Annotated in this window: 104 protein-coding genes and 2 tRNA genes (1 of these 106 running past the window's edge); 52 read left to right on the forward strand and 54 right to left on the reverse strand. The window is 59.5% G+C overall.

Annotation, left to right across the window (positions count from 1 at the left end; all coding sequences use genetic code 11):
• Both DXY10_RS14910 and mgtE read right to left on the reverse strand, forming a co-directional pair.
• On the reverse strand, positions 1-149 hold a 149-nt coding region (locus DXY10_RS14910), incomplete at its 3' end, for a sigma-70 factor domain-containing protein (protein WP_305791065.1).
• A 112-nt stretch (positions 150-261) separates the two neighbouring features.
• Positions 262-1,644 carry a magnesium transporter gene (gene mgtE, locus DXY10_RS09785; protein WP_115018908.1) on the reverse strand — a complete coding sequence of 461 codons (1,383 nt, stop codon included), beginning with the start codon at positions 1,642-1,644 and terminating at the stop codon, positions 262-264.
• Positions 1,645-1,732: 88 nt separating this feature from the next.
• Between mgtE and DXY10_RS09790 the strand changes: the two genes are divergently transcribed.
• Positions 1,733-2,212 (forward strand): glutathione peroxidase, encoded by a 480-nt coding sequence (locus DXY10_RS09790; protein WP_115019154.1) that lies wholly within the window; start codon positions 1,733-1,735, stop codon positions 2,210-2,212.
• 8 nt (positions 2,213-2,220) lie between these two features.
• On the opposite strand, the gene DXY10_RS09795 is transcribed toward DXY10_RS09790, so the two are convergent.
• From DXY10_RS09795 to gyrB, 4 genes are read right to left on the reverse strand one after another with little or no spacing between them, the layout of a single operon-like run.
• Positions 2,221-2,619 (reverse strand): CrcB family protein, encoded by a 399-nt coding sequence (locus DXY10_RS09795; RefSeq protein WP_371411146.1) that lies wholly within the window; start codon positions 2,617-2,619, stop codon positions 2,221-2,223.
• Positions 2,616-3,017, reverse strand: coding sequence for a CrcB family protein (locus DXY10_RS09800; protein ID WP_115018911.1), 402 nt, complete (start codon positions 3,015-3,017; stop codon positions 2,616-2,618). The genes DXY10_RS09795 and DXY10_RS09800 overlap by 4 nt, the downstream gene beginning before the upstream one ends.
• Positions 3,010-3,348 carry an SH3 domain-containing protein gene (locus tag DXY10_RS09805; RefSeq protein ID WP_170955790.1) on the reverse strand — a complete coding sequence of 113 codons (339 nt, stop codon included), beginning with the start codon at positions 3,346-3,348 and terminating at the stop codon, positions 3,010-3,012. The genes DXY10_RS09800 and DXY10_RS09805 overlap by 8 nt, the downstream gene beginning before the upstream one ends.
• The gene (gene gyrB, locus DXY10_RS09810; protein WP_115018913.1) at positions 3,348-5,315 is read right to left on the reverse strand and encodes a DNA topoisomerase (ATP-hydrolyzing) subunit B; all 1,968 of its coding nucleotides are present in this window, start codon (positions 5,313-5,315) and stop codon (positions 3,348-3,350) included. The genes DXY10_RS09805 and gyrB overlap by 1 nt, the downstream gene beginning before the upstream one ends.
• Before the next feature lie 119 nt (positions 5,316-5,434).
• Between gyrB and miaA the strand changes: the two genes are divergently transcribed.
• Together miaA and infC are read left to right on the forward strand one after the other, a co-directional pair.
• Positions 5,435-6,379, forward strand: a complete 945-nt coding sequence (gene miaA / locus DXY10_RS09815; RefSeq protein WP_115018914.1) for a tRNA (adenosine(37)-N6)-dimethylallyltransferase MiaA — start codon at positions 5,435-5,437, stop codon at positions 6,377-6,379.
• Between the two features lie 65 nt (positions 6,380-6,444).
• Positions 6,445-7,104, forward strand: coding sequence for a translation initiation factor IF-3 (gene infC / locus DXY10_RS09820; RefSeq protein ID WP_115018916.1), 660 nt, complete (start codon positions 6,445-6,447; stop codon positions 7,102-7,104).
• A 3-nt stretch (positions 7,105-7,107) separates the two neighbouring features.
• Here infC and DXY10_RS09825 read toward each other — a convergent pair whose 3' ends face one another.
• Positions 7,108-7,860, reverse strand: a complete 753-nt coding sequence (locus tag DXY10_RS09825) for a dienelactone hydrolase family protein (RefSeq protein ID WP_115019158.1) — start codon at positions 7,858-7,860, stop codon at positions 7,108-7,110.
• A 79-nt stretch (positions 7,861-7,939) separates the two neighbouring features.
• On the opposite strand from DXY10_RS09825, the gene DXY10_RS09830 reads away from it, so the two are divergent.
• Together DXY10_RS09830 and cysE are read left to right on the forward strand one after the other, a co-directional pair.
• Positions 7,940-8,929 (forward strand): GntR family transcriptional regulator, encoded by a 990-nt coding sequence (locus DXY10_RS09830; RefSeq protein ID WP_115018918.1) that lies wholly within the window; start codon positions 7,940-7,942, stop codon positions 8,927-8,929.
• A 36-nt stretch (positions 8,930-8,965) separates the two neighbouring features.
• Positions 8,966-9,736, forward strand: a complete 771-nt coding sequence (gene cysE, locus DXY10_RS09835) for a serine O-acetyltransferase (protein ID WP_256359479.1) — start codon at positions 8,966-8,968, stop codon at positions 9,734-9,736.
• 13 nt (positions 9,737-9,749) lie between these two features.
• Here cysE and secA read toward each other — a convergent pair whose 3' ends face one another.
• Positions 9,750-12,599, reverse strand: a complete 2,850-nt coding sequence (gene secA / locus DXY10_RS09840) for a preprotein translocase subunit SecA (RefSeq protein ID WP_115018921.1) — start codon at positions 12,597-12,599, stop codon at positions 9,750-9,752.
• 102 nt (positions 12,600-12,701) lie between these two features.
• Here secA and DXY10_RS09845 point away from each other — a divergent pair, with 102 nt between their 5' ends.
• Both DXY10_RS09845 and DXY10_RS09850 read left to right on the forward strand, forming a co-directional pair.
• Positions 12,702-13,640, forward strand: coding sequence for an N-acetylmuramoyl-L-alanine amidase (locus tag DXY10_RS09845; protein WP_115018923.1), 939 nt, complete (start codon positions 12,702-12,704; stop codon positions 13,638-13,640).
• A gap of 21 nt (positions 13,641-13,661) precedes the next feature.
• A complete protein-coding gene (locus tag DXY10_RS09850) occupies positions 13,662-14,117 on the forward strand; it encodes a GNAT family N-acetyltransferase (RefSeq protein ID WP_115018924.1) in 456 nt (151 codons plus the stop codon).
• A 3-nt stretch (positions 14,118-14,120) separates the two neighbouring features.
• On the opposite strand, the gene DXY10_RS09855 is transcribed toward DXY10_RS09850, so the two are convergent.
• The 3 genes from DXY10_RS09855 to psbZ form a co-directional block, all read right to left on the reverse strand.
• Positions 14,121-14,192: transfer RNA gene (locus DXY10_RS09855), tRNA-Gly, on the reverse strand.
• A gap of 67 nt (positions 14,193-14,259) precedes the next feature.
• Positions 14,260-14,736 carry a 6,7-dimethyl-8-ribityllumazine synthase gene (gene ribH, locus DXY10_RS09860; RefSeq protein WP_115018926.1) on the reverse strand — a complete coding sequence of 159 codons (477 nt, stop codon included), beginning with the start codon at positions 14,734-14,736 and terminating at the stop codon, positions 14,260-14,262.
• 74 nt (positions 14,737-14,810) lie between these two features.
• Complete coding sequence (gene psbZ / locus DXY10_RS09865; RefSeq protein ID WP_115018927.1) at positions 14,811-14,999, reverse strand: photosystem II reaction center protein PsbZ; 189 nt, start codon at positions 14,997-14,999, stop codon at positions 14,811-14,813.
• A 164-nt stretch (positions 15,000-15,163) separates the two neighbouring features.
• Here psbZ and mutS point away from each other — a divergent pair, with 164 nt between their 5' ends.
• Positions 15,164-17,935, forward strand: coding sequence for a DNA mismatch repair protein MutS (gene mutS / locus DXY10_RS09870; protein WP_115019159.1), 2,772 nt, complete (start codon positions 15,164-15,166; stop codon positions 17,933-17,935).
• A 23-nt stretch (positions 17,936-17,958) separates the two neighbouring features.
• On the opposite strand, the gene DXY10_RS09875 is transcribed toward mutS, so the two are convergent.
• Positions 17,959-18,660, reverse strand: a complete 702-nt coding sequence (locus tag DXY10_RS09875; protein ID WP_115018929.1) for a precorrin-8X methylmutase — start codon at positions 18,658-18,660, stop codon at positions 17,959-17,961.
• Between DXY10_RS09875 and holA the strand changes: the two genes are divergently transcribed.
• Positions 18,659-19,663, forward strand: coding sequence for a DNA polymerase III subunit delta (gene holA, locus DXY10_RS09880; RefSeq protein ID WP_115018931.1), 1,005 nt, complete (start codon positions 18,659-18,661; stop codon positions 19,661-19,663). The two genes, DXY10_RS09875 and holA, sit on opposite strands and share 2 nt — an antisense overlap.
• Before the next feature lie 30 nt (positions 19,664-19,693).
• The gene (locus tag DXY10_RS09885) at positions 19,694-21,496 is read left to right on the forward strand and encodes an aspartate kinase (protein ID WP_115018933.1); all 1,803 of its coding nucleotides are present in this window, start codon (positions 19,694-19,696) and stop codon (positions 21,494-21,496) included.
• A gap of 19 nt (positions 21,497-21,515) precedes the next feature.
• On the opposite strand, the gene DXY10_RS09890 is transcribed toward DXY10_RS09885, so the two are convergent.
• From DXY10_RS09890 to DXY10_RS09900, 3 genes are all read right to left on the reverse strand, one after another.
• Positions 21,516-22,355 (reverse strand): methyltransferase, encoded by an 840-nt coding sequence (locus DXY10_RS09890; RefSeq protein WP_170955791.1) that lies wholly within the window; start codon positions 22,353-22,355, stop codon positions 21,516-21,518.
• A 10-nt stretch (positions 22,356-22,365) separates the two neighbouring features.
• Positions 22,366-24,405: an excinuclease ABC subunit UvrB gene (uvrB, locus tag DXY10_RS09895; protein WP_115019161.1), complete on the reverse strand. Its 2,040-nt coding sequence runs from the start codon at positions 24,403-24,405 to the stop codon at positions 22,366-22,368.
• Positions 24,406-24,552: 147 nt separating this feature from the next.
• Complete coding sequence (locus DXY10_RS09900) at positions 24,553-25,329, reverse strand: DUF561 domain-containing protein (RefSeq protein WP_115018936.1); 777 nt, start codon at positions 25,327-25,329, stop codon at positions 24,553-24,555.
• Between the two features lie 35 nt (positions 25,330-25,364).
• Between DXY10_RS09900 and tilS the strand changes: the two genes are divergently transcribed.
• From tilS to DXY10_RS09925, 5 genes are read left to right on the forward strand one after another with little or no spacing between them, the layout of a single operon-like run.
• Positions 25,365-26,399: a tRNA lysidine(34) synthetase TilS gene (tilS, locus tag DXY10_RS09905; RefSeq protein ID WP_115018938.1), complete on the forward strand. Its 1,035-nt coding sequence runs from the start codon at positions 25,365-25,367 to the stop codon at positions 26,397-26,399.
• Between the two features lie 12 nt (positions 26,400-26,411).
• The gene (locus tag DXY10_RS09910; RefSeq protein ID WP_115018940.1) at positions 26,412-27,179 is read left to right on the forward strand and encodes a hypothetical protein; all 768 of its coding nucleotides are present in this window, start codon (positions 26,412-26,414) and stop codon (positions 27,177-27,179) included.
• A 56-nt stretch (positions 27,180-27,235) separates the two neighbouring features.
• Complete coding sequence (locus DXY10_RS09915; protein WP_115018942.1) at positions 27,236-27,991, forward strand: peptidylprolyl isomerase; 756 nt, start codon at positions 27,236-27,238, stop codon at positions 27,989-27,991.
• Positions 27,988-30,957: a peptidase domain-containing ABC transporter gene (locus DXY10_RS09920; protein ID WP_115018944.1), complete on the forward strand. Its 2,970-nt coding sequence runs from the start codon at positions 27,988-27,990 to the stop codon at positions 30,955-30,957. The genes DXY10_RS09915 and DXY10_RS09920 overlap by 4 nt, the downstream gene beginning before the upstream one ends.
• Position 30,958: 1 nt before the next feature.
• On the forward strand, positions 30,959-32,185 hold the full coding sequence (locus DXY10_RS09925; RefSeq protein WP_115018946.1) for an HlyD family secretion protein: 1,227 nt from the start codon (positions 30,959-30,961) through the stop codon (positions 32,183-32,185).
• Positions 32,186-32,257: 72 nt separating this feature from the next.
• Here the strand turns inward: DXY10_RS09925 and DXY10_RS09930 are convergent, their stop codons facing one another.
• From DXY10_RS09930 to DXY10_RS09940, 3 genes are all read right to left on the reverse strand, one after another.
• Positions 32,258-34,324: a ribonuclease J gene (locus DXY10_RS09930; RefSeq protein ID WP_115018947.1), complete on the reverse strand. Its 2,067-nt coding sequence runs from the start codon at positions 34,322-34,324 to the stop codon at positions 32,258-32,260.
• Between the two features lie 90 nt (positions 34,325-34,414).
• Positions 34,415-35,323: a 4-hydroxy-tetrahydrodipicolinate synthase gene (gene dapA, locus DXY10_RS09935; RefSeq protein WP_115018949.1), complete on the reverse strand. Its 909-nt coding sequence runs from the start codon at positions 35,321-35,323 to the stop codon at positions 34,415-34,417.
• Between the two features lie 5 nt (positions 35,324-35,328).
• On the reverse strand, positions 35,329-36,312 hold the full coding sequence (locus DXY10_RS09940; protein WP_115019163.1) for an aspartate-semialdehyde dehydrogenase: 984 nt from the start codon (positions 36,310-36,312) through the stop codon (positions 35,329-35,331).
• A 226-nt stretch (positions 36,313-36,538) separates the two neighbouring features.
• On the opposite strand from DXY10_RS09940, the gene tig reads away from it, so the two are divergent.
• The 6 genes from tig to DXY10_RS09970 all read left to right on the forward strand — a co-directional run bounded on the left by tig (position 36,539) and on the right by DXY10_RS09970 (position 46,287).
• Positions 36,539-37,969 (forward strand): trigger factor, encoded by a 1,431-nt coding sequence (tig, locus tag DXY10_RS09945; protein WP_115018951.1) that lies wholly within the window; start codon positions 36,539-36,541, stop codon positions 37,967-37,969.
• 46 nt (positions 37,970-38,015) lie between these two features.
• Positions 38,016-38,705: an ATP-dependent Clp endopeptidase proteolytic subunit ClpP gene (gene clpP, locus DXY10_RS09950; RefSeq protein ID WP_115018953.1), complete on the forward strand. Its 690-nt coding sequence runs from the start codon at positions 38,016-38,018 to the stop codon at positions 38,703-38,705.
• A gap of 87 nt (positions 38,706-38,792) precedes the next feature.
• Entirely contained in the window at positions 38,793-40,148 is a 1,356-nt protein-coding gene (gene clpX, locus DXY10_RS09955) for an ATP-dependent protease ATP-binding subunit ClpX (RefSeq protein WP_115018954.1), read from the forward strand.
• A 4-nt stretch (positions 40,149-40,152) separates the two neighbouring features.
• The gene (locus DXY10_RS09960; RefSeq protein ID WP_115018956.1) at positions 40,153-40,773 is read left to right on the forward strand and encodes a lecithin retinol acyltransferase family protein; all 621 of its coding nucleotides are present in this window, start codon (positions 40,153-40,155) and stop codon (positions 40,771-40,773) included.
• Positions 40,774-41,160: 387 nt separating this feature from the next.
• The gene (locus DXY10_RS09965; protein WP_115018958.1) at positions 41,161-44,166 is read left to right on the forward strand and encodes a DUF4347 domain-containing protein; all 3,006 of its coding nucleotides are present in this window, start codon (positions 41,161-41,163) and stop codon (positions 44,164-44,166) included.
• Positions 44,167-44,262: 96 nt separating this feature from the next.
• Complete coding sequence (locus DXY10_RS09970; protein ID WP_115018960.1) at positions 44,263-46,287, forward strand: DNA polymerase III subunit gamma/tau; 2,025 nt, start codon at positions 44,263-44,265, stop codon at positions 46,285-46,287.
• Between the two features lie 156 nt (positions 46,288-46,443).
• Here DXY10_RS09970 and DXY10_RS09975 read toward each other — a convergent pair whose 3' ends face one another.
• Positions 46,444-47,763, reverse strand: a complete 1,320-nt coding sequence (locus DXY10_RS09975; protein ID WP_115018961.1) for a glycosyltransferase family 2 protein — start codon at positions 47,761-47,763, stop codon at positions 46,444-46,446.
• 39 nt (positions 47,764-47,802) lie between these two features.
• Positions 47,803-49,374 (reverse strand): SpoIID/LytB domain-containing protein, encoded by a 1,572-nt coding sequence (locus DXY10_RS09980; protein WP_115018963.1) that lies wholly within the window; start codon positions 49,372-49,374, stop codon positions 47,803-47,805.
• A gap of 58 nt (positions 49,375-49,432) precedes the next feature.
• Between DXY10_RS09980 and rpmI the strand changes: the two genes are divergently transcribed.
• The 3 genes from rpmI (at position 49,433) to DXY10_RS09995 (ending at position 50,652) form a co-directional block, all read left to right on the forward strand.
• Positions 49,433-49,630 (forward strand): 50S ribosomal protein L35, encoded by a 198-nt coding sequence (gene rpmI / locus DXY10_RS09985; protein WP_115018965.1) that lies wholly within the window; start codon positions 49,433-49,435, stop codon positions 49,628-49,630.
• A 62-nt stretch (positions 49,631-49,692) separates the two neighbouring features.
• A complete protein-coding gene (gene rplT, locus DXY10_RS09990; protein WP_115018966.1) occupies positions 49,693-50,040 on the forward strand; it encodes a 50S ribosomal protein L20 in 348 nt (115 codons plus the stop codon).
• Positions 50,041-50,082: 42 nt separating this feature from the next.
• Entirely contained in the window at positions 50,083-50,652 is a 570-nt protein-coding gene (locus tag DXY10_RS09995) for a tetratricopeptide repeat protein (protein ID WP_115019164.1), read from the forward strand.
• On the opposite strand, the gene DXY10_RS10000 is transcribed toward DXY10_RS09995, so the two are convergent.
• Positions 50,620-51,138, reverse strand: a complete 519-nt coding sequence (locus DXY10_RS10000) for a hypothetical protein (RefSeq protein ID WP_115018968.1) — start codon at positions 51,136-51,138, stop codon at positions 50,620-50,622. The genes DXY10_RS09995 and DXY10_RS10000 overlap by 33 nt on opposite strands.
• Positions 51,139-51,230: 92 nt before the next feature.
• Here DXY10_RS10000 and DXY10_RS10005 point away from each other — a divergent pair, with 92 nt between their 5' ends.
• From DXY10_RS10005 to DXY10_RS10020, 4 genes are all read left to right on the forward strand, one after another.
• Complete coding sequence (locus tag DXY10_RS10005) at positions 51,231-52,067, forward strand: thiazole synthase (RefSeq protein WP_115018970.1); 837 nt, start codon at positions 51,231-51,233, stop codon at positions 52,065-52,067.
• Positions 52,068-52,143: 76 nt separating this feature from the next.
• Entirely contained in the window at positions 52,144-52,311 is a 168-nt protein-coding gene (psb34, locus tag DXY10_RS10010; protein ID WP_115019167.1) for a photosystem II assembly protein Psb34, read from the forward strand.
• 58 nt (positions 52,312-52,369) lie between these two features.
• Positions 52,370-53,566: an NAD-dependent epimerase/dehydratase family protein gene (locus tag DXY10_RS10015; RefSeq protein ID WP_115018972.1), complete on the forward strand. Its 1,197-nt coding sequence runs from the start codon at positions 52,370-52,372 to the stop codon at positions 53,564-53,566.
• A 25-nt stretch (positions 53,567-53,591) separates the two neighbouring features.
• Positions 53,592-54,737 (forward strand): glycosyltransferase family 1 protein, encoded by a 1,146-nt coding sequence (locus DXY10_RS10020; RefSeq protein WP_115018974.1) that lies wholly within the window; start codon positions 53,592-53,594, stop codon positions 54,735-54,737.
• 9 nt (positions 54,738-54,746) lie between these two features.
• On the opposite strand, the gene mrdA is transcribed toward DXY10_RS10020, so the two are convergent.
• From mrdA to cbiD, 5 genes are all read right to left on the reverse strand, one after another.
• Positions 54,747-56,558 (reverse strand): penicillin-binding protein 2, encoded by a 1,812-nt coding sequence (mrdA, locus tag DXY10_RS10025; protein ID WP_115018975.1) that lies wholly within the window; start codon positions 56,556-56,558, stop codon positions 54,747-54,749.
• 17 nt (positions 56,559-56,575) lie between these two features.
• Positions 56,576-56,995 (reverse strand): hypothetical protein, encoded by a 420-nt coding sequence (locus DXY10_RS10030; protein ID WP_115018977.1) that lies wholly within the window; start codon positions 56,993-56,995, stop codon positions 56,576-56,578.
• Between the two features lie 11 nt (positions 56,996-57,006).
• A complete protein-coding gene (locus DXY10_RS10035) occupies positions 57,007-57,618 on the reverse strand; it encodes a hypothetical protein (RefSeq protein ID WP_115018979.1) in 612 nt (203 codons plus the stop codon).
• 64 nt (positions 57,619-57,682) lie between these two features.
• Complete coding sequence (guaA, locus tag DXY10_RS10040; protein ID WP_115018981.1) at positions 57,683-59,269, reverse strand: glutamine-hydrolyzing GMP synthase; 1,587 nt, start codon at positions 59,267-59,269, stop codon at positions 57,683-57,685.
• A 57-nt stretch (positions 59,270-59,326) separates the two neighbouring features.
• Positions 59,327-60,460: a cobalt-precorrin-5B (C(1))-methyltransferase CbiD gene (gene cbiD, locus DXY10_RS10045; protein WP_115018983.1), complete on the reverse strand. Its 1,134-nt coding sequence runs from the start codon at positions 60,458-60,460 to the stop codon at positions 59,327-59,329.
• Positions 60,461-60,527: 67 nt separating this feature from the next.
• On the opposite strand from cbiD, the gene DXY10_RS10050 reads away from it, so the two are divergent.
• Positions 60,528-61,679 carry an alanine--glyoxylate aminotransferase family protein gene (locus DXY10_RS10050; protein WP_115018984.1) on the forward strand — a complete coding sequence of 384 codons (1,152 nt, stop codon included), beginning with the start codon at positions 60,528-60,530 and terminating at the stop codon, positions 61,677-61,679.
• 59 nt (positions 61,680-61,738) lie between these two features.
• Positions 61,739-61,810, forward strand: a tRNA-Gly gene (locus DXY10_RS10055).
• A gap of 34 nt (positions 61,811-61,844) precedes the next feature.
• Here DXY10_RS10055 and DXY10_RS10060 read toward each other — a convergent pair.
• The 3 genes from DXY10_RS10060 to DXY10_RS15140 all read right to left on the reverse strand — a co-directional run bounded on the left by DXY10_RS10060 (position 61,845) and on the right by DXY10_RS15140 (position 62,786).
• Positions 61,845-62,027, reverse strand: a complete 183-nt coding sequence (locus DXY10_RS10060) for a hypothetical protein (RefSeq protein ID WP_115018986.1) — start codon at positions 62,025-62,027, stop codon at positions 61,845-61,847.
• 110 nt (positions 62,028-62,137) lie between these two features.
• Positions 62,138-62,365, reverse strand: coding sequence for a hypothetical protein (locus DXY10_RS10065; RefSeq protein WP_115018988.1), 228 nt, complete (start codon positions 62,363-62,365; stop codon positions 62,138-62,140).
• 37 nt (positions 62,366-62,402) lie between these two features.
• Positions 62,403-62,786, reverse strand: a complete 384-nt coding sequence (locus DXY10_RS15140; RefSeq protein WP_371411145.1) for a chemotaxis protein — start codon at positions 62,784-62,786, stop codon at positions 62,403-62,405.
• Between the two features lie 81 nt (positions 62,787-62,867).
• Here DXY10_RS15140 and DXY10_RS10075 point away from each other — a divergent pair, with 81 nt between their 5' ends.
• Genes DXY10_RS10075 through DXY10_RS10085 form a run of 3 tightly spaced genes read left to right on the forward strand, consistent with a single transcriptional unit; the run spans position 62,868 to position 64,253 of the window.
• Entirely contained in the window at positions 62,868-63,383 is a 516-nt protein-coding gene (locus tag DXY10_RS10075; protein WP_115018989.1) for an AbrB family transcriptional regulator, read from the forward strand.
• 59 nt (positions 63,384-63,442) lie between these two features.
• Positions 63,443-63,862 carry a DUF6554 family protein gene (locus DXY10_RS10080; protein ID WP_115018991.1) on the forward strand — a complete coding sequence of 140 codons (420 nt, stop codon included), beginning with the start codon at positions 63,443-63,445 and terminating at the stop codon, positions 63,860-63,862.
• Positions 63,840-64,253 (forward strand): hypothetical protein, encoded by a 414-nt coding sequence (locus DXY10_RS10085; protein WP_244282213.1) that lies wholly within the window; start codon positions 63,840-63,842, stop codon positions 64,251-64,253. Before DXY10_RS10080 ends, DXY10_RS10085 begins: the two co-directional genes overlap by 23 nt.
• Here the strand turns inward: DXY10_RS10085 and DXY10_RS10090 are convergent.
• Positions 64,208-65,749 (reverse strand): DEAD/DEAH box helicase, encoded by a 1,542-nt coding sequence (locus tag DXY10_RS10090; RefSeq protein WP_170955802.1) that lies wholly within the window; start codon positions 65,747-65,749, stop codon positions 64,208-64,210. The genes DXY10_RS10085 and DXY10_RS10090 overlap by 46 nt on opposite strands.
• A gap of 222 nt (positions 65,750-65,971) precedes the next feature.
• Between DXY10_RS10090 and DXY10_RS10095 the strand changes: the two genes are divergently transcribed.
• Both DXY10_RS10095 and DXY10_RS10105 read left to right on the forward strand, forming a co-directional pair.
• Complete coding sequence (locus tag DXY10_RS10095; RefSeq protein WP_244282215.1) at positions 65,972-66,406, forward strand: HNH endonuclease; 435 nt, start codon at positions 65,972-65,974, stop codon at positions 66,404-66,406.
• Between the two features lie 251 nt (positions 66,407-66,657).
• Entirely contained in the window at positions 66,658-67,590 is a 933-nt protein-coding gene (locus DXY10_RS10105; RefSeq protein ID WP_115018993.1) for an SDR family oxidoreductase, read from the forward strand.
• Here the strand turns inward: DXY10_RS10105 and DXY10_RS10110 are convergent.
• Positions 67,556-67,753: a 4-hydroxythreonine-4-phosphate dehydrogenase gene (locus tag DXY10_RS10110; RefSeq protein WP_115018994.1), complete on the reverse strand. Its 198-nt coding sequence runs from the start codon at positions 67,751-67,753 to the stop codon at positions 67,556-67,558. The genes DXY10_RS10105 and DXY10_RS10110 overlap by 35 nt on opposite strands.
• Here DXY10_RS10110 and pdxA point away from each other — a divergent pair.
• Positions 67,752-68,774 carry a 4-hydroxythreonine-4-phosphate dehydrogenase PdxA gene (gene pdxA / locus DXY10_RS10115; RefSeq protein WP_115018996.1) on the forward strand — a complete coding sequence of 341 codons (1,023 nt, stop codon included), beginning with the start codon at positions 67,752-67,754 and terminating at the stop codon, positions 68,772-68,774. The two genes, DXY10_RS10110 and pdxA, sit on opposite strands and share 2 nt — an antisense overlap.
• On the opposite strand, the gene accB is transcribed toward pdxA, so the two are convergent.
• The gene (gene accB / locus DXY10_RS10120; protein WP_170955794.1) at positions 68,761-69,249 is read right to left on the reverse strand and encodes an acetyl-CoA carboxylase biotin carboxyl carrier protein; all 489 of its coding nucleotides are present in this window, start codon (positions 69,247-69,249) and stop codon (positions 68,761-68,763) included. The genes pdxA and accB overlap by 14 nt on opposite strands.
• Positions 69,246-69,809, reverse strand: a complete 564-nt coding sequence (gene efp / locus DXY10_RS10125) for an elongation factor P (protein ID WP_115019175.1) — start codon at positions 69,807-69,809, stop codon at positions 69,246-69,248. The genes accB and efp overlap by 4 nt, the downstream gene beginning before the upstream one ends.
• Positions 69,810-69,873: 64 nt before the next feature.
• Here efp and DXY10_RS10130 point away from each other — a divergent pair, with 64 nt between their 5' ends.
• Positions 69,874-70,947, forward strand: a complete 1,074-nt coding sequence (locus DXY10_RS10130; RefSeq protein ID WP_115018998.1) for a peptidylprolyl isomerase — start codon at positions 69,874-69,876, stop codon at positions 70,945-70,947.
• A gap of 10 nt (positions 70,948-70,957) precedes the next feature.
• On the forward strand, positions 70,958-71,944 hold the full coding sequence (gene thiL / locus DXY10_RS10135) for a thiamine-phosphate kinase (protein WP_115018999.1): 987 nt from the start codon (positions 70,958-70,960) through the stop codon (positions 71,942-71,944).
• Between the two features lie 74 nt (positions 71,945-72,018).
• On the opposite strand, the gene gap is transcribed toward thiL, so the two are convergent.
• Positions 72,019-73,044 (reverse strand): type I glyceraldehyde-3-phosphate dehydrogenase, encoded by a 1,026-nt coding sequence (gap, locus tag DXY10_RS10140; RefSeq protein WP_115019001.1) that lies wholly within the window; start codon positions 73,042-73,044, stop codon positions 72,019-72,021.
• A gap of 219 nt (positions 73,045-73,263) precedes the next feature.
• Between gap and murC the strand changes: the two genes are divergently transcribed.
• From murC to DXY10_RS10155, 3 genes are read left to right on the forward strand one after another with little or no spacing between them, the layout of a single operon-like run.
• The gene (gene murC, locus DXY10_RS10145; RefSeq protein WP_115019002.1) at positions 73,264-74,715 is read left to right on the forward strand and encodes a UDP-N-acetylmuramate--L-alanine ligase; all 1,452 of its coding nucleotides are present in this window, start codon (positions 73,264-73,266) and stop codon (positions 74,713-74,715) included.
• Positions 74,715-75,638: a UDP-N-acetylmuramate dehydrogenase gene (gene murB, locus DXY10_RS10150; RefSeq protein ID WP_115019004.1), complete on the forward strand. Its 924-nt coding sequence runs from the start codon at positions 74,715-74,717 to the stop codon at positions 75,636-75,638. Before murC ends, murB begins: the two co-directional genes overlap by 1 nt.
• A 32-nt stretch (positions 75,639-75,670) precedes the next feature.
• Positions 75,671-76,012, forward strand: a complete 342-nt coding sequence (locus tag DXY10_RS10155) for a YbaB/EbfC family nucleoid-associated protein (protein ID WP_115019006.1) — start codon at positions 75,671-75,673, stop codon at positions 76,010-76,012.
• On the opposite strand, the gene rsgA is transcribed toward DXY10_RS10155, so the two are convergent.
• The 4 genes from rsgA to grpE are packed head-to-tail and all read right to left on the reverse strand — an operon-like array spanning position 75,987 to position 79,040.
• Positions 75,987-76,886, reverse strand: a complete 900-nt coding sequence (gene rsgA / locus DXY10_RS10160; protein ID WP_115019177.1) for a ribosome small subunit-dependent GTPase A — start codon at positions 76,884-76,886, stop codon at positions 75,987-75,989. The two genes, DXY10_RS10155 and rsgA, sit on opposite strands and share 26 nt — an antisense overlap.
• Entirely contained in the window at positions 76,879-77,121 is a 243-nt protein-coding gene (locus DXY10_RS10165) for a sulfurtransferase TusA family protein (RefSeq protein WP_115019007.1), read from the reverse strand. The genes rsgA and DXY10_RS10165 overlap by 8 nt, the downstream gene beginning before the upstream one ends.
• 2 nt (positions 77,122-77,123) lie before the next feature.
• The gene (gene dnaJ / locus DXY10_RS10170) at positions 77,124-78,257 is read right to left on the reverse strand and encodes a molecular chaperone DnaJ (protein ID WP_115019009.1); all 1,134 of its coding nucleotides are present in this window, start codon (positions 78,255-78,257) and stop codon (positions 77,124-77,126) included.
• A gap of 45 nt (positions 78,258-78,302) precedes the next feature.
• Positions 78,303-79,040, reverse strand: a complete 738-nt coding sequence (grpE, locus tag DXY10_RS10175; protein ID WP_115019011.1) for a nucleotide exchange factor GrpE — start codon at positions 79,038-79,040, stop codon at positions 78,303-78,305.
• On the opposite strand from grpE, the gene DXY10_RS10180 reads away from it, so the two are divergent.
• The 3 genes from DXY10_RS10180 to DXY10_RS10190 are packed head-to-tail and all read left to right on the forward strand — an operon-like array spanning position 79,039 to position 83,282.
• Positions 79,039-80,886 carry a GspE/PulE family protein gene (locus tag DXY10_RS10180; RefSeq protein WP_115019012.1) on the forward strand — a complete coding sequence of 616 codons (1,848 nt, stop codon included), beginning with the start codon at positions 79,039-79,041 and terminating at the stop codon, positions 80,884-80,886. The two genes, grpE and DXY10_RS10180, sit on opposite strands and share 2 nt — an antisense overlap.
• 10 nt (positions 80,887-80,896) lie before the next feature.
• The gene (locus DXY10_RS10185) at positions 80,897-81,973 is read left to right on the forward strand and encodes a type IV pilus twitching motility protein PilT (protein WP_115019178.1); all 1,077 of its coding nucleotides are present in this window, start codon (positions 80,897-80,899) and stop codon (positions 81,971-81,973) included.
• A gap of 10 nt (positions 81,974-81,983) precedes the next feature.
• Complete coding sequence (locus DXY10_RS10190) at positions 81,984-83,282, forward strand: type II secretion system F family protein (protein ID WP_115019014.1); 1,299 nt, start codon at positions 81,984-81,986, stop codon at positions 83,280-83,282.
• Positions 83,283-83,319: 37 nt separating this feature from the next.
• On the opposite strand, the gene DXY10_RS10195 is transcribed toward DXY10_RS10190, so the two are convergent.
• On the reverse strand, positions 83,320-84,507 hold the full coding sequence (locus DXY10_RS10195; protein WP_244282223.1) for an NAD(P)/FAD-dependent oxidoreductase: 1,188 nt from the start codon (positions 84,505-84,507) through the stop codon (positions 83,320-83,322).
• Positions 84,508-84,541: 34 nt separating this feature from the next.
• Positions 84,542-85,054, reverse strand: a complete 513-nt coding sequence (msrB, locus tag DXY10_RS10200; RefSeq protein ID WP_115019180.1) for a peptide-methionine (R)-S-oxide reductase MsrB — start codon at positions 85,052-85,054, stop codon at positions 84,542-84,544.
• Positions 85,055-85,125: 71 nt separating this feature from the next.
• Here msrB and dusA point away from each other — a divergent pair, with 71 nt between their 5' ends.
• Positions 85,126-86,130 (forward strand): tRNA dihydrouridine(20/20a) synthase DusA, encoded by a 1,005-nt coding sequence (gene dusA / locus DXY10_RS10205; RefSeq protein WP_115019017.1) that lies wholly within the window; start codon positions 85,126-85,128, stop codon positions 86,128-86,130.
• 9 nt (positions 86,131-86,139) lie between these two features.
• On the opposite strand, the gene DXY10_RS10210 is transcribed toward dusA, so the two are convergent.
• The 7 genes from DXY10_RS10210 to DXY10_RS10240 all read right to left on the reverse strand — a co-directional run bounded on the left by DXY10_RS10210 (position 86,140) and on the right by DXY10_RS10240 (position 93,559).
• On the reverse strand, positions 86,140-86,670 hold the full coding sequence (locus DXY10_RS10210) for an RNA-binding protein (RefSeq protein WP_115019018.1): 531 nt from the start codon (positions 86,668-86,670) through the stop codon (positions 86,140-86,142).
• A 130-nt stretch (positions 86,671-86,800) separates the two neighbouring features.
• Positions 86,801-88,201: an argininosuccinate lyase gene (argH, locus tag DXY10_RS10215; protein WP_115019020.1), complete on the reverse strand. Its 1,401-nt coding sequence runs from the start codon at positions 88,199-88,201 to the stop codon at positions 86,801-86,803.
• Between the two features lie 65 nt (positions 88,202-88,266).
• Positions 88,267-89,676: a PP2C family protein-serine/threonine phosphatase gene (locus DXY10_RS10220; RefSeq protein ID WP_115019021.1), complete on the reverse strand. Its 1,410-nt coding sequence runs from the start codon at positions 89,674-89,676 to the stop codon at positions 88,267-88,269.
• A 38-nt stretch (positions 89,677-89,714) separates the two neighbouring features.
• Positions 89,715-91,382: a signal recognition particle-docking protein FtsY gene (gene ftsY, locus DXY10_RS10225; RefSeq protein WP_115019023.1), complete on the reverse strand. Its 1,668-nt coding sequence runs from the start codon at positions 91,380-91,382 to the stop codon at positions 89,715-89,717.
• Between the two features lie 24 nt (positions 91,383-91,406).
• A complete protein-coding gene (gene nusB / locus DXY10_RS10230) occupies positions 91,407-92,048 on the reverse strand; it encodes a transcription antitermination factor NusB (RefSeq protein ID WP_115019024.1) in 642 nt (213 codons plus the stop codon).
• Between the two features lie 28 nt (positions 92,049-92,076).
• Positions 92,077-92,826: a DUF502 domain-containing protein gene (locus DXY10_RS10235; RefSeq protein WP_115019026.1), complete on the reverse strand. Its 750-nt coding sequence runs from the start codon at positions 92,824-92,826 to the stop codon at positions 92,077-92,079.
• Between the two features lie 67 nt (positions 92,827-92,893).
• A complete protein-coding gene (locus DXY10_RS10240; RefSeq protein ID WP_244282225.1) occupies positions 92,894-93,559 on the reverse strand; it encodes an HpsJ family protein in 666 nt (221 codons plus the stop codon).
• A gap of 41 nt (positions 93,560-93,600) precedes the next feature.
• Between DXY10_RS10240 and queG the strand changes: the two genes are divergently transcribed.
• The 3 genes from queG to DXY10_RS10255 all read left to right on the forward strand — a co-directional run bounded on the left by queG (position 93,601) and on the right by DXY10_RS10255 (position 98,033).
• Positions 93,601-94,578 carry a tRNA epoxyqueuosine(34) reductase QueG gene (queG, locus tag DXY10_RS10245; protein ID WP_115019030.1) on the forward strand — a complete coding sequence of 326 codons (978 nt, stop codon included), beginning with the start codon at positions 93,601-93,603 and terminating at the stop codon, positions 94,576-94,578.
• Positions 94,578-95,456, forward strand: coding sequence for a tetratricopeptide repeat protein (locus tag DXY10_RS10250; RefSeq protein WP_115019032.1), 879 nt, complete (start codon positions 94,578-94,580; stop codon positions 95,454-95,456). The genes queG and DXY10_RS10250 overlap by 1 nt, the downstream gene beginning before the upstream one ends.
• Positions 95,457-95,525: 69 nt before the next feature.
• Positions 95,526-98,033, forward strand: a complete 2,508-nt coding sequence (locus DXY10_RS10255) for a DNA topoisomerase (ATP-hydrolyzing) subunit A (protein WP_115019034.1) — start codon at positions 95,526-95,528, stop codon at positions 98,031-98,033.
• A 35-nt stretch (positions 98,034-98,068) separates the two neighbouring features.
• Here the strand turns inward: DXY10_RS10255 and purF are convergent, their stop codons facing one another.
• The 7 genes from purF to DXY10_RS10295 form a co-directional block, all read right to left on the reverse strand.
• Complete coding sequence (purF, locus tag DXY10_RS10260) at positions 98,069-99,574, reverse strand: amidophosphoribosyltransferase (RefSeq protein ID WP_115019182.1); 1,506 nt, start codon at positions 99,572-99,574, stop codon at positions 98,069-98,071.
• A 17-nt stretch (positions 99,575-99,591) separates the two neighbouring features.
• A complete protein-coding gene (purL, locus tag DXY10_RS10265; RefSeq protein ID WP_115019036.1) occupies positions 99,592-101,892 on the reverse strand; it encodes a phosphoribosylformylglycinamidine synthase subunit PurL in 2,301 nt (766 codons plus the stop codon).
• A gap of 65 nt (positions 101,893-101,957) precedes the next feature.
• A complete protein-coding gene (locus DXY10_RS10270; RefSeq protein ID WP_115019037.1) occupies positions 101,958-102,857 on the reverse strand; it encodes an RNA methyltransferase in 900 nt (299 codons plus the stop codon).
• A 21-nt stretch (positions 102,858-102,878) separates the two neighbouring features.
• On the reverse strand, positions 102,879-104,054 hold the full coding sequence (gene dnaN, locus DXY10_RS10275; protein ID WP_115019039.1) for a DNA polymerase III subunit beta: 1,176 nt from the start codon (positions 104,052-104,054) through the stop codon (positions 102,879-102,881).
• 466 nt (positions 104,055-104,520) lie between these two features.
• A complete protein-coding gene (thrC, locus tag DXY10_RS10285) occupies positions 104,521-105,579 on the reverse strand; it encodes a threonine synthase (protein ID WP_115019042.1) in 1,059 nt (352 codons plus the stop codon).
• Positions 105,580-105,661: 82 nt separating this feature from the next.
• Positions 105,662-106,261: an alpha/beta hydrolase gene (locus DXY10_RS10290; RefSeq protein WP_244282233.1), complete on the reverse strand. Its 600-nt coding sequence runs from the start codon at positions 106,259-106,261 to the stop codon at positions 105,662-105,664.
• Positions 106,262-106,299: 38 nt separating this feature from the next.
• Positions 106,300-108,168 carry an AarF/ABC1/UbiB kinase family protein gene (locus DXY10_RS10295; protein WP_115019046.1) on the reverse strand — a complete coding sequence of 623 codons (1,869 nt, stop codon included), beginning with the start codon at positions 108,166-108,168 and terminating at the stop codon, positions 106,300-106,302.
• A gap of 75 nt (positions 108,169-108,243) precedes the next feature.
• On the opposite strand from DXY10_RS10295, the gene recN reads away from it, so the two are divergent.
• The 4 genes from recN to DXY10_RS10315 form a co-directional block, all read left to right on the forward strand.
• Complete coding sequence (gene recN / locus DXY10_RS10300; protein WP_115019047.1) at positions 108,244-109,950, forward strand: DNA repair protein RecN; 1,707 nt, start codon at positions 108,244-108,246, stop codon at positions 109,948-109,950.
• 51 nt (positions 109,951-110,001) lie between these two features.
• Positions 110,002-112,977: an excinuclease ABC subunit UvrA gene (gene uvrA, locus DXY10_RS10305; RefSeq protein WP_115019049.1), complete on the forward strand. Its 2,976-nt coding sequence runs from the start codon at positions 110,002-110,004 to the stop codon at positions 112,975-112,977.
• Entirely contained in the window at positions 112,974-114,494 is a 1,521-nt protein-coding gene (locus tag DXY10_RS10310; protein ID WP_170955798.1) for an esterase, read from the forward strand. The genes uvrA and DXY10_RS10310 overlap by 4 nt, the downstream gene beginning before the upstream one ends.
• 244 nt (positions 114,495-114,738) lie before the next feature.
• A protein-coding gene (locus DXY10_RS10315; RefSeq protein WP_115019186.1) for an HAD family hydrolase crosses the window boundary here: on the forward strand, positions 114,739-115,343 show its 5' end (the start). It continues 1,534 nt past the right edge of the window; the window shows 605 of its 2,139 coding nt (coding positions 1-605); it begins with the start codon at positions 114,739-114,741; the stop codon falls past the right edge of the window.

Below are 115,343 nucleotides of genomic sequence, written 5' to 3' on the forward strand. Positions count from 1 at the left end.
TGCTGATGGCTCAGCAGCGGCACACGACCGATATCACGCAGATACGAACGCACCATGTCGACATCTGCCACGACCGAGCGAGACCCGGTAGGCCGACGCGTTTTGGAGTTGGCGGAAGCAGCTGGGGCGAGAGCAGTTGCGGCGATCATGCGTGCTCCTTTGCGTTCATTGCGTTATGTAAAGAGTACCCCTAAAGAAGTGTAAAGAGACTCTCAGGAAAGAAACGGCCGCAAAATTAGGTAATTATCCCTAGGGAGCCTCTCAGGCCGCTAGGGGGAGATTGGCCAGCAGCCAGGCCGCGGTGCTGAGATAGATGATGACGCCAGCCACATCGGTGGCGGTGGTGATGAAGGGAGCCGACATCAGCGCCGGATCCAGGCCCATGCGATTGAACAAAAGCGGTAACGCCGCTCCAGCCGTAGCCGCCAAGGTGGTGATCGCCATCAGGCTGATGCCCACCGCCGCAGCGACCAAGGGCCCTCCACCACGCCACCAAGCGAACGGAACCACCACCAACAACATCAGCAAGCCCAGCAAGGCGCCGGCAATCGCCTCACGCACCACCACCCATAGGGGTCCAAGCGCCTGAATGCGCTGGGTGCTCAAACCACGAATCACCACTGTGGAACTCTGGGCACCAACGTTGCCGCCGCTACCCGTCAGCAAAGGAATGAAAGCGGTCAGCAACACCACCTCCTTCAGCACCTGCTCGTTGAGGGCAATCACCTCCGAGGTGAAAAAGCTGGCCACCACCAACACCGTGAGCCAGACCACCCGGCGGCGGGCCACTGTGAATAGGTTGCTCTGGAAGTAATCGTCTTCATCACCCGCCTGCACAGCACCTGCTGCATACAGGTCACGGGTTGCTTCCTGTTCGATCACGTCGATCACGTCATCAACAGTGACGATGCCCACCAAGCGCTGCTCAAGGTCCACCACGGGAACAGCCAAGAAGTCATAGCGCTGGATCGCACGAGCCACCTCCTCCTGATCAGTGTTGGTGCGCACACTCACCACATCCCGTGTCATCACATCGCCGACTTGATCATCTGGATCGGCCGTGACCAGATCGCGAAGGGACAGGATGCCAGTGAGATGGCGCTCCCCATCGGTGACATAGAGGCTGTAAATCGTCTCCGTGTCCCGAGCGCGACGACGCACGATCGTGAGCGCCTGAGCGGCACTGTGGAACTCCTTGAGGTCAATGAACTCAGTCGTCATTAGACGGCCGGCGGTCTCCGCCTCATAACCCAGCAACTGTGCGGTCACCCGACGCTCCGCCGGGCTCAGCTCCATCAACAACCGACGCACCACCTTGGCGGGAAGTTCATCAAACAACCGCACACGGTCGTCGGGTGACATCTCCTCAACGAGCTCCAGCACCTCTCCTGAGCGCAGTCGCTCCAGCAGGCTCTGCTGCACAGCCGGCTCGAGATATTCATACACCTCGATCGCTTCATCCTTGCTCAGCAAACGGAAGGCGAGAGCCTGCAACGTTCGCGGCAGGCTGCCGATCGCCTCGGCAATATCCACAGGCTGAACAGGCTCCAGCAACAATTTGACGGCGTCGTAATTACCCGCCGCCAGCATTGATTCCAGCTGCTGGGTCACCACGGACGCGACCACCCCAGTTGCCTCGTCCATCGGCCTGTGGTCTGGGCCTGCTCAGTGTATGGCGCATGGCTGCACCAAACAGTTCCCAGCTAGTGTTTTCGCTCCTAATCGGATGAGCATGGGCCTGAATGTGAATGGAGTGACCGTGCGCGGCGCCGATGGCAATGACAAAAGCCTCAGCGACTACGCCGGCAATGTGCTGCTGATCGTGAATGTGGCCAGTCGCTGCGGCTTCACCAAGCAGTATTCCGGCCTGGAAGCACTCAACAAAACCTATGGGTCTCAGGGCCTACGCGTGCTGGGATTCCCCTGCAACGACTTTGGTGGTCAGGAACCCGGCACGCTTGAAGAAATCCAAGCCTTCTGCTCTACCAGCTACGGCGCCAGCTTCGAGCTGTTCGACAAAGTGCACGCCATGGGCACGACAACCGAGCCTTACTCCACTCTCAATCAGATGGAGCCGGCCGGTGATGTGGCCTGGAACTTTGAGAAGTTCCTCGTGGGCAAGGACGGCAGCGTGATCGCACGCTTCAAGAGCGGAGTTGAGCCAGAGTCAACCGAATTGAAAACCGCGATCGAAGCGGCACTGGCCGGCTAAGCCTCAGCTCAACGGGTCGGTGCCGGGGCCGTTAGGGCCCGACCGACCCAAAATCCAAGTGCTGCGGCGCCAACACCCAGGCCAAGGGTCAAGCCAATCAGGCCCAGGGCCTCAACCCATTGCCCAGAAGCAATCAGCTCAACACTGTTCACCATCCAACTGCTGAACGTGGTGAGCGATCCACAAAAACCAATGCCGAGGAGGAGCTGACGGCGGGGGCGACTGGGACATCCAGCCAACAAGCCCAGCACCAAGGCACCGACCACATTGGCGACGAGATCCTTCTCGCCGAGGTGCAGACCCAGTTGCCAGCGCAACACTGCCCCGGGAACAGCACCGATCGCCACCAGAACAAGCTCCGACAACTCCTGCTGAAGAGTGAATCGGCTCGTCTTCGCCTCCATCAGGCCACCCCGAGGCCATAGCCGAGTGCAGCCACCAGTAAGCCACCCAGAACCGAACCGACAGCGAGCACAAAGCATTCCAGCCACTGATGGGCCCTCAGGGTGTTGAGCAACTCAACCGCAAAGGTAGAAAAGGTACTGAGACTGCCAAAGAAACCGGTAGCGATCAGCAATAGCAACGGTGCAGTCGCTGTGGCGGGCTGGCATTTGCCACTCACGGTCAGTCCTGCCACAAGACCGAGACCAAACGCCGCGATCAGGTTGACCGCAAACGTTCCCCAGTGTTTACGCGGCACCATCGGTTCGTAGTGGTTAACCACCCGAAGTCGCAACCACGCACCTGGAATGGCCCCCAATCCCACTAGGGCGACCTGACGGGTGAACAACAGTGCATCAGCCATGCATCCAGCCCCGCTGGACCGCACCAGGATGGTCAATACCAACGGTTGAGGCCACCTCAACTTGCAGCCACTCCTCACCGTTTTCACATCGCCAACTCCGCAAAACCCGCAGCGGGGTGCCCAAGTCGAGTCGACGCAGAGAGGGCGCATTCACCCTGGGGGAGGCATGCAAAAGATCGTGGGAACCACTGATCAACGGCCCACCACCATCACGACGTCGCACTTCTGGAAGACGTCGATCTGCTCCTCCAGCGGGAAGGGCCGCCGGGGCCAGCAGAGCAACACCGAGCAGCCAGCTCCAGCGCATCGCGGTAACCAGCGAAGCCTGCATCAGATGTCGAGGTTGGTCATATCAAGTTCAGCGCTGTGGGTTTCAATAAATTCACGACGCGGTGCAACCTTGTCGCCCATCAGGATGGTGAAGATGCGGTCGGCTTCGAGGGCATCTTCAATTTCCACACGTTTCATCATTCGCGTGGTGGGATCCATTGTGGTCTCCCAAAGCTGTTTCGGCATCATCTCACCCAAACCTTTGAAACGCTGAATGTTGTAATTAGCTTTTTCCGGAAAGCTTGATAGGGTTTTTTGGAGATCTTGCTCGTTGTAGCAATACGTGTGATTTTTCCCGCGCTCCACTTTGTAGAGAGGCGGGCAGGCGATGTAGATAAAACCACCTTCCACCAACTCCTTCTGATAGCGGTAGAAAAAGGTGAGCAATAAGGTGCGGATGTGAGCACCATCCACATCAGCATCTGTCATGATGACAACGCGGTGGTAGCGAAGATTCTTCTGATCAAAGTCTTCGCCTTTGATGCCAAGTCCAAGGGCCGTAATCAGAGCCTGAATCTCGGTATTTTTGTAGATCTTGGCATCGTCTGTTTTCTCAATATTGAGGATCTTTCCGCGCAAGGGAAGAATCGCTTGGAAACGACGATCACGACCTTGCTTAGCGGAGCCGCCAGCTGAATCACCCTCAACGATGTAGATCTCAGACTCGGATGGATCCCTTGAACTGCAATCTGCCAGCTTGCCGGGAAGCGTGGAACTTTCCAACACGCTCTTGCGCCGCACAAGCTCACGCGCCCGGCGCGCTGCTTCGGCTGCATTAAAGGCCTGGATGGCCTTCTCCAGGATCATGTCGATCACACCTGGATTGAATTCCAGGTACTGACCGAGAGACTCACCGACAAGACTGTCAACAATGCCGCGAACTTCGGTGTTCCCCAATTTGGTCTTGGTCTGACCCTCAAACTCAGGCTCAGGAACCTTCACGGAAAGCACAGCGGTGAGGCCCTCGCGAATATTTTCACCAGCGAGATTGGAATCAGCTTCCTTACGCTTACCGCGCTTGCGAGCAAAGGTGTTGAGTGTGCGAGTCAGAACAGTTTTCAGACCCTCGATATGGGTGCCCCCATCAACCGTGCGGATATTGTTGGCGAAACCAAGAATACTGTCGGAATAGGCATCAACACACCACTGAAGGGCTGCTTCAACCGAGACACCATCTTTCTCGGCATTCACATAAATAATCTCCGGATGAAGGGGTTCCTTCTCCGCATTCATATAGGCAACGTATTCCTTGATGCCGCCTTCGTAGAAATAAGTTTCTTCGTGAGGCTCACCTTCTGGACTTCGGGCGGATTCACGCTCATCGCGAAAGACAATGCTGACGCCGCCATTTAGATAAGCAAGCTCTCTCAGCCTGGCGGAAAGAGTGGAGTAATCAAAAACAATGCCAACCGTGAAAATATCGATGTCTGGCTTGAAGCAGACACTCGTACCGGTGCGGCCATTCTCATCATCGGGCTGATCTTCTGAGCGAAGACTGCCAATCGCTGCACCGCGTTCAAAGCGCTGACGGTGCACCTGCCCCTGACGGCGGACCGTCACCTCAACCCATTCACTGAGGGCATTGACAACGGAAACCCCCACCCCGTGGAGGCCTCCAGACACTTTGTAGCCACCGGCGCCGAACTTGCCGCCGGCATGCAGCACCGTGAGCACTGTCTCCAAAGCACTCTTGCCAGTGCGCGGGTGCACATCCGTGGGAATGCCTCTGCCGTTGTCGGTGACTGAGGCTGAGCCGTCCTCACCAAGGACAACAAGGATCTCTGAGCAATGCCCAGCCAGAGCCTCGTCGACAGAGTTATCGACAACCTCGTACACCAGATGATGGAGTCCACGCGGCCCTGTGGTGCCGATGTACATCCCCGGGCGCTTACGGACTGGCTCAAGCCCTTCGAGGACCTGAATCTGTTCAGCGCCGTAGGCGGCTTGAACCTTTGAGGCTTCGCTCATGCGTTCGTGGTCTGCAAAGCCGTCCTGTCAGGCTGAATTTACCACCGGTGCACCAGAGGCGCTTGCAGAGGCCTCTGAGGCGTCATTTTTCCCAGGGGTGCACCCCCAAGGATTCACCCATGGGCGACACCAGTGCCATTCCCACCAGCCCCGACAATCCCGATCAAGGAGCCAATCATCCCCTTGTGATCGTGGTGCTGGGCCCCACCGCCAGTGGAAAGACGGCGCTTGGAATCGCCCTGGCCCAGCAGCTGCAACTCGAGGTGATCAATGTCGATTCCCGCCAGCTCTACAGGGGGATGAACGTGGGTACCGCCAAACCCACACTCGCCCAGCAAGCCGAGGTCACCCACCACCTGCTCGACCTGCGCAATCCAGACCAGCCTCTAACACTCCAGGAATTTCAGGGCGTGGCGCTGGAGGCGGTGAACCGCTCGATCGCAACACGGAGCATGGCCCTCCTGGTGGGAGGAAGCGGTCTCTACCTCAAATCCCTCACCAGCGGTCTCAAGCCACCTGCAGTCGCGCCACAGCCTCAGCTACGCGCCCAGATGGAACAGCTCGGCCAACCGCTCTGCCATGCACTGCTGCAACAGTCAGATCCAGAGGCCAGTCGTCGGATCGCACCGGCCGACGCGGTGCGCACCCAACGCGCCCTTGAGGTGCTCTATGCGACAGGACGCACCATCAGCAGCCAGCAAAGTGCCAGCCCCCCGCCCTGGCGAGTGCTGGAGCTGGGCCTCGACCCCATCGACCTGCGTCAGCGAATCACCCATCGAACACGCCAGCTCTACGTGGATGGGTTGGTGGAGGAAACGGATCTGCTGCGCCAGCGCTTCGGTGCTGACCTCCCCCTCCTTCAGACCATCGGCTACGGGGAAGCACTGCAGGAACTGGACGGAACCCTGAGTCGCGAGGATGCAATTGCGATCACCTCCCGACGCACCCAACAGTTCGCCAAACGCCAGCGAACTTGGTTTCGCCGCCAGCATCAACCCCACTGGCTGAGGAGTAAGGAACCCTTTAACGAAGCGATGAATCTGATCAAAGGAGGTCTAGTGTGAGAGGAGAAGTGCCTGCGTTTGTCCAAGCTGGGCCGCCGTCCTTCCCTGTTCCCTCAACACCCTGAATGGCTCCACGTCCCCGTTTTGATCGACGCGCTCCTGTTCGTGAGCTCCCCAACATCAACGAACGCATCAATTATCCGCAGCTGCGAGTTGTTGATGCTGATGGCACCCAGCTTGGCGTGATCGACAGGGAAGAGGCGCTGTCTGTCGCCCAGGAACGCGAACTTGACCTGGTGCTGGTGAGCGAAAAAGCCGATCCTCCGGTCTGCCGGATCATGGATTACGGCAAGTTCAAATTTGAGCAAGAAAAGAAGGCCAAAGAAGCCAAGAAAAAGTCGCATCAGACCGAGGTCAAAGAGGTCAAGATGCGCTACAAAATTGACCTGCATGACTACGACGTCCGCATTGGCCAAGCCCAGCGTTTCCTCAAGGCCGGTGACAAGGTGAAATGCACCGTGATCTTCCGCGGTCGGGAGATTCAGCACACCGCCCTCGCCGAAGTGTTGCTGCGGCGGATGGCCAAGGATCTTGAAGAGCAGGCCGAAATCCAACAGCCTCCGAAGCGCGAAGGCCGCAACATGATCATGTTCCTCACACCGCGCAAGACGCCGCTGGTGAAGAAGGACAAGGACGACGACCAACCCGTCGTGAAGGCAGTGCGGACCATCACCGCCCCGCCCCGTGCGGCAAGGATGAGCGGCAAAAGCGGCACCACCCCATAACGCTCAAGCGTGAAGGTGGTCGAGCAACAGCTGCCAACCCAGCTGTGCCGCTGCTGGATCATGGCTGCTGCGAGCTTCACACATGAAGCCATGATCAGCCCCATCAATGCCCACATAGCGCAACCGCTCTCCTGAAGGGTCAGATGCTCTCAAGGCATCGGCTATCTGCTGCTGATCCGCTGGTGGAATCAGCGGATCAGCTGTGGCGCAAATGCAGGTGAGGTTGCCAGCGACTCGAACCAAGAGCTCCAAACTGGGCGGCCCTCCACCAGGGCGCCTTTGGCAAACACCAGCACCGTAAAAGTCGAAACTGCTCTGCACCTCTGGAAGCGTGGCCGCAAGCAGGGCAGCATGGCCCCCGAAACAAAACCCCAACACTGTGAGCTCCGTGCAGCCCTGCGTCCGCAGCCAGGCAGCGGCATGACGCACATCAGCGAGGATCCCCGCCATGGTGGTGCTGTCTTTATGACGGCGGCCCTCCGCCAGCGCATCCGGGTCGTAACCCAACTCCAACTGCGGCGCTGTGCGTGCAAACAGCGGCATGGCCAGCGCCGGCACCCCTTCTGCAGCGATCCGATCAGCAATGCTGCGCACCCAGGCATTCACACCAAAAACCTCAGGCAGCACGAGAACAGCACGAAAACGAGACTGTTTAGTGTCATTTACCGGCGCCCACCAACAGCGCAGTGGTGCATGCGAACGGGCAATGGTGTGCCAATGAGAAGGAGTTCTTAAAGCGCGCTCAGGAATTGGCATCAGGACACAGACCACCCAACCAATTGTCACCAGGACGATCACTTCTTAGGGTGGCCGCAATTCGATCCGGTCCACCGGCGTGCGATTCCACATTCAGCAGGAAAGCGACATTCCGGCTTCGACCCAGCTCTACAACCAGATCTGCTTCGCGATCGCCGCCCGGCACTACCCGCCAGGCCACCGGCTACCCAGCACCCGCCAGCTCGCGATGCAGACCGGTCTGCACCGCAACACCATCAGCAAGGTCTATCGCCAGCTGGAAACTGACGGTGTGGTGGAAGCGATGGCCGGGTCTGGCATTTACGTGCGTGACCAGCAAAAACCCCGAGAAGTGCGCACCCCTGTGCACATCCGCAACCGTGGGGTTACAGATCTCGACCGCGAAGTGCGTAAATGCGTGGACGGACTCCTCAATGCCGGCTGCACCCTCCAGCAGACCCGTGAACTGCTCACGCGCGAGATCGACTGGCGACTGCGCTGCGGCGCGCGGGTGCTGGTGAGCACTCCCAGGGAAGATATCGGCGCCTCCATGCTGATTGCAGAAGAACTCGAGCCGAGCCTGGATGTACCTGTTGAGGTGGTGCCAATGGAGGAGCTCGAGAGTGTGCTGGAGAGCGCCAGCAATGGCACCGTGGTGACAAGCCGCTACTTCTTGCAACCGATCGAAGAGCTGGCCAAACGCCATGGCGTGCGCGCGGTGGCAGTGGATCTGAACGACTTCCGCGAAGAACTCAATCTGCTCAAGGAACTCAGAGCCGGCAGCTGTGTGGGCCTGGTGAGCATCAGCCCGGGCATCCTGCGTGCCGCCGAGGTGATTCTGCACAGCATGCGGGGCAATGAACTGCTGTTGATGACCGCAACTCCAGATGTGGGAAGCCGTCTACTGGCACTGCTGCGGGCCTCCAGCCATGTGCTCTGCGATCGGCCCAGCCTGCCCCTCGTGGAACAGAGCCTGCGCCAGAATCGGTCCCAGCTGATGCGCATGCCCCAAGTGCACTGTGCTGAGAGCTACCTGAGCAGCGACACGATCGAGCTGCTACGCAAAGAGATCGGTCTGCAGACCAACTGAAAGTCCACAGCCCGAACCCCTGACAGGTGATGATGCCTGCACCAGGCAAGCGTCCAAACTGACAAGGCCATGTTCAAGCAGATCCGAGCTGACATGGCCCTCATCCGTGAGCGGGACCCTGCGGCACGAGGCGCTCTCGAAATCCTGCTCTGCTATCCAGGCTTTCAGGCCATCACAGTCCACCGGCTCAGCCACCGGCTGTGGCACTCCCGCCTACCCCTCAAACTTCCGGCACGGCTTCTGAGCCAGCTAAGCCGTGGCCTAACCGGTATCGAAATTCACCCCGGCGCCCGCATCGGCAGCGGCGTGTTTATCGACCACGGCATGGGAGTGGTGATCGGCGAAACCGCCGAGGTGGGTGACCACTGCCTGCTGTACCAGGGAGTCACCCTGGGAGGAACAGGCAAGGAGAGCGGCAAACGTCACCCCACCCTCGCCAGCAATGTGGTGGTTGGAGCCGGTGCCAAGGTGCTGGGGGCTTTGAAGATCGGCACCAACACCCGCATTGGAGCAGGCTCAGTGGTGGTGCGAGATGTGGAGGCCGATTCCACCGTGGTCGGGATTCCAGGCAGGGTGATTCACCAGAGTGGAGTGCGGATCAACCCGTTGGCCCACTCCGCCTTACCAGATGCGGAGGCCAACGTCATTCGCAACCTGATGGAGCGGATCGATCAACTGGAAAGCCAGGTGGGCACCCTGCAGGCCTGCCTCAAGGCCGTCGCAGCGGGACGGCCGATCAGTGAGGTGCGTAGTGGCAAATCACAGAACCTCAAGGACCGAGAGATCCTCGAGTTCTTGGGGGACTGACCAGGGGAGACGATCAGGCGCTTGCTGTCTGCGGAGCCGCAGGAGCTGGCTGGAACATGAACATCGAATAAATCACGTTGCGGCGCATGTTGGTCATCATTTCCAGGAACATGTCATAGCCCTCATTCTTGTATTCGATCAGGGGATCTTTCTGGCCATAACCGCGCAAGCCAACCGATTCGCGCAGCGCATCCATGGCTTGGAGATGCTCTCGCCAGAGGGTATCGATCTGCTGGAGAATGAAGAAACGCTCAGCTTCGCGCATGAGGCCTGGGCGTTCTTGTTCTATCTGGCCCTCCTTGAGGTCGTAGGCGTTGCGTAGCTGCTCCTGCAAAAATGCCTTGAGGTCATCCATGGAGAGACCACTGAGTTGATCGGGCTTCAGATCCTCGAGCAGATAGACAAACTCCTGAACCTTGCTCACCAGCTGACCAAGATCCCACTCCTCAGGCGGTAGATCGGGATTCACATAGGCCTCAACGATTTCATTCATGGTGCGCTCTCCATAGCCAATCACCTGCTTCTTAAGCTCACGCCCCTCGAGCACCCGGCGCCGTTCTGTGTAGACAGCTCGGCGCTGGTTATTCATCACTTCGTCGTACTCAAAGACCTGCTTACGGATGTCGTAGTAATACGTTTCCACCTTCTTTTGCGCCCCTTCCAGAGAGCGGGTCAACATCCCCGACTCAATCGGCATGTCCTCCTCGACACGGAAGGCATTCATCAGTCCAGCGACCCGATCACCACCAAAGATGCGCAGCAAGTTGTCACCAAGCGACAGGAAGAAGCGAGTGCTGCCAGGGTCCCCTTGGCGACCGGCTCGACCGCGTAGCTGGTTATCGACGCGACGGGATTCATGCCGTTCAGTGCCGATGACATGGAGACCACCCGCCTCACGCACACGAGCTTCTTCCTGTTTGACCACCTCGTCGTATTCCGCCTTCACTCGGCCAATGGCCAAACGCAAAGCGGCGATCTGCTCATCCTCGGTAGGAGCCTTCTCTGCCGCCGTGGCAATGCGATCCTCCAGCTCAATCACGCTGAGGGCACGGTCACCCCAGGCTTTGATCAGATCACGAGCAAGATCGGCCAGCGCCTGGTCGGTGTCATCACTGAGTTGACAGGGATACAGGCTGCCAATAGCCCTGGCTTCGCTCGGTGCGCTGCCGTGAGGACCTGAGGAAGGCACTGCCTTAGCTGCAAACCCAGAAGCCTCAGGACTGCGCTGGAGGGGCACTGGCGGGCGATGACCCTCCTCGGGCTTCACCAGCCGGGGCAAGAGCACCTCGCGCAACTTCAGGCGTGCCATGTAGTCACTGTTCCCGCCGAGAATGATGTCGGTACCGCGGCCCGCCATGTTGGTGGCGATCGTCACAGCACCGGAACGGCCTGCTTGTGCCACGATCTCAGCCTCACGCTCCACGTTTTCAGGCTTGGCGTTGAGCAGGTTGTGAGGAATGGACTCCTCGGCCAACAAGGTGCTGAGCAGCTCGCTCTTTTCGACGCTGGTGGTACCCACCAGCACAGGCCGGCCATCGTGGTGAATCTGAGCGGTCTCTTTTGCCACCGCTCGCCATTTAGCGGTTTCAGTTTTGTAAACCTGATCGGCCAGATCACGACGGGCTCGCACTCGATTGGTGGGCACAATCGTGGTCTCGAGTTTGTAGGTTTTCTCGAATTCCACTTCCTCGGTCTTGGCCGTCCCTGTCATCCCGGCTAAGCGGGGGTAAAGCAAAAAGAAGTTTTGGTAGGTGATCGAAGCCAGGGTCTGTGTTTCCGGCTGGATCTGCAGGCTTTCTTTGGCTTCGATCGCCTGGTGCTGCCCATCACTCCAGCGGCGACCAGGCATCACCCTGCCGGTAAATTCATCAACAATCACGGCTTCGCCCTCACGCACGATGTAATTCACATCGCGGACGAACAAATCCTTGGCCTTCAGCGCATTCGTGATGTAATGCGCCCAGGGGTCTTGAGGGTCATAAAGATCACTCACCCCAAGTAGTTTCTCTGCCTTTGCAAAACCTTCATCAGTGAGGGTGCAACTGCGCTGTTTCTCATCCACCTCGTAATCCCCTTCGGGATCGATGCCGTCCTTCCCCATTTCGGCCGCACGCTCGAGGGCATCTGCTATCTGCGCCGCCTGCTGATATTTCTCCTGAGGCCTTTCCACCTGCCCGGAAATAATCAGAGGCGTGCGGGCCTCATCGATCAGGATCGAATCAACCTCATCAATCACGCAGTACTGGAACTCGCGCTGCACCACCTCGCTGATGTCATTGGCCATGTTGTCGCGAAGGTAATCAAACCCCAGTTCTGAATTGGTCGCATAGGTGATGTCACATCCATAGTTTTTGCGACGGGTGGCGGGATCCATGTCCTGCTGGATCAGACCCACCGAAAGGCCCAAGAAGCGATGCACCTGGCCCATCCATTCCGCGTCACGCCGAGCCAGATAGTCGTTCACGGTGACGACATGAACGCCGCGGCCGGTGAGGGCATTGAGGTAACTGGGCAACGTGGCCACCAAGGTCTTGCCCTCGCCGGTCTTCATCTCGGCGATCTGGCCCTCATGCAGAACCATGCCCCCGATCATCTGCACATCGAAATGACGCATGCCCAACACCCGCTTCCCGGCTTCACGCACGACCGCGAAAGCCTCCGGCAAAAGGTCATCAAGGAGGGGCCGCTGTTTCTGAAGCGGGCCGGCGTTCTCCAGCTTCTGACGGAAGTCAGCCGTGCGACGGCGCAGGTCGTCATCACTGAGAGGAGCAATCTCCTCCTCCAGCAGATTGATGTCCGAGACGATCGGCTGGTAGCGCTTCAGCTTGCGGGCATTGGGATCACCCAGCAGGAGCTTGAGCATGGATGCAGCGGATCGTCTGGGGGCCAGCCTACTGAGAACATGCGACTCGCCTGCAAGCTCTGCAAAACAGCACGCTTCAAAACACCTGGCTAAGCAGACAACATGGGAGCCACCATCTATTTGCACTGGACGGCAACTCACTACGACTGGGTTCGCAGCGGCCACTACCACTCCATCATCGATGGTGATGGGAAGGTGCACTGCCTGCACGCCTACAGCGTTGATCTGCCAGCGCACACATGGGGTCGCAACAACAATTCCGTTGCCCTCTCCTGCGCCTGTATGGGGGGTCAGCCCGATCCCTGGAGCCAGCCGCCAACGGTGGCGCAGTTGAAAGGATTGTGCGAAGAAACGGCAGCCATTGCCCGCAGCTGGGGCTGGCAGGCGGAAGACATCACCATCAACACGGTGATGACCCATGCCGAGGCGGCCTCCAACCGCGATGGTCGGATCCTGCACGACAACTATGGCCCCATGATCTGGGGCGGCACCGGAGAACGCTGGGATCTACTCCAGCTCGAAGCCAACGGCAGCAGCGATGGCGGCGATCAACTGCGTCAGCGGATCAAGAGCTTGCTCCACCAGCAGGCTTCAGCCGAGCCCGAGCCGCACGACGGCGCCATCGAACAGCAACCTCCACTTCAGTTCCAACGCACCAGCAGCATGCGGGCCCGGGGCGAAGCTCTGCCAATCGTCATCGATACTGAAGGCCGCTCCTGGGCATTGGCCGCCGATCTGCTGGTGCGCTACGGGATTACCTACAGCTGGGACAGCAACCTCCGGCGCGTACTGATTGGCAGCCTGGATGTGGTGCCCAGCTTTCGGGAGGATGGGGTGCAGAGCGATGTGGGCTGGCCTCTGTTCGAGATGACGCTTCAGAGCCATCAGGCGCCAGTGATCCTGCGGGGCATCCTCCGCCCCTCAGCAGACGAATCAGACGGTGATCACAGGGCCTGGTGCAGGGTGCTGGAATTCGCCGAGGAGTTCGGGATCTCCGTTGTCTTCTCACCATTCAGCCTGGGTGAACGCAGAGGCGGATGATGAAGACCAACATCCAATGCCATGGCACGCATCCGCCTGGTTGAACATGCCCCGGGAGCCCCAGGCCTGCGCTGGTTTGGCATGGGACCTGGACTGCGCCCGAGCCGGGGCCTGATCAAGTTGCGCCGGCTGTTCCAGAAGCACGCCTTCTGGGCTGAGAACCGCACCACAAGCGACCTGAAGCAGATGCTGGCAGGCAGCACTGTGGTCGTGAGCCTATGGCGTGGCAAGCGGATTGTGGGCTTCGGCCGCGCCCACAGCGACGGCATTCATCGCGCCGTGCTCTGGGACGTGGTAGTTGCCGGAGACCTGCAGGGGCGAGGACTGGGGCGCCGGGTGGTCGAGGCCCTGCTCGCAGCCCCTGCAATCCGGAACGCCGAACGCGTCTACCTCATGACAACGAACAGCGCTGGCTTCTACAAGCAGCTGGGATTTGATGATGCATCCCCCCAGCAACTACTGATCAGGAAGCAATAAGCAAGCGGATGAAGAGATTCGAACTCTCGACCCTCTCCTTGGCAAGGAGATGCTCTACCACTGAGCTACATCCGCAAGTCGGCCGTGAGGTTGTGTCCCTCGCGACCTGGAAAGCATGCACTAACAAGGTGCCCTCAGTCAATCAACCGAGAGCTTTCATCAGAGAGCCCATCTCCAGAGCTTCAAGGCCATAGCTCCAGCCAAGATTGTTCTTGATCCCAGCCCGTTCCAGGGCCTGTTGCATGGTGTCTGTGGTGAGGACCCCGAAAATCACCGGCACAGCCGTGTCACGTGCGACTGCGGCCACCCCCTTGCTGGCCTCAGCCACCACGACATCAAAATGGGGGGTGTCCCCACGAATCACTGCTCCAAGAGTGATCAGCACGTCGTAGCTGCCGCTACGAGCCATTGTTTGTGCCACCAGTGGCAGTTCAAAGGACCCAGGGACCCAGGCCACATCCAGTTGGGAGCTTGTCTGGGTCGCATCCACACCATGCCGAGACAAGCAGTCGAGACAGCCACTGAGCAGCTTGCTGGTGACCAGATCGTTGAAACGAGCCACAACAACACCGATGCGCAGGCTCTGCGCATCGGTGAAGCGACCCTCAAAAATGGCCATGAGACCGGCTGAAACTGATCACATGCTCCCACCTCGGTGGAAGGACCACGTGCGATCAGATCAATGCCTGTGTGTCAGACCACAAAGAAACTGACACCCCAATTGAGCAGCACAAGAGCCACCCAGGCGATGCCGCCGAGAAGAATCAAACGATTGGAGTTGCCACTGTCCTCGCTGGAGGCGTAGAGGACAGGCACCGCCACAATCATGGCGAACGACATCACCACCAGGGCCAGAACGGTGAGGGTGTTGAGGATCTGCATGGAGTAAGTCGACGCCAGGTCGGTGCTTGGGATTCTCCCACGCGGGGGCCGAAGGTCCCGGCATCACCAGCGCCAACCTTTACAGCTTGTGGTGAAGAGTCGCTGTCAAGACCCTTACGATCAACCCCCCGCCAGCGCTCCCCGTGCCCCAACTGGATCTGGCCATGCAGGGCAATCTGTTCGGGGATCCGGAGCCGGCAAGCCCGGACAAAGCCCAGCCAACCGGGAGGGCAGATCGACACGGAGATGGCGCCGGCACCACACCGCTGAATGACGCAGCCCTCACCGCTGATGCCGAAGCAAGGCCTCGACAGCGTCAGGCCTCAGACGAGTCCGCGACAGCCGCACACGACGGCGTTAACGATCAGCCCGACAATGACAACTCCTCTGCAAACACCAGCCTTCTCGAAAGCAATGACGACGACCTGCCCGCCTGGAGCCATCACAGCCTCGTGGAGCCGTCGCAGCTCACGCCGATGCTGCGCCACTACGTTGAGCTGAAAGCAGCCCATCCGGAGCGGGTGCTGCTCTATCGACTCGGCGATTTCTTCGAATGCTTCTTCGAGGATGCGATCGAGCTCTCGCGCCTGCTGGAGCTCACGCTCACAGGTAAGGAAGGAGGCAAAAGTGTCGGACGGGTGCCCATGGCGGGCATCCCCCACCACGCAGCCGAGCGTTACTGCTCCGATCTGATCCGCAAAGGGCGCAGCGTGGCACTCTGCGATCAACTGGAGGCTGCGCCAGCAAAGGGGAGCGCGAAAGGCACCTTGCTGCGGCGTGACATCACACGGGTGCTAACGCCAGGCACAGTGCTTGAAGAAGGCATGCTGAGCGCTCGCCGCAACAATTGGCTGGCCGCCGTGGTCGTGGAACCGCCACAGGGCAAGCAACCCTTTCGTTGGGGCCTGGCCAGCGCCGATGTGAGTACCGGAGAACTGGTGCTTCTGCAAATGGAAAGCAGCAGCGAACTGCATCAAGAGCTGGCGCGGCTCGATGCGGCCGAACTGGTTTGGGGGCCTGGACACGAGCTCGATCAAAACGACAGCGCCAACGGCCGACCGGCCTGGTGCCCGGAACGACAGCGGCTCACGGCCATGACCAGCACCCCCTTCAGCCGCCCGGAAGCAGAGCAGGCACTGCTCAGCCACTACCGTCTCGCAACCATTGATGGCCTCGGTCTGCAGAACCACCCCCTGGCCTTGAGAGCTGCCGGAGGACTGCTCGCCTATCTGAACGAGACCCGACCGCTGGAAGAGGATGACCTCAATGCGCCGCCACTGGATCGACCGAGCCTGCGCTTCAACGGTGATTCACTGGTGCTGGATGCCCAAACCCGACGCAACCTCGAACTGACCTCCACCCAGCGTGATGGTCAATTTCAAGGCTCCCTGCTCTGGGGAATCGACCGCACCCTCACCGCCATGGGTAGTCGCTGTCTACGCCGCTGGCTGGAAGCCCCGTTGGTGAAGACGCAGGCCATCCAGCAACGTCAATCCACGGTCAGCACCCTCGTGCAGAACCGCCCACTGCGGCAGGCCCTGCGTCGTTTGCTGCGGCCGATGGGAGACCTTGAACGTCTGGCGGGGCGCGCTGGAGCCGGCCAGGCTGGCGCTCGTGATCTCGTCGCCATCGCTGATGGGCTCGAGCGGCTGCCCTTGCTGGCCGAACTCATCAGTGAACGCCTCAACGCTGGCCCCCACTGGCTCGAGCACTTGCTGGTACCGGATCGCGAACTCCAGAGCCTGGCTCGCACGATCCGACACGAACTCGTGGAGAACCCTCCTCTGAACCTGAGTGAGGGTGGTCTGATCCACGACAGCGTCGACCCCCTCCTTGATGGGCTACGCAACCAGCTCGACGACCAGGACAGCTGGTTGGCGGACCAGGAACTTCTCGAACGCCAGCTAAGCGGAAACACCAATCTGCGCCTGCAATATCACCGCACCTTTGGCTACTTCCTCTCCGTGAGCCGCGCCAAATCCACGTCCGTGCCCGACCACTGGATCCGCCGCCAAACCCTGGCCAACGAAGAACGCTTCATCACCCCCGACCTGAAGGCACGAGAAGGCACCATCTTTCAGCTCAGAGCTCGCACCGCTCAACGCGAATACGAACTGTTCTGCACGCTGCGGGAGGAGGTGGGCCAGCACGCTGAAGCAATCCGGCGATCAGCCCGAGCCGTTGCAGGTTTGGATGCCCTCAGCAGCCTGGCGGACGTGGCCGCCACCGAAGGTTGGTGCGCACCTGAGATCAATGACAGCCGCGCCCTGATCGTGGAGGCCGGCCGCCATCCTGTGGTGGAACAACTGCTGGTGGAAGAGCACTTCACACCCAACGACATCGGGCTCGGCAGCGACATCGACCTGGTGGTTTTGACCGGCCCCAATGCCAGCGGCAAGAGCTGCTATCTCCGTCAGATCGGTCTGATTCAGCTGCTTGCCCAAATGGGTGGATGGGTGCCGGCGCAGTCGGCTTGCATCGGTATCGCCGACCGCATCTTCACCCGTGTTGGCGCCGTGGATGATCTGGCAGCAGGCCAATCCACCTTCATGGTTGAAATGGCCGAAACCGCTAACATCCTTCACCACGCCAGTGAACGATCGTTGGTGCTTTTGGACGAGATCGGGAGAGGCACGGCGACCTTCGATGGCCTCTCAATCGCCTGGGCCGTAAGTGAGCACCTGGCTGGCGAACTCCAGGCCAGGACGGTGTTCGCCACTCACTACCACGAACTCAATGCCCTGGCGAATCAGCGGAGCAATGTGGCCAATTACCAGGTCCTTGTGAAAGAAACCGGGGAAGACCTCCTGTTCCTGCATCAAGTCGCCCCTGGAGGCGCCAGCCGCAGCTATGGCATCGAGGCAGCACGACTGGCGGGCGTGCCCACACCGGTGGTGCAAAGGGCTCAGCAGGTGCTGGATCAACTCGCTGCCTGAGTTGCCTCCCCCGAAGCGAATGCCTAAGCGCTCGCTCCTGCCCGCAGCAGCGCATTGCAAGCTGCCGCCACCAGGCCTGCACCGCCACGGGTTCCTTCGAGCCGGATCTGGGGCAGGTCCGTGGCCGCCAACCGACGTTTGCTCTCCGGTACCCCCACAAACCCCACGGGCATCCCGATCACCAGACTGGGCGCAGCTGCACCCTCCACCAGTTGGTCCAGCAGTTGCTCCAGCGCAGTCGGGGCACTGCCGACCAACAACAGCGGCAATGGCCTGGCCTCTGCCAATGCACGGCGCGAGAGCACGGGCCAGCAGGCTGCCATCGCGGCGGCCGAACGGGTCGACCCTTCCGGTGCTTGGGAGGGGGCCCAATCCAGTAATGAACTGACTGCATTCCCTCCCGTGCGCCTGGCCATCGGTGCCACCGCCGCCGCTGCCATCGCCGTGTCGGTGAGAATCAGCGCACCGGCTTGAAGCGCTGCCAGGCCCTGGTCGCAGGCCCCTGGACTGAACCGGAGCAAAGGAGCCAAAGAAGGATCCCCACTGCTGTGCACAAGCCGTTCCAAAACCTGCTGCTGCAGAGGGTCTAAACCGGTGTCGCCGAGCAACAGGCGAATGCGTCGGATGCTTTCGGTGAAGATCGGATGATCGCTGTGCACCTCTTGGGTCACAGGGGCTTGCGGCAGGGGGCAGACTTCAGCATCCTCCGCGGTCACGCCTGCCATGCCCGTGCACCTGTTCTGGGGCGACGACAGCGCAGCCCTTGAAAGAGCAGTGACAAAGCTGATCGACAGCGTGGTGGACCCAACCTGGAGCAGCATCAACCTCAGCCGCCTCGATGGTGGCGACAGCGGCCAGGCCCTGCAGGCCCTGGAGGAGGCCCGAACCCCGCCGTTTGGCAGCGGCGACCGGCTGGTGCTTTTACAACGGTCTCCGTTCTGCAACGCCTGTCCCAGCGAGCTGGCCGACCGCTTCGACGCTGCCCTTGACTTAATCCCCGACACAAGCCACCTGGTGCTGTGCAACCCGGCCAAGCCCGATGGCCGTTTGCGTACCACCAAGACCCTTCAGAAACGCATCAAAGCCAAGCTCGCCAATGAAGAGCGGTTTCAACTCCCGGCCGTCTGGGATGGCGCTGGCCAGCGCCAACTGGTGGAACGCACCGCTAGCGAGCTCGCACTCGACCTAGAGCCCACGGCAGTAGATGCCCTGATCGATGCCATTGGCAATGACAGTGCGCGCCTGAGTGCGGAACTGCAGAAACTTGCCCTCCATGCCAGCAGCGCCGGCAGCACAACGATCACTGCCGCTGCCGTGGCTGCATTGATTGATGGCCAAGCCACCAATGCTTTGCAGGTGGGCGATGCCTTGCTGGAAGGCCAGGTGGGCGAAGCCATCTGTCGTCTGGATGCATTGATCGATGCCGGTGAACCAGCCCTGCGCATCGTGGCAACCCTCACCGGCCAGATCCGGGGATGGCTCTGGGTGAGCCTGATGGAACAACAAGGCGAACGAGATGTCGCCGTGATCGCCAAAGCGGCGGGAATCGGCAACCCCAAACGCATCTATGTGATGCGCAAGCAACTGCAGGGGCGGCCCCCAAACCGCTGCCTCAACCTGCTCGGTCGGCTGCTTGAGGTGGAAGCATCACTCAAACGCGGAGCTCAGCCGGCTGCTGCGTTCCGAGATGGGATCTTGGGAGCCACAGCCGGTGGGGGAGCCCAGTGAGACAATCACCAGCGGTATGAGACGGCTGGCATGGCGCTGCTGGTGCAGAAATTCGGTGGCACCTCCGTCGCTGATGTGGAACGCATCAAGGCGGTAGCCCAGCGCATTGCCGCAAGCAAAGAGGAGGGCAACGATCTGGTGATCGTGGTGTCAGCCATGGGCCACACCACGGACGAGCTCACCAGCAAGGCACGGGCGATTAGCAGTGACCCACCCCAACGAGAGATGGACATGCTGCTGGCCACCGGAGAGCAGGTTTCGATCGCCCTGCTGTCGATGGCCCTCAATGCCCTTGGCATCCCAGCGGTATCAATGACCGGGCCCCAGGTCGGGATCGTGACGGAATCGGCCCACGGACGAGCGCGCATCCTCGAAGTAAGGACCAACCGGCTACGCAGTCGTCTCGATGAGGGCCAGGTGGTCGTCGTGGCAGGGTTCCAAGGCACCAGCCAGAGCAGCGGCGGAACCGCGGAGATCACCACTCTGGGCCGAGGCGGCTCCGACACCTCTGCCGTAGCGCTGGCGGCAGCACTCGGTGCAGATGCCTGTGAGATTTACACCGATGTCCCCGGGGTGCTCACCACTGACCCGCGCAAGGTGAAAGATGCCCAACTGATGCCTCAGGTGAGCTGCGACGAGATGCTCGAACTCGCGAGTCTCGGTGCCGCAGTGCTCCATCCCAGGGCCGTGGAGATCGCACGCAATTACGGCGTCACCCTCGTGGTGCGCTCCAGTTGGAGCAACGAACCCGGCACTACCCTCACCAGTCGCAGCGGCCGACCGATCGGCCGCGACGGCCTCGAACTGGGCCGGCCGGTTGATGGCGCTGACCTGGTGGAAGACCAGGCCGTGCTGGCCCTCTCCCATGTGCCAGATCAACCGGGAGTGGCTGCCAAACTCTTCGAAGCCTTGTCCGCCGGAGGCGTGAATGTAGACCTGATCATTCAGGCCACTCACGAGGGCAGTAGCAACGACATCACCTTCACCGTTGCCGATTCGGATCTGCCCAAAGCGCGCGCTATTTGCGCAGGCCTTCTTGATCGTGATGGTGGGCAGCTTGTCGCACAAGGCGGCATGAGCAAGCTGAGCATTAATGGCGCCGGCATCATGGGCCGCCCAGGCATAGCCGCTGGCCTTTTCGACACTCTCTCCAGGGCCGGTATCAATCTGCGCCTGATCGCCACCAGCGAAGTGAAGCTGAGTTGCGTCATCGATGCGGAATTCGGCGGCAAAGCGCTACGGGCCGTCTCCGACGCCTTTGAACTCGGTGAACACCAGGTTCACCTCAATCCTCCGACGTCCGGAGAAGGAGAGCCCGAAGTCCGCGGCGTCGCTCTCGACCGCGATCAGGCCCAGGTGAGTGTGCGCCATGTGCCCGACAAGCCAGGCACTGCAGCAGCCCTCTGCTCTGCCCTCGCTGATGCGAGCATCAGTCTCGACGCGATTGTGCAGTCGGAACGGCAACATGCCGACGGCAGCCGCGACATCAGCTTCACCCTCAAGCGGGACGAACGCTCCCGAGCCGATCAGGCCCTCGCACCTTTACTTGCCCAGTGGCCTGGTGCCCAGCTTGAGGATGGCCCCGCCATTGCCCGCGTCAGTGCCGTTGGAGCAGGCATGCCTGCCACGGCCGGGACGGCTGGTCGGATGTTCCGCTATCTGGCCGATGCCGGCCTCAACATCGAACTGATCGCCACCAGCGAAATCCGTACTAGCTGCGTGGTGGCCGAAGCCGACGGTATCGCCGCCGTTCAAGCGGTCCATGCTGGCTTCGGACTCGGCGGCAGCGAAGTGCATCAGGCCCAGGGCAGCGAATCACCTTTGGAGGTGTAAACCCTTCAAGCTGCCGGCTTCAACGTCGGCGCAACACCATCCAGGTGGAGTGGTAATCCAGCACCGCTGGCCCCTCACGTAATTGCTGATCTAAGAAACGCCGCAGGCGAGCCAATTGGGAGCGCGAATAGCGAGAGCATGGTGGACGGGCACCGATGAGTGCGAAGTGACGCAGGTAGGCCAGGGCCGAATCCACGGCTACCGCGTTGGCAAACGATCCACTGCCAACCCAAGTGAACCGGGAATGGAGGCAGCGTTGAGCCGCTGACCCAATCAGATCCTGTTCTGCGGGCAACTCGATCAAATGATTGGGCAATGACGCCGCTGACAGAGCCCTCCTCAGCAGGGAGAAGCTGCTGGCGTCTGGCACCACGAGAGCCAACCAGTCACCGGGCTGGAGCAGCCTCGCCCACACCTCTCGCAACACCGTCAGCGGGGCCTGACTCCACTGCAGGGCATAGCTGGACAGGATCAGACGCATGCCATCGGCAACAGGCGTCTCGGCCAGAGCACGCACCAGATCAGAGCTGAAGGCATCAACGGACAACCCCTGCACCGCTCCATGGCGCTCTGAGAGGAGAGCCATGGCATGCGCCACCATTTCGGGAGCCTGATCCAACAGCAGCAGCTGACAAGGCGGCAGCTGCCCAGTGTGCTGCAACAGATCCAGCCAGGCACGCGTCGCTAGACCAGTGCCGCATCCAAGATCCAGCAGACAATCCGGCGCCCTGTCTGGGCCAGCGCTGATGTCAGACGCGATGAACCGCCAGGCTTCTTCTGCCAGCCGATCCGCTGCTAAGCGCTGGGGTGTTGCCGCAGCGTCATAGGTGGAGACCGCAGCACCAAACGACGAGATCAAAAGAATCGGCTCAAGCCTTACCCACTAGTTTCTGGCGCAACTGCTTAATGCGATCCCTCAAATTGGCGGCCTCTTCAAAATCCAACTTCTTGGCGGCGTCTTTCATGCGCAGCTCAAGCTGATCGATCAGTTCCGGCAGGGCATCAAGAGCCATGCCATCAACGTCATCCTCGATCGCTTTCACAGCCTTGCTAGCCACCTTGACGAGATCGGCGTCGGGCCCATCCGATTTGAGTTTTCGAGACAACTCCAGAAAGGAGAGAATCGAATTGCTGGCTTTTTTACCAGCGGCCCTTGGCACGATGCCGTGCTGTTCGTTATAGGCCTGCTGGATACTGCGTCGCCGGTCGGTCTCCTCAATCGCCTTGGCCATGGAGTCCGTCATGTTTTCGGCATACAACAACGCCATCCCCTCAACATGGCGAGCCGCCCGGCCGATGGTCTGAATCAACGAACGCTCGGCACGCAGAAAGCCCTCCTTGTCGGCATCCAGGATTGCCACGAGCGACACTTCCGGCAGATCTAATCCCTCCCGCAGCAGGTTGACCCCAACCAGCACGTCGTATTCACCGAGCCGTAGGTCTTGAATGATCTCGATCCGTTCAATCGAGTGGATCTCCGAGTGCAGATAGCGCACTCTGACGCCGTTCTCCGCCATGTAATCGGTGAGATCCTCCGCCATGCGTTTGGTCAGCGTGGTCACCAAAACGCGCTGCTGCTTCTTGGCACGCGTGCGGATCTCCCCAAGCAGATCATCCACCTGACCGGTGGTGGGGCGCACTTCCACCACCGGGTCAAGCACGCCGGTAGGACGGATGACCTGCTCGGCAACCTGCCCCTCACTTTCGTTCATCTCCCACTTGCCTGGCGTGGCACTGACGAACACCGTCTGGCGGGCCTTGGTCCAGAACTCCTCAGCCTTGAGAGGGCGATTATCAGCAGCACTGGGGAGGCGGAACCCATGCTCGATCAGCACCTTCTTACGGGCCTGGTCGCCGTTGTACATCGCTTGCAACTGAGAGCAGGTGACATGACTCTCATCCACGATCAGCAGCCAGTCATCAGGGAAATAATCGATGAGGCATTCCGGTGGCGAACCCGGCTCCCGACCAGCCAGATGACGGGCGTAGTTCTCCACTCCATTGCAGTAGCCCACCTGGTCCAACATCTCAAGGTCGTAGGTGGTGCGCTGCTCTAGCCGCTGGGCCTCGAGGAGCTTCCCTTCGGCATTGAGGAGGTCGAGCCGTTCCCTGAGCTCGGTGCGAATGTCTTTAATGGCCAGATTCAAACGCTCCTTAGGCGTCACAAAGTGTTTGGCCGGGTAGATATTGATCGTCTCCAAGCTCTGGAGGATCTCACCTGTGGTGGGATCCACGTAGCGGATCGCCTCCACTTCATCGCCAAAGAGCTCGATACGCACCAACCGGTCTTCATAAGCAGGACCAATCTCGAGCACATCACCACGCACCCGGAAACGACCACGGGTGATGTCAGTGTCGTTGCGGCTGTACTGGTTGTTCACCAGCTCTCGCAGCGATCCCCTCAGGTCAAGGCTCTCTCCCACCTGGAATTTGACAGAGGCCTTGAGGTATTCGCTTGGAATCCCGAGGCCGTAAATGCAACTAATTGACGCAACAACAATCACATCGTTGCGCTCAAAGAGGGAACGGGTCGCAGAGTGGCGCAACATGTCGATCTCTTCGTTGATCGACGCTGTCTTGGCGATGTAGGTATCGCTAACCGGAACGTAGGCCTCCGGTTGGTAGTAGTCGTAATAGGAAATGAAATATTCGACAGCATTGTGAGGGAAAAACTCCCTCAACTCATTGCAAAGCTGAGCCGCCAAGGTCTTGTTATGGGCCAGCACCAATGCCGGCCGACCGGTCTTGGCGATCACGTTCGCCATCGTGAACGTCTTGCCGGTGCCTGTGGCGCCAAGCAGCGTCTGGTAGCGCTGACCGCTATTCACCCCCTCCACCAACTGGGCGATTGCTTTGGGTTGATCTCCTTGAGGGGTGTATGGCGCGGTGAGGTCGTACTGGGGATTCACGTCACTGCCAGCGCGGCCGAGGATCCAGCTTATGGCGCCAGCCCAGGCCGTTGGGGCAGATGCGGCAGTTGCCAGGCAGCCACAAAAAAAGGCGTGATGCAATCACGCCCCTTCGTCTGGATCAGGAGAACAACAACAACCGAACGATCACAACCGCAGCAAAGAGGCGCTGGTGCCCAAGGCCTCGCGCAGACTGCGCACCACAGCCACCATGGCGAGCTCATCACTGAGACGATTCACCGCGGAACCGACACCCACACCGGCAGCACCGGCGGCAATCGCCATCGGCAGGGTGACGGACGAGAGCCCAGAGGCACAAAGAACGGGCACGGAGGCACCGGCCTGATCTAAAGCAGCGCGAATGCTGTGAGCCGCCGCCAACGTGGGCGCAGCCTTTTCAATCAATCCAAGGGTCCCGGCACTGAACGGTTTGGCACTGGTGCCGCCCTCGGTCTGAATCAGATCAGCACCAGCTGCCACCAGATCGACCGCCAAGTGCTGCTGCTCGTCCATCGGCAACACATGCGGCACCGTGACACTCATCACCACCTCGGGCAGGAGGGCACGGGTCTGGCGAGTGAGCTCTAAAACTTCTTCGGCTGAAAAGAGGCGGCCCTGAGGATAAAAGGCATCGAAGTTGCCGATCTCAACCATCACGGCACCAGCGGCGACAGCGGCGGGAAAGAGCTCGGGATCAACAGCGGAAACACAAACCGGCACACCGCCAGATTCAAGGATCGCCAGAGACACCAGCTCGGGATCACAGGCCACATCGATCAGATCAGCACCACCATGGCCTGCAGCACGGGCGACTCGGGCGACGGAAGCGGAATCGAAGTTCATCAGACCAGCAATCACCTTCAGAGCCGAGCGCTGCTCTAAGCGCTGACGCAGGGTGGTAGGCAGCTGAGCGAGGCGGGTCATCAAGCCAGAGTCAGAGACGTTGATTCTCCCACCGCATGGATCCCCAGGCTGATCCAGCCCTAAGCAGCTGCTGGTCGGGCTGGCACGATCGTTTGCACCGCGAGCTTCTCAAGCAGCCCCAGCTGCTGCCCCGGGGGGCGAGGCTGCTGCTGGCGGTGTCCGGCGGGCAAGACTCGATGGCCCTGACGGCCCTGCTACTAGGCCTGCGCCGACTGCACAACTGGACGCTTCATAGCTGGCACGGTGATCACAGTTGGCATCAGGGATCCAGGACGGTCGCCACAGAACTGCAGCGGTGGTGCAAAGACCAGGACCTCCGCCTTGCCATCAGCCGCGCCAAGGCCGATCAAGCCGGTAGCGAAGCCAAGGCCCGTGACTGGCGCTATGGCCAGCTGGGTCGCACGGCAAGAGAGCTGAGTCTGGCCCATCCGGATCTCCCCTGTAGAAGGGTGATCTGCGCGCACACGGCTACCGACAAAGCCGAAACCCTGCTGCTCCAGATGGCTCGCGGTACGGATCTGGCTGGCCTGGGCAGCCTGCGACGAGAACGGACTCTCGATAGCGCCAACGACCCCAAGCTGCTTCTCGTGCGACCCCTACTGAGCTTCACGCGCAAGGAAACCGCCACGATCTGCTCAGAGCTGAAGTTGCCCATCTGGCTGGATCCAAGCAACACCGACCTGAGGTTCAGCCGCAACCGGATCCGCCAGGAAGTCCTGCCGGTGCTCAACGCCATGCACCCTGGCTGTGAACAACGGATGGCGCATCTCTCCGAACGCCTCTCCCAACTGGAGGACAGCCAATCCGCCTTACTTGAACTCAGCCTGGAAACGCTGGAGGAAGGCCCAGGTCTGAACCGACGCCAATTCGGAGCTCTTGCCCCTGCCCTGCGCCGAATGCTGCTGGCCCAATGGCTGAGGAACAAAGGCGCACCACCCCTCAATCACAGACAACTCGACGATCTGACATCAGCCACCGCCTCTGGAGAGGGACCTGGAGGCAGAGATCTCGGCTGCGGCTGGCGCATCCAGTGGGACAAGAACGCACTACAACTGGGGCAGAAGCCTTGATGCTTTGTGGATATGGATGTTCAGCAGCAGTATCTCGCCGCTGAACAGGCCTATGGCGATGGCGATTTCCAACAGGCCGAGACCATCGCCAGCAACCTGCTCCGCCACCTGGGAACCGGGTCAAGGTCCGGAGCGGAGCAGGACGCGCTTCTGGCTTGGCGCGCCTTTGTGGCCCTGTTACTGGGACACATCTATTTCCATGGATTGAATCAACCGGGGCAGGCACTGGATCACTACCAGCTGGTGCTGAACAGCCAACCGCCTGACACCCTTCGCGATCTCGCTCAACAAGGCCTGGATCGCTGCAAAGGCCTGGCTGAGCAGGAGCAAGGCTATGGGCCAAACGAACCTGAGACAAAAACGGGCAGTGCGCTGATCGAAAGCTTGGATGCTGGAGGCGATCAAGACACCCTCCAAGCGCTGATCCAAGATCCCTTCCTCCAAAGCTCCGTCAGCGCACCCACCCAGCTCCAACCCGTGGCATCGGCCACACCCTGGCTCAACAGCACGACGTCAACGCGTGAATCAATCCTGGCCCAGACCGACAGGCCAGTTGAGCCAAACTCTCCCGAGGCAGCCGAGCCAAGGAAAAGCCAAGCAAGCAACGACAGCGACAACCCGAACAACGCCGCTCCATCAGAGACGGACCGCGAGCCCCTCAGCACAGAAAGGATGGTTACAGCAGACCCCGATCGACCGGATCAGCAATTGAAGATCCAAAAAGGTCTAGATCTCAAGCCTTGGCTGCTGCGAAGGACCGTTTCTTTCAACAAGCTTTGAACAAAGCAGCCCAGTGGTCACAACAGACCTAACTTGCATTTAGGTGGCCAATACGCGTGCTCGAACCAACGCTGCCCGATCTCCGATCGGTGCTCAGTGCAGAGGCAATGGCTCTGCTCAGTAGTCACGGACTGCTCGATGCCCTGATTGATCGGATGCTTGTGGAGGAGGTGACCCAAGCGGTCACGCTCCCCGATGAAGCGCAGCAATCAGCAATCCATGATTTTCTGCGCGAGAACAATGCTCCTTCACCCGAGGCCCTGGGTGAACTAATCCAAGCAAGCGGTCTTAGCGAGGAGGCGTTTTACAACCAGCTCTTTCGACCCGCGAAAATGGCCCATTTGGCCGAGGAGCAGTTCAGCGCGAAGGCAGAGGCCCGCTTCTTAACACAAAAAGGGCGGCTCGATCGGGTCGTCTACAGCCTGCTGAGGCTGAACAGCCCATCCCAGGCCCAGGAGCTCTATCTGCGCATTGCCCATGGCGAAGCCAACTTCAGCGACCTGGCCGGGCGTTACTCGCAAGGCATGGAACGCAACACCAACGGCGTGATCGGACCCGTACCCCTCAACCAGGCCCATCCAACCCTCTCTGAGAAATTGCGAGCCAGCCAGCCAGGCATGCTGCTGGAGCCATTCCGGATCGGCGAGTGGTGGGTCGTGACCAGGCTGGAACGATTTGCACCAGCCACATTCGATGAACAGATGTCAGCTCAGATGAGCATGGAACTGATGCAGGAATGGTTAAAAGAGGAAACTCGCCGTCAAATTCAGGCTCTTTCCACCGAAACTGACGCTGGTTCCACTGCATCATGAACCAGAACGTCATCAACCAACTGCTGCAACACGAAGCCTTCAAAGGCCTCAGCGATCCTGGCCGCACGCGTCTTCAGGATGGCATCGAGTTGCTGTCATTCGAACTCGGCCAACAGCTGGTAGAAGCAGGCGTAATCCCTGGCCGGGTCCTGATTGTGCTGGAGGGTCGGGCCCGACTGGTGGGCGACGACCAAGGCAGACTGATCTCGCTAGGAAAATTCGAAGCGGGAGCCCTCCTTGGTGCAGCCAGTCTGCTGTGTGGACGCAACTGCGAAAACCTGATCGCCAGCGATGCCATTACTGCTGCGTCCATTACGGATGAGCTCTGGGCTGAGCTTTATCAACAAGAGGAAAGCTTCCGGCGCTGGTGCGACAAGCAACTCTGGGGTCAAGAAGTCATCGCCCTGCTTCAGGACCTGCAGAAAAGCAACGCCCGAGCAGAAGGCAGCTCCATGCGTCTTCTGCCCGATACTCTTCGCGCCGCCGAACGGGTGCCTGTCAACCCTGCTGCAATCAAAGCTGCAGACGCTGATCAACGCGATGTCTTCCTTGTCTCAGCCTGGAACGGCAGCACCCCAGGAACAGCCGTTAACGAAGAAACGCTGCCAGCGGATAGCAAACCGTTTCCGTCACGCCTGATCAGCCTCCCCAGACCACTGGTCGAGATGATCATCAACGCGGCGGAACAAACCAACACAGCAAACGAACCATCATCAGCATCGACAGCCAACACAAACGGCGACCAATCCTCCCAAGCGCTCTCGACCCTTCAGGCTGGTCCGACACCTGTGAGTCGCTTCGACCCCAGTGGTGATGTGCTTGACCAGCTGCGCCTAATCCGCGCTGAAGGGGTGCTGCAGGAGACCCTGGCCTGCTTCCAGATGCTGGCGCAGCTGATGAAACTGCCAGTGCGCCGCGATGCGATCGACAAGGTGCTGCGTGAAACCATTCGCCGTGGCCAAACCCCCAATCTGCGGCTGTGCGGCCAGATTGCCGCAGGCCTTGGTCTGCACGTGTCTGGGGCCCGAGTCGGTGCAGCGATGGGCACCCGACTACAGACCCCGACACTGATCCCCTGGGGCGAGAGCTTTGCCCTCGTGGTGCGCAGCAACCAGAACGGACTCACCTTGGCGTCCCCTCGTGACGGCATTGTCAACCTGCAGCCAGAGCAACTGGAAGAGACCTTCCCCGAAGGCATCGATCTGCTACTTCTCGACCGCACCAACACCACCCCGAACGAAACATTCGGACCCAACTGGTTCTGGCCCGCTCTGAAACGCCACCGCGCCGTGCTGGTGCAGGTGCTGGTCGCCAGCTTTGTGGTGCAGCTGTTCGCTCTGGCCAATCCCCTTCTCATCCAGGTGATCATCGACAAAGTGATCACCCAACGCAGCCTCGACACTCTCCAAGTTCTTGGCATCGCCTTGGTGGTCGTCACCTTGCTGGAGGGAGTGCTCGGCAGCCTCAAAACCTTCCTGTTCTCAGAAACAACCAACCGAATCGATCAGCGCCTTGGTGCAGAGGTGATCGATCACCTGCTGCGGCTTCCCTTGGGATATTTCGACAAACGTCCCGTCGGTGAACTCGGCTCCCGCATCGGCGAGCTTGAGAAGATCCGCAATTTCCTCACCGGCCAAGCCCTCACGACACTTCTAGATGCTTGCTTCTCGGTGATCTACATCCTTGTGATGGTGGTCTACAGCTGGCTTCTCACCCTGATTGCCCTGGCGGTTCTACCGATTCAAGTGGGGCTCACCTTGATTGGGGCTCCCCTATTCCGGCGCCAATATCGCCAGGCAGCAGAAGCAAACGCCAAGACACAGAGCCATCTCGTCGAGGTGCTCACCGGCATCCAAACCGTGAAAAGCCAGAACGTTGAGATGGTGAGCCGCTTCTCTTGGCAGGAGTTCTACGCGGGCTACATCAATCGCTCGTTTGAACAAACGATCAGCGGCACCGTGCTGAGCCAAACCTCCCAGGTGCTTCAGAAGCTCTCCCAGCTGATGGTGCTATGGGTTGGCGCAACCCTTGTGCTCAGTGGTGATCTGACACTGGGTCAATTGATCGCCTTCCGGATCATCTCGGGCTATGTCACCCAGCCCCTCCTACGCCTCTCCAGCATCTGGCAGAACATCCAGGAACTAAAGGTGAGTTTCGAGCGACTGGCCGACGTGATTGATACTCCCCAGGAGTCGAACGAAGTCGACAAGGCGAAGGTGCCGTTGCCACCAATCGAAGGTGCCGTGAACTTCGAGAATCTCACCTTCCGGTTCCGTCCCGATGCAGCTCCAGTTCTCAAGGATGTAAACCTGCAGATCAAGTCAGGCACCTTTGTCGGCATCGTCGGCCAGAGCGGAAGCGGCAAGAGCACACTGATGAAGCTCTTGCCTCGCCTCTACGCACCTGAGGAAGGTCGCATCCTCATCGATGGCTATGACATCGACAAGGTGGAGCTCTATTCCCTCCGGCGGCAAATCGGAATCGTGCCCCAGGATCCGTTGCTGTTCTCAGGCACAATCAGCGAAAACATTGCCCTGACTCAGCCCGATGTCGGCAGTGATGAGATCGTGATGGCCGCCAAGTTGGCCGATGCCCACGACTTCATCATGGAGCTGCCCAGCGGCTACAGCACTCCGGTGGGCGAACGCGGTGCATCACTCAGTGGTGGACAACGCCAGCGCATCGCCATCGCCCGCACCTTGCTCAGCAACCCCAAGCTGCTGGTCATGGATGAGGCCACCAGCGCCCTTGACTACGAAACAGAACGCCGCGTCTGCGACAACCTGGTACAAGCCCTGCAGGACTGCACGGTGTTCTTCATCACCCACCGACTGGCCACCGTGCGCCGCGCCGATGTGATTGTGGTGATGCATTTGGGAGTGGTCGCCGAAGTCGGCAGCCACGATGAATTGATGGCCAAGCGCGGCCGTTATTACGCGCTCTACCGCCAACAGGAGGCCAGCTGACATGGGCAAGATCAACCAAAATCCCGTTGGTGGCCTGATTCGCAAAGCTCAAGATCAACTTGAGAAACGCGCCGGTTCGATCAACAACAATGAAAGTGTTCTGCAACAAGACCGCTTCTGGCTGAAAGCCACCACGTGGGCTCTGATCGGCACCACCGTTTTCGGCATCGGCTGGCTAGCGATTGCCCGCACTGAGGAAGTGGTCGTGGCCCAAGGGAAACTCGAGCCTGTCGGCAACGTCAAAGAAGTTCGGATCCCTACGGGAGGCGTCGTCGAGGAGATCCTGGTGAAAAACGGCGAGCGCGTAAAGAAGGGCCAACTGCTGATACGCCTCGATCAAGAGAGCTCGGCAGAACAACTCAATTCTTTAGAACAAGGTGTGAGTGAAAAAAGTACCCAGATCAATCAAAAAAAAGAACAACTCAACCTCAAACGACTAGAGCGAGAACGCACTCTCGAGCTCAATCGCGAACAACTCATCACCACCAAGACCAATCTATCTCTGGAGGAAGAGATCCTTGATCGTCTCGCAGGGCTAGCCCGTGAGGGTGCCTCACCTGACATCCAATATCTGCAACAACGCAACAAAGTCACTGAACTAAAAGGTGAACTGGTAAAGCTAAAACTGGATGGACGCCGCCAGATCAATCAGATCGATCAACAGATTGAACAACTGAATGCTGAACTGGCTGGCCTGCGCAGTGAGCGCGCTCAGCTGGAGGCCCAACGCACCGAAGTGAAGGTGACCAATCGCAATCAATTGCTGCGCTCACCGGTGGATGGAATCGTGTTCGATCTCAAAATCAACAACCCCGGCTTCGTCTCCCAGGACCAATCCACCCAGGCGGCACTGAAAGTGGTGCCGTTCAACACCCTGGAAGCTGATGTGGAGATCCCAAGCAGCAAGATCGGCTTTGTGCGCAAGGGTCAAAACGCGGAAGTAAGTATCGACTCCTTTCCGGCCACTGATTTCGGCGTGCTCGAAGGCAGTGTCGCTTCGGTGGGATCCGATGCGCTTGCACCGGATGCACAACAAGGACGAGAGGAATATCGTTACCCAGCCACAATTGAGCTCAATGACCAGCAACTCAAACTCAAAAACGGCACTGCTCTGCCGCTGCAGGTGGGCATGTCACTGACAGCCAATATCAAGCTGCGCAGCGTCAGCTACCTCCAGCTTCTTCTCAACACCTTCCGGAGCAAAACCGACTCGCTCCGACAAATCTGACCCTCCCAAACAGCCAAACAAAAAGCGTCGCCAAAAGGCGACGCTTGATTCACTGATTGGCGGAAACCAAGCTCAGGCCGCGGCTGAACGGCGGCGGCGAGTACGTCCTGCGGGCATCTCGGGCTCCAGCTCGGCCTTAGGACGACTCACCACCGGCGCCGCCGCTGCAGGGGCCTGCTTCGAAACGGGTGCAGCAGGGGTCGCAGAGGGTGAAGATGACGGCGAAGACGAGGGTGAAGACGACGGCGACGAAGGAATCACACGCTTGGGAGCCTGATCCCGGTCACGGCGACCATGACCACCCTGACCGCGGTAACCACCGCGGCCGCCGCGACCACGAGGAGCGGGACGATCATCAGGCTCAGCATCGGCACGGCCCTTATACACAGGCGTGCCACCTGGAGCTGGCTGCACTAGGCAGAGGATGAGGGGCTCCACCTGAAGCTCTCGACGCATGCGCCGACCGAGGCCCACTTCCACCTCACGCTGCACACCCATCCAATCGACTTCTAGCGTCTTTTCGCCAGTATTCCGGCAGAGCTGCTTCCAACGGTTTTCAAGCACCCACTTGATTTCCCGTTCAGTCCAAAGCGACATCTTGCGGGCATCAGCCGTGGTGACCACACCGCGAAGGTTGACCCGGGGCGGTGCAACCATGGCGCCATCGGTGCTGATCGCCGCCAGGATCGTGACCACACCATCTTCTGCGAGCTGCTGCCTCTCCTTGAGAACACGAGCATCCACAATGCCGTTGCGGGATTGATCGAGCAGCTCAATACCGGCCTTCACAGGATCGCCCTTACGAATCGAATCGGCGGTGAGCTCAACCACGTCTCCGTTGTCGATGATCAACGTGTTGTCTTCCGGCACCCCCATGGAATGACCAGTCTTGGAATGGCAAACGAGCATGCGGTGTTCACCATGCACCGGCACAAAAAACTTGGGCTTCGTCAGCGCCAACATCAACTTCTGGTCTTCCTGGAAGCCATGACCTGACACGTGAATGCCTTCGCCTTTGCCATAAACAACCTTGGCGCCGAGCATCATCAAACGATCAATGGTGTTAACCACTGAGATCGTGTTGCCAGGGATTGGACTGGCCGAGAAGATGATCGTATCTGTGGTTTTGACCTTCACCTGGGGGTGCTCGCCGCGGGAGATGCGGCTAAGAGCCGCCAGCGGCTCTCCCTGACTACCCGTCATCAACAGCAGGGTTTCGCGATCGGGCAAATCGTTGATCTGCTTAATCGGCACAAACAAATCATCGGGCGCGCGCATGTAGCCAAGTTCGCGAGCTTTGGCGATCACATTGAGCATCGAGCGGCCCAGCAAACCCACCTTGCGGCCGTTCTTAAGCGCCAGCTCAAGAATCATGGCCACCCTGTGGATGGAACTGGCAAAGGTGGTGATGATCACCCGGCCCTCCGCCTCCGCCATGCGGCGATCGAGATTGGGAAACACAGAACGCTCTGGCGGACAGAAACCAGGTACCTCGGCGTTGGTGGAGTCGCTGAAGAGACAGAGCACACCCTGATCACCGTGATGGGCCAAGCGAGCGATATCGAAGTGCTCACCATCCACCGGGGTGTGATCAAATTTGAAATCACCGGTGAAAATCACCGTGCCTACTGGAGTGGTGATGGCCAACGAAAAGCTGTCCGCCATCGAGTGGGTGTTGCGGATGAACTCCACCGAGAAGTGCTGACCCACCTTGACCACGTCCCTCGGACCCACGGTCTGCAAGGTGGTGCGATCGGTAACACCAGCCTCATCCATCTTGCCGGTGAGCATCGACAGAGCCAAACGTGGCCCGTAAATGACAGGAATATTGAAGTGCTTGAGATGGTGGGCAATGCCACCGATGTGATCCTCATGACCATGGGTGACGATCATTCCCCGGATGCGCTTCTGGTTCTCCCTCAGAAAGCTGGTATCCGGGAGCACGACATTGACGCCGTGCATGCCATCGCTGGGAAAGGCCAGACCAGCATCGACGAGCATCAGATCATCTCCGTACTCGAACACACAGGTGTTCTTGCCGATCTCATGCAGACCACCAAGGGGAATCACCCGCAGACAGGGCTCGTTTGCTGTGGCTTGGCCATTACGTGATCGGTTGAGGGAGGAGATCGGTGTCATGGAATTGCGTCGTAACAGAAAGAGAAAACAGGTCGGGCGCTGGCACCGAAGCCGCTGGCCTCGGAACGCCGTAGGAGATCAGCCGTGGCGTCAGGTCTGACGCAAGGCGGCCAAGGCTTGAGAGAGGGTGTCACGCATGGATGAATCGAGCGGTAGCAAAGGAAGACGAGGAGCACCGACTGGCCAACCGCTGAGCTCAAGTGCAGCTTTGACGGGAATCGGATTGGTGGTGGCGAAGAGGGCCTTACAAAGCGGCAGGAGCTGGTCATGCTGCGCAAGAGCCTCAGCATGACGGCCGGCAAAGAAGGCTTCGATCATCGAGCACAGTCGGCGACCAGCCACATGGCTGGCCACACTCACCACACCAACAGCACCAACGGAGAGCATGGGCAAGGTGAGGGCGTCGTCTCCGCTATAGATCGCCAGTTTCGGGCCACAGGTGAGACGCAGCTGACTGACTTCTTCGGTGGTGCCGCTGGCGGCCTTGATGCTCACCACATTGGGACAATCCATCAGACGGGCCACAGTGGCAGGAGCAAGACTGCATCCGGTTCGGCCAGGGATGTTGTAAAGCATCAGAGGCAACTCAGGAGCAGCCTGAGCCACGGCTCGGAAATGGGCCTCAAGCCCCTCCTGAGGAGGCTTGTTGTAGTAAGGCACAACCACCAAAGCGCCATCAGCACCAGCAGCTGCCGCCTCACGCGTTGCCTCCACTGCTTCAGCGGTGCTGTTACTGCCAGTGCCTGCAAGCACCTTCACACCAGGGCCAACGGCCTGACGAACCGCGGCCAGCATCTGCACCTGCTCCTCCCAGCTGAGGGTGGGGGATTCACCAGTGGTGCCACAGACCAAAATGCCTTCCGATCCCTCCTCCACCAGATGGCTGGCGAGCCGGCCGGCCAAGGCCAAATCAACCTTGCCTTCGGCATCGAAGGGGGTCACCATCGCCGTGAGCAAACGACCGAAAGGAGTAGGGGACAGCTGGGCAGCAGTGCTCATAGCGATCAGGAAGAAATCAGCAGTTCTGCGATCTGAATCGCGTTCAGCGCGGCCCCCTTACGGATCTGGTCACCACAGAGCCAGAACTCGAGAGCATTCGGTTCGCTGATGTCCTGACGGATCCGACCCACAGCGATGGGATCTCGACCGGTCACATCAGTGGGCATGGGGAAACGGTTGTCGTCCAGTCGATCGATGAGCTCGACCCCAGGGGCTGCAGCAAGCAGGGAACGGGCTTCGTCGACCGGAAAGGGCTGTTCGAACTCCACATTCACAGCTTCGGAATGGGCCCTCAAGACGGGCACCCGTACACAAGTGGCACTGAAACGCAAATCCGGAAGTTCCATGATCTTGCGCGTTTCATTGACCATCTTCATCTCCTCCTCGCAATAGCTGTTTGCCTGCAGCGGGGAATTGTGAAGGAAGAGATTGAAGGCCAAGGAGTGAGGAAGCACGGCACTTTCAGGCGTGCCGCCATCGAGCACCACCTGGCTGAGGTGACGCAGCTCCTCCATGGCGCGAGCGCCGGCACCACTAGCGGACTGATAAGTACTCACCACCACCCGGCACATCGGAACCCTGGCAGCAAGAGGCGCCAGGGCAAGGGTGAGCAAAATCGTGGTGCAGTTTGGATTCGCGATAACACCCTGATGCTCAAAGGCTGCATCAGGGTTGACCTCAGGCACCACCAGCGGCACGCCCTCCTCCATCCGAAACGCGCTGGAGTTGTCAACCATCAACGCTCCAGCAGCGATGATGGCCTCACGCCACTGCTTGGAGACAGAGCCCCCGGCAGAAGCGAGCACAAGATCAACACCCTGAAAGGCCTCAGCGCTCACCTCCTGAACCGTGAGCTGCTCGCCTTTCCAAGACTGGGTCGTGCCGGCCGAGCGGGAAGATGCCAACAAGCGCAGTTCAGACACGGGGAAAGCCCGTTGCTCGAGCAGCTGAAGCAGTTCCTGACCAACAGCACCGCTGGCGCCAAGCAAAGCAACGGTGAGAGGTCGGGAGGGCAGGGATCGGTAGCTGGTTTGAGAGGAGATGGGCAAACGCTTGTCGCTGAAGCTGGGAAACGATTTCAGACGTCTTCTGACTGTCGAAGGGTGACCAGGATGGAGAGCTGTTGGTACACCCGAGAGAACGCTGGGGACACAATACGCGGCGAAGCCTGTCCTGGCTCTTTCATAAAGTGTTGGGCTGCCCGTACCAGTTCAGATGAGCGCCGCTTCGTTGAAGGTCAAGACCACCACCCGTCCCGGCAGCCGCCTGGCCGTTGAAGTGGCAGTGCCAGCTGAACGCTGCAAGGAGAGTTACGAAGCGGCCGTTGCTCAGCTCAGCCGCACGATCAATCTGCCCGGCTTCCGCAAGGGCAAGGTGCCCAGAGCCGTGCTGCTGCAGCAGATTGGTCCGCTTCGCATCCGTGCAACGGCTCTCGAATCAATGGTGGATGGCGTTTGGCGTGAAGCGATCGAACAGGAGAAAATCGAGGCCCTGGGTCAGCCCGACCTCGCCGACGGCTTCGAGACACTGCTCGACGCCTTTGATCCCAGCAAGGAACTGACCGTCACCCTGGAAACCGATGTGGCACCGGTGCCCAAGCTGAAGGCCACCAAAGGCCTGAATGCGGAAGCCGAAAGCGTGAGCTACGACCCCGCCAAGGTCGACGAGATGATCGAGCAATCACGCAAGCAGATGGCCACCCTGGTACCGGTCGAGAACAGGCCAGCAGCCAATGGTGATGTGGCCGTGGTCGGCTTCAACGGCACCTACAGCGATGACGGCAGCGCGATTGAAGGCGGCAGCGCCGACTCGATGGATGTGGAGCTGGAAGACGGCCGCATGATCCCCGGATTCGTGGAAGGGATCGTGGGCATGAGCATCGGCGATGAGAAAACCGTTGAATGCCAGTTCCCTGAGGACTACTCCAAGGACGATGCCCGCGGTCGCAAGGCCAGCTTTGTGATCAACCTCAAGGATCTCAAGACCCGTGAGCTGCCAGAGCTTGACGATGCCTTCGCCAAGCAGGCCAGCGACAAGGAAACGATGACCGAACTGCGTGCAGATCTGGAACAGCGCCTCAAAGACGATGCTGATCGTCGCCAGACGAGCAACCGTCACGACGCCCTGATCGCCGCCTTAGTGGAACAGCTGGAGGTGGAATTGCCCGAGAGCCTGGTGCAACAAGAAGTGCGCAACCTGGTGGAACAAACCGCGGGGCAGTTCGCTCAGCAAGGCATGGATGTGAAATCGCTCTTCACACCAGAGCTCGTGCGCAATCTGATGGAGTCGTCCAGACCGGAGGCGGAAGAGCGGCTTCGCCGCAGCCTGGCCCTCTCGGCCCTGGCCGAAAGCGAAGGGCTCAAGGTTGAAGACGCCGATATCGACGCGAAAGTGACCGAGGTGAAGCGGGAACTCTCAGGGGAACGAGACATCGACCCCCAACGTCTGCGGGATGTCGTGATCGAAGACCTTCTTCGCGACAAGCTGCTGGGTTGGCTCGAGGACAACAGCACGGTGACCGAGAAGGCTGCTGAAGAGGCATCGGCCAAAACCGAGGCGAAACCGGCAGCCAAAAAGGCCAAGGAGACCAAAACCAAAACCGCCAAGACCAAAACCGCAAAATCGGATGAGGACACCAAGGCCTGATCAAGCCCCATAGATTGCACTCACAACGTTCTGCCCCGACCGCCGCGTGATCAACGCCCGCAGCCACCATCCGATCCAGAACCGCTGGAATGGCATCCGCCCCAGTGCAACCATGCCATCCGCGGCTCCGGGGGTCTTGCCCACGGTGGTGGAGCAATCGGGGCGGGGCGAACGCGCCTTCGATATCTATTCGCGTCTTCTGCGCGAACGGATCATCTTCCTGGGCACTGGTATCGATGACCAGGTTGCGGATGCCCTGGTGGCGCAACTCCTCTTCCTCGAAGCCGAGGACCCCGAAAAAGACATCCAGATCTACATCAACTCACCAGGTGGATCAGTCACAGCAGGGCTGGCGATCTACGACACGATGCAGCAGGTGACTCCCGATGTGGTCACGATTTGCTACGGCCTGGCAGCGTCGATGGGGGCCTTCCTTCTCTCCGGCGGCAACAAAGGCAAGCGACTGGCGCTGCCCAACGCCCGGATCATGATCCACCAACCACTCGGCGGTGCTCAAGGCCAGGCAGTGGATATCGAAATCCAGGCACAGGAAATCCTCTTTCTTAAGGAAACCCTGAATGGTCTGATGGCGGAACACACCGGCCAACCCCTCGACAAAATCTCCGAAGACACAGACCGCGACTACTTCCTTTCCCCGGCAGAAGCGGTTGAATACGGCTTGATCGATCGGGTGGTGGACAGTCCCGCGGACGGAGGAATCGTTACGGAGGGCTGACATCGCCCGTTTCAGCAACGATCCTTGGTACCGGACCGTCCCTTCACGAGAGGTCCGTTTCTGCCCGTTTGAAGAGTCCGGCGCCCGATGGCCAAATTCGATGCCCATCTGAAGTGCTCCTTCTGCGGCAAGTCCCAGGAACAGGTGCGCAAGCTGATCGCCGGTCCCGGCGTGTATATCTGCGATGAATGCATTGATCTCTGCAACGAGATCCTTGATGAAGAGCTGATCGACGCCCAGGGCAATCCCCGCCATGGCGCTGATGCAGCTCGCAAAACTGCCCAGGGCACACGCAAGAGCAGCAAGCCAGCACCCACCCTGGCCACGATTCCCAAACCGCAGGAGATCAAGTCATTCCTGGATGAACAGGTTGTTGGTCAGGATGCTGCCAAGAAGGTGCTCTCCGTAGCTGTTTACAACCACTACAAGCGGCTGGCTTGGCAGGGGGATGGCAAAGGCGAAACGGAAGAGACCGCTACCCGGCTGCATAAGAGCAACATCCTGCTGATCGGCCCGACCGGCTGCGGCAAGACCCTGCTGGCCCAAACGCTGGCAGAAATGCTCGATGTGCCCTTCGCCGTGGCCGATGCCACCACCCTCACAGAAGCGGGATACGTCGGTGAGGACGTGGAAAACATCCTGCTGCGACTGCTCCAGAAAGCCGACATGGATGTGGATCAGGCTCAGCGCGGCATTATTTATATCGACGAGATCGACAAAATCGCTCGCAAGAGTGAAAACCCCTCGATTACCCGCGATGTCTCTGGTGAAGGCGTTCAGCAAGCCCTGCTGAAAATGCTTGAGGGCACGGTCGCCAACGTGCCACCGCAAGGTGGACGCAAGCACCCTTATCAAGACTGCATCCAGATCGACACCAGTCAGATCCTGTTCATCTGTGGCGGCGCCTTCGTGGGGCTGGACGATGTGGTGCAGAAACGGATGGGACGTAACGCCATCGGCTTCGTGCCAAGCAGCGATGGTCGCGGTCGCAACCGCGCCAACCGCGACCTCCAGGCCGCCCAAGTGCTGCGCAACCTGGAGCCCGACGACTTGGTGCGCTACGGCCTCATCCCAGAGTTCATTGGCCGCATGCCAGTGAGCGCCGTGCTTGAACCCCTGGATGAACCGGCCCTCAAGTCAATTCTCACCGAGCCTCGCGATGCGCTGGTGAAACAGTTCCGCACCTTGCTGAGCATGGACAACGTGCAGCTCGAATTCGAGAACGATGCCGTCGCAGCCATCGCCTCAGAGGCCCACCGGCGCAAAACCGGCGCCCGTGCCCTCCGCGGAATCGTGGAGGAGCTGATGCTCGATCTGATGTACGACCTCCCCTCGCGCAAGAACGTGAAAACCTTCACCGTGACTCGCGCCATGGTGGATGAACACACCGGCGGCAAGGTGCTGCCGCTGCCAGGCGCTGATCGTCAACAGGAATCCGCCTGAAGCGATGGCCGCTGCCAATCACCTTCAGGTGCCTCGGCAGCACGGCCTTTTTCTCCACCACGGCATCGACCTGGGCGACGGCACCGTGGCCCACTACCTGGAGGGCAGAGAAATCCTGCGCAGTGCGCTGGACGACTTCAGCCAGGGCCAACCGGTGAGCGTGGTTCCGCACACGCAGTGCTCTCCCCAGGGGGTGACCCTGCGGCGAGCGATGGGCCGCATCGGCGAGCAGAACTACAACCTGCTGTTCAACAACTGCGAGCACTTCGCCACCTGGTGCAAAACCGGCCGTCATCACAGCGCCCAGGTGAACTCGGTGATCGACAAAGCCCGCAGCTGGAGTGCCCGCATGCCATCAGCGCTAATGGCCGGGCTGGAGCTGCTGGTGCAACGGGGACTTCTGGATGACAACAGCCGCGCCCTGGCCCGCAAGGGTGTGACCCAACTGGAACAATTGCGCCTCAAACTGCTCAACAAGCTGGAAGCGCTGCTGCAACAGGCTGGTGATGGTGGCAATCAACGCTTACTGCTGAGCGGCCAAAGCCTGGCGGATGAATTAGCGGCAGTGGAAGACCTGGAGAACAAGCTCAACACACTGCTGGAGCAGCAAGGCAGAGACCAATAGATCAGGCTGAGTCGCATCAAGGCCAAGAAAGCGGCACAAACACGCTTTTATTTGGGTAACAGGGGGTGAAAATATTTCACCCTTTCGGAATAGAGCCGACAAAAAACCACCAATAACTCAATCAAAAAACTTGCGAATGTCAATACAAATAGGACATTGACAATCTTGGGGGATTCCTGCAAACCACCCAGCAGACAACAAAGAAACAACTACAGCAGAGCCCAGCAACGCTTCTGCGACTTAACCAAGCGCTGATCAATAAGCCCTGGCGCAGGCGATCCGACTCAGCGACGAGACCAGAACTCAGCGCTTAAAAGCAACGCACTCAGGCGCCTGCCCCAACACCGCCCAGCCACTTCACGAGCCCACATCACAAGCCGATTAATCATGACCTTCAAAGCCTGCGGACTCGAGCAGATCGACAGCTCCACCAACACCCAAGGGCAGAGACAGGCCACGCTGATCGTGGCTGACGGCAGCTGCCCCAAGATCCGGGAGTTGCTGGCTGAGGCCTTGGTGCCGGTGCTGTGGCTGGATGCCAGACAGCCACCACTGCAAAGACTGACTGCGCTTTTAGCGGAGCGCCGCCGACTGGGGCAACCGGTAGAGACACTGCACTGGGTGAGCCATGGCCAACCGGGGGTTCTGCGGGTCGCTGCCTACGACATTGATCGGGACGCGCTCTTAGCGCATCAACAACTGATCGCTGAGTGGGGGATCAGCGAACTCGCCCTCTGGAGCTGCGAAGCCGGAGCAAAGAAAAACTTCATCAGCTTGTGGCAAGAACTCACCGGTGCACGGGTGTGGAGCAGTGAAGAGCAACTGGGTCGCAATCACCAGGGGGTTGCGCACTGGAAACTGGAATCTGGAGCAGCTGGCAAGCAGGCACCGGTACTGCCCGTGATGCAGCAGACATTGCGCAGCTGGCCGCATCAACTTGCAGCGCCTGTTGCGAGCGGCTCACCAACACTGACCGCCGTCACAGAAGACACCACCACCCCGGCCGGCGACACCGTTGCCAACCTCTTCTCCAGCTCCTTCTCCGATGCCGACAGCGACACCCTTCTCGGTGTTGCCATCACCGCCAATGCTGCTGATTCCTCAACGGAAGGCGTTTGGCAATATGCCACCGGTAACGGCAGCAATTGGACTGCTGTTCCAACCACAGGCCTCGCGGATACCACAGCCTTCTATCTCGAGTCCGACAGCAAACTGCGGTTCCTTCCCGCTGCTGATTTCAACGGCACACCCGGCGCACTTACCGCGCATCTGATCGACAGCACGTACAACGGCGCTGCAGGAAGCAATTCCGATTACTTCCTGCAATTCATCGAGACTGCATCAGAAGTCAAAGCCACCCTCACACTTGATCCAACTGCTTTCAGTGCCAATTCAATCTGGAGCCAAGTAAATGGAACAGGTGTTTTTGCGACTGTTGTCGGTCCGGCAGATGCTGGAATTGGGGGAACTGTAGGGACTGTCGCGTCGCCCGCCCGCAACGCTTACGACAAATCTGATATAACTTTGAGCGCCAACATTCCCCTAATTGGCACCCAGCCCACCGCTCCAAATCTGGTAGGAGGTGACCAGTTCTCGCTCGCAGACTCAGCCACCGGCGACCTCTTTGGCCTATATAGTGAAACCAATGACCTAAGTGGAATAATAGCTTATGACGAAAATATGTATAACTCTTTGGTCAATCAAACCAATCCTGTTGTTTCGACGGCTACATGGAATAACACCACCCTGCTTGAATTAGGCATTGGCGAAGGTACTGGAACTTTCTTCACTACGGGCGGCTCATTATCCTTCAATGGCGCCTACTCAATAGACATTTTTGAGGCAGGTGACTCTATCAATATTTCCACCAACGGCGGCACCACAGCCATCTCTGCCAACACGCTGAGCCTCGGCACATCCGTCACGGCCGTCAATGACGTACCCGTCACTAGTGATATAAAAGTTGGCTATTTTAGCGGTTCCTCCACAACCACAAATGCTGCTCTTGAAAGTACAATAGAAGCTATTAATTCATCTGCAATCAAAGATCTAACCAATGCTGGCATCACCCTGCAGGCCGACTCTATAGCCTTTGAGGCAGAGGTCGACGAGAGCATTCCCAGAACCACATTCAATCTGGCACTCTCAAGCCTCAATTTTGAGGATGGCGCGATCAGCACAAGCGAAGGTGTGCGCGACACACGAAAAAAACTTCTTTATTACTCAGTGGATGACGAGGGAGAAGTTTCAGCTCTGAGTTTTGACCCCCTCGTCAATGCCGGTGCCCGTTTTTACGATCTCGATGGTGATGGACTTGCCGACTACCTTTCCCTGACTCTGATTGATGGCGGATTCGGCGATAAAGACGAGGCAAAAAATGGAGTCATTGAAGATCCCTCCACTGCAGCCTCCGTGGCACTGGATCCGGTCATCCAAACCAACGACGACCCCTTCAATCTGCTCACGATTACCGACCCCAACAACGCTGCACCTGCCGCGCTCAACCTCAACGCCACCATCACCGGACGCAGTAAGGCTGTAAATCAGATCGGTTACATCCTGCTGGATGGAGATGAAGTTGCCTCTGCCAAGACCATTCTTGGTGATCTTGATCAGATCAAAGAGCGCGCCACCATCCTGTTCAGCAGCCTGGAAGCAGACGACGTCACCCTTCCTGATAACTACACGTTCATGCGGGATCTGCTGGTTCGCAACGGCCAATCCTTGCGCTTCTTCTCTTTGGAAGACACCACGCTCGACACACTCAAGAGCGTGAAAGATTCCCGTTTGTCTTTCCTGGATTCAACGGTCAACAGCGATGGCAGCGTCTCTTTCGCAGCAAGCTCAGGACTGAGCTTCAATCTTGCCCTTAATGCCAACGATCAAGGCCTTAATGCCTTAGTGGCCCAAGAGCAAGGAATCGCTCCCGTCCTCAATGTCACTCCATTCACCAATGGGGAAATCCTCAACGGCTCCCTGGTGCAGGCCAGGGAAGCCACCCTCGACGCCCTCACCGGTTTCTACAAGGTGGTAGACCCAAACGGAATGGTGATGGCTGCCGATGGCTCCCTGATCGCCCCAGGGGCTGCGGGTTACGCCAAAGCGGCTCTACGCGCCGACAACCTTTATGGCGGAGACGATTTCAACTTCTCACTGACCAATGGCAAAACTGAACAGTCAGCGCTTGAGATGGCAAACCTCAGCGGCTATCTGGCCCCCTACGCCAAGGTGCAGAGCAACACCTTCTTTGCCTTTGCCAAGGCCAACAGCGATGGCATCAGCCACTTCCGCGTCCTCGGTAACAACATCTTTGGCCTGGAAGACCAATTTGGTGGTGGTGACCGCGACTTCGACGATCACATCATTAGCTTCCAGTTTGATTCGATCACCTAACCCACAACTGTGGTCTGAGACCAGCTCAACAGCCACACCCTCAAGCACGCCTACCGCCAGTCGGCCTCGGTAACCTCTGGGTTCCGCAGGCAGCGCATGAGCCAGGCCTACCAGCCGCTGCATCACAAGTACCGCCCCCAGCGGTTTGACCAGCTGGTGGGGCAGGACGCGATTGCCGCGACCCTGGGGCACGCCCTGCGCACTGACCGGATCGCGCCGGCCTACCTCTTCAGCGGCCCGCGCGGCACCGGCAAGACCTCGAGCGCCAGAATCCTGGCCCGTTCGCTCAACTGCCTCAGCAGCGAAGGGCCGACGCCTGAACCCTGCGGCACTTGCGAGCTCTGCACCACGATTGCAGCCGGCACCGCCCTTGATGTGATCGAGATCGACGCCGCCTCCAACACCGGCGTTGACAACATCCGCGATCTGATCGAACGCTCCCGATTCGCACCAGTGCAGGCGCGCTGGAAGGTGTATGTGGTGGACGAGTGCCACATGCTCTCCACCGCAGCCTTCAATGCCCTGCTCAAAACCCTGGAGGAGCCACCGCCGCGGGTGGTGTTTGTACTCGCCACCACTGACCCGCAGCGGGTGCTGCCCACGATCCTGAGCCGCTGCCAGCGCTTCGATTTCCGTCGCATCCCGATCGATGCACTGGAGAAACACCTCACCTGGATCGCTGAACAGGAATCGATCCCCATCCAGCCAGAAGCAGTGCATGTGGTAGCCCAGCGAGCCCAGGGGGGCCTGCGCGATGCCGAGAGCCTGCTCGATCAGCTCAGCCTGCTGCCGGCTCCGATTGAAGCCGATGCCGTATGGGACCTGCTCGGCGCCGTTCCCGAACAGGACCTCATCGCGTTGGCGGAAGCCCTGGCGAGCGGTGATCCACTGCAGCTGGTGGAATCGAGCCGCAGCCTGCTGGACCGGGGGCGCGATCCTGGAGCCGTACTGCAAGGCCTGGCCGGCATCCTTCGGGACCTGGTGCTGATGGCAGCTGCGCCGGATCGTCCGGAGCTCACCAGTGTGTCGCCCCAGTTCCGAGCGCAGCTTCCCGATCTGGCGCAACGAATCGGGAGGCAACGGTTACTGCACTGGCAAGCGCGCTTACGTGGCAGCGAACAGCAACTGCGTCTGAGCGTGCAACCCCGGCTGTGGCTGGAAGTCTTGCTGATGGGCCTGCTGGCCGAAGCCGAACCCGTTGCCACCAAGCGCATGGCCACCGTGCCTCAAGCTGCAGCACCGACTCCAGCCCCAGCTGCCGCAGCAGTGAGAACAGCTGCACAAGCGGCTGCGGTGGCGGCTCCACCTCCCTCAGCTGCGCCAGCACCCCCAACTGAAACGGCTGCAGCCCCAAAAGCCGCTTCGGTTTCCTTACCTCCCACCGGCCCAGCTGCCACCACTGCAGCACCAGCGACCGACATGGAAACAGAGCAGACGAGCCCAGACGAGACTGCCAGCGCTGCTTCCGATGCCACCAGCACCAACCTGCCCGAGCTGTGGCAGCAGATCCTGGCCAGCCTGGAATTGCCCTCCACGCGGATGCTGCTCTCCCAGCAGGCTCAATTGGTGCGGATGGATTCACATCGGGCCGTGGTGCAGGTGGCCGGAAACTGGATGGGCATGGTGCAAAGCCGCGCCACCTTGCTGGAGCAGGCCATCGCCCGGGCCTGCGGCGGCAACCGCCAACTGGTGCTGGAGAACCACGCTGGTGTCATCACCCCAGCAACAGCAGCCCCCGGTGCGGCCCCTCCGGCTTCCGCGCCAACGCCTGCACCGGCACCAGCCAGGAATGCAGCACCAACCATCTCAGCGCCCACCCAACCGCCTGCTGTGCAGTCCACTGCTGCCATCCCGTCTCCGCCTCCTGCTCAAACCCAGCCCCAAACCGGATCCATGCCAACGCCCGTGGCTACACCGACGGGTGCACCACCAGCAACAACGCCAGCAGGCACACCCCCATCGCCTCAGCTACCCCAGACAGCTGCACCGACGCTGGAGCAGGGGCAGCCAACCGCTAATCCACCAGGCCAACCTCCAATGCGCTCACCAATGGACGACAAAGTGAAGCGCTTCGCTGACTTCTTCAATGGCCAAGTCGTCGATGCTGACCTGGACAGCTAATTCAAACCGCAAATAGAAAAGAGAAGCAAATCAGCCTCAATAATTTCTTCCAGCAAAAGAAATATGTGCTGCCCCAAATAAAGCGTTAAACGACATCCATTTCAACGAAGCAATCAACAACCAAAAGCCATAAGTGGCTCAAAATGATTATTTAGATTAGGCCGCTGCCTCGCCACGATGACTGGTCTTGGCCCACACCAACCGCTTCGGGAACAGGGCCATCTTCAGCGTGACCCAGGGAATCACCACAAACCAATGACCCAGATAAGCAATCCCAAGCAGCAAGTTGAGCAACCCAGGCTGAGGAAGCTCAGGGCCCTCGCTCAGCCTGCGGCAACCACGCCAATACGCCAAACCCGACACGCTGAACGCAACGATTGAGAGAGGCCAGTACACCGGCATCGTGCGCAGGATCAGGCTCGTGATCAGATCCGCAAACGACAGCAAGGGCAGCACGTACTGGAGCAAGAAGAAACAGGCCAGATCGAGCTTCTGACCAGCGCTCAGCGATCCAGAGGTGAGTTTCGGCCAGTAGTCAAAGAAACGCTGCAACCCACCTTCAGCCCAACGCTGACGCTGCTTCCACAGGGCCGGGAGCGATTCCACCGCCTCCTCCTGCACTGGCGGGTCCCAGAGCAGACCCACAGGGGCGCCGTCAGTTAGAAAGCGGAAGCTGAGATCGAGATCGTCAGTGACCGTGTCTTCGTTGAAGCCGCCACAGACCTGCAGTCGGCTGCGCTGAAGCAACTGGCCGTTACCGCGAAGCTCCATCACGCCGGCACCTCGGAGCCGACCCTGCTGCAACAGAGCGTCGAGAGCCATCTCCATCGCCTGCACCCTCGTGAGCCAACTCTCATGGGCGTTCGTGACCGCTTTGCGCAACTGCACGGCAGCCCAGCGGCCACGAATCGCAAAAGGCAGCAAGCGCTCCAACACATCGTTCTGGAGCTGCGCATCAGCATCGAGCACCAACATCCAATCGCCCTTGAGCTGCTGGAGCACGGTGTTGAGCGCGCCCGACTTGCCTCCACCTGCACCGCGCTTGCGGTGAATCACCTGCAACTGGGGATGCTGCTGCTTGAGGTCATCGAGCAAAGGGCCGGTGCGATCTTCACTGCCGTCATCCACCACCCAGAGCGAAAGCCGCTCCTTGGGATAGCGCAAGGCCGTAAGACGCTCCACCAACCTGGTGACAACTGCTTCCTCATCCCGGGCAGCCACGACCACATCCACAGCGGGCAAATCCAGAGCATCATCCTCTCGATCTGGATCGGCACCGGGAGCACAGGGCTGATCGCGGCTGCGCAGCACGGTGCGAAGGCCGTAGCCCCCGAGCAGCAGTGCCAAGGTGACCGCTGGCGCCAGGCTGCGCAGAGGATCCAACCAGTGGGGTGCCGCCCCAGCCCAGCCGCAGGCCACAAGGAACAGGGCTGACTTGCCGCGTCGGTGATCACCAGTCACTGCCGCCACGGCCATCGCACTTCGCGGAATAGTCGGGACTCTAAGCGGCGCGCCCTATGGGGCTAGCGGTGCCAGGGTCGCTCCCGGGTAGTAGTGCTGAAGAATGCGCTGCACCGACCATCCCCGAGAGGCCAAATCAATGGCACCGGCCTGGGACAGTCCTGCCCCATGGCCAAAGCCGCCGCCGTTGAAGCGCCAAACCCCCTCCCCAGTGGTCTCGAGTGTGAACAGAGTGCTGGGCAGCCGCCGCAGCGTGCGGCGTATCGCATCAAGACGCAAATCCACAGGGAAACCGGGGCCCTCGCCCTCAATGCGCAGGGTCAGGACCCTGCCACTAGGGCCACGCTTCAGCACTGCTACGCCCTGCACAACACCAGGGGACTGAGAGGCCAAGGCCCTTTCAAGCTGAGATGCCGTATAGGTCCGCGTCCAGCGGAATAACGGATGACCAGCCCCATAGGCACCGCGACCAGCCTGAACAAGACGGCGGATGGCATCCGCATCCTTCAACGGCAGCACAACGGCATCAAGCCAGCCCTGGTCACCATCAGCTTGAGCCTGCAGGTAGGGAGCAGGAGCCATCGCCCAGGCCTCAGGCGCCGAGGCCATCACACCACCATTGGAGGCGTGATAAACAGCACTGATCGGTTTGCCGTTCCACTGCAACACCTGACCAGTGGTGGCCTTAATGGCCTGTCGCACCGCTGAACCGGCATAGCGGGGATCGCTATAGACCTGGCACTGGGTGTCGCTGCAAAGGTGATAGCCGTCGATGCCAAAACGATGGCTATTGGCCAGCGCCCATGTGCGGGCCAGGACGGCCTGAGCCTGCAAAGCCGCCTCGGGCGAACCAGCCCCGATCTCATGGGGCACCACACCCTCGAGGTAACGCTCCAGTGGTACCTGCTCAAGCAGCGTCCAGCTGCCGTAGGCATCTGGCTGGAGCCGAAATGGCCCCTGCATCACCCCACCCTTCCAGCTCAAACCATCGGGGGCCTCGAGCAACAAAGGTCCAGCAAGGGTCTTGGGGTCGCCATCGATGCCCTCAAGCACCGGACGAACCACTGAAGTGATCGTGTTGCGCCAAGGGCGAGTCGCAACTCCCTCCAGCACAGAAGCAGTCTCTGGAGCCCAGACCTCCCACTCACCCGGATGGGCGACCAACGCCTGAACGCCCTGCTGACGCCACCGCTGCGCCACCCGATCGGCCGACTCGAAACTGGCGTAAGGCCCCGCCACCAAACGGGACACCTTGACGGGTTCAGCAAGCGGCTCCAGCCGCCAACGAATCCGGAGGGTTGCTGCAGTCGCAAGTGGCTGGGAAGCCCCCGAAGCGCTGCCATCACGAAGCACCAGAGGGGAAGGCCCAGCACTGCGAAGCGTCAATGTCGGAGCGGAATGATCACGCTTTGTGCCCCGTCCAAGGTGATCGTCAAGGGCAACCCAAAGTCGATTCCCCGACGCCTGCGGCGGCGCTGGCACAGAACGATGCGTGGGGATCACAGGCTGAGCAGGTCCAGGAGAAACCGCCGCCTCCTGCGCCCGACAACCACCGCTGATCACACTCAGCACCAGCACCGAAGGGGTGATGCCCCTCAGCGACAGGACGCGTCGGAAGCGGTTCATTGGCTGGGGGGAGGATGAGGGCGTATTGTTGTCGTTTGTGCCACGCGCTGCCAGAGACATGCCCAAGCTGAAGACCCGCAAAGCAGCCGCCAAGCGGTTCAAGGCAACTGGTACTGGCAAATTCATGCGTCGTCGTGCCTTCCACAATCATCTTCTGGATCACAAGAGCCCGAAGCTGAAGCGCCACCTGGGCACCAAGGCCGTTGTGGACCGTACCGATGAGGAACGTGTGGCGCTGATGATGCCTTACGCCTGAACGAGCTTGCGCTCGCTCGTCGCGAAATCGACTGTTTTTCCCTTACTTGCACCCCCTGATCCATGGCCCGCGTTAAAAGAGGCAACGTTGCCCGCAAGCGCCGTAACAAGATCCTGCGCCTTGCCCGTGGTTTCCGTGGCAGCAACGGCACCCTCTTCCGCACCGCCAACCAGCGGGTGATGAAGGCGCTATGCAACGCCTACCGCGACCGTCGTCGTCGCAAGCGCGACTTCCGTCGCCTCTGGATTGCACGCATCAATGCGGCTGCACGCCTCAACGGCATGAGCTATAGCCGTCTGATCGGTGGCCTGAAGAAGGCCGATGTGCGCCTGAACCGCAAGATGCTGGCCCAACTGGCCGTTGCTGATCCCGGCAGCTTCACCAATGTGGTGACAGCAGCAAAAAGCTGAATCAAACGCCGAACCATTAACTGAGAGGAGGAGTTGCTCGTGATGGATGGACTCCTCCCACAGACCTATTTGCTTGGTCTGATTGTCTTGCTGGCAATCGTTGCCGTTGTCGTCGGTCGACAACTGCTTCGAACCCGCAAGGATGAGCTCAGCCTGATCCAGTTTGAGCAAGAAGGTGCTGCAACGTCGAAAGATGCTGGCCGGCTCTATGAGCTCGCCTCTGTGCAACTACGCAAGCGGCTCTACCCACAGGCCACGGCCAACCTGCGCCAAGCCCTGAAGAGCCTTTCAGGGGAGCCTGATGAAGCCAAGGCGCTGATCGAGAACGCCCTTGGCTTCGCTTTGGCAGCACAGAAAGACTTCGACGGTGCGGTGAAGCATTACAGATCTGCCCTCAATGCCAAGGCTGACTACCCCGTTGCCCTCAACAACCTCGCCTTTGCCCATGAGCGCCTGCTCGAACCGGAAAAGTCGGCCGATCTTTATCGCAAAGTGTTGGAGTTTGAACCCGCCAACACCACAGCAACCAAACGGCTGAAACGCATTGAACGGCAGCTGCGTGCAGGCAAAGCCTCCAGCTCACCAGAGGCCGCGAATCGGAAGGGCTTCTGACACGCAACCAGAAGTCAGCGTCAAACGTCCACCAGGATTGGTAAGCCGAGGCGCTTCCCAACCGGAAAGGTCAAACCCCTGAAGACCCAGAAACTCGCCGCCACTCTCCAACCCGTCGGTGAGGCTGTCTGCAAGGGGAATCAGATCAAGCTGATCTGACTTGGCATTGAGATTGCCTTGAACTGGGGTTTTGATCGTTCCAATCGTCATCTCTCCGCGCAGCGCCACCATTTGGCCATAGGCCTGCACGCTGGAAAGATTGAGCAGCACCTCCTGATCCATGCCGTTAGGGAAGCTCTTGTAATGCCCGCACCATTGACGCGGCATCGTCACGGCCAAGTCGGAAGCACGAGCCACCGGATCAAAGCTTTCAACATTGCCCTCGAGCATCACAGGCATCGCCAGCCTTGAGCTATCAAAAGGCAGCTGGCTTTCAAAAGGCACAGCACTTTCAACAGGCAGATCCACGACGGGTGGAACAGGCATGGCTGAAACAGGATGATGGGCTCAAGTTAGGGCCATTCCTACGGGCCTGTTCAATCCCCACCCGGTTCTCACACCCTTTTCTGCTCTTCGGCATGTCCACGGTTTCGCCCTCTCCCCTCTCCAGCTGCACCAACGCTTCGGATCCGCTGCTGATCGCAGGGCGACAGTTCAACAGTCGCTTGTTCACTGGAACGGGCAAATACCCGAATCTGGCCACAATGCAGCAAAGCCTGAAACGATCGGGTTGCGAGATCGTCACCGTGGCCGTGCGACGGGTCCAGACGGTGGCAGCAGGGCATGAAGGCCTGATGGAAGCAATCGACTGGTCAAGGATCTGGATGCTCCCCAACACGGCTGGGTGTGCCACCGCCGATGAAGCAGTGCGCGTGGCAAGGCTGGGACGCGAACTCGCCAAACTTGCAGGCCAAGACGACAACACCTTCGTCAAGTTGGAGGTGATCCCCGATAGCCGCCATCTCCTCCCCGATCCGATCGGCACGCTCGAAGCAGCAAAACAACTCGTGAAGGAGGGGTTCACCGTTCTCCCGTACATCAATGCCGACCCTTTATTGGCCAAACACCTGGAGGATGTGGGCTGCGCCACGGTGATGCCTCTGGGCTCGCCGATCGGCTCCGGTCAGGGTCTACGCAACCTGGCCAACATCGCTCTAATCATTGAGAACGCCAGCGTTCCCGTTGTGGTGGATGCCGGTATCGGCGTTCCGAGTGAAGCCGCCCAAGCACTAGAGATGGGGGCCGCAGCGGTCCTGGTCAACAGTGCCATTGCCATGGCGGGCGACCCCCCAGCCATGGCTGAAGCCATGGGCTTAGCCGTTCAGGCGGGCAGACAAGCCCATCTAGCAGGCCGGTTACCACTGCGCCAGGACGCTTCCCCTAGTTCGCCAACTACCGGAACGGTGAAAAGCTAGTCATGACAGACCATGGCGCAATCGGCCCAAAGCAGCCAGAAGCCCATAAGGTCTCCCCTTCGGAAACATGGAATCCATGCAAGTCACAGAAGAGGATGGAGGACGGCTGAATGCCTTCGCCAAAGAACCACGCATGGAAGTGATTGACGTGAAATCCAGCCGCAGCAGCAGCTCTCAGCTGTTGATCGTGGTTGGCGGGGTGCTTGTGGTCGCCCTAGTGGCCGTGACTGTCGTGATCAGCTGAAAACCCTGTAGTAGCTTGCCCGGGATTAGCGCTCAGCACGCTTCGGCAGGAGTTTGAGGTGAAGGTTCTCGTTCTCGGTGGCGACGGCTTCTGCGGCTGGCCCTGTGCAGTGAATCTTGCGGACCAGGGTCACGACGTGCTGATCGTCGATAACCTCAGTCGCCGCAAGATCGATATCGATCTCGAGGTTGAATCGCTCACCCCGATCACCAGCATCGGCGAGCGTCTGAAAGCGTGGGAGGAAATCGGCGGCAAGCCCATGCGCTTCCTGCACATGGATATCGCCCACGAATACCAACTGTTGCTTGATCTCCTGATCGAAGAGAAACCCAATGCCGTGGTGCATTTCGCCGAGCAACGGGCTGCTCCCTATTCGATGAAGAGCAGCGCCACCAAGCGCTATACGGTCGACAACAACGTCAACGGCACCCACAACCTGCTGGCCGCCATCGTCGAAAGCGGACAAGACATCCATGTGGTTCATTTGGGCACCATGGGCGTTTACGGCTACGGCTCACACCGCGGCGCCACCATTCCTGAGGGCTACCTCAAAGTGGAGGTTCCCCAGCCCGACGGCAGCCGCTTCGAGGAAGAGATCCTCCACCCCGCCAGCCCTGGCAGCGTCTATCACATGACCAAGACGCTCGATCAATTGCTCTTCCTCTATTACAACAAGAACGACAACGTCCGCATCACCGACCTGCACCAGGGCATCGTCTGGGGCACCAACACCGATGCCACCGACCGCGATCCGCGTCTCACCAACCGCTTTGATTACGACGGCGACTACGGCACCGTTCTCAACCGCTTCCTGATGCAAGCGGCCATCGGCTATCCGCTCACCGTGCATGGCACCGGCGGCCAGACCCGGGCTTTCATTCACATCCGCGACTCGGTGAAGTGCGTGCAGCTCGCTCTCGAGAACCCACCCAACAAAAGCGAGCGGGTGAAGATCTTCAACCAGATGACCGAAAGCCATCAAGTGGGCGAACTGGCCAAAAAGGTGGCCGCACTTACCGGAGCCCAAGTCAACAACTTGCCCAACCCTCGTAACGAGGCTGTGGAAAACGATCTGATCGTGGACAACCGTTGCTTCCTGGAGCTCGGCCTCAATCCCACGACCCTTGATGATGGTCTGCTGAAGGAAGTGGTGGAAATCGCCACGCGCTACGCCGACCGTTGCGATCGCAACCGCATTCTCTGCACCTCCGCCTGGACCAAGACCCAGGCTGAAGCAATCGGCACTGCACCTTGATCCGCATCCCCCCACCGCCGACCCAGTGAAAGTCGCTTTTTTCACCGAAACCTTCCTTCCGAAGGTTGACGGCATCGTCACCAGGCTGACCAAAACGGTGAGGCACCTGGTGGAAGCGGGTGATGAGGTGGTTGTGTTCTGTCCGGAGGGATGTCCGAGCAACTACATGGGCGCCCAGCTGATTGGCGTGCCCGCCATGCCGCTACCTCTGTATCCAGAACTGAAGCTTGCCCTACCCAGACCAGCAGTCTCCGAAGCGATCGACAGCTTCCAGCCAGACCTGATCCATGTCGTCAACCCCGCCGTGCTTGGGCTTGGCGGCATCTGGCTGGCCAAAACTAAGGGCATTCCTCTGGTAGCGAGCTACCACACCCATCTGCCCAAATATCTCGAGCACTACGGCATGGGCATGCTGGAACCGCTGCTATGGGAACTGCTCAAGGCGGCCCATAACCAGGCCGTACTCAACCTCTGCACCTCCACCGCAATGGTGCAGGAGCTGAGCGAGAAGGGAATCCAGCACACCGATCTCTGGCAGCGAGGGGTGGATACAGACATGTTCCGTCCGGAACTGCGCAGCGACGCGATGCGAGAGCGACTGCATGGCTGCCATGACGACCGTGGTGCACTGCTGCTCTATGTGGGCCGTCTCTCAGCCGAGAAGCAAATTGAAAGGATCCGACCCGTGCTCGAGGCCATGCCCGATGCACGGTTAGCGCTGGTTGGCGACGGACCCCATCGGCAGCAGCTGGAGAAACACTTCGAAGGCACCGCAACCACCTTCGTGGGCTATCTGGCGGGTGACGAACTGGCCAGTGCCTACGCAAGCGGTGATGCCTTTCTGTTCCCTTCCAGCACAGAAACCCTCGGCCTCGTGCTTCTAGAAGCGATGGCCGCCGGCTGCCCCGTTGTCGGGGCCAATCGCGGCGGCATTCCCGACATCATCAGCGATGGCATCAACGGCTGCTTGTACGAACCTGATGGAGCCGATGGTGGTGCCAAAAGCCTGATCGAAGCCACCAGCAAGCTGCTTGGCAACGACATCGAGCGCCAGAGTCTTCGCTCTGCAGCCCGCCAGGAAGCCGAACGCTGGGGCTGGGCTTCTGCCACCGAACAACTGAGGGGCTACTACCGCCATGTGCTTCAGAAACAGTTGAGCGCTGTTGCCTGAGCCTGGCGCTCAGCGCTTCTGGCGTTTGCGGTTCCACACCTCCAGCACCTTCTTCGCCATCGGCAGCGCATGCACTGAGCCGCCACCGGGGGTGTTCTGCGCGAAGGCCACGATCACGATCTCACCCTCCGGATAGGGGGCATAGGTGGCAAACCAAGCATGATCCGCTCCATGGGAGCTGTTGTCTTCTGCCGTGCCGGTCTTACCGCCAGCCGATGGGATCCCCGGACCGTTCAGGCCATAACCGGTTCCATCGGAGACCACTTTGCGCAACCCTTCCCGGATTTTGGCCAACGTGGCGGGCTTAATCGCCACCCTGCTCCGCCGCGACGGGGCCGTCCAATCCAGACCCTGATCCGCCAAGTGAGGGGTGACCAGCCAGCCGCCATTGGCAAACACGCTGTAGGCCCGTGCCAGCTGCAACGGTGTGATTTGCACCACCGACTGACCGATCGAGGCGCTCGCCATGTCTTCGGGAATCCAAGGAGTCATTCCGGGTTCACCCCAGCCACGGCCGGCGGCAGCCCAATCTTCATCGGCCACTAAACCCACGCTTTCCTCCCAGCCAATCTCGATGCCGCTCTTGGCTCCAAAGCCAAGATCCGTGGCCGCCTTCTTGAGGTGGCGTGATCCCACGCCTACACCAATCTGGTAGAAGAAGGTATTGCTAGAGAAGCGCAGGGCATCGGCGTAGCCGATGGTGCCGAAACCGGCACCGTTATGGTCGGGGAAGCAGTGCCCTCCATAGGTAATACAGGCAGCAGTTTTCAACTTGGTTTCAGGGGGATACTTTCCTGACTCCATCCCAGCCATTGCAGTGACCACTTTCCAGGTGCTGCCAGGGTTGTAAGCATTCAATGCACGACTGAACAGGGGCAGGCGTGGGTTGTCGAACAGCTGGTCGTACTCCTTCTGGGTGGTGACCAGTTTGGAGAAAAAATTGGGGTCGTAATTGGGCTTGCTGGCCAAGGCCAAGATCGCACCAGTGCGCGGATCCATCGCCACAATCGCGCCGCCCTTCTTATCGGCCAACACCTGCTCAGCCACCTTCTGGAGATCGAGGTCAAGGGTGAGAGTGAGGTCCTTTCCGGCCACCGAGGGGCGATCGCCGAGGTTCCGCTGCACCTCACCCATGGCATTCACTTCCAACATCTGGCCGCCCCACTTACCGCGCAGATGGGGTTCATAGGCAGCTTCAACGCCGGTGCGGCCGATGCGGTCGCGAATCTTGTAGCCCTTGTCCCCGAGCAGCTTGTACTCGCTTTCCGTGATCGGGGAGGAATAGCCAAGGGCGTGGGCCGCCATCGTGCCGTGGGGATAGAAGCGGAGGATGTCCACATCCACCATCGCTCCCTTCAAACCCAAAGCCTGTTCCTGGAAACGCAGCACCTGTTCGGGTTTGAGCTCGGTGGCAAGGGTGGTGCGATAACCATCGCGGTCTACCCCACGCTCGCGACGCCGATCGAGCTCGGCCGGACTCAAATTGAGCAACCGAGACAGACGATCCCGTAACGGAGGCCAGCTCGCATCATCAACCAACCGGGGCTCGATATAGAGCGAATAAGTGAGCTTGCTGGATGCGAGCACGCGCCCTTCACGGTCGAGCAGACGACCACGAATTGGAGAACGGGGCACCAGACGGATGCGGTTCTCATCCGCCAGCTCGCGGTAATGGGCACCCTCAAACACCTGCAACCAAGTGAGCCGCGTCAACATCGCCCCGCTGAACACCAGCACCAAGCCGATCAGAACCAGCGGCTGCTGCTTCAGACCGCTGTGGCGATAACCGCCCTCACGTCCGGTAAAGCTGGATCGGGCCATGGGAGCGGAAGCGAGGCTCAGGACGCGAGATGCTGCTGGAGCTGATCCAGCCGCGTCTCAATCCTGGCGAGAACAACCTGGAGCGACTCACGATCGTCAGAGGTCGTCGTTGTCCCATCCATCGTTGCGCCAATCTCAGCCGCCGATTCAGGAGGCGCAGACAACGTTGAGGCAGGACCTGGCTCAACATCCACATCCACCTGAATCACAGGGTTGCCCAGTCCAGGACTGACCTGATCAAGCCGTTCCCGCACCTGCTTCGCCGCTGTTTCTCCTTCATCACGCAGATCAGCAAGGGGATCAGATGAACCTGTGAAACCCTCAACAATTTTGGAGGCACCACCCTGGCGCACCCGTTCAACCATGGCCAGACCCACCGGCAAAACCTCCTGCATCAGGGTGAGCCTGAACGCTTCGAGTGGTCTTTGATCGGCCATCGGACCGGTAATCAGCGAATCCCAGTCTGCTCTGAAGGCAGCACCAATGTGGGGCAAGCCGCCTGCCGCGTCCCGAAGGTCCAACCCATCACACCACTGAGCACAATCAGGGCCAGCACCGGCACAATCGCTTGATGGGTCGTGTCCTGCCCGATCCACTCCCGCCAGCTGAGCAGAAAACGATCCCTGGCAAAGCGACGCCGTTCCCGCGACTCCAACTTGAAGCGACGCCGAAATGATTTCTCCACCCAACGCTCAAATGAGCGCTTCTTGGTGATCGCCATCTTGCGCTCCACCTCCAGCATCTGACCGGCGGTGAGCTCGGGATGGAAGGTGCTGATCAACTCAAGGCTCTTGAGAAACATCTCAACAGCACCATCTTTGATCTGGCGTGCATCCTCATCGAGCAGGTCCCAAGCCAGCTCGGGATAGAAACGGCCACGATTCTGAACAATCTGCTCCTCAGTGAGCTGACCGGGTTCCCTCAACCAGCGATCGGTGTTGCTGTCAAACCGACGCCAGTAGAGGAACGGATTGATGTAGATCGTCTTGCCCACCAGCTGGATACTGTCTTGCTGCAGTCGTCGCTGAAGCTGCAGGGTCTGCTCTTGAGCAGCGGTCACAACGCATTCCGGCCGGGGGCTCAGAGTATCGGCGCTGTCGACCGTCCACCAGCCCCCAGAAGAACTATTCCCACTCAATTGTGCCGGGGGGCTTGCTGGTGATATCCAGCACCACCCGGTTCACACCCTTCACCTCATTGACGATGCGGTTGGAGATCCGCTCCATCAGCTCGGGTGGGAGCCTGGACCAATCAGCGGTCATACCGTCTTCGCTCGAGACACAGCGCAGCACGATCGGCCAGGCGTAGGTGCGCTTGTCGCCCATCACACCCACTGAACGCACAGGAAGCAACACTGCGAATGCTTGCCAAATGTCGTGATAAAGGCCGGCCTCCTTGATCTCCTCGCGCACGATCAAATCGGCATCGCGAAGGCAATCGAGCTTCTCATCCGTCACCTCACCAAGAATGCGAATCGCCAGACCAGGACCGGGGAAGGGATGGCGCCGCACGATCTCCTCGGGCAATCCGAGATTGCGGCCCACCTTGCGCACCTCGTCCTTGAACAATTTGCGCAGAGGCTCCACCAACTTGAACTGCAGATCCTTGGGCAGGCCACCAACGTTGTGGTGGCTCTTGATCTTCACTGCCACCCGCTCTCCTGTTTTCGGGTCAATGTTGGTGCCGGCACTCTCGATCACATCCGGATAGAGGGTGCCCTGGGCTAGGTAATCAAAAGGGCCGAGGCGCTTGCTCTCTTCTTCAAACACGCGAATGAACTCGGTGCCGATGATCTTGCGCTTCTGCTCAGGATCAGTCACACCATTGAGTTTCTCCAGAAACCGCTGACGAGCGTGGATGTATTCAACGTTGATGTTGAACTTTCGATCAAAGAAATCCATCAGGAATTCAGGCTCGCCTTTGCGCATGAAGCCCTGATCAATAAACATGCAGGTGAGCTGATCGCCAATCGCTTTCTTCAGCAAAAAGGCGAGGGTGGATGAATCCACACCACCAGACAACGCCAGCAGAACCCGCTTCTCGCCCACCTGCTGCCGCACCTGGGCGACCGCCTCCTCAATGAAGGCATCGGTGGTCCAATCCGGCTCACAACCACAAACGTGATAGACGAAATTACGGATCAGAGCCATGCCGCAGGTGGAGTGGACCACCTCGGGATGGAACTGCACGCCATAAAGCCTGCGATTGTGATCAGCCACCGCAGCTTCAGGCGTGTTGGTGGTGTGGGCCAGGCGCACGAAGCCTTTCGGCAACGCCTTCACCGAATCGCCATGGCTCATCCACATCGTGGAGCCATCGTCAACGTTGGTGAGCAAATCGGTAGGGTCGTCCACTTGGAGCGGCGCCTTGCCGTATTCGGCCTTGCCTGTTGCCGCCTCAACCTCACCCCCAAGCTGCTGCACCATCAGCTGCATGCCGTAGCAGACCCCCAGTACCGGGATTCCGAGGTTCCAGATCTCCGGATCGCAAAGGGGTGCACCGTCGGCATAAACGGAGCTGGGTCCACCACTCAGGATGATTCCCGCCGGGGCCATTTTGCGCAGCTCCTCAGCAGAGGTGCTGTACCCAATCACCAGAGAGAACACCTCCGTTTCCCTGACCCGCCGGGCGATCAGTTCGGAATACTGCGAACCGAAATCGAGAATGACGATCGCTGGCTTTCGCTGGCCGTCAGGCTGAATCTGAGTCATCTCTACGAATGGGGTCGTGGGCAAACGACCGTCAATCCATCAGCGTAGAGAAGGGGCTCAGAGGCTTCGTCCCCAATCCGCCAGCAAGACCTTTCCCACTGGGCCTGGCCAGCGTCGCTGCCTGGAGCGGTCGAACAGCACAGCGCCCATCTGCAGGGCCCAATCTCCATAACGCTGGAGATAGGCGCTGACCCGAGCCTCCACTGCTGCCGCCATGGCCTGCCGCAACGCCTCAGCCTGCCTCGGCTCCCGATTCTGGAGACCCTCCAGAGCCGCCTCCACGGACGCCGCTTTGCCCAGGCTTTGCACCAGATCCAGAGGAAAAGCAAGATCCACCGCCAGCGCCACCAGAACCTCCAACCGCCCGTCTGCCAGGTGGTGATGGGTATGAAAAATGCCGCCGGCAAGCTTCACCAACTTTCCCTGATACCCCAAAAGCACCAGCTGCTCCACGCCCACTTCCGCCGCCGCCACCAGCATCGGTCCGATCCAGTTACCGGTCTTGAGCACCGGCCCTGAAGCCCCGAAGCCAAGCTGCTGCGCCAAGTGATAGCCGTTCTCGCCGATCACCAGCGTCAACCGCCCAGCGAATCTCGGCTCAAGAACCAGCGCCCGCAACCGATCCAGACTGCTCTGTAACTGATCTGGAGAGGCACTGATCTGCACCTCGGCCTGAGTGCCGATCAGCGCCAGCCCCTCCACCACGCCAAAGGCAGCATTGCTGGTGCGTTGAGCCAGCTCACGCCCGCGAGGAAGCACCACCTCCACCACCAAGCCACGCCCCTTGGGCACATAAGGCCGCAGATTCTGCTCCAGCAGCTCTCGGGCAAAGGTGGAGAGACAGATCCCTCCACCCTCGGCGAACCGACCAACACCAGCACCTGGAATCACATCGAGCCAAGGATCGGCAGTTGGAGCCCAGGCCACACGCACCCAAACCTCCAATCCCCGGGTGAGATCCAACCCTGGCCCGGGATCACACACGCTGATCGCCAAAGCCTGCAATCCGCTCTCGAGTAAGGAGACGGATCGCACAGGCACGATCTGAGCCGGATCGCCGCCCGGCTGGAACAGCTGCTGATTGAGCACAACCGGCTCACCGACCAGGCACTGCATGGCAGCCCTGGCAGCAGCAGCCACCCACATGGGCAAAGTCAGACCCGAGCTTGATGAGGGGGACACCTCAGGCATATGGACCGACCAGCAACAAAAGGTTCAGGACCATTTTTTAAGATGATGGATTGGCATTTCCGCGGCCGTGCAGGACAAGCTCACCCTGATGATCCCCGGGCCCACCCCGGTGCCCGAAACGGTGCTCAAGGCCATGGGCCGTCATCCCATTGGACATCGCAGTGGTGAGTTTCAGGCTGTGGTGCAGCGCACCACAGAGCAACTGCGCTGGCTGCATCAAACCAGCAGCGATGTGTTGGTGATCACAGGCAGTGGAACCGCTGCGATGGAAGCCGGCATCATCAACACCCTCAGCCGCGGCGACAAGGTGGTCTGCGGAGATAACGGCAAATTCGGTGAACGCTGGGTGAAGGTGGCCAAGGCCTATGGCCTTGAAGTGGAAGTGATCAAGGCCGAGTGGGGCCAACCCCTGGATCCAGATGCCTTCCGTAACGCTCTGGAAGCCGACACGGACAAAGCCATCCGTGCCGTGATTCTCACCCATTCAGAAACCTCGACCGGAGTGATCAACGATCTCGAAACCATCAGCGCGCACGTGCGTGCCCACGGAACTGCACTAACGATCGCTGACTGTGTCACCAGCCTCGGAGCAACGAATGTGCCCATGGACAGCTGGGGCCTGGACGTGGTGGCCTCCGGCTCCCAAAAGGGATACATGATGCCCCCTGGCCTGAGCTTCGTGGCCATGAGCGAAAGGGCCTGGACAGCCTATGAGCGTTCCGATCTGCCCAAGTTCTATCTCGACCTGGGCCCTTACAGGAAAACGGCTGCGAAGAACAGCAACCCGTTCACCCCTGCTGTGAACCTCTACTTCGCCCTGGAAGCAGCACTAGAGATGATGCAGGCCGAAGGCATGGAATCAATTTTCAACCGTCATGCCCGCCACCGTGCCGCTGCTCAGGCAGGCATGAAAGCCATGGGTCTCCCCCTCTATGCCGCAGACGGTTATGGGAGCCCTGCGATCACCGCCGTGGCTCCCGACGGCATCGATGCAGAACAACTGCGCAAAGCCGTAAAGGACCGTTTTGACATCTTGCTGGCAGGAGGTCAGGATCACCTCAAGGGCCAAGTCTTCCGCATCGGCCACCTTGGATTTGTATGCGATCGGGATGTACTAACCGCCATTGCTGCGATTGAATCCACGCTGCATTCCCTCAACCTGGGCAAAACCAACATGGGTCATGGTTTGGCCGCAGCGGCAGCAGCCTTAAACAGCTGAGGCGACAAGGCGAAACGATCAGAAGGATGATCGGCGGCAGTGCCATAAACTGCCGTTATGCGGGTGTAATTCAGTGGTAGAATGTCAGCTTCCCAAGCTGAACGTCGCCGGTTCGAGTCCGGTCACCCGCTTGAAGATTGAATGAGGCAAGAGCAAAGGCTCGCCTCACTGGCGTGGCTTGATCAGTTGCATGACCTGTGGGCCAACCCCACCGGCACGACGTTCCTGATCAAGGGCACGGAGAATCAAAGATGCTGATTCAGGAACATCACCCTTTTCGGCTGCAACACGGGCTTGAGCAAACAACCGTTGTGCCGCGTCGAGATAACCCTGACGCTTATCGATCACTGCCGCAGAGCCCCCAGAAGCTCGTGCAAGTATTGACGTCAATGTCTAAAAGTTGATCTTGTTTGAGTTTAACGTAATCGTCACCATTGCAATACAAAGTGAGAGATCAATCAAGTACCCGGCTCCTCAACATTGCCACCCATCGCATCGATCTGCTCGCGAAGAAGAGTGATGCGTGATTGATCACCGCGGGTGATCGCCACAGCAAGAGCGAACTCGAGTTTCTCGAGCTGATGGCCCCCTTCAATGAATCCACGCCCGGAACGACCGGCGGGGAACGAACGAAAAGCACGACGGCTACCGCCGCTTGCACATGCACCGGGCTGAGGAATGGCCATGGGTCACTTTCTTTTCATTTTGACACCTCCGGCCAGCTCATGCCGCCTCGTGATCGACCTGATTGCCATCCTCTGACCCAGAAAAGAGATCGGAGACAGCATCGCTTTCATCGCCATCATGAACAGAGTGATCGGCGAAATGCTCTGTGGCCGTTGCCTCAGCGGGCATCTCAGCCATGGCCTCTGTGCTGCCGGCGGTGGATTGCAGCAGCGACTGACAGTCCATCAGGAGACGATCGACGTCATCAAGGCGGGCGAGTTCATCCGCAGGCATCTCGGGGGTGTCTTGTTGCTGCCTGACCTGCAGTTCAAGACTCTCGAGACGCTGCTCAAGCTTCACCAATCGCTGCGACAGGGCATTGATCGCCTGAGCGACATCCTCTGCCGTGCGGGTGATCCGAAAAGACACGGACTGGGTCATGGCCGATGCATGCCAATGGGAATGTGCCGATGACAACACATCTGGGATCAGACTGAAACCCTTATGCGATCGGAACGTCCAATGCCCCCTCTGGCAACTCTTCTGATCTATGCGCTCGCTGGCACCTGCATGGGCCTGCTCGCTTTACGCACCGGCATCCCCGCCGCTCCCCTTGCCGGCGCCCTGCTGGGGGCAGGGATCGTGAGCATGAGCGGACGGCTGGATGTTGCAGAATGGCCTGCAGGAACGCGAACAACGATCGAGATCGCCATTGGCGTGGTCATCGGTACCAGCCTGACCCGCGCCTCACTGGAACAACTACAGGAACTCTGGCGACCAGCCATCCTGATCACCCTCACTCTTGTGATGACAGGGATCGCCATCGGACTGTGGACCAGCCGCTTGCTAGGGATCGATCCAATGGTGGCCCTGCTGGGCGCCGCACCAGGGGGCATCAGTGGGATGAGCCTTGTTGGGGCGGAATTTGGCGTCGGCGCTGCAGTCGCTGCCCTACATGCGGTCAGGCTCATCACCGTGCTGCTGGTTCTGCCGCTGCTAGTCAAACTGCTAGTGCCTCTTGGCCTAGGGGAATCCTGAGGCCTGGACATCATCGGACGAGTCGATACGTTGGCGCAGATCGACCACATCGTCCAGCCATGGCCAGGAACCGTGCATGCTCCGTTCTCACCCTGTCCTTGGCGGGTCTTTGCCTCAGCAGCCTGCTGCCTGGAAATGCCCAGGCAGCCAACATCTCCCCGAACAAAGGGGCTCAGGTGTATTGCTTCATGCGCAGCAACGGCAACGATCACAACGTGAGCTGGGATGCCTCTTACGCCCTGATCAAGCGGCAGAAAAGTGGGATGTTCAAAACGTCGCCCGAACATGCGGCGGTCATGATCACCGAAGCGGTCGTGAATGACCCAGGCACGTACCCCGACTGCGGTCGCTACCTCGGCGATTTGTTCGGACCCCGGAAAAGCAACGCCTCTCTTCCCGAAAACCGCCCTCTAGGCGGCGACAGTAGCCAGTCCTCCTCTTCTGCCTCTTCTTACGGTGACCAGCGTTACAGCTACTAAAGCCAAGCGAGCACTGGGCGCAGCGCTACTCACCAGCCTGCTTCTCACCGGAGTGGGCTGCCGCAGCCGCTCGGCACCGACCTCCGGCCTCAGCGAGTTGGAATTGACGCCTCAAGCCTGTCTGCAGGAACTTGACCTCAGTCAACTGAATCAGGCACTCAATCGTTGCAATCAAGTGGTGAAAGCCCACCGCAGCGATCCAGCCCCGCTCACGGATCGCTCATTGCTGCATACCCTTCTGGGCCAAATCGATGAGGCATGCCTGGATGTGAATCGAGCCCTCACACTGGTGAAGGACCAGGGAAAAGCAGCCGACCCGATGATCAGTCATGAACTGAAAGTGCGTCAGGCGTCCTGCAAACAGCGCAAGAACATGGCAGGCAAGGGCTGACGATCCAGCCTCAAGCGGCGCGTGCCAAGCAGCACCTCGATCTGCTTGGCCTTGCTGGCCACAAGCCCATCCACCAACTGATCAGCAACTCCCAGCTGCAGCCAGTGACTGGTCAGCCCACCATCCATTCCCAAGCGGTGACAGCGATCCTCCGCCTGATCCACATCGCCGGGAGTCCAAGGCCGCTCCAACAGCAACACGTGGCGAGCCCGGTGGAGGGTAAAACCAAGCCCTCCGGCCCCATAGGTCGCAAGCAAAAGATCACTCTCTCCAGACTGGAACCGATCCACCACCGCCTGACGCTCCACAGGCTTGAGTCGCCCGGTGAGCAACTCCCCCCCGATCCGCTGCTGCAATAACTGCAACGGATCAACGAAGCCACTGAACAGCACCACAGACTGCTGTTGTCGGCGCAGCTCCTGAACAAGGCGCTCTGCAAAGGGCAACTTGAACTCCGCTCCGATCCGCCGCAGGGCTGTGAGCACCGCAAAGGCCTCAGCATCAGAGCGCACCTGTCCCTCGCGAACGCGACGGCGGTAGTCATCGATCACCTGAGACACTCGATGATCCAAACCGAGGGATTCCGCATCAGCGATGGCAATGGGATGAAAACAACGCTGCTTGGGGGGCAGGCCTAAGACCTGCTGTTTGCGACGGTGCAGAACAAGCGGCTTGGTAAGCCGACGGAGTTCCTCCAATTGACTGGCGCCTTTGGCTTGCCAGCGCCGGCTGTTGCCCTCATCGCGCCAATGCCCCTGACAAAACGTCTCCTCAAAAGCGCGTTGATCGCGAGCAATCGGATGATCGATCGCAGCGAGCAGGGGATAGAACTGATCAGGCCGCCCGTTCTTCATCGGTGTGCCTGTCAGCAACCAGATCGCCCTCAGCCGCGGATGGCGGGCAAGACGTAGGAGTGCCTGGGTGCGCTGGGCCAGCATCGACTGGCCGTAGTGGGCCTCATCCACCACCAGCAAGGTGCCGGCAGCAGGCAGGTCTTGAGGCAGCCGAGCCCAGCTGAGCAGGGTGATCCTCAGATCGAGAGCCTCCGCTTCCCGACGCCAATGACCGTGGAGTCCGACCGGTGCCACCACCATCAACCGCAACGACATTGCCCGCATCAGGGCCCTGGCAGCCAGCAAAGCCGTGAGTGTTTTGCCGAGACCCATCTCATCGGCCAGAACAGCACCACGACGAGCCAACAGCCATCGCGCTCCCGAACGCTGGTGAGGCAACGGCTGGCGACCGTCAGGGAGCACCTTCTTCAAGTCGGCCAACTCCACAAGCTGCCGATGGTCCGGCAGCGGTGGCAGCGGATGACGATGCCAATGGATCCAACGTGCGAGATCGTCGCGGGTGGGGAAACGGGATCCCAACTGCTCTTGAAGCGACTGCGCCGCAGCCAGGGGAAACTCCCAGCCTTTCTTGACTCCTCTCCAGATGCCACGAGGGCGAACCCGACCAATCTGGGCATGGGTCACCGCATCAAAGGGATGCATCACCTGCACCAGTCCTGAAGGGGAGAGGCCGAGATAACAGCGGGAGCTGGAGGACGCCGTAGCCACAGGACCAGCGAAGAAGATCTTAGAGGCCTGCGCAGAGCAGACAAGGCATCAAAAACTTTCTTGATCAACAAACACCTGGAACTTGCAAAAATGCATTCTTCGACACATTGACGGCCGAGCAAAACGGGGCAAACTAGCTCTAACCGAGATACTCGGATGCACAACAGGGACGCGGTTTTCCTCGATGAACTCTGCCCCAAATTGCGCGTTCGACGATGGCGTCAATCCCTTCACACTTATACAGGTAAAAGTTGTATTTATTGTGGCAAACCCTCTGAATCAATTGATCACATTGTTCCCCAATGTCGCGGCGGCCTGAGCGTTACCGAAAACTGTGTTCCGGCTTGCCTCTCATGCAATGGGCACAAGTCTGATGCGGATGTTTTCGACTGGTATCGGCGTCAGCGCTTTTATGACCCACGTCGGGCGATGGCGATTCGCGCCTGGATGGATGGAGATCTACGCCTAGCGATGCGCTTGCTGCAATGGGCCCAACCGGAACTCAACAACACCGCGTCGCCCCATCAGCACCAGCCCAAGCAACAAGGCGATGACCCTCTAACGGGCGACTGGAATCTGCAGGCAGCCTGAACTCAACAGCTCACCAAACGCGACAGGCCGACACTGAATGATGCCGTTCACAGATGGAGGCCTGCTGTTGAGGCTGCTCGGGAGCCAACACAAAGGCGCCAGTCAAAAGAGCCGCGGCCATCAAAGCACCGGCGCAATGGGGCAAAGCCAAGCGCGCAGATGGGCGCCGGGGCACCATAGAGGCAGTCGGTGAGACCAAAGAAAGAGATGCGCCAGTCATGGCCGAATCGTGAACTAATACACTTGTACTGATGGCGAGCGAAACTGTCAACCGTTCCCGTCCTTGGCCGGCCAACGCCACCCTGCTGGTTCTTGGTGCAGGCTTCAGCGGGAAGCGAATCGCCTCCCTCGCACGCCAGAGCGGCGCCCGTGTTCTCACCACCCGTCGTCTAGTCGATGACAACGGCTCAGACGCAGACCTGTGCTTTGACAGCCAGCTGGGTCGCATTCCCACTCCAGAACAGCTCAAGGGAGTGACCCATCTGATCAGCACCATCGCTCCAGAACGCGATGGGCAAGATCCCGTGCTGCGCTGCCTTGGCGATCGGCTCAGCTCGATGCCGCTGCAATGGGTGGGCTACCTCTCAACGACAGGGGTCTATGGCGACCGCCAGGGACATTGGGTGAGCGAAACAGACGCCCCCAACCCCAGCCAGGAACGCAGCAAGCGCAGACTTGCCTGTGAAGAGGCCTGGATGCAGACCGATCTTCCCGTTCAAATCATGCGTTTGCCAGGGATCTATGGCCCCGGGCGCTCTCCGCTGCAGGCCATTCTCCGCGGGGAGATCAAGCCAGTGGAGAAACCAGGGCAGGTGTTCTCCCGCATCCATGTGGATGACATTGCGGGAGCGTGTCTGCATCTGATCGATCGAGCCTCAAACGGCCAGAGGCCGGCGATCGTGAATGTGTGCGATGACCGACCGGCCCCGAGTGCGGAGATGCAGAGCTATGCCGCCGAGCTGCTGGGGATCACTCTCCCTGCCTGCCGCTCCTACAACGCTGTGGAAGGGTCCATGAGCCCCATGGCGCGTTCCTTCTGGGCAGAAAATCGACGGGTGAGCAACCAGCTGCTCTGCCAGGAGCTTGGCTACCGACTCGTTCACCCCGATTTCCGCAGTGGTATGCGTGACTGCTGGGAGCAAGAAGGATTCAGGGCTCGCGGGTCGGAGCCGGGGGCGGCTTGAGGATCGGATGCTCATGCAGACGCAGCGGCTGCTCAGAGTCATCAAACCCAAGACCCGCATCTTCGAACAACTGCTGCCACTGCACCTCCAACCAGCCGTTCTTGAACGCAGTACCCAGTCCGTAGATCAGCAGCCCCAGAAGCAACCAGCGCAGCATCGTCATGTCCCTTGAACCCACTGACGCTAATCAGCGCTTGGTGATTGCTCTCGGCGATCCAGCCGGTATCGGCATGGAAGTCACCCTCAAAGCCTTAGCCGAAAGCGCCTGTCCCAGCGAGATGTCTCCCCTCCTGGTGGGCTGCAGGCGCAGTCTTGAGATCACCTATGAGCAGCTAAGCCGGCGGGGAGCAATCCCCCTTGCCAACCCCGATCGACTCGAGATCGACGACATGCCCCTTGCAGAGCCTGTCAAGCCAGGAGAGCCCAGCCCTGCAGGAGGTGCCGCCAGCTTCCAGTGGCTGACACGTGCCGCCAGCCATGCACTCGAGGGCAGGGCCCGCGCTCTGGTCACCGCGCCGATCGCCAAACACATCTGGCACGCTGCAGGTCATTCCTATCCCGGCCAGACCGAACGTCTGGCAGAACTAGGGGGCTGGGCTGAGGCCTCGATGCTCTTCACCGCAGTCTCTCCCCATACCGGCTGGCGACTCAACACCCTGCTGGCCACAACGCACATCCCACTGGCAGAGGTACCCAGAGCGCTGACTCCAGAACGAGTTCACAACAAACTCAACACCCTGGCGGACTTCTGTCGGCGTTTCCAGCAACGACCAAAGCTGCACGTGGCCGGGCTCAATCCCCATGCCGGAGAGAACGGTCAACTGGGCCAGGAAGAAACCAGCTGGCTCAAACATGTGATGCAGCAGTGGGCCTCCGCCAACCCCGATGTGATGCTCATCGGCCCGCTCCCGCCAGACACCTGTTGGCTGAGCGCAGCTCAAGCCTGGGGAAGGGGCGCAGACGACACCAGTCCTGATGGATACCTAGCGCTCTATCACGATCAGGGGCTGATCCCAGTGAAGCTGCTGGCCTTCGATCAAGCCGTGAATACCAGCCTCGGACTGCCTTTCCTTCGCACCTCACCAGATCACGGCACAGGATTTGATATCGCCGGGATGGGTGTGGCCCGCCCGGCAAGCATGCTTGCAGCAATTCAAGCCGCCTGGGAACTCAGCCAGGCTTGACCCTCATCAGCACCTGGCCGAATTCCACCGGAGTGCCATTGTCCACAAGAATCTCCACCACTTCGCCGGAGGTCTCCGCTTCCAACTCATTCATGAGCTTCATCGCCTCAAGAATGCACACCGTCTGACCCACACCGATGCGACTGCCCACCTCGACAAACGAGGGTTCACCCGGAGCAGGAGCTCGATAAAAAGTTCCAACCATCGGAGCGGTGACATCCACCAAATCAGAGCGGGAGGCAGGCACCGGTGGTGGCGGTGTGCTTGGTGCCGACGACTCATGAGCAACCTCCATCGGAGCTGCTGGAGCCGCAGCTACTGCGGCCACAGGAGCGGCAGACACTGCCACAGCGGGCAAATTGCGCCTTACCTCAAGACGGAAGTCGTCTCCTTCAAGACGGAATTCCTGGATATCGCTGTCTGAGAGGACCTCCAGCAAGCGATGAAGCTGGTCGTGATCAAGCTGCATGGTCATCCGTTCTCCCGGCCCAGATAGGAATCATTGCGAGTATCAACCTTGATTTTCTCGCCAATGGAGAGAAAGAGAGGCACCATCACCTGGGCGCCGGTCTCAAGAATCGCAGGTTTCGTGCCACCGGTGGCTGTGTCGCCCTTCACACCGGGATCAGTTTCGGTGATCTCAAGCACCACGGAGTTGGGCAGTTCCACCTCCAGCGGCTTCTCATTCCACGACACAACGCTGACCTCCATTCCTTCCTTGAGATATTTGCGGCTATCACCGATCTGCTTTGCGGTGAGCCGAGTCTCCTCATAAGAGGACATGTCCATAAAGACATAGTCCTCACCTTCCATGTAGGTGTGCTGAAGGGTGGCCTTTTCAAGAATCGCCTGAGGCAGCATCTCCCCAGCGCGAAAGGTCTTCTCAACCACGTTGCCGCTCTGGACAGCCTTGAGCTTGGTGCGCACGAAGGCGGAACCCTTGCCAGGCTTGACATGAAGGAACTCGACAACCCGCCAAACGGCACCATCAAGCTCGATGGTGGTACCGGTGCGAAAGTCGTTGCTGGAGATCATTCCGGCTGGACGGTTCAGGGGATCATACGGCTGTGCCAAAGTCCAGGCAGCACCTGGCTTCCCCATGGCCCATCAGCGTCTTGCCGCACTGCTGGCCGCCTTCATCACATCCCTTGGTCTTCTCGTTGCTGAGCCGGCCCATGCAGGCCTACCGCAGGGCAATGCGGTCAAGGACCCTGCCGCGATCCTGCGTGATGCTCTTCCCTTCGAACAGCCCGATTTGCGCGATCTCCAGCATCGGCTTGAAGGCACTAGCAATGACCTGCGGGCCAAACGTTGGAGCGCACTCAGCCGTTCACTGACCAAGAGCCAAGCCTTCCTGTCCACCCGCCGGGACAGCATCCTCGCGTCGATGGCAAGCGACGATCAAACCATCGCTGAGGGACTACTCGACGCAGTCGATGAAGGCATCACCGCCATGCAGACCGAAGTCGACCAGCAGAACAAAACCGGGTTGATTCAAGTGCGAAGGGAGACCCTCGCCACAGTTGGAGATCTGGAAGCTCTGCTCACCGATGAGACGATTCCAGCCATCCCGGCCGAGTTCGCTGCGCTGCCTCGTCTGAAGGGTCGCGCCACCGTGAGCATCACCACGAGCCAAGGCGAACTGACCGCGGTGGTAGACGGTTACAACGCTCCACTCACCGCAGGCGCCTTCATCGACCTCAGCCTGAAAGGCTTCTACGACGGCCTTCCTTTCATCCGTGCAGAGGATTTCTACATCCTTCAAACCGGTGATCCGAAGGGTCCCGAGATCGGTTACATCGACCCAAAAACCAAGCAGGAGCGCCACGTACCCCTCGAGATCCGTGTACCTGGTGAAGCCGAGACCCTTTACAACGAAACCTTCGAAGATGTGGGGCTGTACAAAGCCACACCAACTCTGCCCTTTGCCACCCTCGGCACCCTGGGATGGGCCCATTCCGATCAATCTCTTGGCGACGGTTCCTCCCAGTTCTTCATGTTTCTCTATGAAGCGGAACTCACCCCAGCAGGCCTGAATCTGGTGGATGGTCGCAATGCCGCCTTCGGCTATGTGGTGGACGGTTTTGATGTGCTCGAAGAACTGGGAGTCGATGACCGCGTCGTGAGCATCAAGGTGATCGACGGGGCAGATCGACTCCAGCCGCACGCCTGAGGTCTCAACCTTGGCTGAGACGCTGCAGTCACTAGGAGAAGCGGAGCTGCTGCGGCGGCTGGCCAAGTTTGCGCCGCCCGGTCAGCTCGATGACGACACGGCCCAACTCAAGAATCCCGCCGCCGACCTCCTGATCAACACAGACGTGTTGGTCGAGAACGTCCATTTCAGCGATGCCACCACAACCGCGGCCGACGTGGGATGGCGGGCCACAGCCGCCAATCTCTCCGATCTGGCCTCCAGTGGCGTGGACACCGTGCTTGGGGTCACCGTTGGGCTGGTCGCACCACCACAAACCCCATGGAGCTGGGTGGAGGGGGTCTACAGCGGCATCGAAGCGATGCTGCAGTCCAGCGGTGGGCAGCTGCTGGGAGGAGACTGCACCAGGGGCAGCGAACGAATCCTGTCCATTACGGCTCTGGGAACCCTGGGACCACTGCGTCTGCATCGCAATCAAGCCCGAGCCGGAGATTGGATCGTGGTGAGTGGTGCCCATGGGCTGAGCCGGTTGGGGCTAGGCCTGCTTCAAAGGGAAGCAATGGCCATGCAGACCGACTTACCGGAAGCCTTAAAGACGATGGCCATCACACGGCATCAACGGCCTGAACCACGCCTGGATGCGCTGGCCCAACTGCTCGAGTGCAAACCGAACGACCTTCCCTGGAGAGCCGGGGGAACAGACAGCAGCGATGGGCTACTGGCAGCAGTGCAAAACCTTTGCCAGAGCAGTGGCTGCGGTGCTGTGCTCGAACAAGAGCGCTTGCCACATGCCTCAGGTTGGCCCAAGGGTGACGCTTGGCGGGAATGGTGTCTGAGCGGAGGAGAGGACTTCGAACTAGTGCTGAGCCTGCCCCAAGCTTGGGCGCAGGCCTGGCTGACTGCACGTCCAGAAAGCAGTCAGGTGGGCTGGATCACTGACCAACCTGACGTGATCCAGTGGAAAGAGGGTGGCCGTCCAGTGAGGCTCAGTGGTTTTGATCACTTTCAAGGCCTCTGAGATTCGGAGGCGATCACAAAAAATCCCTCCCCGAGGGGAGGGATCAAGCCAAACAGAGTCGGACGATCAGCTGATCACTTCCAATTGCGAGCAACCACTTCAGCCAGATCAACAACACGCTGGCTATAGCCCCACTCATTGTCGTACCAGGAAACGATCTTGAAGAAGTCGTCACCCATGGAGAGGGTCAGGTCGGCATCGAAGATCGTCGACTGATCGGTACCGGCGTAGTCGGTTGAGACCAAAGGCAGATCGCCGTACTTGATCACGTTGCTCATCGGGCCTTCGGCCGCGGCCTTGATGATCGACTTGATCTCATCAACAGACGAGGCGCGGGAGGACTGGAACACCAGGTCAACCGCGGACACGTTCGGGGTGGGAACGCGCATGGCAATACCGGTGAACTTGCCCTTCACAGCGGGATACACAAGAGCGACAGCTTGAGCTGCACCGGTTGAGGTGGGAACCATATTCACGGCTGCGGCTCGGGCCCGACGCAGGTCGCGGTGATTGTTGTCCAGGATCCTCTGGTCACCGGTGTAGCTGTGAATGGTGGTCATCAGACCACGGTTGATACCGATCGACTGATCAATCACTTTCACCAAAGGTGCCAGGCAATTGGTAGTGCAGCTGGCATTGCTGAGGATGTCCCAATCCTCATGGCGGTACTGGTCCTCATTCACACCGACGACGAAGGTGCCCACCTTCGGACCTTTGCCAGGAGCGGTGAGGATCACCTTCTTGGCACCAGCCTGGATGTGCATGCTGGCTTTTTCATCGGTGTTGAAGACACCGGTGGACTCAATCACCAGATCCACACCCCATTCTTTCCAGGGGCAGTTGAGGGGATTGCGGTCGGAGAAAAACTTGACTTCTTTGCCATTGATGATCATGGAATCATCAGTGGTTTCGATCTTCACGCTGGGGTCGAGTTTGCCCAGAATGGAGTCGTAGGTCAGCAGATGAGCACTGGTCTTGGGGTCAGACGTGGCGTTGACGCCAACAATTTCAATACCGGTGTCAGCGCCACGGCTGATCCAACCCCGCATCACATTGCGACCGATTCGGCCGAATCCATTGATCGCAACGCGCAGGGTCATTACTTAAGCGGAAATCCGCAGCTAGGTGGTTTGGCCGCCGATCATACAGAAATTGGTGTTTTCTCTCGGGACCGCGTGCCACTCCACCCGACAGACCATCGTCAACCGCTCGGCCAGGCCTCCCCTAGATCAACCTCCAGGACCAACTGCTGACAAGCGTGTCGATGACAAGCTTTCGGCCAGATCCTGACCTATCTTTCGGACCCACGGTTCAACTCCTTGTCCAGTTTGCTCAGCCGCCAGCAACCCATCCATTTCATCGGAATCGGCGGCATCGGCATGTCAGCCCTTGCGCTGATTCTGGCCAAACGCGGACAACGCGTTTCCGGTTCAGAGCCCAAGCAATCATCCATCGTGCAGGAGCTGGCTGAGCTCGGAGTCCGGGTGTTCCCGCAGCAGATCGCAGAAACGATCAAGGCCGTCACTTCTGAAGATGGGCCTCAGCCCCATGTCGTCATCAGCACCGCCATCCCCGATCACAACCCAGAGCTGATGGCAGCGCGAGCCCTCGGGCTCACCATTCTTCATCGCTCCGATGTTTTAGCGGCTCTGATTGCCGAACAGACGTCGATTGCCGTCGCCGGCAGCCACGGCAAAACAACCACGAGCACGGTGATCACCACGCTTCTGGCCGCCGCTGGAGAGGACCCAACGGCAGTCATCGGCGGCGTCGTGCCCTGCTACGGGAGCAATGGCCACGCCGGTGAAGGGCGCTTATTGGTGGCAGAAGCCGACGAATCCGACGGTTCGCTTGTCAAGTTCGCTGCTCACCTGGGCGTGATCACCAACCTCGAGCTGGACCATACGGATCACTACGCCGATCTCAACGATCTGATCGCCACCATGCAACGGTTCGGAGCCGGCTGTGATCGGCTGCTGGCCAACCATGACGACCCGATTCTCAGGGAGCATTTCCAGGCCACGCACTGGTGGTCTGTGAGCAACCCCGAAGGTGTGGATTACGCCGCCCTTCCCGTCGCACTGGAAGGGGACCGCACCGAGGCGGACTTCTACGAAGGTGGTGCTCGCATCGGTCGCATCACGCTGCCCATGCCCGGCCTGCACAACCTCAGCAATGCCACCGCTGCCCTTGCGGCCTGCCGCATGGAAGGCCTGCCCTTTGAACAACTGCAACTGGGTCTCAGCCAACTGCGCCCGCCCGGACGCCGCTTCGATTTCCGGGGGAGCTGGCAGGGACGGCTGGTGGTTGACGACTACGCCCATCACCCCAGTGAAGTGCGAGCCACTCTCGAAATGGCGCAGTTGATGGTGAGCAGCGGTCGCAGCCCCCTGCCCCGGGCACCGCAACGGCTGCTGGTGGTGTTTCAGCCCCATCGCTACAGCCGCACCCAAGAATTTCTCGACGCCTTTGCTCAGGCCCTCAGCAGTGCAGACACGGTGGTACTAGCACCGATCTATTCCGCCGGAGAATCAGCCATCGAAGGCATCAACAGCCACACCCTGGGTCAAAAGCTGCAGCAGTTAATTCCAGAGCGCTCTGTTTTGGTAGCCGACACCATGGACCAACTCACGGCCCTGGTTCAAGAACACAGCCGACCCGAGGATCTCGTGCTGGCGATGGGGGCTGGTGATGTGAACAGCCTCTGGAACCGTCTTTGCCCCGACGAATCGTCTGCTGACGCCACCCGGCCGTCGTCGCTAGCAGCCTGATGGTTGATCACGACCCGGAACTGTTGCGTTCCCAGGTCTCCCTGGCTGACTACACCACCTGGCGAGTGGGTGGACCCGCCGAATGGCTAGCGGAACCAACGCACAAGGATCAGCTGATCGAATTGATCAGCTGGGCGCATCAGCACCAACTGTCCTGGAGAGTGATCGGTGCAGGCTCCAATTTGTTGATCAGTGATGCCGGCCTGACGGGTCTCACCATCTGCCTACGCAAGCTTCAAGGCATGAACCTCAACGGAGAGACCGGTGTGGTGGAAGCTTTAGCCGGTGAACCGATCCCGACCCTGGCCCGACGCGCGGCCCGTGCCGGTCTTCATGGCCTGGAATGGGCTGTGGGTATCCCTGGCACCGTGGGGGGCGCTGCCGTCATGAATGCCGGAGCTCAGGGAGGCTGCACCGCCGAGAGACTTCTTTCCGTTGAGGTGATCGATGCTTTGCCCAATGGCAACGAGAACGCTGCCATCCGCATCTTGAACAATGCCGAGCTCGACTTTTCCTACCGCCATAGTCGCCTCCAAGACAGCGACCTGATGGTGATCTCAGCGCGCTTTCAGCTGGAGCCAGGCCACGATCCCAAGGCACTCAGCCGCGCCACCAGCAGCAACCTCAGCCACCGCACCACAACGCAGCCGTATCAGTGGCCTAGTTGTGGCAGCGTCTTCCGCAATCCCGAACCGCTTAAAGCCGGCCAGCTCATCGAAGCCTTAGGGCTGAAAGGCCACCGCATTGGCGGCGCTGAGGTGTCACCCGTGCACGCCAATTTCATCGTTAACAACGGTTCTGCGAGTGCGAAAGACATCCTCAGCCTGATTGCCCTGGTGCAAAAAGAAGTGGAAAACAACCACGGCATCACCCTTCACCCAGAAGTGAAACGACTCGGATTCAGTCAAACGATCACGCACTGACCGCTTAACCTGCCCGTTCTCCCTTAGGCGCCATGGCAGGGTTCGGACTCCCCAACTTCGGACAACTCACTGAGGCTTTCCGCAAGGCTCAGCAGATCCAGCAAGACGCCCAGAAGCTGCAGGAGGAACTCGATGGAATGGAAATCGAAGGAAGCAGCGATGATGGCCGGGCAAGCATCTGGCTGTCAGGCAACCAGCAACCCCTGAGAGTGCGCCTGGACCCGTCCCTGCTGGCAGAGGGCCAGAGTGCCTGTGAAGCGGCCACTCTCGCGGCCCTCCAGTCGGCCTATGAGCACTCCACCGCCACGATGAAAGAGCGGATGGAAGAACTCACCGGAGGCCTCAACCTCAACCTCCCCGGGATGGGCGGCTGAATCCCATTAACTCCTCAACGGAACGCCGATAAATGCCGTAACGCTCCCAGTCACGACTGACCCCACAGCCTGGTTCATCCCGGTGCAGACAGTCTCGGAAACGACAGGGATGGGTCTCGAGTTGACTGCGCAATTCGGGGAACAGCACCTCAAGGTTATGAATGTCATCCGGTAATTCGGGACGATTAAACCCCGGTGTATCGGCCACTCTCGCTCCAGGAGCAAGCGCATGCAATTCAACATGGCGCGTCGTGTGCCGCCCTCTTTGCAGGCGACCTGAGACCGCCCCAACTCTGAGCGACAACTGCGGTAGCAGGCTGTTGAGCAAAGAGCTTTTGCCCACACCGGAAGGACCACACAACACCGACAGGGCCTGACCCTTGAGGAGCGTGCGCAAAGACTCCATGCCTTCACCGGTCTCAGAGGACAGCAGCAACGGTGCATACCCCCAGCCCTGAAGCCGATCCGCCAATTGCCGTGAGGCCTTCTCCTGCAGGAGGTCGCATTTGGTCAGCAGCACCTGAACGACCAGGCCCGTTTGCTCAGCTGTGAGCAAGAACCGACTGGCCTGATCGGGATCAAACGTTGGTTGCTCCACCGAGAAAGCAACCACCACCGCGGTGACATTGGCAACGGGAGGGCGGCTCAACCAACTGAAGCGAGGTTCCACATCCGCCACCACAGCACGACGCTGCTGCTGATCAATCGCCTCGACCCACACACGATCGCCAACATGAACGGCAGCGCCACGATGATTAAGGCGAGTGCGGCGGGTGCAGAGCAGTCGCGTGGCGGCGTCGGGCGGATCCAGTTCCACCTCGAGGTAGTTGGCCTGCAACGCCACCACCACACCCCTGAGGCGTTGCTCAACCACCCCCACAGGTCACCTTCAGCCTCACCCAGTCGTCAGTGCCGCCATCCAGCTGAACCTGATGGCCGTCCTGTTCCAAACCGGGCACCACCATCGCCTCCGGCTCGCCCCGATCCAGGCTGACCGCCAGAAGCTGTCCAGGGGCCATGGTCTCCAGCGTGAGGCGACAGCGAATGAAGTTCACCGGACACGGAGTGCCGCGGAGATCGAGCTGCTGATCAACATCGGAGCCAGTCAACGTCAACCTTGACCAAACAGTCGTGCGAATAGACCGCTGTTGTGGTGGTGATGCTGCACACCTCGAGCTGAATGGTGACCGGCCAACTGTTCCAGCAGCGTGCGCTCGTCCTCATTGAGACGAGTGGGCAACTGAACAGACACTGTGACCCTTTGATTGCCTCTGGCCACTGGGTTACCCAACTTGGGGATGCCCTTGTTCTCGAGGGTGAGCACCGCATTGGGCTGAGTGCCGACCGGAATCTCCAGACTGGTGGGTCCGTCAACGGTCTCCACCTCAATCGTGTCTCCGAGAATGGCCTGGAGATAGCTCACCTTCACATCGGAGAGCACGGTGAGACCATCCCTGCGCAAACTGGGATGGCTTTTGACCGTGAGAAAGACGTAGAGATCACCGGAAGGACCACCACGGAGTCCTGCATTGCCTTCGCCCGCAACACGCAAGCGCGTGCCTGTATCAACACCAGCGGGAATATTGATCCGCAGTTTCTTGCGCACCTGAATCACCCCTTGGCCACCACAGGCTGAACAAGGATCAGCGATGACCTGACCGCTGCCGCCACAGGTGGGACATTCCGCCACCTGGGTGAAATTGCCGAAAGGAGTGCGGGTGGCGCGCCGCACCTGACCGACACCACCGCAGGTGGAGCAGGTGGTGGGACCACTTCCCGACTTAGCCCCAGAGCCGTTGCACGTGGTGCAGGTTTCCAGGTGAGGAATGCGGATCTCCCTCTCTTGGCCGAACACGGCCTGATTGAAGTCGATCGTTAGGTCGTAGCGAAGGTCATCGCCTTGCTGGGGGCCCCGCCGCCGCGGACGAGCTCCAGCACCTCCAGCAGCACCCCCGAACCCACTGAAAAAGGTCTCAAAGAGATCAGCAAAGCCGCCCATGTCGCCCATATCGGGCATCCCTGCGGCTCCACCAAGACCGGCTTCACCGAACTGGTCGTAACGGGCCTTGGTCTGTGGATCGCTGAGAACCTCGTAAGCCCTACCGATCTCCTTGAAGCGATCCTCAGCTCCAGGATCCTTATTGATATCAGGGTGATACTGACGAGCAAGCCGCCGATAGGCACGCTTGAGCGTGTCGGCATCGGCGTCACGACTGACGCCGAGCAGGTCGTAGTAATCGGCCATCAGCTCGTCATCCCGTTCATCACCCTAAGGGCCAGCCCAGGGAGCTCAACTCTCCTGTTGGTTGGGTTCTCCCCCCATAGCAGGGCCAGAATCCTGAGCATCAGCGGGAGAAGGAGGCGCCGTTGCGGAGGAGACATCAGCTTGGGGTCCGGGCCCCATCGACACCTTCACCATGGCGTGGCGGAGCACACGGCCATTGAGGTGATACCCCCGCTGCAGCTCTTCGATCACCACGTCCTCATGGTGCTGGTCGCTCGGTTCCCGCAGAACAGCCTCATGCAGGCTGGGATCGAACTCCTGACCCACAACCCGCATCGGAGCAACACCAAGTTGCTTCAACACATCCACCAGCTGCTTGTAGAGCCCCTGATAGCTGCGATGTAAAGCCTGGGCCTCTTCACCTTCGGGATTGAGCTGATGCCGGGCACGTTCGAAGTTGTCCACGACCGGCAGGATCTCGCTCAATGTGCTGCAGGTGAGTTGCACCTTGAGATCATCCTGATCTCGGCTCTGACGCTTGCGGAAGTTGTCGAAATCAGCAGCGATGCGCATGTATTGAGTGCGCAGGGTCTCGTGTTCTTCGCGCAAGCTGCTGTGTTCGCGCTCCAACTGCTCCAAGCGCGCTTCATTGTCTTTGCCACCCGCTGCTGTTGGATCCGGAGAGGGAGCGCTGGCTGCATCACTCGGAGCCTCAACAGTCTCGGCCGCAGCCTCGGGACCTGGACCGGGTGCTGCAGCATCAGCGGCGGGATCGTGAGCTGATGAAGAGGGATCGCCACTCATGCTGACCAGTTGCAGATTCACACCTAGACATGTTGATAGGTCAGGCTCACCTCCCACAAGCGGCGGAAGCCCGCACCTCCAGCAACAGATCCCTCGCCGCAGCCCCACCGTGAGAGACCAGCAGCGTTTTGTCCTGGAGCTGCTGTTGCAGGAACCGGTCCCGGAACGCCTGGATCAAGAGAGCCATCAGCAACTGCTGACAAGGCTTGAAGCCAAAGGACTTGTCCCCAACAAGCATCCACGCCTGGCCGCAGCCCTGATGGCCCTCCAGAGCCAGGAGACCAACCAGACCACTGCCGCTTTGGCGGAGTCAAATCAAGCAGAAGCAGAGATCAACCTGCCGCAGAATCCTGGCCAGGAAACACTGGATGACACCCCAGAAAGCCAGGAAGAGAGCGAGGCACCCATCAACCTCGATTCACTCCTGTCCGGCTTCAACAGCGACGGGGTCCTGGAAGAAGAGCCCGAAGAAGCAGCCCAACTGGGGTCCAGACACGAAGACCTCGAACAGACCTTCCGAGACACGAACGCCTCACCAGTGGTGAATCTGGTGAACCGCATCCTGCTTCAGGCCCTGCAACTTGGGGCAAGCGACATTCATGTGGAACCCCAACAAATCGGCCTCCAGGTGCGCTTCCGCCAGGACGGTGTGTTGCAGAGCTACAGCGAACCGCTGCCCAGTCGCCTGGTGCCAGCCGTGACCTCACGCTTCAAGATCATGGCCGACCTCGATATCGCCGAACGACGGCAAGCCCAAGACGGTCGAATCCGCCGCCGCTTTCGCAAACGCAGCGTTGATTTCCGCGTCAGCAGTCTGCCGAGCCGCTTCGGGGAAAAGATCGTGCTGCGGCTCCTCGACAGCTCATCCACGCAACTAGGCCTCGACAAGCTGATCAGCAACCCGGAGGCACTCGAACTGGTGCGCAGCCTCGGTTCGAAGCCATTCGGCATGATCCTGGTGACTGGTCCCACAGGATCAGGAAAATCGACGACTCTCTACTCGCTGCTGGCGGAGCGCAACGATCCCGGGATCAATATCTCGACGGTGGAGGATCCAATCGAATACACCCTCCCGGGCATCACCCAGTGCCAGGTGAACCGAGAAAAGGGCTTCGACTTCAGCACGGCCCTACGGGCATTCATGCGACAAGACCCAGACGTACTTCTCGTGGGAGAAACCCGTGACCTAGAGACCGCCAAAACAGCGATCGAAGCCGCCCTCACTGGCCACCTTGTGCTCACCACCCTGCACTGCAACGACGCCCCAAGCGCTATCGCGCGGCTTGGAGAGATGGGGGTGGAACCCTTCATGGTCAGCGCCTCCCTAATCGGGATCGTGTCGCAACGGCTGCTACGGCGTGTCTGTAGCCATTGCCGCGAGAGCTATCAACCCGATGCCACTGAACTCGGTCGATTCGGGCTCATGACGCACCATGAGACAGGTGTGCGCTTCTACCGAGCCCACCACCACGATGGCAATCGTGACCACAGTGGCGACCCCTGTCCCCACTGTCAGGGCAGCGGTTATCGAGGCCGGATCGGTGTGTACGAGGTGCTGCGCATGAACGAGCAGTTGGCCACCGCGGTGGCTAACGGTGCCACCACCGATGTGCTCCGTCGTCTGGCTCTGGAATCGGGCATGAAAACCCTGCTGGGCTACAGCCTCGAGTTGGTGCGTCAGGGTCAGACCACCTTGGAGGAAGTGGGCCGAATGATCCTGACCGACTCAGGCCTGGAGTCGGAGCGACGGGCCAGAGCTCTCAGCACCGTCACCTGTGAACGATGTGGTGGCGGACTACAGGAAGGCTGGCTGGAATGTCCGTACTGTCTGACCCCTCGTCAGTGAGGTGCCTGCCATGGATCTGATGATCGAAGACCTGATGGAGCAACTGGTCAAAGCCGAAGGCAGTGATCTGCATCTCGCCTGCGGCCAACCACCGTACGGCCGTTTCAGCGGCGAACTGCGCCCCCTCTCCGACACACCGCTGAGTGAGGAGAGCTGCAACCGCCTGATCTTCTCAATGCTCAACAACAGCCAGCGCAAGACGCTGGAACAGACCTGGGAGCTCGACTGTGCCTACGGCCTCAAGGGCGTGGCACGCTTTCGCGTGAACGTCTATCGCCAGAAAGGCAGCTATGCCGCCTGCCTCAGGGCGCTCGGCAGTTCAATTCCCAGCATCGAGGCGCTCAACCTGCCCCCAGTGGTGGTGGAAACCTCTGCCCGCCCCCGTGGCCTTGTGCTGGTAACGGGACCGACCGGATCCGGCAAAACCACGACCCTGGCAGCACTGCTCGACCACATCAACCACACCCGCAGCGAGCACATCCTCACGATCGAGGATCCGATCGAATTCGTGTACCGCAGTGACCGCAGCATGGTGCACCAGCGCCAGTTGCATGAAGACACACGCAGCTTTGCCAATGCCCTTCGGGCTGCGCTGCGCGAAGACCCCGACGTGATTCTGGTGGGTGAGATGCGCGATCTAGAAACAATTCAACTCGCCATCACTGCAGCCGAAACCGGTCACCTGGTCTTCGGCACCCTGCACACAAGCTCAGCCGCCCAAACCGTCGATCGCATGGTGGATGTGTTCCCACCTGGCCAGCAGACCCAAATCCGGGTGCAGCTATCGGGAAGTCTGACGGCCGTGTTCTCCCAGACCCTGTGCCGTCGCGACAAGCCGCAGCCCGGCGAATTCGGACGGGTGATGGCTCAAGAGATCTTGATCAACACCCCGGCGATCGCAAACCTGATCCGTGAAGGCAAAACGGCTCAGCTCTATTCCCAGCTTCAGACCGGAGGTGAACTGGGCATGCAGACCCTGGAGCGAGCCCTGGCCAATCTCGTGGAAACCGGAGCAATCAGCCAGGCAGAAGCCATGACCAAGGCCGGAAAGCCAGGCGAACTGAATCGTCTCCTAGGGAACAGCTGAGCCGAACGCCATGGCCAGCTTCGTTGCCACCTATCAGGCCACCAGTGGAGGAGACCGCACCCTGCGGATCCAAGCTCCTGATCTGGCGACGGCGCGCAAGCTGCTGCGTCGGCGGGGCATCAAGGCCACAACGGTTCAGATGGAGGAGCCAACCGACCAAGGTGGAAGGCCACGGAAGCGTGGAAGCAACTCCAACAACACGAGCGAAGGACAGGCAAAAGGCGGCCTGCAAACCATGCTCACCTTCGATCTAAGTGCCGCCTTTGAAAAGGCACCCGGGGTGCGAGAAAAGGCGGTTTTTGCCAGCAAGCTGGCGGCACTTGTGGATGCAGGGGTGCCGATTGTGCGCAGCCTGGATCTGATGGCCAGCCAGCAGCGACTGCCGATGTTCAAGCGAGCATTGCTGCAGATCGGCCTGGATGTGAATCAAGGCACGGCCATGGCGACTGCCATGCGCCAATGGCCGAAGGTGTTCGACAAGCTCAGCATTGCCATGGTCGAAGCCGGTGAAGCAGGAGGCGTCCTGGACGAATCACTGAAACGTCTAGCCAAGCTGCTTGAAGACAACGCCAGGCTGCAGAACCAGATCAAAGGAGCCCTGGGCTATCCAGTCGCCGTTCTGGCCATCGCCATCCTGGTGTTTCTAGGAATGACGATCTTTTTGATTCCAACCTTCGCGGGAATCTTTGAAGACCTTGGAGCAGAGCTACCACTGTTCACTCAGCTGATGGTGGATTTAAGCGCCTTATTGCGATCGTCTGTGTCCCTGCTGATTGCCGGCGCCGGGCTGATAGGGATCTGGCTGATCAGCCGGTACTACGCCACGCACAACGGGCGACGTGTGATCGATCGCCTCATGCTGAAACTGCCTCTCTTTGGGGATCTGATCATGAAAACGGCCACCGCCCAGTTCTGTCGGATTTTCAGCTCCCTGACCCGGGCAGGAGTTCCGATCCTGATGTCATTAGAGATCTCGAGCGAAACCGCCGGCAACGCGATCATTTCCGACGCGATTCTTGAATCTCGCAACCGGGTGCAGGAAGGGGTGCTGCTGAGTGCAGCCCTGATCCGTCAAAAAGTTCTGCCCGATATGGCCTTGAGCATGCTGGCCATCGGCGAAGAAACCGGTGAGATGGATCAGATGCTGGGCAAGGTGGCCGACTTCTACGAAGACGAGGTCTCGGCAGCGGTCAAGGCCCTCACCTCCATGCTCGAACCGGCAATGATCGTGGTCGTTGGCGGCATCGTTGGCTCCATTCTGCTGGCGATGTATCTACCGATGTTCACCGTGTTCGATCAAATCAACTGAGCTTGCATCGCCTTCACAGCGATGCAGGCCGTTCCGATCAAGACAGAGACGCGGCAATGGCCTGACCAGCCAGCCAGCCGCTGCTCCAGCAGTGCTGAAAATTGAAACCTCCGGTGACCCCATCAACATCCATCAGCTCACCAGCGAGATAAAGACCAGGCACCCGCCGACTCTCCATCGTGGCCAGATTGATCTCCCCGAGATCTACACCACCAGCTGTGACGAACTCCTCCCCGAACGGACCGCGACCGCGAATCGGGTAACGACTTGCGGTGAGAGCCTGGGCCAAAGCCCGCTCCCAGCTCCCGGGACAATCAGCCCAGCGCCGCTGCGAGTCGGCCCCCACCTGCGAGAGCAAAGCCAACCAGAGACGACGCGGCAAGCGTTCAGGCCAAGGCCTTGCCACCGCCAAACTGCGTCGTGGCTGCTGCCGGCGTAACTGCGCCAACTCAGAGGCGACCTGATCCAGTGTGTAGCCCCCAACCCAGCGCACTAGCAAGGCGCCCCGATAACGCTGGCCGTGCAAAGCGCGCGCTGCAAAAGCACTCAGGCGCAGGGTGGCGGGTCCGCTGAGACCCCAATGAGTGATCAGCACACGACCGGTCTGCCGAAAACGCTGCTGCTCACATTTCACTTCGAGGCTGACATCATCAAGAGCGATCCCACTGCAAGCCGTAATCGCAGGTGCTTCCAGAGCCAACGTGAACAAGGAAGGCAACGGAGGCGTCACCCCATGCCCCAAATGCTGAGCAAAGCGTCGGCCACTGGGGTGGCCACCGGTGGCTAGCAACAGCCTGCAGCCACGCCAGACCCGACCACCAGAACCATGCACCACGAAACCGGCTTGGGTGGTCTCCAAGCTGCGCACCGGAGCACGGCATTCCAATGCCACACCAACTGCACGGGAAGCCTTGAGCAGGCAATCGATCACCGCCTCGGAACGGTTGGCCTGGGGGAACATGCGGCCATCGGGTTCCTCCACCAGCTCCAGGCCATGGTCTGAGAACCAGCCCACGGCATCACCACAGGCAAAACGGCTGAACGGCCCGCGCAGTGGGCGGCTACCGCGTGGGTAATGACCAACCAGTTCCCGGGGATCCCAGCAAGCATGGGTGACATTGCACCGGCCCCCTCCGCTGATCCGAACCTTGGTCAACGGGTCCGGTGTGGCCTCCAGCACCAGCACTCTCTGGCAGCCCTGCTCCGCCGCCGTGATCGCTGCCATGAAACCGGCGGGACCCCCACCGATCACAATCAAATCATGGGGAGGGCTGGAATCGCAGTGCGACTCCGTTGTTGCAGAAACGCTTGCCGGTGGGTTTGGGCCCGTCATTAAACACATGGCCCTGATGACCACCACAGCGACGGCAGTGGTATTCGGTGCGGGGAATGATCAGCTTGAAATCTATCTTTGTGGCGATCGCCCCAGGCAGTGCCTGCCAAAAGCTGGGCCAGCCGGTGCCGCTGTTGAACTTGGCCTCAGAGGAGAACAGAGGCAGATCACAACCACTGCAGTGAAAGGTGCCTGGTCGCTTTTCATCATTGAGAGCACTGCTAAACGGTGGTTCCGTTCCTTCCTGTCGCAAAACGCGATAAGCCTCCGGAGACAAGCGGCGCTTCCACTCCGCATCACTGAGATCCCAGGCCGTTTCATCAGCCTTGGAGGCAGCCAGCACCGGCTTCGGCGACCTGAACAGACCGACCGATCCCGCCAAAATCGTTAGCAGCAGGGAACGGCGACTGAGCCACCAGTGCTGGAGTGAAGAGGCCATGGCTTCAGGCATGAATCGATCAACACCCCTTATCTAAGTGCTTCGATCCAAGGGAAGGGAAGAATGGAGCGATGGATTCCCCACCCCCTGTTGATCGGGAACCCGCCTGGCGGTTCAGCGTCGCGCCGATGCTCGACTGCACCGATCGACACTTCCGAGTGCTGATGCGGCAGATCAGCCGCCGAGCTCTGCTCTATTCAGAGATGGTGGTCGCTCAAGCCCTGCACCACAGCAAGCGTCGGGAACGCCTGTTGGCGTTCGATCCGGTGGAACATCCCATTGCCCTACAGGTCGGGGGGGATGACCCCGACCTGCTGGCTGAAGCCACAAAAATGGCTGCCGACTGGGGCTACGACGAGATCAACCTCAATGTGGGCTGCCCTAGCCCCAGGGTCCAAGCAGGCAATTTCGGTGCCTGCCTGATGGCGGAACCAGAACAGGTCGCTCGCTGCGTAGAAGCGATGTGCCAGGCCTCCGCGCTGCCGGTGACCGTGAAACACCGTGTGGGCATCGACGACCTCGATAGTGATGCCCTGCTCGAGACCTTTGTCGACCTGGTTGCTGCCGGCGGTGCCTCACGCTTCGCGATTCATGCCCGCAAAGCCTGGCTAGAGGGACTCGACCCCAAACAGAACCGCACAATTCCACCGCTGCAACATGACCGGGTCATCGCCCTGAAACAACGCAGACCCGAGCTGACGATCGAACTCAACGGTGGACTCGACACCCCGGAACAGTGTCTGGATGCACTGCGCAGCTGTGATGGCGCCATGGTGGGGCGATCGGCCTATGCCCATCCTCTGCGTTGGGGATGTGTCGACCAACTGATCTACGGCGAGAGTGAGCGCAACATCACCGCCTCAGGAGTGGTGCTTGGCCTGATCCCCCATGCCCAAGCCCATCTCGAACGGGGCGGGAGGCTCTGGGACCTCTGCCGGCATCTGGTGCAACTGGTGGAAGGAGTCCCTGGAGCCCGACACTGGAGACGCAACCTCGGTCTCAAAGCTCAACGCCGTGGGGCTGACATCGCGGTGCTGGAGGAAGCAGCCCGCCAACTGCTTGATGCCGGGCTGTAAAAGCAGAGATCAGCCCTCAGCACCGCCGTAACTGTCACCACCAGCACCGCTGCGACGGCGACGACTGCGACCGTCGTCATAGTCAGTGGACTGACCACCAGCTCCGCCGCCGCCACCAGCGCCACCGCCGTAACTGCGATCTTCCCAGCCACGGGCGCCAGAGCCACCGCCATAACCGCCACCACCAGCGCCACCGCTGCGGTAACCACCTCCTTCCGAACCACCACCGCGGTAACCACCGCCACCGCCACCGCCACCGCCGCCATAGCCACCACCCCCGCCACGACGTGGAGCGCTGCCTCGAGGCTCGGCTTTATTGATCCTCAGGGGACGACCCATGAGCTCAACACCCTGGAGCGCCTCGATCGCAGCGTCTTCGGCAGCTTCATCGACCATTTCGATGAAGGCGAAGCCACGCTTCCGACCGGTGTCCCGTTCCAAGGGAAGGGCGCAGTTTGAGACCTCGCCATGGGTCGCAAACAATTCAATGATGTCTTCCTGCTCAGCGCGGAAGGGCAGATTGCCGACGAAGATGCTCACTTTCCTAGTGGACCGTTGATGAAGGGGACCGATGGGACCTGACCTGCCATCGGTTCATGCTCCGGAAAGGAATCAATGGCCTTTGGCCTACTCAGCGTAGACCTAGTCAGTCACTTCGTTTCATCCACCTTCATGCCAACCGCGATTCCCAACGTTTCAACTGTTCCTCAACACGCACAAAACCAGTGCCACCTTCACTGACGCGGGCCGCCACCACTTGACGCGGAGCTAGAGCCTCGAACAGATCCGCCTCAAACACTGGGTGAAAGCTTTTCCACTGCTCGAGGCTGAGATCAAGCAACAACACACCGTCCTGCAGACAGCGTTTGACCACGGCCCCGACTAATTGGTAGGCCTCCCGGAAAGGCACACCGCGGGCCACCAGATAATCAGCGACATCCGTGGCATTGGAAAAATCAGACGCCACCGCACGTTCGAGCCGCTCAGGACGAAACTCGACTCCTTCCTCCATCAGGATCGCCATCGCCTCAAGACAATCGGATGTGGTGCGAACCAGATCGAACAGGGCTTCCTTGTCTTCCTGAAAATCCTTGTTGTACGCGAGGGGAAGACCCTTAATCATCGTCAGCAAACCTTGCAGGTGACCGAAAACGCGCCCGCACTTACCCCGCACCAATTCGGGCACATCAGGATTCTTCTTCTGGGGCATCAGGCTGCTGCCGGTGGCACAGCGATCACTGAGTCGCACAAAGCCACACTCCTCACTCGCCCAGAAAATCACCTCTTCCGCAAGACGACTGAGGTGCACCATCACCAGCGCCGCAGCCGATGCGAACTCAACAGCAAAATCTCGGTCACTAACAGCATCAAGACTGTTGGCATAGATCGCCTCGAAACCAAGGGCCTCGGCTGTGCTGCGGCGGTTGATCGGCACCGGAGTCCCTGCCAAAGCTGCAGCCCCAAGTGGTGAAACATTGACCCTGCCGCGCACATCAGCCAGGCGCTGGCGATCACGCTCCAGCATCTCCACATAAGCAAGAAGATGATGCGCCAGACAAACGGGCTGTGCCCGCTGCAGGTGCGTGTAGCCGGGGATCAAAGTGGTGCGCTGATCCAAGGCCTGTTGCAGCAGCGCCCGCTGAAAACGGAGAACGCCATCGTTCAGCTCATCAAGACGACGGCGCAACCAAAGGCGCAGGTCGGTACCCACTTGGTCGTTACGACTGCGACCGGTATGAAGCTTCTTTCCGACCGGTCCGAGCAGGGTGATCAAACGCCGCTCAACGGCAAAGTGAACGTCCTCATCCGCAAGGCCGGGACGGAAGGATCCGGCCGCGGCCTCATCGCGTATCGTCTCCAGCCCTGCGCAGAGCTGGCTGGCTTCTTCCGCACTGATCACACCACATTCCGCCAACATGCGGGCATGGGCGATGGAACCGTCGAGATCCTCCTGAAGAAGAGTGATGTCGAACCCGATCGAGGCATTGAACCTTTCGATCGCAGGGTGGAGGCCCTGATCAAAGCGGTCACTCCAGGTGCCGGAGCCTCCACCCGTCACTCCCCCAGCCATACCGTCATCCGAGCTCAGCGTGCAGTCAGCTTGTCAGGCCGAGGGATCCCAACGGTGCCGAACAATCAGAGCGCAGCCCGGGGAACAGAAGGCAACATCACCTCCTCCGGGACCTTCATCACCACCATCGAGGCATCATCTTCCAGCTGGCGATCCACTCCAACGAAGCGATCCAGACGGGTGAAGAGCTGATCGAGGATGCCCTGAGACCCGGTGCCGGATCGACAAGCCGCCTCAAGGCTGCGCATCAGACGCTCCTCATCAAAGCGATCGCCTGTGATCCCAGGTGCCTCGGTCACCCCATCGGTGTAATAGAGCAGCACATCACCAGGTTCAAGCACCACCTCACCACAACCGTATTCCGCCTCCGCCTGCAAACCAATCAGCAGACCCGGGGCATCCAACCGACTGATACTGCGCTGCTGCGCCCTCCAAATCAGGGGCGGATTGTGGGCAGCATTGGCGAAGCGCAAGCGTCGGGTACGGGGATCGAAATCGGAATAGAACAGCGTGACAAAACGGTGCGACTGAGCCAGATCCTCCTGGGCCAGCTGGTTGAGATCGTGGAGGATCCGATCAGGAGGCAGGCCGCTCAGAACCTCGGCCCGCAACATCCCGCGCAGCATGGTCATCAGTAGACCGGCGGGGACTCCCTTCCCCATCACATCACCCATCAACAGAGCCCAGCGTCCACGCTCACGGCGCCGACCCATCAACTCCGGACGCGTGGGAATGAAGTCGTAGTAGTCACCACCCACCTGAAAGGCGGGACGACAACGAGCGGCAAGCTCCACCCCTTCGATCACCGGACAATGATCGGGAAGCAATTGCGCCTGAATTTCGGCACCAATGCTGAGCTGGCGATCCACACGCTCATGACGGCGCGCTTCCTGAAGCATCAAGTCGTGTTCGACAGCGACACCAGTGAGATCAGCCACCAGTTGCACATGGCGCCGGTGCACGTCACTCCAAACCAGAGGACCGGTACTGCTGAACACATACAGACGGCCCCGCTGACGGCCGCGAGCCACCAGAGATGTGGCAAACAGACCGGCCCGGCCGAGATGGCGCTGGACTAGATGGTCGAGAGCGAGCACCTGGCGTTCATCCGAACCGAAGCCCACCGCTGTGCCCGGATCAAAGGCAGCGATTTGTCGCAACAGCTCTGGAGACCGCTGATCCGGCAACATCTGCAATTGCTCGCGCCAGATCCTGCCATCAGCTGTAAAAGGAACCAGCAGGGAACCGTCAACACCCACGAGGCGGGAGGCCACCACAGGCACCAACTCCAAGAAGCGATGCAGGTTGGTGAAGCTACGCAGGGCAAATCCCAAAGAGGCCAGAAGCTCCTGGCTGGATCGCTGCTCCCTGGAAAAGCTGTCGAACAGTTCTCGCAGCGAAGCAGTCGCCGTTAAGGGCTGAGCCACGTTGCGTTGATGCGGCGTGGAATGGCGACGGGTTGACTTGCTGCTCACGGCCGTCCATGGCAGTGCGCGAACGCTAGCTACGGCGATCAGCGGCCGGCCAACAAAGCCTCCACAAACTCAAAGCTGTTGAACGGTCGAAGGTCACGGATTCCCTCTCCGGCGCCGATGAACCTGATCGGAAGACCCGCCTCAGAGGAAACAGCCAGAGCCACTCCACCGCGGGAGGTTCCATCGAGTTTGGTGATCACCACCCCCGTTAGATCAGCAGCCTTGGCGAAAGCCAGCGCCTGTTTCAACCCGTTCTGACCCTGACTGGCATCAAGGACGAGGAGAGATTCCACCTTCGATTCCGGAGCTAAACGATCAACGATGCGCCGAATCTTCTGAAGCTCCTCCATCAAATTGTGCTTTGTCTGCAGACGACCAGCAGTGTCGACCAACAGCAGATCTGTCTCTTTGGAGCGGGCCGCTCCGATCGCATCGAACACCACAGCAGCAGGGTCGGCGTTGGCTGTGGGATTGGACACCACGGGCACATCGCTGCGTTGCCCCCACACCTCCACCTGCTGCACTGCAGCAGCTCGGAACGTATCCGCAGCGGCGATCATGGCGCTGTAACCACTACGCACCGCCAGGTTGGCAAGCTTGCCAAGGGTCGTGGTCTTACCAACTCCGTTGACACCCACCATCAACCAGATATTCAGACGCCCGCGCTCAGGGGCAAGTAGCTCAAAGCCACTGGCCTGAATCGGCTCATCCAGCAAGTTTCGCAGCTGCTCCTTTAAGAAACGGATTCCTTCGCTGGGATCCACCACCTCTTCATTGAGGCGTTTTCTGAGCGCCTCCATCACCTGATCGGTCGCCACAACACCAGCATCTGCACGGAGCAGAAGGGCCTCAAGGTCATCCACCACCTCAGGGGTGAGGGGATCATCCCCAAGGCTGTCGAGAAGACCAGTAACAAAGCCTTGTCGGGTTTTTTCCAGGCCACGACGAAGGCGAACGAGCCAGTCGATTTCCTCAAGCGAGACCTGCTCGGCCTCACGACCTTGGGCCGCCAAAACCTCGGCAGACCAAGTGAAGCTGTCATCGAACTCGCCAAGCTGAGGTTGATCAGAACCATCAGCCAGAACAGGCTCAACCGAGGGAGCTGCCGGTGCAGGCATCGACACCGGTGCGGACGTGGCACGGGCCTCAAGCTCCTGCTGGCGTTGCTGCCGCTCAGCGGCGGCCTGCTCGAGAAGAGAGAGCCTTGGTGCGGGAGTGCTGCTGGACTCCGGAGTGACAATCGGGGTCGAAAGCGGAGTGGCAGACGAAGCGGTGCTCACCGGTGATTCAGGTGAGGCCACCTCAGACACTTCTTCAGCTGAGGGCTGCTCTGGTGAAGGCTGCTTTGGTGAAGGCTGCTCTGGCGCGACGGGCGTCTGAATTTGTTCGGCTTCTGCCGCCTGCTGCGCCTTCAGACGGGCATAGGCCTGACGAGCCCATTCCAAGGGATCGTCGTCCACATCAGCGGTCGACGCAGCTTCGGCAGCTGTTGGAGCTGCCTCATCCACTGCCTGATCCACTGCCGCAACTGATGGCTGTGATGCAGGGATACTGGGCTCAGGCTCAGGTAATTGTGCGTTGGCCGGCTCGTCTAATGCGGAAGGCTCTGGTGCCTCGCCATCACTTTCGATCGGTGATGCCGGGTCACTCTCCGCTGGAGTCGGCTCGGGTTGAGCGGAGCGACGCTGGAACCAGTCGAAAACCATCGAAACTGCCGAAGCGAAACGAAATCAGGAGCCTGCGGATGAAGCCGGAGCCGCATTCTGCAGACGCCGCAGAACGCCATTGATCATGCGACGACCTTGATCATCGCTGTAGCGGTTAGCGAGTTCGACCGCCTCATTGCAGGCGACAGCGGAAGGTGTCTTCAAACTGGTGAGATCAACTACGGCCAGGCGCAAGATGTCACGGTCGATGCGGGGCAAACGACTCAAACGCCAACCCTCCATTACCCCGTCTAGACGAGCATCGATGCCACTCCGCTGTTCCAACACCAGACTGACCCGACGCATTGCTCCGTGGCGCACGGTCTCCTGATCAGCCAAGGCAAGCAGACGCGGCAGCTCCAGGCTTCCGGAGAGACTGTTCAACACCTGTTCAGCGGTGGTCAGCGCGGCCTTGAGGTGATCCCGCACCACGGATGAACTGTGATCGCCACCATCTTGAAGCTCACTATCGAGCAGAGACTGCTGAGCCTTTTCAAGATCCTGAGCCGAGGCATCAAGCGACTCTCGCCAATGCTGCTGCAAAGTCTCAAGAGCTTTCTGGAGAACGGAATCCAGCTGCAAATCCGCAGCATCCTGATGATCACGATCAGAGAGCTGACCAAGCACGAGCAGTGCCAGCTCACGGGCTAGAGAACGGGACTGCATGAAAGCAAGTAAAAAACGAAGGGATGGGTCAGACCCCTGACGTGGACGACGAGGGGGATACCGATGCTCGCAGCTGGGAGATCAGACTTGAAAAACTGCGATTGACCGGAGCCTCCCGCTCATCGGGATTGACGATGCCAGCCGAAATAATCGTTCGGAAGGCATCCTCCACCGAGATCTCGAGATCCCGCACCGAGGATTCAGGAACCAGGGTGTACCAGCCAGTGGTGGGATTGGGAGCTGTGGGAATGAAGACGCTGAGCAACGGTTCTTTCAAATCGGCCTGGAGTGAAGGACCAACCACTCCGGTAACGAATCCCACGCTGAAGAGTCCTTCACGGGGATATTCCACGAGGACAACCCGGCGAAAACGACTGGAGTTGTCTCGCAGAAAGGTCTCAAGCAACTGCTTAAGCGTCTTGTAAACGGAGCCTGCCAGGGGGATGCGTTGCAAGGTCCCCTCACCGAACTCAAGCAACCAGCGGCCAACGATGTTGCGAGCCATCAGGCCGATCAACAAGATCCCGAGCAGAGGCACCGTTAAACCCAGCGCCAGGTTGATCAGATCCTGTAGAAGCGGATTGAGGGTGATAAAAGGATTGAACTGCTTCGGAATCGACGTCAAAAACGCGAGTACAAAGCGGCTGACCGTTGTCGCCAACCAAATCGTGGTGGCAAGCGGAATGACCACCAGCAGACCGGCGATCAGATCATTTTTCAGATCCTTCTGAAGTCTGTCGCCGAGCGGCAGATCAGGTCTGGGGTTGGACTGCACCAAGGAACGACCAGGGCTTGGAGCCGACGTGATCTGCCCAACCTAACCAGCTGCCAGCGAAAACCCGCCTTCATAGAACCGAGGCGAGAGCAAGCAGCACAAAGGCCACAGCCAGAACGACCGCACTGAAAGTGCCCCCAAAGCGCCGCTGATTCACAGCCAGATTGCGCTGGCGTTCAGCCTGCTGGATCTGGTCGTCCATCTGAGCAAGCTGACCATCAATAAACCTCTGGGCAGCCTTGGTCTTGTCGTCATCGCTGGCACCTGCAGGCAGCTGCCCAGCCTGGGCCAGCTGTTCACCCAACATCTTCACGCCTTCAGGATCCTTGGACTGCTGGCGGGCCATCTCCAACTGACCACGCTTTTGCTCGAGGGTCTGATCAGCCTGACCAGCAAGGGTCTGGTTACCGGTGATCGCCATGGGGACGACACCGATCAGGGCGATTGTGAGCAAAGAGGAGAGGACGCAGACCACCCAGCGAATCGGCGTGCGCGCAGCACCTGGATGATCAAGGCGCGAACCAATCAACATCAACATCAGACCCACCAAACCCATCGGTGCCTGATTCACCAGGCGCTCAATCAGCACCTGCTGAAACGCTGGATCACTCCATTCAGCAGCACTGAAGATCACCACAAGCTGGAGAATCAGCAGCACCACGAGGGTGATGCCGAGCCAGCGAAGCACGGCCGCCAGGCGCAGGTTGGAGGAAAGACCCGTAGCTGAAGCAGACACGGCAAACTGCCAGAAGGTGCCCAACTTTAGAGTCAGTTTCCGTGGAGGCTCTGTCTGCTCAGAAGGAACTCAGCAGCGCTCTGAAGCATCAGGCCCGAGCACAGGGATTCGAACCCGTCGGAATCGCCCGACTGCCAGGAAGCGCTCGGCTGCGCTTACGCAGCGCAGCTCTGGAACGGTGGCTGGACGCGGGGTACCAAGCCGACATGGGCTGGATGGCAGCACCGCGACGAAAGGATGCGACTCAATTGCTGGAGGGCGCTACAAGCTTGCTGGCCGTAGGCCTCAACTACCACGTGAAACAGGAACGGATGCCAGGCCGTCTGGCAATCGCGCGCTATGGCTGGGGGCGGGACTACCACCGGGTGGTGAGCCAACGACTGAAACGATTGGGACGGTGGCTGGAAAGCCAGAAACCTGGCACCCGCTGGCGGGCTTGTGTGGATGCCGATCCCTTGCTGGACAAAGCCTGGGCGGAAGAAGCTGGCCTGGGCTGGATCGGAAAGCACAGCAACCTGATCCACCACGAACGCGGCTCCTGGATGGTGATTGGCCATCTCCTCTGCGACATCGAGCTCAGCCCCGATCCCCCCGCAGCACCCCTTTGCGGTCGCTGCACGCTCTGTATGGAGGCCTGCCCGACCCAGGCGATCCGAGAACCGTTCGTGGTCGATTCAGGGCTCTGCCTTGCGTATCACACGATTGAAAATCGAGACGCCGAGCTACCCGAAACAATCAAGGCAGCGATGGGCCCCTGGGTGGCTGGTTGCGACATCTGCCAAGACGTCTGCCCCTGGAATCGAGGCGACATACCGAGCAACGACGATCCAGATCTGCAACCACGCCAATGGATGCTTGATCTCAGCCGTGAACAGGCGATGTCATGGGATGACGCCACCTGGCAAGAGCAACTGCGCGGTTCGGCACTGCGCCGGATTAAACCCTGGATGTGGCGCCGAAATGCCGCCGCGGCAGAGCCGAAGGACGTGCCTACGCTGGACAAATCTGGATCAAGGTGATGGGGAGACGTCAACGTTGGTGGTGCTCAGCCCTGGTGCTGTCGATGGCCAGCAGCATCAGCACACTGCCCGCTCAGGCGCTTGTACCCACGGTTTACCTACCCAGTGCCCAGGAATTGGAGGGTTCAGCCATCGGCATCGGCCGAACCGCCGCCCAACTTCTGAGCCTGGGACAACCCGAGGAAGCAGCCCGACTCGCAGCCCTGGCCGTACGCCTGCGTCCGAATGATGAACGCTTATGGGCCGTGCTGGCAGAAGCCCAGCTACGCAGCAAACAGCTCAAACCGGCCGCCGACTCCCTGGCCCGCGCCAAAAAACTCGACCCCAAGAATGCAGGACTCTGGTTTGCCGAAGCCTCTCTAGCCCTTCGGGACAATCGACCGAAGGATGCCATCCCGCTCCTGGACCAAGGGCTAAAGCTGGATCCGAAGAACCCCAGTGCCTACTTCGACCTTGGCAATGCACGGGTGATGCAAACCGAATTCCGTGCCGCCCTCAGCGCCTTTGAAAAGGCGTCATCCCTCAAACCAACATTCTGGGAAGCGCTGAACAACCAGGGCATCGTGTTGTTCGAAATGGGGAACACGCGAGAAGCGATCCAGCGTTGGCGCCATGTCCTAACAATCGAACGCAACGCCGAACCGATGCTGGCCCTGGCCGCAGCTCTGAATCGACAGAAAGACGGAGATGAAGAAGCGATCACTCTTGCTCAACAGGCCCTAAAACAAGATCCCAACTACGTTCTGCCTGATCATCAGAAGCAGCAACTCTGGGGTCTCAGCCTGCGCCTCGCCACCCGAGATCTGCTGACCAACCCCGGGCTTAAAACGGCGGTTGAACGTGCCCAAGCCAATGCGGATCCCTCCAGCAGTCCTTGAACAGGGCTGTTCAAACAGAAAGACATCTGTAGGCTGAGCCCCGTTCGGCCTCGGTAGTTCCAGACACGGATGGCAGAGGAGCGCGTTCAACCGATCGCCCTGCATCAAGAGATGCAGCGCTCCTACCTCGAATACGCGATGAGCGTGATCGTGGGTCGGGCGCTTCCTGATGCCCGTGACGGTCTCAAACCCGTGCAGCGCCGCATCCTGTTTGCGATGCATGAACTGGGGCTCACCCCAGACCGCCCCTATCGCAAATGCGCCCGCGTGGTGGGTGACGTGCTGGGCAAGTATCACCCCCATGGTGACCAAGCGGTCTACGACGCCCTGGTGCGCTTGGTTCAGACCTTCTCGAGCCGCCATCCACTGCTGGATGGCCATGGCAACTTCGGATCGGTGGACGATGACCCACCGGCAGCCATGCGTTACACCGAAACGCGGTTAGCTCCCATCGCCCATCAAGGCCTTCTCGATGAGATAGGCGATGACACAGTTGATTTTGCCTCCAACTTCGACGGGTCCCAACAAGAACCAACGGTGCTTCCGGCCCAGCTGCCGTTCCTTCTCCTGAACGGTTGCTCCGGTATCGCCGTGGGCATGGCCACCAGCATCCCGCCACACAACCTGGGCGAAGTCGTCGATGGCTTGATCGCAATGGTGCGCAAGCCCGATCTAAGTGACGAGAAGCTGCTATCGATGATCCCTGGGCCCGATTTCCCCACAGGCGGTGAGGTGCTGCTGGGAACCGGCGTCCGTGAAACGTATCTGCGCGGGCGGGGAAGCATTCCGATGCGGGGCGTCGCCCACATCGAGGAAATCCAACCGGGAAAAGGGCGCCACAAACGAGGCGCAGTGATCATCACCGAACTGCCTTACCAACTCAGCAAGGCCGGCTGGATCGAAAAACTCGCCGACCAAGTCAATGACGGCAAGATCGGAGGGATTGCCGACATCCGGGATGAAAGCGATCGCGAAGGCATGCGCGTCGTGGTGGAACTTCGCCGCGATGCTGAACCCGACAAAGTGCTCGCCGAATTGCAACGCCGAACGTCGCTGCAAAGCAATTTCGGCGCCATTCTCCTGGCCCTGGTGAATGGACAACCACAACAGCTGTCGTTGCGACAGCTGATGCAGACCTTCCTGGAATACCGGGAACTGACGCTGATCCGGCGTACCAGTCATGCCCTACGCAAGACGGAAGACCGGCTTGAGGTCGTGGAAGGTCTGATCACGGCCCTGGATTCACTCCAACGGGTGATCGCCATGATTCAAGAGGCCAAGGATGCCGCCTCCGCCAGGGCAAGCCTGATGGTGCATCTCGATCTGACCGAACGACAGGCTGATGCCGTTCTGGCAATGCCCTTACGCCGGCTCACAGGGCTCGAACAAGAAAGCCTGCGCAATGAAGCAGAGGATCTGCGCCGTGAACGGGAACGCCTTCAGCTGCTGTTAAAGGAACGAGATCAACTGCTCGATGCGATGGTGCAGGAACTGAAGCAACTGAAAAAACGCTTCGCCACACCGCGACGCACCCGTCTCATCGAAGGAGGCGACCACTTGCTGGCCGAAAAGGCTGCGAGTCAGCGCCCCAATGCCGAACTACAGCGACGTCAAGCGCTTGGAGCCCTGCCCTCGGACGTACGTCTCCTAATCCAGACCGATGGTCAGGTGAAAGTGGTGAGCCCTCAGCTGCTCGGTCGGCTGCATCTGAACGAACCAGTGGAACTGGGTGATGAACCCTCTCCGGCCCGTCTGATCCTGCCTATCAAGCCTGAGCCCCGATTGCTGGCCGTGACCAGCAGCGGACGCATGGCCTTGGTGCGCTGGGAATTCGCCGGCCAGCAACCGGGAGGGCTGGAACGCTTCCTGCCAACCGCCATGGAAGGCGATCGAGTAGTCAGCCTGCTGCGCCTGCCGGCCTCTGACGACGACAACGCCAACCGTTGCCGCTCCTTAGGACTCCTCAGCAGCGATGGACGCTTTAAACGACTTCCTCTGCAAGAGGTACAGGATCTCTCAGGACGTGCCACCAGCATCGTGAAATTGAAAGAAGGCGTCTCGCTGCTCTCGGCTGTGGTGTGTGAAGACGACGGAACAGTTGCCCTGGTCAGCGACATCGGCAGGGTGCTCTGCCTACCTGTCGAGGAACAAGCGCTGCCATTGATGGGGAAATTGGCTCAGGGTCCAATGACAATGCGAATGCTGCCGGGAGAATCTCTGGTCGGGGCAGTCAGTCAACCAGCCCAAAACGACAACACTGCTGAATCACTAGGAAACAGTGGTGAGATTCTTGTGGGTAGCCGTCAGGGGAAAGTGATACGCCTGTCACTGAGCGATTTACGCCGGTGCAAAAGGGGCGATATGGGCGACATGATCATGCAGCTCGAAAGCAAAGAGAACGATCCAGACCGCCTCGTTTCCATCTGTGCTGTCGAAGAGCTTGTGGGAGTGGTCAGCAACAAAAACCGCCATGGCCGACTGCTCAGCGCCAATCTGAGCAACAACCTCGACCAACCCAGCCAACTGACTCTGAAGGGCGATGAAAGCCTCGCCGAGCTGGTGCCATTGCTGAGCTAAATCCCTACCCAGATTCGAATCGAAGCTTCCTTTGCTCAGCCTTTGGACGCTGCCACACCGGAGGGTTCGAGCATCAATTTGCTGGAACGAACCGAGTCATCCATGGGAATGGGATAGCTGCCATCAAAACAAGCCGTGCAGAAATGTTCAGAGCTGGCGTGAGCGGCTTCAACCATGCCTTCCTTGCTGAGATAAGCGAGGGTGTCAACCTTGAGATGGTCCTCGATCTGCTTCACGGTCAACCGAGCGGCAATTAACTGATCCTGCGTATCGGTATCGATGCCGTAGAAGCAAGGATGGGTGACTGGCGGTGAACTGATCCGCATGTGCACCTCAGTGGCGCCTGCATCACGCAAAGCCTGCACCAATTTGCGACTGGTCGTACCGCGCACGATGGAGTCATCAATCACCACCACCCTCTTACCAGCCAATACATCCGGCAGCGGATTGAGCTTGACGCGGATTCCCGCCTCACGCATCGCCTGAGTGGGCTGAATGAAGGTGCGACCCACATAGCGATTCTTGATCAGACCATCAGCGAAGGTGATGCCACTGGCCTGAGAGAAACCAATCGCTGCCGGAATCCCAGAATCCGGTACACCGATCACCAAATCAGCCTCAACACCCGATTCACGGGCCAGAATCTGACCAATCCGTTGGCGATAGCTATACAGCGACTCACCGAAGAAGCGACTGTCTGGACGAGCGAAATAAATCATCTCGAACACACACATCCGCGCTGAAGGCTCCGCCCATTGCTCCCGCTTGGGCTCAGTGTCTCCAAGCCGAAAGGTGATCAACTCGCCAGGATCGACGTCGGCCTCAAAGGCTGCACCGATGATGTCGAGACCACAGCTTTCACTGCTCACCACCCAGTGACCACTCTGGGCATCTCCCAACCGCCCGAAGACCAACGGTCGGATGCCATAGCTGTCCCGAAGGGCATACAACGCATCGACGGTACCGATGACCAAGCTGAAGGCTCCGCGGCACATGGCAGCGGCTTCGATGATGGCCGGCTTCCAATCCATCCCACGGTTCACGGCCTGCTGAATCGCGAAAGCAATTAATTCCGAATCAGTGGTGGAGGTGAACTCGGTCTGGCCATCGTCGAGCTTGTCCCGGAGCTCAGCGGCATTGACAAGATTGCCGTTGTGAGCAAAAGCAAAAGGCCCCAGACGGGTCATCAACACCACAGGCTGCGCATTGCAAGCCTTGCTGCTGCCCGTTGTGGAATAGCGGTTATGGCCGATAGCGAGGTTGCCGGGCATTCGCGCCAGCACGTCCTGGTCGAACACCTGGCTGACCAAACCCATGTCTTTGTGCAAGCGCACCTTGCCGTGATTGAAGACGGCGATACCGGCCGATTCCTGGCCGCGATGCTGCAGTGAATACAGACCGAAGTAAGTGAGATTGGCAACAGGTTGCCCATCGGCCAACACCGCATAAACCCCGCACGCCTCCTCCATCCGATCGGGTCGCTCTGCGATGGGCTGATGCACAGGGCGCCTCAACTTCTGACTTCCGTCATGATTTTGCATCACGCCCCAACGGCCGCTCACGAGGCCTCAAGGCGACGGGGCAACGCCTGCTCATAGGTGGATGCCAACGCATCCACCGACAGAGTCAACACAGACTGCCCCTCACAGGTGATGGAGAGCTGATCATGATCAGCCACGGATCCCAGTCGCTGCAGCGGAACATCGACAGAGGACAGCAAAGCTTGCCAGTCCTCCCATCGCTCCGATTTCACCGACACCACAATGCGGGCTCCACCTTCTGCAAACAAACGTCGCTGCAACGACGCCGAAGATGCTCCCAACTTGATCTCAACGCCTTGCCCAGAAGCTAACGACGCTTCCGCCAGCGTTACCGCCAGACCTCCATCACTGCAGTCATGAGAGGAAGCGAGCAACCCTTGAGCAATGGCTTCACGCACAAGGGCCTGGACGCTGACCTCCAAGCCGAGATCGATCCGTGGGGGACGACCGGTGAGCAAGCCGTGAATGACACCTTGGTAAGCGCTACCCCCAAACCCGACCCGATCATCCTCAGGCTGCTCACCCGAGACCCCAAGCATCACAATCGGATCACCGGGCTGACGCCAAGCCATACCGCACACCCGATTGATGTCGTCCACCAAGCCCACCATGCCCACCACAGGAGTGGGATGAATGGGTGTGAGGATGCCGTCGTCGCCGCGAGTTTCGTTGTAGAGAGAAACGTTGCCTCCAGTCACCGGGGTGTTGAGCGCACGACACGCTTCTGACAATCCTCGACAAGCCAGGGCGAGCTGCCAATAACCACGATCGGTCTCTGGGGAGGGGAAGTTGAGGTTGTCGGTGACAGCGAGGGGCTCAGCACCGACACAACTGAGATTGCGAGCAGACTCAGCCACCGCTGCCATGGCGCCGCGTTCTGGATCAAGAGCCACCCAGCGGTTGGGACAATCGACCGTGGCAGCCACTCCGCGCACCGTGGTTTGCAAGGAGGCCTCACCTTGCTGTGGTCGAAGCCGCACCACAGCGGCATCAGCCCCACCGGATGGAACCACGGTGTTGGCCAAAACCTGCTGGTCGTACTGGCGATAGACCCAACGCTTACTGGCGATCGTGGGATCATCCAGCAGCTTGAGAAGGTCAGTACCCCAGTCATGGCCAAGAGGCGCCGGAGGGAGATCGGCATCACACCAGGTCCAGTGCTGCTGGAGATCAGCGGGGGGTTCAGCCAGCAGTTCGTGATGGTTGATCGGGGTGTCCTCCGCCAGAGCCCGAGAGGGCACCTCAGCAGCAACCTCGCCATGCTGCAACACCCGCACAACCGGTTCCTCCAACACACGACCGACCACAGCAGCCTGAAGGCCCCAGCGCCGGAAACGTTCCATCAGCGGCTCCTCCCGACCGGCACGCACCACAAACAACATGCGCTCCTGAGATTCGGACAGGAGGTACTCATAAGCAGTCATGCCCTCTTCACGGGCAGGAACTTTGTCGAGGTCGAGCTCCACACCCACATCCCCCTTCGCAGCCATCTCTGAGCAGCTGCAGGTCAACCCTGCAGCCCCCATGTCCTGGGCAGCCACCACATCTCCACTCTGGAACGCCTCCAGACAGGCTTCAATCAAACCTTTCTCTAAAAAAGGATCACCCACCTGAACAGCGGGGCGGTCATCCAAAGAAGCAGCGCTGAGTTCAGCACTGGCGAAACTGGCTCCACCCATGCCATCACGACCGGTGGTGCTGCCGACATAGACGACGGGATTACCAACACCGGAGGCGCCGGACTTGACGATGTCGTCGGTCTCCATCAAGCCCAAAGCCATGGCATTCACCAAGGGATTGCCGCTGTAGGAGGCATCGAACGCCACCTCTCCTCCCACGGTGGGCACGCCAACGCAGTTGCCGTAATGGGCGATGCCGGCAACCACACCCTCAACGAGACCGCAGGTGCTGGGTTCCTCCAAGGGCCCGAAGCGGAGGGCATTGAGCAGGGCGATCGGGCGAGCACCCATGGTGAAGATGTCTCGGAGAATGCCACCCACACCAGTGGCTGCGCCCTGGAAGGGCTCAACAGCAGAGGGATGGTTGTGGCTTTCGATCTTGAAGGCAAGGCGATGGCCATCGCCTAGATCCACCACTCCTGCGTTTTCTCCGGGACCCACCAAGATGCGCGGTCCTTCCGTGGGGAAACCACTGAGCAGAGGCCGGGAATTGCGATAACAGCAGTGCTCCGACCACATCACGCCAAACATCCCCAGCTCCGCACGGTTGGGATCTCGACCAAGACGACGCTGAATCTCCAGGTAATCGTCCTCGGTAAGTCCCTCCTGGCGGAGAGCGGCGGCCACATCAAACGGCATTGCCGATTCAAGGGACTGGACCACAGGGTGGATTTCAGCTTCTACCAGTGTTGCCGACTGTGGTCTCAGACCCAGGGATCAGAATCCGACTCCTCCAGCGGATCTGGAGCGGACGAATGGGGGGGACCCCGGCGAGGTCGCCTGGAGCGAGGGGGATCATCTCTCCAATCAGACTCATCCCAACCATTGAGAGGATCATCACGATCCTCATTGAGAGACTCGAGAGGCGACGCAAATCCAGCTGTCTGATCCCGATCGGACTCAGGTGCCGCGGCATAGGAACCCTGCCAATCACCGGAGTCATCCCAATGTTCTGGATTGGCCTGATCACGCTCCACCCAACCAGCGGTGCCATCCCAAGGAGGCTCTTCCAGCCAGCCTTCCAAGCGCTCACCGGCCCGATCTCCAATTTGCTGAATCTGCTCACGCCAATGCTTGGATCGACGCAGCAGGTCCTGACGGACGCTTGAGCGTGCAAGCGGTAGGTCATCGAGAGCAGAGAGCCCGGTGGTGACCAACCCCGGCTGCTGATCGAGAATCCGATCCGTCGTCAACCGCCAGCGACTGCTACCAGGAAGACGCGGATCGCTTCGAGACACGAGGTAGTGGAGGATCTTGCCGGTGGCAGGCACGAACGTGAGATCGGCAATCTGACCAAGACGCTCACCATGCCGATCCACCAAATCAGCATCAATCAGAGTCGGAAGCCGCTCCAAGGTGAGCTGATCACTGACCGAGGGAAGCCCTTTCACAAACACTTCCTGGTCGGTGATGCCACGCCATTGATCCAGACGCCAAACATCCCGACTGTTGCGAAGGGCAGAAGGACGGCTCACCCAACCAAGCAATCGATGCACTGGCGGATGCATCCAAGCCATCACACCAGCTCCATGATCGATACCCTGATCACAACGCACCCTGTGGTGCAGCAGATCACTCAACAGGACCTGATCCGGAAGCTCCACGGTGACGGTCGTTCGAGGGTGTCAATTGCGGATCTGAACGGGCATCACCAGATAGGTGAAGCCTGCTGCATTATCGGCGGGTGTGAGGATCGCCGGGGTGGTTGGGGCATTGCACTGGAGCGAGATCCGATCTCCTTCCATGGCTTTGAGGCCATCGAGGACATAGCGCACATTGAAGGCAATCTGCACAGCCTCTCCAGTGAGCGTGGCAGGTAGTGATTCCGATCCACTACCCACATCCTGTGCATCAGCACTGATCTGCACCAGACCCGCAGTGGGATCCGTGCTGATCCTCACCACATTGTTGTGCTGATCAGCAAGCACAGCCACCCGTTCCAAGGCCGCCATGAATGGACGGCGTTCCAAATCAATCGTGCGGGTGAACCCATCGGGGATGAGCTGCCGATAATTCGGATAGGTGCCTTCCAGGGTGCGGCTCGTGACCATCTGGTCAGCAGCGAGCACAACCACCTGGCCGCGGTCATAAAAGAGCGTGACTGGATCATCACTTTTCCAGCCAGCAATCAGACGTTCCACCTCACGCAAGGAACGAGCTGGCAGGGTAACGGCAAGAGATCCATCGTCAGAAGTCATCCCCTCCGCTGATCCAGCGGCCGTTGGATCGTCCTGTAACGCATCCTTCACCGTCAGCACGGCAAGGCGGTGGCCATCGGTAGACGCCGCTTCGAGATGACGCCCTTCAAAGCGGAGGTGAACACCGGTGAGGAGCTGTTTTGCTTCGTCAGCGCTACTCGCAAACAACGTTCCTCGCAGAGCCTGAACCAGCGAGACTGCATCCACACGCAGAGCGGTGCCGTTTTCAACCAGCGGCAGATCAGGAAATTCATCAGCCGGCATAGCGCGCATTTGGTAGCTGCCGCTCAAGCTGGTGAGCTCGACCTGCTCGGATGCTTCATCCGTGGCCAGGGTGATTGGTGAATCAACAGAAAGCCGTGAAACGATCTCACCTAGCAAACGGGCAGGCAGTGTCACGGCGCCGCTCGCTTCAACCGATGCCGATAGCGAAGTCTGAATGCCGAGATTGAGATCAAATCCGGTCAGGCTGAGGCGACCCGTGCCTGCATCGGCAGTGAGCAGAACATTGGCAAGCACGGGGTGGGTTGGGCGAGATGCCACAGCACGGCTTACCAGTTGGAGGGCTGTATTGAGCTCCGCCTGGGAACAGACCAGTTTCATGGAGTCAACGTCCCGACCAAGTGTCCTGAGGAGCTCCCACGGTTTCACAGGCTGAGGAGATGTGCAACGGCAAGAGCATCTGGATCGGCATCATCCGTCTCTTGGATTTGATGATTTTTAAAACCAAACAAAACAGCCGTAGTCGGTCCTGGGGAAAGCGTGGAAAACCGTTCAGAATCCAGTTGGATCCTGATTGGTTGCTTTCACAGGCCTGGGGAAGTGGCTTCAGCGAATGCGGAGAACCTCTCGTTTTGCACAGCTTCCACAACCTGGGGAAAGAATCCCTTGTCGAAGCGGGGGGAGTTGGCAGGCGTTTTCCACCATTTTTTGGTGGCTTTTCTGGCGTCTTCCGCAGCCGCTTTGTCGGCTGGTTCGCCGAAGAGCAACCTCCAAGAGGGACGTTGACCCATCAAAAAGCCCCTACGCAGAGGGGCCAGATCGAGAGATTGATCCAGAGCCGCTCGGCTCAGAAACCCATCACCTTGGCGACCGTGTCGAGATTGGGATCCAGATCGGTATGGAAGGCTGCGTCGTTGTTGTTGATCGCACAGTCTGGATCCTTGAGCCCATTGCCGGTCAGTACACACACCACCGTGGCGCCTTCAGGCACTTCAGCAGCCCGCTTCAGTAAACCTGCGACGGAGGCAGCGCTGGCTGGTTCGCAGAAGATCCCTTCTTGGCCACCCAGCAGCTTGTAGGCCTCGATGATTTCAGCGTCCGTCACGTCGAGGAAGGCTCCGTTGCTGCCTTCGCGGGCGGCGAGTGCCTTGGCTCGGTTCACTGGGTTACCGATTCGGATCGCGGTGGCGATCGTGTTGGGATCCTCCACGGTGGTGTTGTGGACGAGAGGAGCTGATCCGCTGGCCTGGAAACCCATCATTCGGGGCAGTGTGCGGCTGTGGCCGGCCTGGTAGTACTCCTGGAAGCCCATCCAATACGCCGTGATGTTGCCGGCATTCCCCATCGGAATGCAAAGCCAGTCGGGGGCATCTCCAAGGGCATCAATGACCTCAAAAGCAGCGGTTTTTTGACCCTGCAGACGGTAGGGGTTCACCGAGTTCACCAGGGTGACCGGATAGCTTTCGGCTGCTTCCCTCACGATGTCGAGAGCACGGTCGAAGTTGCCACGGATCGCCAGGACCTCAGCTCCGTAGACGAGAGCCTGGGCCAGTTTTCCCTGGGCGACATAGCCATCTGGGATTAAGACAAATGCCCGCATCCCGGCACGCCTTGCATAGGCGGCTGCAGCTGCGGACGTGTTGCCAGTGCTGGCGCAGATCACTGCTTCACAGCCGACTTCCTTGGCTTTGCTGATTGCCATGGTCATGCCCCGGTCTTTGAAGGAGCCGGTGGGGTTGAGACCGTCGTATTTGACGAACACCTTGACGCCTCGACCAATCCGTTCGGCAACAGAAGGGACGGGAATGAGGGGAGTGGCACCTTCATGCAGGGTCACCACCGGCGTGGCATCTGAAACCGGCAACCAGCCTCGATAGGCTTCAATCAGGCCGGGCCAGTCCTGCATTACGGGTCCGGTGATCAGACGCCTGCGAAGGTTCTGCAGCAGAGACACCGGCGAATGGCAAGGGACCAGAGGAATCTATGTCTCAGGGTTGGGCGTCCTTCAGGCCGTCGAGTGGGGATTCTGAGAAGAATTGCACCAGACCTGAAATTGATTGAGCCTTTTCAATCACTGCCATCAACGCCGGGATGTTGACCTCCATCACTTCAGCCGGGTAGGCCTCTAGAAACTTGATGGCTGTTAGGCCTCCGTCTCCGATTTGTAGGCCGTTGATCACTCCGGCTCTGATTGCAGGCACGCTCACTTCCGGTGCAGGAACCATCAGCGGATAGATGATTCGCGCCACCCGGCGGATGATCACATCACCGATTCGCGTCGACATCAGGCGACTGGTGAGTACAAGGGGCAGATTCAGTTCCTGATTGAGCAGTTTGGCCACGTCTTCAGGATCCTGTTTGCTCAGGCGGAGGATATCCACCATCAGTCCTCTGGGCTTACCGGTCTCAGCCAGGTAGGCAAGATCGGCCACGGAGATCGAACGACGAAAGGCTCCACTCACCAGGGCAACATCCTTGGCGGCCTGGCTGGGTGGGCTGACGATGGCACCAAGGCCGGTCAGAGTTACTCCCACGCCAGTGAACAGTGCCAGCAGCCGGCGGCGACGCGTCTTGGACGAATGATTCACAGCTGACTGGCGCATGGCCTTTTCTTTGTCTGTGAAATTTAGGCAGGGATTCCAGCTGCAACCTTCACTAGGCGGACAACTCCGCGTTCGGCCAGTCCCTTCGCTACTTGTGCTCCCATCCGGCGGGCATCCGGTTCGCGTATTAATCGCGGCAGACGTTTGAGGACAAGATCGGGGCTGAAGCCCGGTAATTGCTGCAACACGATCAGGAGTTGCCGGATTGGTTCGAGGTCAAGCAACTGTTCTTGTTCGATGCCCCAGCTGGTCGTGTTGCTGATCAGCGCTGGTTGCAGAGCGCGCGGAAGTTGGCGTCCGAGACGTTGAACGGTCAGCCAGCCAAGAGCATCGAGTCGCTCCACCACGGCCTCCACCAACTGGGTACGCAACATGCCGCCGTTGGCGGAGAAAAGAAAATCCAGCACTTGATCCAGAAGGGTGTCTAAATCGAGTTGGGCCTGACTGGCTGCACTGGCCACCAGATTCTCCAGCCGAGTCCAGCGGAAGGCTTCACCGTCGAACAGCATTTCCTTGAGGCTTTGACGCAGCTGGGGATCCGGGTCCTCCATCAGGCGCTGGGCGAAATATGGATAGGCGGCCCCAAGAATTTTGAACTCTGGATCCACACTCAGGGCAATGCCCTCCAGCGTGACCAATGAGCGGATGATCAGGGCGTAATAGGGCGGCACCCGGAATGGGAATTTGTACATCACCCCCGACATGTCGTCGGTGACGCTCTTGAAGTCCATGCGGTTGACCCCCATTTCCAGGGCTTGGCTGAACACCGATTCGAAGGCCGGAACGATCGGTTCGAGATTCACATCTTCAGCGAGGAAACCGAGGGTGACGAAATCTTTGGAGAGCTGAGCGAAATTGCGGTTCACCAGGTGCACAACAGCCTGGATTAAGCCGGTGCGCGATTCTCGGCTCACCTCACTCATCATTCCGAAATCGAGATAGCAGAGGCGGCCGTCCTCGAGGGCTAGCAGGTTGCCTGGGTGTGGATCGGCATGGAAAAAACCATGTTCCAGTAATTGCTGCAGGCTGCAGCTCACGCCCACTTCGACCATGTCATCTGGATCGATGCCGAGGGCGCGCACGGCACTGAGATTGGTCAGTTTCACGCCGTCAATCCACTCCATCGTCAGCACCCGGCGACTGGTGGAGTCCTGATAGATGGCAGGAACGGCGATGCGCGGATTTTGGTGGTGCAGTTCGCGGAATCGTTCGGCGTTCGCTGCCTCGTTCAAGTAGTCCATCTCTTCGAACACCCGTCGACCTAGTTCGTCGATCAGAGCCACCAGATCACTGCGGATTAGGCCGATATTGCTGTTCAGCCAGGCGGCGATATTCCTAACGATGTAGAGATCCAGAGTGATTTGCTCGCGTAGACCCGGTCGTTGCACCTTCACAGCGACGGCCTGGCCGCTCATCAGCACACCGCGGTGCACCTGGCCGAGAGAGGCCGCGGAAATTGGCTCACGCTCGAGATCCTTGAAAATTTCTTCGATTGGAGCGCCAAGGTCCTCTTCGATGCACGCCATCGCCAGATCACTGTCGAATCCAGGCAGTTGATCTTGTAGTTGGGCTAGTTCCTCCAGCAGAACGGGGGGAATGATGTCTGGACGCGTGGACAAGGCCTGTCCAGCCTTAATAAAGGCAGGCCCCAGTTCGACCAACAGTTCGGCGCATTCTTTTGCACGGTTACGGGCTCGTTCAGGACTCTTCAACAGACCCAGAACCCAATCAGTCGCTAATCCCAGCAGAAGTAGGCCGATGGGTAATAGGGTTTGCCACAGCCTTCGCAGCAGCCGTTGGGGGTGACCGGCATAAATGCGTGTGATCGCAGCTGGGTCATAGCTGAGCAGACCAGCGGCTTCGATGAAATCACCTAGTTCCTGTTCGATCACAGCCGGCGTTGGCAGTGACCCCCTTCTAAACGAGCTGAGCAGCCGCTACGGTCAATCCGATCACCAGGAGCTGCCGTGCTAGCCGGTCTGCGACTGCACAACATTGCTCTGATTGAGAGCCTGGAGCTTGATTTCGAGCCGGGTTTCACGGTGCTGACCGGTGAAACGGGTGCTGGTAAATCGCTGTTGCTTGACGCCCTTGATGCCGTGCTCGGCGGACTTCAGGGAACAGCGGCCACTCGTTTAGTGCGTGGTGGTGAGCCACGAGCCGGAATCGAAGCCCGTTTCACTCCCAGTGATGGCGTCATCGATTGGTTACAGCAGCAGCAACTGGCTTGGGACGCTGATGACGACGATGGGTCTGATGCTCTGGTGGTGAGCCGTGAGTGGCGCCGACAGGATGAGCGTCTCTCCTGTCGCTTTCGGATCAACGGTGTGGCGGTCAATCGCCAGCAGGTGCTTGGGCTGCGGCCACTGCTCATCGATCTCACTGTTCAGGGGCAGACCCAGCAGTTAGCTCGGCCGGGTCAGCAACGTCGCTGGCTGGATCGGCTTGGGGCAGCACCATTGGCATCGGCTTTAGCTCAGGTGCGCCTCACGTGGCTTCAATGGCGAGAAGCCTCTGCGCTGTTGGACCAGGCGCGTCAACAGGCGGATCAGTGGCAGGAGCAGCTGGAGGAACGTCAGGCGTTGCTGGCGGAGCTGGAGGCCGCGGCCCTCAACGATGGCGATGAGCTCAAACAACTCAGTGCTGAACAGGATCGCCTCGTGCATGGTGTGCGTCTGCAGGAGGGCCTGGCGCAATTGATCGGACGCCTTCAGGACGGTGCCGACCAGGCTCCGTCCGCCATGGATCATTTGTTGGCCTGTTGCCATGAGCTCCAGCAGATGCAACTGCTGGATCCTTCTTTGCAGTCCCTCAGTGGGCAATGCCTTGATTTGGAGTCTGGATTACGGGATCTGATTCGAGAGCTCGAGAGCTATGGAGCTGTTCTCGATAGTGATCCCGCCCGGCTGAGTGAATTGCAGGATCGGCTTGCCCTGCTCAAGCGGTTGGAGCGTCGTCATGGCTTGGATCTGGCGGGTCTGTGTCGGTTGACCGATGCACTGCGGGATCAGCTGACAGAAGGTGGTGCAGATGCGGCTCTTGATCAGTTGCTTGCCGATGAGACCAAGGCACGTCTTGAAAGGGATGCGGCTAATCATCGTTTGACGCAGTTGCGGGAGCAGGCTGCCAGTGATCTGGAGCAGAACCTGCTCAATCACCTTCGGCCGATGGGGTTGGCGAATGTTCGCTTTCAAGTGGCAATCACAGCCTGTGATCCCAGTGAACTAGGTGCTGATGCCGTCAATTTCCTCTTTTCCGCCAATCCCGGTCAGGCTCTCGCTCCACTGGCTGAAGTGGCTTCAGGCGGTGAGATGTCTCGGTTTCTGCTGGCGCTCAAAACCTGTCTTGCCGGTGTGGATGGTTCCAGTTCTTTGCTCTTCGATGAGATCGACTCTGGTGTGAGTGGTCGCGTCAGTGGGGCGATGGCTGATTTGCTGCGCACGATGGCTCGCCGTCGACAGGTCTTCTGTGTGACCCATCAACCGTTGGTCGCTGCTGCTGCCGATCACCATTTCCGTGTCAGTAAAACCGTCGTTGACGGTCAGACCCGTTCGCGAGTGTCCCAGCTGCGGGACACTCAGGCCAGGCAGCAGGAACTGGCGGAGCTTGCCGGCGGTGATCTTGGTGAAGCGCGTGCTTATGCCGCCAGTCTTTTGGATCAGCGGGCGGCCTGACCAATCGGTCCGTCAGTCTCTCTACACTGCTGGGCTGCTGACGAGCGCTGCATGCGGCCTGTTGCTTCCAACTCGACGGATGCTGAGTTCAGGCCTCCGGTGAATCTTGCTGGAAGTTCATCGGAAGGTGTGATCCGGGTGCGTGGAGCCCGTCAGCACAATCTCAAGAACGTCGACGTCACCATCCCTCGCAACAAGATGGTGGTGTTCACCGGTGTGAGCGGGAGCGGTAAGAGCTCGTTGGCTTTCGACACGATCTTCGCTGAAGGGCAGCGACGGTACGTGGAGAGTCTTTCCGCCTACGCCCGCCAGTTCCTCGGACAGGTGGATAAGCCGGATGTGGATGCGATTGAGGGGCTTTCCCCTGCGATCTCCATCGATCAGAAATCCACTAGCCATAACCCCCGTTCCACGGTGGGAACGGTCACTGAGATTCAGGACTATCTGCGCTTGCTCTTCGGTCGAGCAGGAGAGCCTCATTGCCCGAAGTGTGGGCGTTCAATCCGGCCTCAGACCATCGATGAGATGGTCGATCAGATCCTCACCTTGCCGGAGGCCACCCGGTATCAGCTGCTGGCACCGGTGGTGCGCGGTAAGAAGGGCACCCACAGCAAGTTGATTAGTGGTTTGGCTGCTGAGGGGTTTGCTCGTGTTCGCATCAACGGAGAGGTGCGTGAGCTTGCCGACAACATTGAGCTGGATAAGAACCAGAGCCACAACATCGAAGTGGTCGTGGATCGTTTGGTGGCTCGGGAGGGAATCCAGGAACGCCTCACCGATTCTCTGCGCACAGCGTTGAAGCGCGGCGACGGCTTGGCCTTAGTGGAGGTGGTGCCGAAGAAAGGCGAAGAGCTTCCCGAAGGTCTGGAACGCGAGCGTCTTTATTCCGAGAACTTTGCGTGTCCGGTTCACGGCGCCGTGATGGAAGAGCTTTCACCACGGTTGTTTTCCTTCAACAGCCCTTATGGAGCCTGTGAGGCTTGCCATGGCATCGGTCATTTGCGCAAGTTCACCGCGGAGAGGGTGGTGCCCGATCCATCCTTGCCCGTCTATGCCGCTGTTGCTCCCTGGGCAGAGAAAGATAATTCCTACTACTTCTCTTTGCTGTACTCCGTTGGCGAAGCCTTCGGCTTCGAGATCAAGACCCCCTGGCAAGAGCTCACAGATGAGCAGCGAGATGTGTTGCTGCATGGCAGTCGTGAACCGATTCTGATCCAGGCCGATAGCCGCTTTCGCAAGAGCTCTGGCTACACGCGCCCATTCGAGGGCATTCTCCCCATCTTGGAGCGACAACTCCGCGATGCCAGCGGTGAGGCCCAGCGCCAAAAGTTGGAGAAGTATCTCGAACTGGTGCCGTGCTCCAGTTGCGCTGGCCAGCGCCTGCGGCCAGAGGCCTTGGCAGTCAAGGTTGGCCCATTCAGGATTCCTGAGCTCACGGCTGTGAGTGTGGGTCAGACCCTGGAGAGAATTGAACAGCTGATGGGTGTGGGGGCTTCCGAGGGATGTGAGCCCCTGCTGAATCCTCGCCAGATGCAAATCGGTGATCTGGTGCTTCGGGAGATCCGCATGCGTCTGCGCTTTCTGCTGGATGTGGGCCTCGACTACCTGAGTTTGGATCGCCCGGCGATGACGCTTTCAGGTGGTGAAGCGCAGCGCATCCGGCTCGCGACTCAGATCGGTGCCGGACTCACCGGCGTGCTCTATGTGCTCGATGAACCCAGCATCGGCTTGCATCAGCGTGATAACGATCGACTGCTGGCCACGCTGCATCGTTTGCGCGACCTGGGAAACACGCTGGTGGTGGTGGAGCACGATGAGGACACGATCCGGGCCGCCGACCATTTGGTTGATATCGGCCCTGGAGCGGGTGTGCACGGTGGTCATATCGTTGCTGAGGGCAATCTGAAGGAACTGCTTGAGGCTGAGCAGTCACTCACCGGTGCCTATCTCAGCGGTCGGCGATCCATTCCGACGCCGGCAGAGCGGCGCCATGGTGGTAGCCGCAGCCTCAAGCTGCTCAATTGCACGCGCAACAACCTTTGCGATGTGAGTGTCGAGTTTCCGCTTGGCAAGCTCGTTTCGGTCACCGGTGTGAGCGGGAGCGGTAAGAGCACTCTGGTGAACGAGCTGTTGCATCCCGCGCTGGAGAACGGTTTGGGTCACAAGGTGCCTTTCCCAGCCGGTTTGGGTGAATTGCGTGGTCTCAAATCGATCGACAAGGTGATCGTGATTGATCAGTCACCGATTGGTCGCACCCCTCGCTCTAATCCAGCCACTTACACGGGTGCTTTTGATCCGATTCGTCAGGTGTTCGCTGCCACGGTGGAGGCCAAGGCCCGCGGCTATCAGGTGGGTCAGTTCAGCTTCAACGTCAAGGGTGGCCGCTGCGAGGCCTGTCGTGGGCAGGGCGTGAACGTGATTGAGATGAATTTTCTGCCGGATGTCTATGTGCAATGCGACGTCTGTAAAGGGGCTCGCTTCAACCGCGAAACCTTGCAGGTCACCTACAAGGGCCACACCATCGCTGACGTTCTGCAGATGACGGTGGAGCAGGCCGCTGAAGTGTTCTCTGCGATCCCCCAGGCAGCGGACCGTCTGCGCACCCTGGTGGATGTGGGGCTCGGCTACGTCAAACTTGGGCAGCCGGCGCCCACGTTGTCCGGCGGCGAGGCCCAGCGCGTGAAGCTGGCGACGGAGTTGTCCCGGCGGGCCACTGGCAAGACCCTCTACCTGATCGATGAGCCAACCACAGGTTTGAGCTTCTATGACGTGCACAAGCTCATGGATGTGATGCAGCGGCTTGTGGATAAGGGCAATTCGATTATCTGCATCGAGCACAATCTGGATGTGATTCGTTGTTCCGACTGGTTGATCGATCTTGGTCCTGAAGGGGGCGACAAGGGTGGCCAAGTTCTGGTCTGTGGCACGCCGGAGGAGGTGGCCCAGCATCCGACCAGTCATACGGGTCGTTATCTGGCCAAGGTGCTTCAACAACATCCAGCGGAGATCCTTCCGGAGGCTGCGTGATCACAGTTCCGAAGCATGGTGTGCTGACGTCCACTCTGGTGGCGTTGAGCGGCGTTCTGATTGCCCTGATGCCTCTGCCGAGTCGTGCTTTTGAACGCTTGCGCATGATCTTGCCCCTGTTGGAGACCGAGGTGAGCTTTGAGCTCGGGCAGGCGGAGACGGCTCAGCAGTTGTTACTGGCGAATCCAGACCTCGCGGAGCTCGATCGCGTTGGCGAGGGGGCGGTGACTCGGGTTCTGGAGCAGATGCTGACGGCTCCGCTGCCGGAGCAGAGTGTTGGTTTCGTCAGCGAATCGGCCGGTCAGCCTTTGTTTGAGCAGGCCCTACTGGCGGCTTCAGAACTGATGGATGTTGAGGGTCTGTCGGGTCCCCTCACCGGTGCAGATCTGAGATCAGCGCTGAAGGCGGCCTACCGGGATGACCAGCCCAATCTCCTTGGTTTACTGCGCCATCTGCCGGGAACGACGGCATCGATTGATCTGCAGGCCTTGGTGTTCTATGCCAACCGTTTGGCACGTCATCAGCGTTCGGCTCAGCGTCTGATCGCTGCTGGCCGAGAGGAGCAGTCGGTTGATGCTGCTCGCGCGGCCGAGCTGTTGCAACGGCGAGGCTGGAGGCGCATGCAGACATCAATCGCGACGGCCCATCGATCGCAGCCGCTTGAGCTGGTGATCCTTCAGCCCAGTGCTGAAGCCAATGGTCAGTTAGTGGTGATCTCCCATGGCCTCTGGGATGAACCGGCCAGTTTTGAGGGTTGGGGGCAGTGGTTGGCGTCCCGTGGTTACACGGTGGTATTGCCAGTTCATCAAGGCAGTGATCTGGCTCAGCAGCAGGCGATGCTGATGGGAGATCAGCCGCCACCGCAAGCCGATGAGTTGCGTCTTAGGCCGCTCGATGTAACCGCCTTGATTGATGCGGTGGCGGCCGGTGATCTCTTGCCTGGTGTTGGGCTCGATACCGATGCGGTGGCGATGGTGGGGCATTCCTGGGGAGCCACCACCACGTTGCAAGTGGCTGGTCTGCGCACGACCGATGAACAGCTGATGTCCCGTTGTCAGGATCCTCGAGATCCTGAACGCAACCTCAGTTGGCTGCTCCAGTGCAGTTGGCTCAAAGTGGCTTCGGATGGTTCTTTGGGGGACCCGCGTATCAAGGTGGCGGTTGCGGTTAGCCCGCCTTTGCGTCTTTTGTTTGATCCTGGTAGCGGCCATGAGCTCACGGCCAAGGTGCTTTTGGTGAGTGGGAGTAGTGATTGGTTGGTGCCTTCCGGTCCGGAAGCAGTTACCCCACTGCGCAACGGTCGACCTTTGGCCAATGGCCACCGATTGGTTTTGGCATCGGGTGGTGGGCATTTCAATCTGCGTGCTCCCAGCACAGCCACAACATCACCCGTGTTGGCACCCTTGATCGAGGCTTGGATCAATCAGCAGCTTCAGCCTGCCTCGTCCTTTCGGTTTGATCGTGGAGGTTGGGGCAGCGATCGCATTCCCTTGGTGGATGTCACCTCCCAGCTATGAGTTGCGTCGGTCACTAAACCACTTGCGTCGATCAGGCAACCGCTGAAAGTTTGCATTTGCTTAGCATTAAGACTGATCCTTGTTTTGACATCAATCCCAGAAATGCCTGTGCTGGCATGGATTTGCGAGATTTCTTTGTTGGAGTTCGGTTGATTTCTCAGCTTTTTTTCACATTTTTGATGGTGGATGCCCCTAACCCTTGATCAGGCCTTTTGGTCTGTCGCGTTGTGCATTAGGGGTGAGTGTGGGCTTCAAGTTGTTGCAACTACACCTGCACGGTCTCTTCCGTTCCCGTGATCTTGAGCTTGGCCGTGATGCCGATACCGGTGGCCAGACCCTCTACGTTCTTGAACTGGCCCGTGGCCTGGCTGCTCGTCCGGAGGTCGAACGGGTCGAAGTGGTGACACGTTTGGTTCAGGACCGACGGGTCTCCCAGGACTATGCACAGCCACAGGAGGAGATTGCTCCTGGAGCGTCCATCCTGCGCTTTCCTTTCGGACCGCGTCGTTATCTGCGCAAGGAGCAGCTCTGGCCCCATCTTGATGATCTGGCCGATCAGCTTGTGGCCCGGCTGCAGCAGCCTGAGCACCGACCCGACTGGATTCATGCTCATTACGCCGATGCTGGATATGTCGGGGCATTAGTGAGTCGTCGCCTCGGAATCCCGCTGGTGTTCACCGGTCATTCCCTTGGTCGCGAGAAGTTGCGACGCTTGCTCGCGGCAGGAGGCGATCACGATCAGATTGAGCAGTCGTATTCGATTAGTCGTCGTATCGATGCCGAGGAGCTGGCCTTGGCGCATGCGGATCTGGTGGTGACCAGTACCCGTCAAGAGGTCCAGGAGCAGTA

This window comes from Synechococcus sp. UW140 (genome assembly GCF_900474295.1).
Classification (GTDB): domain Bacteria; phylum Cyanobacteriota; class Cyanobacteriia; order PCC-6307; family Cyanobiaceae; genus Synechococcus_C.

Excerpts from the sequence above, each read along its gene's own strand:
- purL (WP_115019036.1), bottom strand. The coding sequence starts at position 101,892 with ATGCCGTTTGATGTGGCCGCCGCTCTCCGCCAGGAGGGACTTACCGAG.
- holA (WP_115018931.1), top strand. The coding sequence starts at position 18,659 with ATGCCCGTGCACCTGTTCTGGGGCGACGACAGCGCAGCCCTTGAAAGA.
- guaA (WP_115018981.1), bottom strand. The coding sequence starts at position 59,269 with ATGACTCAGATTCAGCCTGACGGCCAGCGAAAGCCAGCGATCGTCATT.
- miaA (WP_115018914.1), top strand. The coding sequence starts at position 5,435 with ATGGGCGACACCAGTGCCATTCCCACCAGCCCCGACAATCCCGATCAA.
- gyrB (WP_115018913.1), bottom strand. The coding sequence starts at position 5,315 with ATGAGCGAAGCCTCAAAGGTTCAAGCCGCCTACGGCGCTGAACAGATT.
- DXY10_RS10180 (WP_115019012.1), top strand. The coding sequence starts at position 79,039 with ATGCTGACCAGTTGCAGATTCACACCTAGACATGTTGATAGGTCAGGC.
- tig (WP_115018951.1), top strand. The coding sequence starts at position 36,539 with ATGAGCGCCGCTTCGTTGAAGGTCAAGACCACCACCCGTCCCGGCAGC.
- DXY10_RS10080 (WP_115018991.1), top strand. The coding sequence starts at position 63,443 with ATGGCCAGGAACCGTGCATGCTCCGTTCTCACCCTGTCCTTGGCGGGT.
- DXY10_RS09800 (WP_115018911.1), bottom strand. The coding sequence starts at position 3,017 with ATGGCTGATGCACTGTTGTTCACCCGTCAGGTCGCCCTAGTGGGATTG.
- purF (WP_115019182.1), bottom strand. The coding sequence starts at position 99,574 with ATGCAAAATCATGACGGAAGTCAGAAGTTGAGGCGCCCTGTGCATCAG.
- DXY10_RS10095 (WP_244282215.1), top strand. The coding sequence starts at position 65,972 with ATGCACAACAGGGACGCGGTTTTCCTCGATGAACTCTGCCCCAAATTG.
- msrB (WP_115019180.1), bottom strand. The coding sequence starts at position 85,054 with ATGGCCTCTTCACTCCAGCACTGGTGGCTCAGTCGCCGTTCCCTGCTG.
- DXY10_RS10065 (WP_115018988.1), bottom strand. The coding sequence starts at position 62,365 with ATGGCCATTCCTCAGCCCGGTGCATGTGCAAGCGGCGGTAGCCGTCGT.
- DXY10_RS10155 (WP_115019006.1), top strand. The coding sequence starts at position 75,671 with ATGGCAGGGTTCGGACTCCCCAACTTCGGACAACTCACTGAGGCTTTC.
- DXY10_RS09845 (WP_115018923.1), top strand. The coding sequence starts at position 12,702 with ATGGGAGCCACCATCTATTTGCACTGGACGGCAACTCACTACGACTGG.
- grpE (WP_115019011.1), bottom strand. The coding sequence starts at position 79,040 with ATGAGTGGCGATCCCTCTTCATCAGCTCACGATCCCGCCGCTGATGCT.
- DXY10_RS09920 (WP_115018944.1), top strand. The coding sequence starts at position 27,988 with ATGAACCAGAACGTCATCAACCAACTGCTGCAACACGAAGCCTTCAAA.
- DXY10_RS10005 (WP_115018970.1), top strand. The coding sequence starts at position 51,231 with ATGTCCACGGTTTCGCCCTCTCCCCTCTCCAGCTGCACCAACGCTTCG.
- psb34 (WP_115019167.1), top strand. The coding sequence starts at position 52,144 with ATGCAAGTCACAGAAGAGGATGGAGGACGGCTGAATGCCTTCGCCAAA.
- DXY10_RS09965 (WP_115018958.1), top strand. The coding sequence starts at position 41,161 with ATGACCTTCAAAGCCTGCGGACTCGAGCAGATCGACAGCTCCACCAAC.
- DXY10_RS09960 (WP_115018956.1), top strand. The coding sequence starts at position 40,153 with ATGGCCGCTGCCAATCACCTTCAGGTGCCTCGGCAGCACGGCCTTTTT.
- DXY10_RS09980 (WP_115018963.1), bottom strand. The coding sequence starts at position 49,374 with ATGAACCGCTTCCGACGCGTCCTGTCGCTGAGGGGCATCACCCCTTCG.
- DXY10_RS10185 (WP_115019178.1), top strand. The coding sequence starts at position 80,897 with ATGGATCTGATGATCGAAGACCTGATGGAGCAACTGGTCAAAGCCGAA.
- uvrA (WP_115019049.1), top strand. The coding sequence starts at position 110,002 with ATGCGGCCTGTTGCTTCCAACTCGACGGATGCTGAGTTCAGGCCTCCG.
- DXY10_RS09900 (WP_115018936.1), bottom strand. The coding sequence starts at position 25,329 with ATGACCCGCCTCGCTCAGCTGCCTACCACCCTGCGTCAGCGCTTAGAG.
- DXY10_RS09825 (WP_115019158.1), bottom strand. The coding sequence starts at position 7,860 with ATGCCAATTCCTGAGCGCGCTTTAAGAACTCCTTCTCATTGGCACACC.
- DXY10_RS09850 (WP_115018924.1), top strand. The coding sequence starts at position 13,662 with ATGGCACGCATCCGCCTGGTTGAACATGCCCCGGGAGCCCCAGGCCTG.
- DXY10_RS09975 (WP_115018961.1), bottom strand. The coding sequence starts at position 47,763 with ATGGCCGTGGCGGCAGTGACTGGTGATCACCGACGCGGCAAGTCAGCC.
- DXY10_RS09910 (WP_115018940.1), top strand. The coding sequence starts at position 26,412 with ATGGATGTTCAGCAGCAGTATCTCGCCGCTGAACAGGCCTATGGCGAT.
- pdxA (WP_115018996.1), top strand. The coding sequence starts at position 67,752 with ATGTCCCTTGAACCCACTGACGCTAATCAGCGCTTGGTGATTGCTCTC.
- psbZ (WP_115018927.1), bottom strand. The coding sequence starts at position 14,999 with ATGCAGATCCTCAACACCCTCACCGTTCTGGCCCTGGTGGTGATGTCG.
- rplT (WP_115018966.1), top strand. The coding sequence starts at position 49,693 with ATGGCCCGCGTTAAAAGAGGCAACGTTGCCCGCAAGCGCCGTAACAAG.
- secA (WP_115018921.1), bottom strand. The coding sequence starts at position 12,599 with ATGCTCAAGCTCCTGCTGGGTGATCCCAATGCCCGCAAGCTGAAGCGC.
- DXY10_RS10110 (WP_115018994.1), bottom strand. The coding sequence starts at position 67,753 with ATGACGATGCTGCGCTGGTTGCTTCTGGGGCTGCTGATCTACGGACTG.
- DXY10_RS09925 (WP_115018946.1), top strand. The coding sequence starts at position 30,959 with ATGGGCAAGATCAACCAAAATCCCGTTGGTGGCCTGATTCGCAAAGCT.
- DXY10_RS10075 (WP_115018989.1), top strand. The coding sequence starts at position 62,868 with ATGCCCCCTCTGGCAACTCTTCTGATCTATGCGCTCGCTGGCACCTGC.
- thrC (WP_115019042.1), bottom strand. The coding sequence starts at position 105,579 with ATGCAGGACTGGCCCGGCCTGATTGAAGCCTATCGAGGCTGGTTGCCG.
- efp (WP_115019175.1), bottom strand. The coding sequence starts at position 69,809 with ATGATCTCCAGCAACGACTTTCGCACCGGTACCACCATCGAGCTTGAT.
- dapA (WP_115018949.1), bottom strand. The coding sequence starts at position 35,323 with ATGAGCACTGCTGCCCAGCTGTCCCCTACTCCTTTCGGTCGTTTGCTC.
- mrdA (WP_115018975.1), bottom strand. The coding sequence starts at position 56,558 with ATGGCCCGATCCAGCTTTACCGGACGTGAGGGCGGTTATCGCCACAGC.
- DXY10_RS09930 (WP_115018947.1), bottom strand. The coding sequence starts at position 34,324 with ATGACACCGATCTCCTCCCTCAACCGATCACGTAATGGCCAAGCCACA.
- ftsY (WP_115019023.1), bottom strand. The coding sequence starts at position 91,382 with ATGGTTTTCGACTGGTTCCAGCGTCGCTCCGCTCAACCCGAGCCGACT.
- DXY10_RS10105 (WP_115018993.1), top strand. The coding sequence starts at position 66,658 with ATGGCGAGCGAAACTGTCAACCGTTCCCGTCCTTGGCCGGCCAACGCC.
- DXY10_RS10195 (WP_244282223.1), bottom strand. The coding sequence starts at position 84,507 with ATGGCAGCGATCACGGCGGCGGAGCAGGGCTGCCAGAGAGTGCTGGTG.
- DXY10_RS10090 (WP_170955802.1), bottom strand. The coding sequence starts at position 65,749 with ATGCATCCCTTTGATGCGGTGACCCATGCCCAGATTGGTCGGGTTCGC.
- infC (WP_115018916.1), top strand. The coding sequence starts at position 6,445 with ATGGCTCCACGTCCCCGTTTTGATCGACGCGCTCCTGTTCGTGAGCTC.
- nusB (WP_115019024.1), bottom strand. The coding sequence starts at position 92,048 with ATGCAGTCCCGTTCTCTAGCCCGTGAGCTGGCACTGCTCGTGCTTGGT.
- DXY10_RS10030 (WP_115018977.1), bottom strand. The coding sequence starts at position 56,995 with ATGGCCGATCAAAGACCACTCGAAGCGTTCAGGCTCACCCTGATGCAG.
- DXY10_RS09885 (WP_115018933.1), top strand. The coding sequence starts at position 19,694 with ATGGCGCTGCTGGTGCAGAAATTCGGTGGCACCTCCGTCGCTGATGTG.
- DXY10_RS10250 (WP_115019032.1), top strand. The coding sequence starts at position 94,578 with ATGGGGAGACGTCAACGTTGGTGGTGCTCAGCCCTGGTGCTGTCGATG.
- argH (WP_115019020.1), bottom strand. The coding sequence starts at position 88,201 with ATGGCTGGGGGAGTGACGGGTGGAGGCTCCGGCACCTGGAGTGACCGC.
- DXY10_RS09790 (WP_115019154.1), top strand. The coding sequence starts at position 1,733 with ATGGGCCTGAATGTGAATGGAGTGACCGTGCGCGGCGCCGATGGCAAT.
- dusA (WP_115019017.1), top strand. The coding sequence starts at position 85,126 with ATGGATTCCCCACCCCCTGTTGATCGGGAACCCGCCTGGCGGTTCAGC.
- mutS (WP_115019159.1), top strand. The coding sequence starts at position 15,164 with ATGCAGGGCAATCTGTTCGGGGATCCGGAGCCGGCAAGCCCGGACAAA.
- gap (WP_115019001.1), bottom strand. The coding sequence starts at position 73,044 with ATGACCCTGCGCGTTGCGATCAATGGATTCGGCCGAATCGGTCGCAAT.
- DXY10_RS10190 (WP_115019014.1), top strand. The coding sequence starts at position 81,984 with ATGGCCAGCTTCGTTGCCACCTATCAGGCCACCAGTGGAGGAGACCGC.
- DXY10_RS09805 (WP_170955790.1), bottom strand. The coding sequence starts at position 3,348 with ATGCAGGCTTCGCTGGTTACCGCGATGCGCTGGAGCTGGCTGCTCGGT.
- DXY10_RS10130 (WP_115018998.1), top strand. The coding sequence starts at position 69,874 with ATGGCCCATCAGCGTCTTGCCGCACTGCTGGCCGCCTTCATCACATCC.
- rpmI (WP_115018965.1), top strand. The coding sequence starts at position 49,433 with ATGCCCAAGCTGAAGACCCGCAAAGCAGCCGCCAAGCGGTTCAAGGCA.
- DXY10_RS09875 (WP_115018929.1), bottom strand. The coding sequence starts at position 18,660 with ATGGCAGGCGTGACCGCGGAGGATGCTGAAGTCTGCCCCCTGCCGCAA.
- dnaJ (WP_115019009.1), bottom strand. The coding sequence starts at position 78,257 with ATGGCCGATTACTACGACCTGCTCGGCGTCAGTCGTGACGCCGATGCC.
- dnaN (WP_115019039.1), bottom strand. The coding sequence starts at position 104,054 with ATGAAACTGGTCTGTTCCCAGGCGGAGCTCAATACAGCCCTCCAACTG.
- DXY10_RS10000 (WP_115018968.1), bottom strand. The coding sequence starts at position 51,138 with ATGCCTGTTCCACCCGTCGTGGATCTGCCTGTTGAAAGTGCTGTGCCT.
- mgtE (WP_115018908.1), bottom strand. The coding sequence starts at position 1,644 with ATGGACGAGGCAACTGGGGTGGTCGCGTCCGTGGTGACCCAGCAGCTG.
- tilS (WP_115018938.1), top strand. The coding sequence starts at position 25,365 with ATGGATCCCCAGGCTGATCCAGCCCTAAGCAGCTGCTGGTCGGGCTGG.
- accB (WP_170955794.1), bottom strand. The coding sequence starts at position 69,249 with ATGACCATGCAGCTTGATCACGACCAGCTTCATCGCTTGCTGGAGGTC.
- DXY10_RS15140 (WP_371411145.1), bottom strand. The coding sequence starts at position 62,786 with ATGACCCAGTCCGTGTCTTTTCGGATCACCCGCACGGCAGAGGATGTC.
- DXY10_RS09970 (WP_115018960.1), top strand. The coding sequence starts at position 44,263 with ATGAGCCAGGCCTACCAGCCGCTGCATCACAAGTACCGCCCCCAGCGG.
- DXY10_RS09995 (WP_115019164.1), top strand. The coding sequence starts at position 50,083 with ATGGATGGACTCCTCCCACAGACCTATTTGCTTGGTCTGATTGTCTTG.
- DXY10_RS10255 (WP_115019034.1), top strand. The coding sequence starts at position 95,526 with ATGGCAGAGGAGCGCGTTCAACCGATCGCCCTGCATCAAGAGATGCAG.
- ribH (WP_115018926.1), bottom strand. The coding sequence starts at position 14,736 with ATGGCCATTTTTGAGGGTCGCTTCACCGATGCGCAGAGCCTGCGCATC.
- clpX (WP_115018954.1), top strand. The coding sequence starts at position 38,793 with ATGGCCAAATTCGATGCCCATCTGAAGTGCTCCTTCTGCGGCAAGTCC.
- cbiD (WP_115018983.1), bottom strand. The coding sequence starts at position 60,460 with ATGCCTGAGGTGTCCCCCTCATCAAGCTCGGGTCTGACTTTGCCCATG.
- murB (WP_115019004.1), top strand. The coding sequence starts at position 74,715 with ATGGTTGATCACGACCCGGAACTGTTGCGTTCCCAGGTCTCCCTGGCT.